Annotated in this window: 87 protein-coding genes, 1 other RNA gene and 4 pseudogenes; 46 read left to right on the top strand and 46 right to left on the bottom strand. The window is 41.7% G+C overall.

Features of this window, described 5'->3' with window-relative positions; translation table 11 throughout:
• Window positions 1-95 precede the first annotated feature (95 nt).
• From V7L07_RS28005 to V7L07_RS28065, 13 genes and pseudogenes are all read right to left on the bottom strand, one after another.
• A pseudogene (locus V7L07_RS28005) lies at window positions 96-236 on the bottom strand (Photosystem I reaction center subunit III); the annotation flags it as partial.
• Between the two features lie 102 nt (window positions 237-338).
• Window positions 339-728, bottom strand: a transfer-messenger RNA (tmRNA) gene (gene ssrA, locus V7L07_RS28010).
• 173 nt (window positions 729-901) lie between these two features.
• A complete protein-coding gene (locus tag V7L07_RS28015) occupies window positions 902-1,849 on the bottom strand; it encodes a F0F1 ATP synthase subunit gamma (RefSeq protein ID WP_335062334.1) in 948 nt (315 codons plus the stop codon).
• Between the two features lie 168 nt (window positions 1,850-2,017).
• On the bottom strand, window positions 2,018-3,538 hold the full coding sequence (gene atpA / locus V7L07_RS28020) for a F0F1 ATP synthase subunit alpha (RefSeq protein WP_179064006.1): 1,521 nt from the start codon (window positions 3,536-3,538) through the stop codon (window positions 2,018-2,020).
• Between the two features lie 181 nt (window positions 3,539-3,719).
• Window positions 3,720-4,274 (bottom strand): ATP synthase F1 subunit delta, encoded by a 555-nt coding sequence (atpH, locus tag V7L07_RS28025; protein ID WP_334696213.1) that lies wholly within the window; start codon window positions 4,272-4,274, stop codon window positions 3,720-3,722.
• Window positions 4,271-4,843 carry a F0F1 ATP synthase subunit B gene (locus V7L07_RS28030; protein ID WP_335062336.1) on the bottom strand — a complete coding sequence of 191 codons (573 nt, stop codon included), beginning with the start codon at window positions 4,841-4,843 and terminating at the stop codon, window positions 4,271-4,273. Before V7L07_RS28030 ends, atpH begins: the two co-directional genes overlap by 4 nt.
• A 185-nt stretch (window positions 4,844-5,028) precedes the next feature.
• On the bottom strand, window positions 5,029-5,460 hold the full coding sequence (locus tag V7L07_RS28035) for a F0F1 ATP synthase subunit B' (RefSeq protein WP_335062337.1): 432 nt from the start codon (window positions 5,458-5,460) through the stop codon (window positions 5,029-5,031).
• A 322-nt stretch (window positions 5,461-5,782) separates the two neighbouring features.
• A complete protein-coding gene (atpE, locus tag V7L07_RS28040; protein ID WP_334774708.1) occupies window positions 5,783-6,082 on the bottom strand; it encodes an ATP synthase F0 subunit C in 300 nt (99 codons plus the stop codon).
• 121 nt (window positions 6,083-6,203) lie between these two features.
• Window positions 6,204-6,968 (bottom strand): F0F1 ATP synthase subunit A, encoded by a 765-nt coding sequence (gene atpB, locus V7L07_RS28045; RefSeq protein ID WP_335062339.1) that lies wholly within the window; start codon window positions 6,966-6,968, stop codon window positions 6,204-6,206.
• Between the two features lie 60 nt (window positions 6,969-7,028).
• The gene (locus tag V7L07_RS28050; RefSeq protein ID WP_335062340.1) at window positions 7,029-7,469 is read right to left on the bottom strand and encodes an ATP synthase subunit I; all 441 of its coding nucleotides are present in this window, start codon (window positions 7,467-7,469) and stop codon (window positions 7,029-7,031) included.
• Between the two features lie 620 nt (window positions 7,470-8,089).
• Window positions 8,090-9,271 carry a class I SAM-dependent methyltransferase gene (locus V7L07_RS28055; RefSeq protein WP_335062341.1) on the bottom strand — a complete coding sequence of 394 codons (1,182 nt, stop codon included), beginning with the start codon at window positions 9,269-9,271 and terminating at the stop codon, window positions 8,090-8,092.
• Between the two features lie 82 nt (window positions 9,272-9,353).
• Entirely contained in the window at window positions 9,354-9,683 is a 330-nt protein-coding gene (locus tag V7L07_RS28060) for a XisI protein (protein WP_335062342.1), read from the bottom strand.
• Window positions 9,671-10,086, bottom strand: a pseudogene (locus tag V7L07_RS28065) (XisH family protein). Before V7L07_RS28065 ends, V7L07_RS28060 begins: the two are co-directional and overlap by 13 nt.
• A gap of 99 nt (window positions 10,087-10,185) precedes the next feature.
• On the opposite strand from V7L07_RS28065, the gene V7L07_RS28070 reads away from it, so the two are divergent.
• From V7L07_RS28070 to V7L07_RS28085, 4 genes are read left to right on the top strand one after another with little or no spacing between them, the layout of a single operon-like run.
• Window positions 10,186-10,314 carry a hypothetical protein gene (locus V7L07_RS28070; protein ID WP_334774712.1) on the top strand — a complete coding sequence of 43 codons (129 nt, stop codon included), beginning with the start codon at window positions 10,186-10,188 and terminating at the stop codon, window positions 10,312-10,314.
• Window positions 10,315-10,355: 41 nt separating this feature from the next.
• Complete coding sequence (locus tag V7L07_RS28075) at window positions 10,356-11,015, top strand: vWA domain-containing protein (RefSeq protein WP_335062344.1); 660 nt, start codon at window positions 10,356-10,358, stop codon at window positions 11,013-11,015.
• A gap of 10 nt (window positions 11,016-11,025) precedes the next feature.
• On the top strand, window positions 11,026-12,198 hold the full coding sequence (locus tag V7L07_RS28080) for a PDZ domain-containing protein (protein WP_335062346.1): 1,173 nt from the start codon (window positions 11,026-11,028) through the stop codon (window positions 12,196-12,198).
• A gap of 10 nt (window positions 12,199-12,208) precedes the next feature.
• A complete protein-coding gene (locus tag V7L07_RS28085; RefSeq protein ID WP_335062348.1) occupies window positions 12,209-12,592 on the top strand; it encodes a barstar family protein in 384 nt (127 codons plus the stop codon).
• 83 nt (window positions 12,593-12,675) lie between these two features.
• Here the strand turns inward: V7L07_RS28085 and V7L07_RS28090 are convergent, their stop codons facing one another.
• The 4 genes from V7L07_RS28090 to V7L07_RS28105 all read right to left on the bottom strand — a co-directional run bounded on the left by V7L07_RS28090 (window position 12,676) and on the right by V7L07_RS28105 (window position 14,490).
• Window positions 12,676-13,122, bottom strand: coding sequence for a type II toxin-antitoxin system VapC family toxin (locus V7L07_RS28090; RefSeq protein ID WP_335062350.1), 447 nt, complete (start codon window positions 13,120-13,122; stop codon window positions 12,676-12,678).
• Window positions 13,119-13,619: a hypothetical protein gene (locus V7L07_RS28095; RefSeq protein ID WP_335062352.1), complete on the bottom strand. Its 501-nt coding sequence runs from the start codon at window positions 13,617-13,619 to the stop codon at window positions 13,119-13,121. Before V7L07_RS28095 ends, V7L07_RS28090 begins: the two co-directional genes overlap by 4 nt.
• A 64-nt stretch (window positions 13,620-13,683) precedes the next feature.
• Window positions 13,684-14,097, bottom strand: a complete 414-nt coding sequence (locus V7L07_RS28100; RefSeq protein WP_335062354.1) for a type II toxin-antitoxin system VapC family toxin — start codon at window positions 14,095-14,097, stop codon at window positions 13,684-13,686.
• 21 nt (window positions 14,098-14,118) lie between these two features.
• Window positions 14,119-14,490, bottom strand: coding sequence for a hypothetical protein (locus tag V7L07_RS28105; RefSeq protein WP_335062356.1), 372 nt, complete (start codon window positions 14,488-14,490; stop codon window positions 14,119-14,121).
• Between the two features lie 123 nt (window positions 14,491-14,613).
• Between V7L07_RS28105 and V7L07_RS28110 the strand changes: the two genes are divergently transcribed.
• Window positions 14,614-15,390 (top strand): 2-phosphosulfolactate phosphatase, encoded by a 777-nt coding sequence (locus tag V7L07_RS28110; RefSeq protein WP_335062357.1) that lies wholly within the window; start codon window positions 14,614-14,616, stop codon window positions 15,388-15,390.
• Between the two features lie 31 nt (window positions 15,391-15,421).
• On the opposite strand, the gene V7L07_RS28115 is transcribed toward V7L07_RS28110, so the two are convergent.
• Window positions 15,422-15,952: a hypothetical protein gene (locus tag V7L07_RS28115; RefSeq protein ID WP_335062359.1), complete on the bottom strand. Its 531-nt coding sequence runs from the start codon at window positions 15,950-15,952 to the stop codon at window positions 15,422-15,424.
• 531 nt (window positions 15,953-16,483) lie between these two features.
• Between V7L07_RS28115 and V7L07_RS28120 the strand changes: the two are divergent.
• The 4 genes and pseudogenes from V7L07_RS28120 to V7L07_RS28135 form a co-directional block, all read left to right on the top strand.
• A pseudogene (locus V7L07_RS28120) lies at window positions 16,484-19,777 on the top strand (phycobilisome rod-core linker polypeptide); the annotation flags it as partial.
• A gap of 409 nt (window positions 19,778-20,186) precedes the next feature.
• Window positions 20,187-20,675 carry an allophycocyanin subunit alpha gene (gene apcA / locus V7L07_RS28125; RefSeq protein WP_292849765.1) on the top strand — a complete coding sequence of 163 codons (489 nt, stop codon included), beginning with the start codon at window positions 20,187-20,189 and terminating at the stop codon, window positions 20,673-20,675.
• Window positions 20,676-20,740: 65 nt separating this feature from the next.
• A complete protein-coding gene (apcB, locus tag V7L07_RS28130) occupies window positions 20,741-21,229 on the top strand; it encodes an allophycocyanin subunit beta (RefSeq protein ID WP_179064019.1) in 489 nt (162 codons plus the stop codon).
• A gap of 223 nt (window positions 21,230-21,452) precedes the next feature.
• Window positions 21,453-21,659 (top strand): phycobilisome linker polypeptide, encoded by a 207-nt coding sequence (locus tag V7L07_RS28135; protein ID WP_179064020.1) that lies wholly within the window; start codon window positions 21,453-21,455, stop codon window positions 21,657-21,659.
• A gap of 80 nt (window positions 21,660-21,739) precedes the next feature.
• Here V7L07_RS28135 and V7L07_RS28140 read toward each other — a convergent pair whose 3' ends face one another.
• Complete coding sequence (locus V7L07_RS28140) at window positions 21,740-22,744, bottom strand: hypothetical protein (protein WP_335062361.1); 1,005 nt, start codon at window positions 22,742-22,744, stop codon at window positions 21,740-21,742.
• 506 nt (window positions 22,745-23,250) lie between these two features.
• Here V7L07_RS28140 and V7L07_RS28145 point away from each other — a divergent pair.
• The 6 genes from V7L07_RS28145 (at window position 23,251) to V7L07_RS28170 (ending at window position 29,408) form a co-directional block, all read left to right on the top strand.
• Window positions 23,251-24,021, top strand: coding sequence for a class I SAM-dependent methyltransferase (locus V7L07_RS28145; RefSeq protein WP_335062363.1), 771 nt, complete (start codon window positions 23,251-23,253; stop codon window positions 24,019-24,021).
• Window positions 24,018-24,752, top strand: coding sequence for a TenA family transcriptional regulator (locus V7L07_RS28150; RefSeq protein WP_335062365.1), 735 nt, complete (start codon window positions 24,018-24,020; stop codon window positions 24,750-24,752). Before V7L07_RS28145 ends, V7L07_RS28150 begins: the two co-directional genes overlap by 4 nt.
• Before the next feature lie 298 nt (window positions 24,753-25,050).
• Window positions 25,051-25,602 (top strand): heme NO-binding domain-containing protein, encoded by a 552-nt coding sequence (locus V7L07_RS28155; protein ID WP_335062366.1) that lies wholly within the window; start codon window positions 25,051-25,053, stop codon window positions 25,600-25,602.
• Window positions 25,603-25,612: 10 nt separating this feature from the next.
• Window positions 25,613-27,061 carry a sensor histidine kinase gene (locus V7L07_RS28160; RefSeq protein ID WP_335062368.1) on the top strand — a complete coding sequence of 483 codons (1,449 nt, stop codon included), beginning with the start codon at window positions 25,613-25,615 and terminating at the stop codon, window positions 27,059-27,061.
• 241 nt (window positions 27,062-27,302) lie between these two features.
• A complete protein-coding gene (locus V7L07_RS28165; RefSeq protein ID WP_335062370.1) occupies window positions 27,303-28,505 on the top strand; it encodes an FtsW/RodA/SpoVE family cell cycle protein in 1,203 nt (400 codons plus the stop codon).
• Window positions 28,506-28,562: 57 nt separating this feature from the next.
• On the top strand, window positions 28,563-29,408 hold the full coding sequence (locus tag V7L07_RS28170) for a class I SAM-dependent methyltransferase (protein WP_335062372.1): 846 nt from the start codon (window positions 28,563-28,565) through the stop codon (window positions 29,406-29,408).
• Here V7L07_RS28170 and V7L07_RS28175 read toward each other — a convergent pair.
• The 3 genes from V7L07_RS28175 to V7L07_RS28185 form a co-directional block, all read right to left on the bottom strand.
• Window positions 29,383-31,686, bottom strand: a complete 2,304-nt coding sequence (locus tag V7L07_RS28175) for a COG1470 family protein (RefSeq protein WP_335062373.1) — start codon at window positions 31,684-31,686, stop codon at window positions 29,383-29,385. The genes V7L07_RS28170 and V7L07_RS28175 overlap by 26 nt on opposite strands.
• A 12-nt stretch (window positions 31,687-31,698) precedes the next feature.
• Entirely contained in the window at window positions 31,699-33,933 is a 2,235-nt protein-coding gene (locus V7L07_RS28180; RefSeq protein WP_335062375.1) for a hypothetical protein, read from the bottom strand.
• Between the two features lie 263 nt (window positions 33,934-34,196).
• Complete coding sequence (locus V7L07_RS28185) at window positions 34,197-36,239, bottom strand: outer membrane protein assembly factor (protein WP_335062376.1); 2,043 nt, start codon at window positions 36,237-36,239, stop codon at window positions 34,197-34,199.
• 235 nt (window positions 36,240-36,474) lie between these two features.
• On the opposite strand from V7L07_RS28185, the gene V7L07_RS28190 reads away from it, so the two are divergent.
• The gene (locus V7L07_RS28190) at window positions 36,475-37,824 is read left to right on the top strand and encodes a lipid-A-disaccharide synthase-related protein (protein WP_335062378.1); all 1,350 of its coding nucleotides are present in this window, start codon (window positions 36,475-36,477) and stop codon (window positions 37,822-37,824) included.
• Between the two features lie 97 nt (window positions 37,825-37,921).
• On the opposite strand, the gene V7L07_RS28195 is transcribed toward V7L07_RS28190, so the two are convergent.
• A complete protein-coding gene (locus V7L07_RS28195) occupies window positions 37,922-38,644 on the bottom strand; it encodes a response regulator transcription factor (RefSeq protein WP_179064032.1) in 723 nt (240 codons plus the stop codon).
• A 1,066-nt stretch (window positions 38,645-39,710) separates the two neighbouring features.
• On the opposite strand from V7L07_RS28195, the pseudogene V7L07_RS28200 reads away from it, so the two are divergent.
• Together V7L07_RS28200 and V7L07_RS28205 are read left to right on the top strand one after the other, a co-directional pair.
• Window positions 39,711-41,046 (top strand): annotated as a pseudogene (locus V7L07_RS28200) (ATP-binding response regulator).
• Between the two features lie 26 nt (window positions 41,047-41,072).
• The gene (locus V7L07_RS28205; protein ID WP_335062380.1) at window positions 41,073-42,197 is read left to right on the top strand and encodes a hybrid sensor histidine kinase/response regulator; all 1,125 of its coding nucleotides are present in this window, start codon (window positions 41,073-41,075) and stop codon (window positions 42,195-42,197) included.
• A gap of 765 nt (window positions 42,198-42,962) precedes the next feature.
• Here V7L07_RS28205 and V7L07_RS28210 read toward each other — a convergent pair.
• Both V7L07_RS28210 and V7L07_RS28215 read right to left on the bottom strand, forming a co-directional pair.
• Window positions 42,963-44,426: an RtcB family protein gene (locus V7L07_RS28210; RefSeq protein ID WP_335062381.1), complete on the bottom strand. Its 1,464-nt coding sequence runs from the start codon at window positions 44,424-44,426 to the stop codon at window positions 42,963-42,965.
• A 468-nt stretch (window positions 44,427-44,894) separates the two neighbouring features.
• The gene (locus V7L07_RS28215; protein WP_335062383.1) at window positions 44,895-45,689 is read right to left on the bottom strand and encodes a class I SAM-dependent methyltransferase; all 795 of its coding nucleotides are present in this window, start codon (window positions 45,687-45,689) and stop codon (window positions 44,895-44,897) included.
• Window positions 45,690-45,742: 53 nt separating this feature from the next.
• Here V7L07_RS28215 and V7L07_RS28220 point away from each other — a divergent pair, with 53 nt between their 5' ends.
• From V7L07_RS28220 to V7L07_RS28235, 4 genes are all read left to right on the top strand, one after another.
• Window positions 45,743-45,943: a hypothetical protein gene (locus V7L07_RS28220; RefSeq protein ID WP_335062385.1), complete on the top strand. Its 201-nt coding sequence runs from the start codon at window positions 45,743-45,745 to the stop codon at window positions 45,941-45,943.
• 203 nt (window positions 45,944-46,146) lie between these two features.
• Window positions 46,147-46,341 (top strand): heavy-metal-associated domain-containing protein, encoded by a 195-nt coding sequence (locus V7L07_RS28225; RefSeq protein WP_335062387.1) that lies wholly within the window; start codon window positions 46,147-46,149, stop codon window positions 46,339-46,341.
• A 155-nt stretch (window positions 46,342-46,496) separates the two neighbouring features.
• The gene (locus V7L07_RS28230) at window positions 46,497-48,833 is read left to right on the top strand and encodes a heavy metal translocating P-type ATPase (RefSeq protein WP_335062389.1); all 2,337 of its coding nucleotides are present in this window, start codon (window positions 46,497-46,499) and stop codon (window positions 48,831-48,833) included.
• A 19-nt stretch (window positions 48,834-48,852) separates the two neighbouring features.
• On the top strand, window positions 48,853-49,080 hold the full coding sequence (locus V7L07_RS28235; RefSeq protein WP_335062391.1) for a hypothetical protein: 228 nt from the start codon (window positions 48,853-48,855) through the stop codon (window positions 49,078-49,080).
• 248 nt (window positions 49,081-49,328) lie between these two features.
• Here the strand turns inward: V7L07_RS28235 and V7L07_RS28240 are convergent, their stop codons facing one another.
• From V7L07_RS28240 to V7L07_RS28250, 3 genes are read right to left on the bottom strand one after another with little or no spacing between them, the layout of a single operon-like run.
• Window positions 49,329-49,763: a class I SAM-dependent methyltransferase gene (locus V7L07_RS28240; RefSeq protein ID WP_335062393.1), complete on the bottom strand. Its 435-nt coding sequence runs from the start codon at window positions 49,761-49,763 to the stop codon at window positions 49,329-49,331.
• The gene (locus V7L07_RS28245) at window positions 49,723-49,986 is read right to left on the bottom strand and encodes a hypothetical protein (RefSeq protein WP_335062394.1); all 264 of its coding nucleotides are present in this window, start codon (window positions 49,984-49,986) and stop codon (window positions 49,723-49,725) included. Before V7L07_RS28245 ends, V7L07_RS28240 begins: the two co-directional genes overlap by 41 nt.
• A 6-nt stretch (window positions 49,987-49,992) precedes the next feature.
• Window positions 49,993-50,427: a heavy metal-responsive transcriptional regulator gene (locus V7L07_RS28250; RefSeq protein ID WP_335062395.1), complete on the bottom strand. Its 435-nt coding sequence runs from the start codon at window positions 50,425-50,427 to the stop codon at window positions 49,993-49,995.
• Between the two features lie 346 nt (window positions 50,428-50,773).
• On the opposite strand from V7L07_RS28250, the gene V7L07_RS28255 reads away from it, so the two are divergent.
• Window positions 50,774-51,862, top strand: a complete 1,089-nt coding sequence (locus V7L07_RS28255) for an aromatic ring-hydroxylating dioxygenase subunit alpha (protein WP_335062397.1) — start codon at window positions 50,774-50,776, stop codon at window positions 51,860-51,862.
• A 395-nt stretch (window positions 51,863-52,257) separates the two neighbouring features.
• Here V7L07_RS28255 and V7L07_RS28260 read toward each other — a convergent pair whose 3' ends face one another.
• The 3 genes from V7L07_RS28260 to V7L07_RS28270 form a co-directional block, all read right to left on the bottom strand.
• Window positions 52,258-52,392 (bottom strand): hypothetical protein, encoded by a 135-nt coding sequence (locus V7L07_RS28260; protein WP_335062399.1) that lies wholly within the window; start codon window positions 52,390-52,392, stop codon window positions 52,258-52,260.
• Between the two features lie 222 nt (window positions 52,393-52,614).
• Window positions 52,615-53,292: a hypothetical protein gene (locus V7L07_RS28265; protein ID WP_335062401.1), complete on the bottom strand. Its 678-nt coding sequence runs from the start codon at window positions 53,290-53,292 to the stop codon at window positions 52,615-52,617.
• 229 nt (window positions 53,293-53,521) lie between these two features.
• Complete coding sequence (locus V7L07_RS28270) at window positions 53,522-55,516, bottom strand: heavy metal translocating P-type ATPase (protein WP_335062403.1); 1,995 nt, start codon at window positions 55,514-55,516, stop codon at window positions 53,522-53,524.
• A gap of 247 nt (window positions 55,517-55,763) precedes the next feature.
• Here V7L07_RS28270 and V7L07_RS28275 point away from each other — a divergent pair, with 247 nt between their 5' ends.
• Both V7L07_RS28275 and V7L07_RS28280 read left to right on the top strand, forming a co-directional pair.
• On the top strand, window positions 55,764-57,107 hold the full coding sequence (locus V7L07_RS28275) for an Nramp family divalent metal transporter (protein ID WP_335062405.1): 1,344 nt from the start codon (window positions 55,764-55,766) through the stop codon (window positions 57,105-57,107).
• 152 nt (window positions 57,108-57,259) lie between these two features.
• Window positions 57,260-57,952, top strand: a complete 693-nt coding sequence (locus V7L07_RS28280) for a Uma2 family endonuclease (protein ID WP_335062407.1) — start codon at window positions 57,260-57,262, stop codon at window positions 57,950-57,952.
• Between the two features lie 33 nt (window positions 57,953-57,985).
• Here the strand turns inward: V7L07_RS28280 and V7L07_RS28285 are convergent, their stop codons facing one another.
• Both V7L07_RS28285 and V7L07_RS28290 read right to left on the bottom strand, forming a co-directional pair.
• Entirely contained in the window at window positions 57,986-59,077 is a 1,092-nt protein-coding gene (locus V7L07_RS28285) for a DUF6745 domain-containing protein (RefSeq protein WP_335062408.1), read from the bottom strand.
• Complete coding sequence (locus V7L07_RS28290; RefSeq protein ID WP_179064340.1) at window positions 59,064-59,357, bottom strand: hypothetical protein; 294 nt, start codon at window positions 59,355-59,357, stop codon at window positions 59,064-59,066. The genes V7L07_RS28285 and V7L07_RS28290 overlap by 14 nt, the downstream gene beginning before the upstream one ends.
• Window positions 59,358-59,849: 492 nt before the next feature.
• Between V7L07_RS28290 and topA the strand changes: the two genes are divergently transcribed.
• The 4 genes from topA to V7L07_RS28310 all read left to right on the top strand — a co-directional run bounded on the left by topA (window position 59,850) and on the right by V7L07_RS28310 (window position 64,484).
• Window positions 59,850-62,513 carry a type I DNA topoisomerase gene (topA, locus tag V7L07_RS28295; RefSeq protein WP_335062410.1) on the top strand — a complete coding sequence of 888 codons (2,664 nt, stop codon included), beginning with the start codon at window positions 59,850-59,852 and terminating at the stop codon, window positions 62,511-62,513.
• A 349-nt stretch (window positions 62,514-62,862) separates the two neighbouring features.
• On the top strand, window positions 62,863-63,003 hold the full coding sequence (locus V7L07_RS28300) for a hypothetical protein (RefSeq protein WP_012410890.1): 141 nt from the start codon (window positions 62,863-62,865) through the stop codon (window positions 63,001-63,003).
• Between the two features lie 7 nt (window positions 63,004-63,010).
• A complete protein-coding gene (gene aroQ / locus V7L07_RS28305) occupies window positions 63,011-63,475 on the top strand; it encodes a type II 3-dehydroquinate dehydratase (protein ID WP_335062412.1) in 465 nt (154 codons plus the stop codon).
• Window positions 63,476-63,539: 64 nt separating this feature from the next.
• Window positions 63,540-64,484 (top strand): ADP-ribosylglycohydrolase family protein, encoded by a 945-nt coding sequence (locus V7L07_RS28310; RefSeq protein ID WP_335062414.1) that lies wholly within the window; start codon window positions 63,540-63,542, stop codon window positions 64,482-64,484.
• Between the two features lie 197 nt (window positions 64,485-64,681).
• Here V7L07_RS28310 and V7L07_RS28315 read toward each other — a convergent pair whose 3' ends face one another.
• A complete protein-coding gene (locus V7L07_RS28315) occupies window positions 64,682-64,867 on the bottom strand; it encodes a hypothetical protein (protein WP_335062462.1) in 186 nt (61 codons plus the stop codon).
• Here V7L07_RS28315 and V7L07_RS28320 point away from each other — a divergent pair.
• A complete protein-coding gene (locus tag V7L07_RS28320; protein WP_335062416.1) occupies window positions 64,798-67,491 on the top strand; it encodes an HD family phosphohydrolase in 2,694 nt (897 codons plus the stop codon). The genes V7L07_RS28315 and V7L07_RS28320 overlap by 70 nt on opposite strands.
• Before the next feature lie 198 nt (window positions 67,492-67,689).
• Here V7L07_RS28320 and V7L07_RS28325 read toward each other — a convergent pair whose 3' ends face one another.
• From V7L07_RS28325 to ald, 5 genes are all read right to left on the bottom strand, one after another.
• Window positions 67,690-68,604 (bottom strand): DUF1338 domain-containing protein, encoded by a 915-nt coding sequence (locus V7L07_RS28325; protein WP_335062418.1) that lies wholly within the window; start codon window positions 68,602-68,604, stop codon window positions 67,690-67,692.
• A 142-nt stretch (window positions 68,605-68,746) separates the two neighbouring features.
• Window positions 68,747-70,096 carry an acetyl ornithine aminotransferase family protein gene (locus tag V7L07_RS28330; RefSeq protein WP_335062419.1) on the bottom strand — a complete coding sequence of 450 codons (1,350 nt, stop codon included), beginning with the start codon at window positions 70,094-70,096 and terminating at the stop codon, window positions 68,747-68,749.
• A 272-nt stretch (window positions 70,097-70,368) separates the two neighbouring features.
• Window positions 70,369-70,935, bottom strand: a complete 567-nt coding sequence (locus V7L07_RS28335; RefSeq protein WP_335062421.1) for a DUF2808 domain-containing protein — start codon at window positions 70,933-70,935, stop codon at window positions 70,369-70,371.
• 28 nt (window positions 70,936-70,963) lie between these two features.
• On the bottom strand, window positions 70,964-71,395 hold the full coding sequence (locus tag V7L07_RS28340) for a DoxX family protein (RefSeq protein ID WP_335062423.1): 432 nt from the start codon (window positions 71,393-71,395) through the stop codon (window positions 70,964-70,966).
• A gap of 412 nt (window positions 71,396-71,807) precedes the next feature.
• A complete protein-coding gene (ald, locus tag V7L07_RS28345; protein WP_335062425.1) occupies window positions 71,808-72,899 on the bottom strand; it encodes an alanine dehydrogenase in 1,092 nt (363 codons plus the stop codon).
• Window positions 72,900-73,322: 423 nt separating this feature from the next.
• Between ald and V7L07_RS28350 the strand changes: the two genes are divergently transcribed.
• The 6 genes from V7L07_RS28350 to V7L07_RS28375 all read left to right on the top strand — a co-directional run bounded on the left by V7L07_RS28350 (window position 73,323) and on the right by V7L07_RS28375 (window position 79,502).
• Window positions 73,323-73,493 carry a hypothetical protein gene (locus tag V7L07_RS28350; protein ID WP_335062426.1) on the top strand — a complete coding sequence of 57 codons (171 nt, stop codon included), beginning with the start codon at window positions 73,323-73,325 and terminating at the stop codon, window positions 73,491-73,493.
• A gap of 462 nt (window positions 73,494-73,955) precedes the next feature.
• The gene (locus tag V7L07_RS28355; protein WP_335062428.1) at window positions 73,956-74,252 is read left to right on the top strand and encodes a hypothetical protein; all 297 of its coding nucleotides are present in this window, start codon (window positions 73,956-73,958) and stop codon (window positions 74,250-74,252) included.
• Between the two features lie 137 nt (window positions 74,253-74,389).
• Window positions 74,390-75,397, top strand: a complete 1,008-nt coding sequence (locus V7L07_RS28360; protein ID WP_442936091.1) for a WD40 repeat domain-containing protein — start codon at window positions 74,390-74,392, stop codon at window positions 75,395-75,397.
• 641 nt (window positions 75,398-76,038) lie between these two features.
• Complete coding sequence (locus V7L07_RS28365; protein WP_335062432.1) at window positions 76,039-77,091, top strand: permease; 1,053 nt, start codon at window positions 76,039-76,041, stop codon at window positions 77,089-77,091.
• Between the two features lie 63 nt (window positions 77,092-77,154).
• Entirely contained in the window at window positions 77,155-77,928 is a 774-nt protein-coding gene (locus V7L07_RS28370; RefSeq protein ID WP_335062434.1) for a TIGR03943 family putative permease subunit, read from the top strand.
• 74 nt (window positions 77,929-78,002) lie between these two features.
• Entirely contained in the window at window positions 78,003-79,502 is a 1,500-nt protein-coding gene (locus tag V7L07_RS28375) for an Ig-like domain-containing protein (protein WP_335062436.1), read from the top strand.
• Between the two features lie 167 nt (window positions 79,503-79,669).
• Here the strand turns inward: V7L07_RS28375 and V7L07_RS28380 are convergent, their stop codons facing one another.
• From V7L07_RS28380 to V7L07_RS28395, 4 genes are all read right to left on the bottom strand, one after another.
• Window positions 79,670-80,662 (bottom strand): RNA ligase (ATP), encoded by a 993-nt coding sequence (locus tag V7L07_RS28380; RefSeq protein ID WP_335062438.1) that lies wholly within the window; start codon window positions 80,660-80,662, stop codon window positions 79,670-79,672.
• 27 nt (window positions 80,663-80,689) lie between these two features.
• Entirely contained in the window at window positions 80,690-81,481 is a 792-nt protein-coding gene (locus V7L07_RS28385; RefSeq protein ID WP_335062440.1) for a sulfite exporter TauE/SafE family protein, read from the bottom strand.
• Window positions 81,482-81,665: 184 nt separating this feature from the next.
• On the bottom strand, window positions 81,666-82,952 hold the full coding sequence (locus tag V7L07_RS28390; RefSeq protein WP_335062442.1) for a sulfite oxidase: 1,287 nt from the start codon (window positions 82,950-82,952) through the stop codon (window positions 81,666-81,668).
• 243 nt (window positions 82,953-83,195) lie between these two features.
• Window positions 83,196-84,650, bottom strand: coding sequence for an aminotransferase class V-fold PLP-dependent enzyme (locus tag V7L07_RS28395; RefSeq protein ID WP_335062444.1), 1,455 nt, complete (start codon window positions 84,648-84,650; stop codon window positions 83,196-83,198).
• Window positions 84,651-86,093: 1,443 nt separating this feature from the next.
• Between V7L07_RS28395 and V7L07_RS28400 the strand changes: the two genes are divergently transcribed.
• Window positions 86,094-87,632: a hypothetical protein gene (locus V7L07_RS28400; protein WP_335062445.1), complete on the top strand. Its 1,539-nt coding sequence runs from the start codon at window positions 86,094-86,096 to the stop codon at window positions 87,630-87,632.
• A gap of 64 nt (window positions 87,633-87,696) precedes the next feature.
• Here the strand turns inward: V7L07_RS28400 and V7L07_RS28405 are convergent, their stop codons facing one another.
• On the bottom strand, window positions 87,697-89,841 hold the full coding sequence (locus V7L07_RS28405) for an NAD(P)/FAD-dependent oxidoreductase (protein WP_335062446.1): 2,145 nt from the start codon (window positions 89,839-89,841) through the stop codon (window positions 87,697-87,699).
• 160 nt (window positions 89,842-90,001) lie between these two features.
• Here V7L07_RS28405 and V7L07_RS28410 point away from each other — a divergent pair, with 160 nt between their 5' ends.
• The gene (locus tag V7L07_RS28410) at window positions 90,002-90,235 is read left to right on the top strand and encodes a hypothetical protein (protein WP_179065172.1); all 234 of its coding nucleotides are present in this window, start codon (window positions 90,002-90,004) and stop codon (window positions 90,233-90,235) included.
• Between the two features lie 400 nt (window positions 90,236-90,635).
• Here V7L07_RS28410 and cimA read toward each other — a convergent pair whose 3' ends face one another.
• Complete coding sequence (cimA, locus tag V7L07_RS28415) at window positions 90,636-92,357, bottom strand: citramalate synthase (RefSeq protein ID WP_335062448.1); 1,722 nt, start codon at window positions 92,355-92,357, stop codon at window positions 90,636-90,638.
• A 75-nt stretch (window positions 92,358-92,432) separates the two neighbouring features.
• Between cimA and V7L07_RS28420 the strand changes: the two genes are divergently transcribed.
• The 8 genes from V7L07_RS28420 to V7L07_RS28455 all read left to right on the top strand — a co-directional run bounded on the left by V7L07_RS28420 (window position 92,433) and on the right by V7L07_RS28455 (window position 100,718).
• Window positions 92,433-92,771 (top strand): 2Fe-2S iron-sulfur cluster-binding protein, encoded by a 339-nt coding sequence (locus tag V7L07_RS28420; RefSeq protein ID WP_335062449.1) that lies wholly within the window; start codon window positions 92,433-92,435, stop codon window positions 92,769-92,771.
• A 16-nt stretch (window positions 92,772-92,787) separates the two neighbouring features.
• Window positions 92,788-93,186 (top strand): hypothetical protein, encoded by a 399-nt coding sequence (locus V7L07_RS28425; protein ID WP_334695704.1) that lies wholly within the window; start codon window positions 92,788-92,790, stop codon window positions 93,184-93,186.
• Window positions 93,187-93,291: 105 nt separating this feature from the next.
• Window positions 93,292-95,289 (top strand): glycine oxidase ThiO, encoded by a 1,998-nt coding sequence (gene thiO, locus V7L07_RS28430; protein ID WP_335062450.1) that lies wholly within the window; start codon window positions 93,292-93,294, stop codon window positions 95,287-95,289.
• 233 nt (window positions 95,290-95,522) lie between these two features.
• Entirely contained in the window at window positions 95,523-95,702 is a 180-nt protein-coding gene (gene psb34 / locus V7L07_RS28435) for a photosystem II assembly protein Psb34 (protein WP_335062452.1), read from the top strand.
• A 264-nt stretch (window positions 95,703-95,966) separates the two neighbouring features.
• Window positions 95,967-98,180 (top strand): tetratricopeptide repeat protein, encoded by a 2,214-nt coding sequence (locus V7L07_RS28440; RefSeq protein WP_335062454.1) that lies wholly within the window; start codon window positions 95,967-95,969, stop codon window positions 98,178-98,180.
• A 178-nt stretch (window positions 98,181-98,358) separates the two neighbouring features.
• Window positions 98,359-98,904, top strand: coding sequence for an imm11 family protein (locus V7L07_RS28445; protein ID WP_335062456.1), 546 nt, complete (start codon window positions 98,359-98,361; stop codon window positions 98,902-98,904).
• 134 nt (window positions 98,905-99,038) lie between these two features.
• Window positions 99,039-99,584 carry an imm11 family protein gene (locus V7L07_RS28450; protein WP_335062457.1) on the top strand — a complete coding sequence of 182 codons (546 nt, stop codon included), beginning with the start codon at window positions 99,039-99,041 and terminating at the stop codon, window positions 99,582-99,584.
• A gap of 411 nt (window positions 99,585-99,995) precedes the next feature.
• Window positions 99,996-100,718 (top strand): choice-of-anchor K domain-containing protein, encoded by a 723-nt coding sequence (locus tag V7L07_RS28455; protein ID WP_335062459.1) that lies wholly within the window; start codon window positions 99,996-99,998, stop codon window positions 100,716-100,718.
• Between the two features lie 49 nt (window positions 100,719-100,767).
• Here the strand turns inward: V7L07_RS28455 and V7L07_RS28460 are convergent, their stop codons facing one another.
• Window positions 100,768-101,892 carry a site-2 protease family protein gene (locus V7L07_RS28460; RefSeq protein WP_335062461.1) on the bottom strand — a complete coding sequence of 375 codons (1,125 nt, stop codon included), beginning with the start codon at window positions 101,890-101,892 and terminating at the stop codon, window positions 100,768-100,770.
• Window positions 101,893-102,227: the final 335 nt, after the last annotated feature.

The raw sequence follows: 102,227 nt of genomic DNA on the forward strand, positions 1-102,227 counted from the left end.
AGATTGAGCTAGAAACCCTTTGGCAGGCATAATAATGCTGAATGCACGGATATATCTAGTTTACCATTTATGCAATTGAAATGTGGAACAGCTTAGGAACGACCAATCCAGCCAATCCAACCAGCAATGTAGAGAAATATCACTATGGGAGTCAGCACGTCAAAGGCAAGGCTGAAGCGGTCAAGAACTAAATGAGGTAAACCATCCTCGCCACAAAGTAACTGAGAATAAGCCTTCCAGTTAGCTGTCTGTGCATTCTAGAAAATTCTAATGAGAGTTTCCCATAAAACAAAGTCCACTTACACATCACAGTGTCAAGTGGACTTGTTAACTATTTTTAGTGGATCCGAGCAGAGTCGAACTGCTGTCCAAATTGGGTATTGACCCCCCGCTCATTCACAGGTTTAGCCTTTCTGACCCTCAAGGCGGGAATCGTTCATTATCCCGAACGTAGGATGCTCTGATTTAATCTTAGCCAGCAAGCCAACCAGAGAACGCTTGCTAGAGCATCCGTTGGGGTTTGGTCTTCAGTCCTTAACGGAGTCAAACCGAAGACGCTCGAACCTATAAGAGGTGTTTAGGCAGCTACTAGAGCATCCTTACGAGCAAAGCTAACGATGTTATTCGCATTTACTTTTTGTTTGAGCCTTTGATTTCCGAGAGGAGACTCACTCTCGACCTGAATCACAGAGCAGCGTTCGCCAACCTGTCGAAACCGTGACGGACCCATGCGCTTCATACTTCAATTATAATACGCAATTCTTGAAATGTGTTACTAAACAAAAATTTTTGGTTCGTGCCAGTAAAGTCCCAAATACTAAAAACAGCCAATTGCTAATCTTAAGATAATTAGCAATTGGCTATATATTACAACGCACTACAAATAAATAATTAGCTATATCTAAGTTAGTGCTTCAGCACCGCCCACAACCTCAAGAAGTTCTTGAGTAATTGCAGCTTGTCGAGCTTTGTTGTAAGACAGCGTGAGGGTGTTAATCAGTTCACCGGCATTTTCACTGGCATTACTCATGGCTGTCATCCGCGCTGCTAGTTCACTAGCTGCCGATTCTTGCAGCGCCCGCAATAACTGGTTACTCAGATACAGGGGCAATAGAGAATCGAGAATCTGCACTGGATCTTGCTCGAAGATCATGTCAGGAGCTAATGTGCGGACTTGGCTAGTCACTTTTTCCCGTTCGACTTCAAATTTACCGCCGCGGGTTGTTAAGCGGAAGACTTCATCATCGGCTGCTTCTAGACCTTGTGGATCAAGAGGCAGTAGGGTTTGGATCACAGGACGGGAGCTAACTAATGAAAGGAATCTGGTATAGATTAATTCGATGCGGTCAACTTCTTCTGAAAGGAACAAAGAAAGTAGTTGGTCGGCAATCTGATTGGCTTCTGCGGCGGTGGGAATTTGCTCTAAGCCGCTGTAGGTGGCATCAATTGGCTGATTGCGGCGTTGAAAGTACTGTGTAGCTTTGCGCCCGACGATCACAAATTGATAGTTTAAACCTTCTGCCTGGATTTCTTTGGCGCGGTTTTCTGCACGACGGATGACGTTATTATTGTAGCCGCCGCATAAACCGCGATCGCCTGAAATAACCAACAACCCAACTGACTTAACTTGGCGTTTTTTCAGTAGTGGTAGGTTTGCTTCTTCAAAGCGCAGACGGCTTTGCAAACCATACAATACTTGTGCCAAGCGATCGGCAAAGGGGCGAGTTGCTAGCACTTGTTCTTGCGCGCGACGCACTCTAGCCGCAGCTACGAGACGCATGGCTTCTGTGATTTTTTTGGTGTTTTTGACCGACTGAATGCGATCGCGTATTGCTTTTAAATTGGCCATAACTTTAAGTTCTGAGTCCTGAGTTCTGAGTCCTGAGTGACAGAAAGTGCTGAATGCCAAGCTTCATAGGAATTGGAAATGTGAGAACCTGTAAGCATCATGCTCATCTATCTTCACTCTTTACTCCTCTTCTCACTCAGCACTCAGCACTCAACACTCAGCACTCTATTACGCTGTAGCTTTGAAGGTCTTCTTGTATTCGGTGAGTGCTTCCTTCAAAGCAGCTTCTTCTGCGTCACCTAATGCTTTAGATGCTTGTACTCCTTGGGCATACTGGGTCTTGCCAGTCTTTAAGTACTCACGTAGACCGGCGGTGAAGGTGGTTACTTGATTCACAGGTACATCATCTAAGTATCCATTAATACCAGCATACAAGATTGCTACTTGTTCGTATACTGAGAGTGGCGAATTTTGTGGCTGCTTCAGGAGTTCGCGCAACCGTTGACCCCGTGCCAACTGGTCTTGAGTGGCTTTATCTAAGTCAGAAGCAAATTGAGCGAAAGCTTGCAGGTCGTCAAATTGGGCTAGTTCCAATTTAATCTTACCGGCAACTTTTTTCATTGCCTTGGTTTGAGCGGCAGAACCCACGCGGGATACGGAAATACCGGGGTTTACAGCGGGACGGATACCAGCGTTAAACAAGTCAGAAGACAGGAATATCTGACCATCGGTAATGGAAATTACGTTAGTGGGGATATATGCTGAAACGTCACCAGCTTGGGTTTCGATAATTGGTAGGGCGGTCATACTGCCTTTACCTAATTCGTCACTCAGCTTGGCAGCTCTTTCTAACAAGCGGGAGTGAATGTAGAATACATCTCCAGGGTAAGCTTCGCGTCCTGGTGGACGACGTAGCAGTAGGGACATTTGGCGGTAAGCTTGGGCTTGCTTGGAGAGGTCATCATAAATTACCAGGGTAGCTTTGCCTTTGTACATAAAGTACTCAGCAATAGTTGCGCCTGTGTAGGGAGCTAGGTATTGTAGGGTTGCAGGTTCACTGGCGCTAGCGGCGACGACGATGGTGTAATCGAGTGCGCCTTTTTCTTGCAATGTTTGCACTACGTTAGCAACTGTGGAAGCCTTTTGACCGATCGCAACGTAGACACAAATTACATCTTCTTCTTTTTGGTTGATGATGGTGTCAATCGCGATCGCAGTTTTGCCGGTTTGGCGATCGCCAATAATCAATTCCCGTTGACCACGACCAATAGGAATCATTGAGTCAATAGCTGTGATACCCGTTTGCATGGGTTCGTGTACAGACCGACGGGCAATGATACCGGGTGCTGGAGATTCAATCAAACGGCTTTCTGAGGACTTGATGTCTCCCTTACCATCGATGGGGCGACCCAAAGCGTCTACAACTCTTCCAATTAAGGCTTCTCCTACTGGAATCTGGGCAATTCTACCAGTGGCAGTTACAGAACTACCTTCTTGAATTTCTAGCCCTTCACCCATCAACACCGCACCCACGTTGTCTTCTTCTAAGTTTTGGGCGATGCCAATTGTGCCATCTTCAAATTCCAAAAGTTCCCCAGACATAGCCTTTTCCAGACCATAAATCCGGGCAATACCGTCACCAACTTGGAGAACAGTACCAACGTTAGCAACTTTGACCTCTTGATCGTATTGCTCGATTTGTTGTTGGATAATGCTACTAATTTCGTCAGGTCTAATTGATATGCTCATGTGTCTATCTTTTTTGCTTTCGAGACGGAAAAATTCAAGAGTTAGGAGTTAAGAGTTAGGAGTGATGAGTTAAGAGTGATGAGTTAAAAAGCAAAGCTTAAAAGTTAAAAGTCAAAATAAATTACTATTTACTTAACTCCTAACTTCTAACTTCTAACTCCTAACTTCTAACTCCTAACTTCTAACTATTAGTTAAGCGCAATGAAAGGCGGCGCAACTGACCCCGGATACTAGCGTCAATTACCTGTGAACCTACTTTAATGATCACACCACCAATTAATTCGCTGTCTACCCTGGTTTCTAGTTCTACCTGACGAGCGTTGGAGATGGCGATGACCTTTTGGATGATTGCCTGCTGTTGAGCTTCTGTGAGGGGAACGGCTGAAATTACTTCCGCTAATACGGTTTGATTCAGCTGCCGCAACAGCGCCAGATATTGTTGAAAAATATCTTCCAAGAATGCAATGCGCCGCTTATCTACCAGTATCAGCAAAAAATTGCGTAAGTAGGGGTTAGCGCCTTCACCGAGTATTCGTTTGATGAGAGCTTTTTTGTTCTCAGACTGAATAAACGGGTTGCTGAAGAAGTTATGTAGCTGTTTATCTGCCCTGAGCAATCCCAGGAAAGTCCGCGCATCTTCCCCGAACTCTTCGGTCAAGTTTTTCGATTGCGCTATTGACAAAAGTGCCTGTGCGTAAGGTTGGGCTACTTCGGCTGATGCTACCTGACTTGTCATACATTGCCTCCCAGTTGTGCGATGCTACGGTCAATTAAACTTTGTTGAGCATCGTCGGCAATCCCGGTTTTGAGTTGCGATTCGACTTTTTGCAATGCTAGTGTAGCTACCCGTTGCCGCAGTTCGGCGATCGCTCGATCAGTTTCAGTGTTTAAATCTGCTGCTGCTGTTTGTTTCAAGCGTTCTACGTCTTGCGCTGCCTTAGATAACAAGGCTTCTTTCGCTTTTTGAGCGTTTTCTACAGCAGATTGGCGGATGCGTTCTGCCTCTGCCTGAGATTGCTTTAATTGGTCTTGCGCTTGGGAAAGGGCAGTCTTTGCCTCTTTTAAGCGCCCTTCTGCTTCCTGAATTGCAGTGGCAATATTGGATTGTCGCTCGTTCAGGATATTGCTTAAAACCTTACGTCCGAAGTAGAATAATATGCCAATCAGAATCGCTAGATTTATCAGGTTGGTTTCAAAAATGTCTAGGTTTAGACCGAAACCACCTTCTGCTGCGCCTTCTGCCAATTCAGACCCAACAGCGTTCGCTTCTGCGGCAAGTAATAAGAATGTGCCCATGATACCCATTTACAAGTGCGCTGCTCGCTTGCTAATACATTGTATTTTCCCGGAGGGAAATAAAGTATCTTTTCCCGTAGTAAATAAAGTATCTTTATCTCGTTGGGAAAAAGTGCCTTTTTTGACACTTAAATTTTGCGCTCTGGACTAGGGCCCAGCTGCGCGTATGCTTTCACAGAGCCAGTCTAGTTAGTTTATCTAACTGGAGTTGGCCCCAATAGTTTTTCTAGAATCTGCCGGCTTAAAGCATCGACTTGTTGCTCTAAGGTGCGAAAAGCTTCCTGCTTTTGTTGTTCTATTTCAACAGCAGCTTGTTCTCGTTGAGTCTGAGCTTCCTTTTGGGCCTCAGCAATTTTCTCGGCAGTAATTTTCTTAGCTTCTAGTTGAGCTGCTTCTACAGTCGCTTGCGATTGTCTGCGAGCATCTGCGAGTTGCTGTTCATATTCGGCGGCTAGACGCTCGGCTTTTGCCAAACTTTCCTTGGCATCAAGGGTATTAGTTCGGATATAATTATCGCGATCGTCTAGTACCTTGGTCAGTGGCTTATAGAAAATTACATTCAACAAAGCTGCTAATAGCAGGAACTGCAATGCCATGAAGGGCAAGGTAGCATTGAAATCAAACATTTCTCTCCTCTTTGGCTGGAGTAGCAGTTTTCATGGCTAGCAATATCATCCAACCTTTCGTATTTTAGAAATCCCAGAGCCAATAAGGGACAAGGGATTTTGGATTTGCAATTTTAGATTGACGATCGCATAGCGTTAGCAACGTCGGAGCGTCTTTTAGATTTGAGAGCAGGTATAGCTCATGAGCATATACCGAAAACTCTTGATCATCCAAAATCTAAAATTGGTAGTAAACTACATCAGAAGGACTAAATACCCAAAATATTTTCGATTGTAGAGGCGTGATAGTTCACGTCTCCACACTCACAAATACTTTTAGGTCTTACGCGAAGGGGTTAGCGAATAGCAATACCAAGGCAATAACTAGACCATAAATAGTCAGAGATTCCATGAAAGCCAAGGTTAATAGTAGAGTACCGCGAATTTTTCCTTCTGCTTCTGGTTGACGGGCAATACCTTCTACTGCTTGTCCAGCAGCATTACCTTGACCAATACCAGGGCCAATTGCAGCTAAACCAATTGCTAGAGCAGCAGCCAGAACTGAAGCAGCAGAAACTAATGGATCAACACCGGCGCCTGACGCAGCAGCTAGAACGTAAGAAGCAGAAATTAATGAGCCCATGTTGATTTTCCTTACCTTGAGTACAAAATGAACAATTTTTGTGTTTAGATTTCCGATTTTAGATTTTGAATTGAATCCAAAATAAGCATCCAAAATCTAACATTACATCAACTGAGGGACTCTAATGTGACTCCTCATGTTCTTCTTCACCATGTCCCTCTAAAGCCTCATGAATGTATGCTCCGGCTAGGGTGGCAAAAACCAGGGCTTGAATAGCGCTGGTAAATAAACCCAAGGCCATTACGGGTAGAGGTACAAACAGAGGAACTAGCAGAACCAGCACCGCTACTACCAATTCATCCGCTAATATATTGCCAAATAGTCGGAAGCTTAGGGAGAGGGGCTTGGTGAAATCTTCGAGAATTGCGATCGGCAATAGAATGGGTGTCGGCTCGATATATTTCTTAAAGTAGCCCAAACCACGCTTGCTAAAACCTGCGTAAAAATACGCTAAAGAAGTCAGCAGTGCCAATGCAACAGTCGTATTGATGTCATTGGTGGGAGCTGCCAATTCACCCGAAGGTAGCTTGATGAGCTTCCAGGGAATTAGCGCCCCTGACCAGTTCGATACGAAAATAAACAGAAACAATGTGCCAATAAATGGCACCCAAGGGCGGTACTCTTTCTCACCGAGTTGGTCTTTCGCCAAACCACGAATAAATTCTAGGGCATACTCCATTAAATTTTGGATGCCACTAGGAATTCTTTTTGCATTGCGAGTAGCTGCTATTGAAGCCACTACTAAAATGCTAATCACAAACCATGAGGTGAGAAAAACTTGCCCATGAATTTTAAGATTGCCCAATTGCCAGTAGAAATGTTTACCTACTTCTAATTCGGCGAGGGGAAAAGAATTAAAGGCGTTTAAGACACTAAGCATTTGCATTCTTCAAGCATTTTCCCCAACGAGCGAGGATGGGATTACTATGTTTGTGAGCCTGACTTTTTAAGAATCAGGAATGAACGCAATTTGCACCATATAGACGAGCAGGGTGGCTTTGTAAGTTAGAAACCCCAAAAATATGGGTAGAATCTGTAGCTCACGCCATTGAGTTGCCACGATCATTACTCCCATAAACACAGCTAAACGGGTTTTGCTCAGACGGGTTTTTTCACTACCGAGCCGCTCAACGTCTTTAGCCAGCATTTTTAAGTAAACCACACCTGTACACGCCCCAATTAAATAATTGAGGGCAATGTTTAAGGAATAAAAAATCCACACAGAGATAAAAATAACCCCCGTCAAGACAAGCGTGATTACCAATAATCGCTGGAAGAGTTGATAAAACTCTTGCATGGAGTTACCTGATTCTGTGTCTTCAGAACCAGTTTTAGCATCTTGTTGCGTTGTCGGAGTGGGCGCAATTGATTCGTCAGACAAGCTCACGGGACTTGAAACCAGTACAGTTAAATATGATGACTGCACATTCAGTCAGATGAATCATATCACGATCCGGTAACAATACTTTAGGAAAAAACAATTAACTTCTTGGCAACGTTAAACAGTCAGTAAAGTCGCGCTCATAGTGGCGAGAGTGCGGCTGATGAGATGGGGAAGTGAAGGAGAGAATTATCAAGAATTACTGCCTGCAAAATTCAAAATTTCTTCCAATTTCGCTTTTTTCGGTGAATAATTGTCCTCCAGGGTTTTGTATAACTAGGGTGCTTCAAATCAACTGGTGCTTGAGGAGCATAGACACGGACTGCGAATCAGAAATTGTAGAGTAGCAGACCGTCGTTAGACATTGCACCACTGCTGAATTCCAAAAAACTCCAATTCTCTGGATGTACGATAATGCGTTTCTTGGGCACTTTACTAATTTACATTAGATTTGCGAAAAGTAGTGATGGGCGATCGCTCATCACTACGAGTATAAATTGTTTTGATTAACTCCGTATCAACATCCAGGCGATTAAAAATCGCAGCTACACAAGCAAAGTCCGCCTGCGCGGACTAACACCAAAATAGGCTTTCAAATTTAATCTGACGAGAGTACTAAAAGAGCGTTAAGCAGGTGTCAACAAAATCAACTGCTGCTGGACAAGCCTTCTTACTTCATCCAATCCCAGTTCTACACCTGCCAAAATATCTGCAACTGTGGAATGACTATCACATCTTTGCATAAACTCAAACTCTGCTACTGATAAATTAACAATTTGGTAATCGTAATTAAAGAAACATTGACTGGGAAATCCCTCAATACAAGGATTAAGTTCGGGAATCGCTGTTAGTAGAGAATTATCGTCTGTCCAATCGGCTTTGATGAGGGGAGGACGACCGAGGAAAAATTCGTAATGAGTTACTTCTGGATCTAGTAATTCTATCAGCCGATAAAGCTGGCGATCGCTCAATTCTTTTGCCCGTTCTACTAACTCTGGTGCTTTGCTCAAAAGTCTCTCTAAATCCCAGAAACTCGGATTGGAGAAACCAATAAATTCTAGTCCTGAAGCATCAATTAATTCAAATAGCGTCTCAATGTTGTAGTCAATTTCTTGGGGATGAACGTACATATCAGCAAAGTATTCATCCTTGTGGTTTTCTAGTGACCAACGCTGTTTATCGTATTTGACAATTCGGTTATTTTCTGGTAGAGAAGCAAATATTTGTCGCCCGACTTGAACACCATCGCGGTAGTCGCCTTTTTTGTCGCCTTGAATAAGTGCGATCGCTTTTTGCATGAGTTGAATTTCCCAGCGTCCCAATTCCCCGTACACAAAAATGTGCATCAAGCCGCCTGGGGCTAACTTCTTCGCCAAAGCTTGAATACCGCGAATGGGATCGGGGGTATGATGCAAAACGCCAACACAGTTAATTAAATCAAACTCACCCGGCAACTGTTCCACATCAAACAAACTGAGGTGATGAAATTCAACGCGGTTAGCCCCTGAACATTGACAACGTTCTTTGGCTACAGCTAAAGCGCCAGTACTGAGGTCAATTCCCACCACAGAAGCTTGAGGATTGAGGTGAACTAGGTACTCTGTACCCACACCAGTACCGCAACCTGCATCTAAAATCCGAATATCTTGCTTTTGAGGTTTTTGACCTGTGCAGAAGTTGTGGGCGGCTAGCCAATTCCAGCGCCAGTTGTAGCCTGGGGGTGGTTCATCCAACAGGGCTTCCGGCGGAAAGGGGTAGGTATTGTAGAGTTTGGCAACAGCAGCACTAACAGTTTGGGAATCGGACATGATCAGGAATAACGCAGTATTTCTGAGTTTAGCGGATAGTGGATCTTTAGGGCAAAGGTTACTATTGCTTATTTCCTGCTAATTATCCAACAGCAAAGTCAGTAAATTCGCGTTTATAAGGAGCGTGAAATCCTAATACAATATCTTCTTTAGGTACACCGACAGCAACTAATTCATTAGCAATACCGATTTCTGTACCATCTCTTTGTATCCAAATTTTGTTGTCTTTGATATCAACATGAATGATGACTCCATAAATTCTCCGTTGTTCTTTCCAGCCAATATTTAAGACTTGATAATGATGGCGTTCTGCATCAAACAACAATTGAACTTCTGTGCCATTAGCCACATCATTAGCGGAATGGTTACTTAAAATATCTTGAATGATTTGAGAGTAATTTATTCCTTCCATAAAACAATGTCCTGACTTAAGGAATTAAATATTAAAAGTTTAATTTGATATTCTTTTAAAGAATCTTGAATAAATTGACGTGAGAAAAAGTCTTGAGATGTATCTTGGCTAATAGCTAGATATAAAATGCGTTCTGGTTCTTCTTTTTTAATGCTAGCCGATAATTCAGGGTTTGACCTAAAGCAAGATGAAATTCCGTTACTTCCGATGTACCTATAAAGGATTTAATTTCTACAGCTATTTTTTGACCTTGTTTTTGTGCTGCTAATAGTCTTTCTGCTCCTAAATCCACAAAAAATTCAATGTCATCAACTTTCAGATGCAATGGATCATGAGTAATCATCCAACCATCTTTTTCTAAAGCTGTGCGGACAGATTGATGGAATATATCTTTAGAAGGCATAGGGAAATGGATAGGTATTGTAGAGTTTGACAACAGCAGCACTAACAGTTTGAGAATCGGACATGATGAGGAATAACGCAGCATTACTGAGTTTAGCGAATGCTGGACACTTCAGGTAGACAAATAATTGCGATCGCCATCAGCCTACATAGCCTATATATTTTAGGTAGGAAAGTTGTTTCGGTAATAACACCACTGTTTAAGTATCTATTAGCTAGTAAAATATAATTATATATCTTGTATAAGAATTTACTCAATAGGAGCATTAAATGGCTGTAGGAATGCCTGAATTCGTTGAAAATCCAGAAAATCGTTGCCCTGTAATTCTGCTGCTCGATACTTCTGGCTCTATGTCAGGCCAGCCTATTCAAGAGTTAAATCGAGGACTTGCTGCTTTCAAAGAGGATGTACAAAAAGATTCCCAAGCATCGCTGAGTGTGGAAGTTGCCATGATCACATTTGGCCCCATAGTTAAACTCACGCAAGATTTTGTAACAATTGACCAATTTACACCGCCTACATTGGAAGTAGGTGGTGTTACGCCAATGGGTGCGGCGATTGAGTATGCTTTGGATTTTCTAGAAAACCGGAAGCAGACTTATAAAGATAACGGTATTCTCTATTATCGCCCTTGGGTGTTTTTGATTACAGACAGAGCGCCCTCAGACTCCTGGGATTCAGCCGCGCAAAGATTGAGACAAGCAGAAGCACAAAGCCGACTGTCATTTTTTGCGGTTGGTGTAAAGGATGCTGATATGAATATCCTCAAACAAATTTCTCCTCCTGAACGTCCACCAGTTACACTAAAGGGCTTAGATTTTCGCGATCTGTTTGTCTGGCTATCTGCTTCGATGAAACGGGTTTCTAGTGCCAAAGTAGGACAAGCTGTAGCTTTACCGGCTATGGGATGGGGTCAAATTACTAGTTAGAGGAAATTTTGTGAAGTGGAAAGCTGTTGCGCGTTACGAGATTGGAACAAGTCATCAAAAACAGGAGATAGGTTGTCAAGATTATGGCAATTATTATCGCATCTTTGACGATGTGATTGTAGGTGCTACTGAAGTACACGATCGCTTCCGGTTAGCAGTCATTATCTATCAGTTGTTGTTTGGTGGTCAAACTCCTTTTGCGGGAAAGTGGATAGGTGCGGGGGACACTCCAGAAACTAATGAACTTATTCGTCAGGGTTTATGGCTGTATGCACCAAACCGTTTGATGCAACCTGTACCAAGGACAATACCTCTTGAGATTATTCACCCAGAGGTTCAGCGATGTTTTCTCAGATGCTTTAACGATGGTTATAAAAATTCTAACTTGCGCCCAACTGCTGGGGATTGGGTAAAGGCGCTCAGACTTGCTGTTAATGAGTTAACTATCTGTGGAAAGGTAGACAGCCACTACTACAGCCAAACTTATGGTAAGTGTTATTGGTGCGATCGTTCTACAAAACTTGGTATTGATATATTTCCTGGCTTTGCTAGACCAAAACAAGCTGCTTTTGTTGTATCAACATTAAAACCTAAAGCTTTTGCCGCAGAGAAAATTATAGAAATAGTTCTGCAACAAGGGCAAAGAATAAGTGTAATAGGTAGAGAGTTGTCTACTACAAACCCGATTCAAAATTATGCTCAAGTTATTATTATTTCAGTATTAGCCTCATTAACGTTATATTCACTTATCATTTTTTCTATTAGTAGTCTATTTTCTAGCTCTAACAATTCTAATTCTGTGAAAGATGCAAAAGATAAATTGACTCAACCACAACGGAGAGAAATAGACACAAGTAAGATTAAAGAGTATACCATCCGTATTGGTATTTCATTCCAAGTTAATGAAGAAACTAAAATACCAAGAATTACTAATGTTTTGGAAAAATCTCCAGCAGCATTGGGAAATATTAAAATTGGTGATCAAATCTTGGAAGTAAATGGCATATCGACATCAAAAATGAGTGCGGCAGATGTAGCTAATTTGATGCAAGGAGATGTAAATACTGAAGTCTTTTTTATCGTGAAACGTTGTTCATCCCTTGTAAAACTTTCTGATGGAAGCATAGAGACTGAATGCCAACACCTAAATTTTAAGAAGTCATCTACTAGTCTTGATAAGTAAGGATAAATACATGACTGAATTTATAAATTGTTTGTCAATAGATATAAAACAAGGCATACGTGAAGCAGTGGAACAAATAGCCGCAGAACCAGGAACTAAAGTTTTTTATCTTGATGGTAAAAAAATTAATAGCAAAGAAACATTTTTAAGTAAAGCTGCTGAAGCAATGCAATTTCCTACATACTTTGGTGATAATTGGGATGCTTTTGATGAATTTATCACCGATTTAACATGGTGTCCGGCTGAGAGATACGTTATATTGTATGAGCATGCTGATATATTTGCTCAAGCTGAACCGACACAGTACCAAATAGCATTGGATATTTTAAATTCAGCCAAAGAGTACTGGGAGGCTAATAATATTTATTTAAAGTTTTTAGTTATCAACAAATAGGCAAATTGATTTTTCCATTATTATCTATCTCTTTTCTTATCCTATAAATTAGTTAATCCTACAAATCATGATTAAGACATCTTTTATGTAGGCAACTTAACAGTCCAATCTTCTAAAAGTAAGTATGCTTTTTCAAAATCCTGAGTATTTCTGGTTACTAAAATTCCATCAACTGATTCTGCAATTGCAGCAATGCGTAAATCTTGTGTACCAATTCTTACACCTTTCTCCCTAATTAATAACTCATAATTTTCAAAAGCACGATTATCAAAATCAAGAATTCTGATATTTTTGAAAAATTCAATTTCATCAGCCAATCTTTTATAAGCTGCTATCAATTTATCTGATTTCAATGGTTTATTGTTATATTCATTAATATTTTTAAGCCTTCCTCGAAGCTTCTCCTCCAATGTAATCACAGTAACAGCAAGATTTTCAGGGTTTTTTCTTTTTATACGCTGTGTAACCTCTGGATGTCCTTGTTGAAAAAGTGATAGATGATCTGTATCTAATATCCACAACTTATTCACTGTATTTGATCCTCTACATTTTTATTTGCTTTTATACTCTCATCAAAAAGACTCTTATAATTCATAGCAGCAATACGATCTCCGCCTGTGAATTTTTTTGCATATTCATCTATCTCAGCATCATTTTGTTTATTACGTTCATCAATTTGTTTATAATAATCCTCCATTTCTGCATCTAATTCACTTCGATATTCTTCTATGTGGTTCATCACTTCATCAAATTGAGTATCATCTTTGAACATTCCCGCAAATTTCATCCAAGAATGTTCAGCTTCTTCGGCGTATTCAATTTCTAATGTAACTATTTCTGGTTTTCGTTGTTGCATAATCTGAATGAGATTATTTAAAGCTTCTTCTTCAGTCGCACCAACACTTTGATAGTTTGGTAAACCTAACAATGTGGCTTTCACTGTACCATCTGGTTGATTGTCAATTAACACATCATAATTTAACTGAGGTGCTGCCTTCTTCACCGTGATTTTTCTAGATAAACTCATGATATTTTTAACCCTTAAGTTAAATATTGCTTATACCCATCAACAAAAATGTTTATAAATTTTATTATGACCTTAATAAAGCTACAAACCCAGCTTGTACAAAATGAATATCAGCCGTGACTGCATAAATTAAACCCTGTTCCTTCATAACAATAAATGATATACAATCAGTCAAACCCCAATTTTTATCTTGACGACTGTGATAAAGTTCCAGCGCACGCATGAGAAGCTGTGTATCTACACTGACAACCTTGATATTATCTGTTTGATAACACTGATTAATAAACTGAACTGATGCTGTCCGATGTACTGCACTTAAAGCATTACCAACTTCTATCAAAACTGCTTCTGTCACGCATACTTCAAAAGCATTTCTTACTCTTGGGAATAATGCTTTAGCTTGATGATGGTATTGGTCATTCTTGTTCAGTACAGCCTGAATAAATACTGTATCTAAAAACAACCTTTCTTGATTCATTCTATTATCTAATCGTTATTTTTAGGGCATTCCATACAAATAGTGATTATGTCGAATTGACCAATCACTTGGTGCTTCAACTGTTCCTGTTAATGCCTCTAGTACATCCCAAGCGTTACCCTCAGAGTTGAATATTTCCGCAGCTTCCATTAAAGGAGATTCAATTTTAGGAGGGTAGGTTTCTTCTAAAGTAAATATTTTAAGGTTTCGTTGCTCTAAAAGCTTAATGAGATTATATAAAGCTTCTTGTTGATTCTCACCAAAACATTGATAGTCTGGTAAACCTAACAATGTTGCTTTCACTGTGCCATCTGGTTCGGTTTCAATTAAGACATCATAATTTAACTTAGATGCTGTATTTTTAGGATAAGTTTGGATAGTTAAATTCATCATATTTTTCCCATTTAATCGTTATTTTAATTATAACTGCTGACATTATTGCGTAGTAAGGAATTTATTCCTCAAAGTATTTTTAGGTGCGTTAGCGGAAAGTACAGCAATATTTTTCAGGATTTAGTGCGTTACCCTATTGTCTTTGGAACTGTAGCGATCGCACCAATGATTTACAACCAATCAGAGTTTGATTTACGCTGTGAGTGGGGTTTACAAGGAGTTGCTCAACTCGCGCCCATCAGTGATGTAGTTGTGATAGTTGACGTTCTCTCTTTTTCTACCTGCGTGGAAATTGCCACCAACAACGGCGCGATAATTTTTCCCTACGCAATCAGAGATGAATCTGTCATAGATTATGCCAAATCAGTCCGAGCAGAGTTGGCAAGTCATAGACAACGTTGGACTATAAGTGGATATTCTCTCTCGCCAAAATCGGTGCTTCAGATTCCTGCTGGAACTAGACTAGTTTTACCATCACCTAATGGCTCTTTTCTGACTTTACATACAGGGAATACACCAACTTTGGCTGGCTGCTTGCGAAATTGCCAAGCTGTAGCGCAGTTTGCTCAAAAGTATGGTGATAAAGTCGCTGTGATTCCTGCCGGTGAGAGGTGGAAAGAAGACGGTAGTCTACGTCCTGCATTTGAGGATTTAATTGGTGCTGGGGCAATTCTCAGTTATTTAGATGGCAGTTTATCACCAGAAGCCGAAGTTGCTGTGACAACATTTCAGGCTTTCCAGAAGGATTTACTAGAGTACTTGAAAAAATGCAGTTCGGGTAAAGAGTTGATTGAAAAAGGTTTTGAGTCAGATGTTGAACTGTCCGCCGCTTACAACGTTAGTGATTGCGTGCCTTTCTTTACTGATAATGCGTATGTAAATTACACCCTACAGGCTTAATCAAACTCAAAAATTACGAATTACGAATTAATTAAACGTCGCACTGATTGGTTTGGCAATATTTTGCATTATCTATAAACTCTTGCAACTTACTCAAGGAAATTATCTGCAATGATGACCCACCTTGTACTTCAGCCGCGATGTAAGCAAACTTTTGTCCGCGATAAAATTGGTCACGTCCAACTTTGGTGACATACCGAGACTTCTGGAAATCATTGCCAATATTAAAATTATAAATATTTTGTAACAATTTCACTGCGTTGGCATTTTTTGTGGTGAATTTAAGACGTTTATCAGCACTAACGGTTATGCCTTCTTTATTCACTGTCCCATTTTGAGAAGTGACATCAGCATAAAAGTATAAATTTCCCTTTGTACCCTCATAACCGTGAGCTTCGCTGTTGTATCTCAGAGTTGGTAGCTGAGGTCTGGTTTTTGCCCATTTCACAACTGTGCTGATATTTTGCTCTGGAAGCGCATTTGCCGGAGCGACAGCTAAAATAACTGCGATCGCAGACAAAGTAACATTAAATAAATAGTTAAATTTAAAACTTTTGTGCATAGTATTTCCCCTATATATAAATACTGACTATTTGCAGATTAAACTACCACCAATTAAGAATTGCTTCCCGTGCGGTATCAGTTGCAAATATGATTTATTTAGTAGCAAAAACAACTTAACATCGACTAATAACCACTGTCCAGTGACTAAGTACAAAATTTTATTAATTCGTAGCGAATTCTCTGCGTGCCTCTGTGCTTACCTCTGCACCACTTTGCGTTTAAATAAAAAATCAATCGGCACATAGTTCCCAACATCTACTTAGTTACAAAACTTAGACTTAATCTCAGACAAACTGGAGTATACACTTTTAAGACTGGAGACATTTAAGATACATGTTCTACATACTTCTTAATAAATCCGCCTTGAGAACGCAAAACGTTCTAATCTAAAAGCTAACTGGGTTAATTTACTGGCAGTTTTGTAGGCAATACTCTCAAGCTCATAAAGCATAGATACACCGATGTGTCAAGCCTCAAAACAATCCAGACTTAACATATAAACGCTTATGATGGGAGTTTTACAAATCCGATGAGTGTTAAGGCGAGTGGTGGAAGCTCGGTTGCGCGTCCGCAACTATATCAAACCCTAACTGTAGCCACAATTACCCAAGCAGAGCAGCAAGACCGCTTCTTGGGAAATGGTGAATTAAATGAACTGGCAAGCTATTTTGCATCTGGTGCAAAGCGTCTAGAAATTTCCCAGACGCTAACAGATAATGCCGAGATTATTGTGTCTCGGGCTGCCAACCGGATTTTTGTCGGTGGTTCGCCAATGGCTTTTTTAGAAAAGCCCAGAGAAGCAGAACTAGTAACTGTTGGTGGTGGTAAAGACGTTAGAGAAGACCTCAGACTAGGAACCGTAACCTACGTTGAAAGTCGTGGTGGGTTCCTAGAAAATTTACGCTCAATCTTCAACTCATCCCCCAGCGGCCCGACACCCGCAGGTTTCAGACCAATTAACATTGCTCGTTATGGCCCAAGCAATATGGCCAAGAGCTTGCGGGATTTATCCTGGTTCTTGCGCTACGCTACTTATGCGATCGTTGCTGGCGATCCCAACATCATAGCGGTGAATACAAGGGGTTTGCGGGAAATCATTGAAAATGCCTGCTCTGGTGAAGCAACGCTAGTAGCTTTGCAAGAAATCAAAGCTGGGTCACTTTCGTTTTTCCGCAACGATGCTGAGGCTACAGAAATTGTGTCTCAGTACATGGATGTTTTGTTAACAGAATTCAAAGCAGCCACACCTTCAAATAAAGTGCGCCAACGCCCCTCTGGCGACCAACAAGGGTTACAACTGCCGCAAATTTACTTTAATGCCGCAGAACGTCGTCCCAAGTTTGTCTTGAAGACTGGGTTATCAGCCACCGAAAAAAATGAAGTAATCAAGGCCGCATATCGGCAAATCTTTGAGCGCGACATTACCCGTGCTTATAGCTTATCCATCTCTGACCTGGAATCCAAAGTGAAGAATGGCGACATCTCTGTGAAAGAGTTTGTCCGTCGTTTAGCTAAATCTCCCCTTTACCAAAAACAGTTTTACCAGCCTTTTATTAACAGCCGAGTCATCGAACTAGCTTTCCGTCACATTCTAGGACGGGGACCAAGTAGCCGAGAAGAAGTACAAAAATACTTCTCGATTATTTCTAAGGGTGGTCTACCGGCTTTAGTAGATGCCTTAGTAGATTCTGCTGAATACAGCGACTATTTTGGTGAAGAAACAGTACCCTACCTGCGGGGTCTGGGTCAAGAAGCACAAGAATGTCGCAACTGGGGACCGCAGCAAGACTTGTTTAACTACAGTGCGCCTTTCCGCAAGATACCTCAGTTCATTACCACATTTGCGGCTTACGAGCAACCGTTACCAGATCAACATCCCTACGGTTCTGGTAATGACCCCTTGGAAATTCAGTTTGGGGCGATTTTCCCGAAAGAAACTCGCAACCCCAGCACCAATCCGGCTCCTTTTGGCAAGGATACCAAACGCATCCTAATTCACCAAGGGGCAGGGATTAATAACCAAAATAGTAATCCCAGGGCGCGGGGTGAAGCTCCTGGTACTCTTGGACCCAAGGTGTTCAAGTTAGATCAACTGCCTGGTACTAGAGGTAAAAAGGCTGCCAAAAATTCTAGCGTCAGATTCTCCGAAAGCTCCACGCAAGCATTGATTAAAGCTGCTTACCTGCAAGTTTTCGGTCGCGATCTTTACGAAGGTCAGCGACCGAAGGTATTGGAAATAAAGCTGGAAAACGGCGACATCTCGGTGCGAGAGTTTATCCGTGGTTTGGCTAAGTCTGATGTGTTCCGCAATCTGTACTGGTCATCGCTGTATGTTTGTAAAGCGATCGAGTATATTCACCGCCGCTTGTTGGGTCGTCCGACTTATGGCCGTCAAGAAATCAACAAATACTTTGATATTGCTGCAAAACAGGGCTTTTACGCAGTAGTTGATGCCATTATTAACAGCGTAGAATACAGCGAAGCCTTTGGTGAAGATACAATTCCTTATGAACGGTATCTAACTCCTGGTGGTGTGGCAGGGCGACAATTGCGTGTTGGTAGCATTCGTGATGATATTGCCGCAAAAGTCCAGAAGGAAGTAACACCGAGCTTTGTGACACTGGGTACTGTAACAGAAAATCGGTCAGAACCAGATATTCAGTTCCGTATTAACCAAGGTGTCAGCAAGCAACGGGAACAAACCAAAATCTTCAAGCTTGTGGCCAATACCAGTGACAAAGTTGCAGTCAAAACTTTGATTAGCGCTGCGTACCGTCAGATTTTTGAGCGGGATATTGCACCCTACATCGCTAAAAACGAATTTACAAAGTGGGAAAGCAAGCTGGGGAATGGCGAAATTAGTGTGAAGGAATTTATTGAAGGTTTGGGTTACTCTAACCTCTACCTGAAAGAGTTCTACACACCTTACCCCAACACCAAAGTGATTGAGTTGGGAACCAAACACTTCTTGGGACGTGCGCCACTAGACCAAGCAGAAATCCGCAAGTATAACCAGATTTTGGCTACTCAAGGTATTCGTGCCTTTATTGGTGCTTTGGTAGATAGTGTGGAATATAACCAGGTGTTTGGTGAAGATACAGTGCCTTACCGTCGCTTCCCCACCTTACCTGCGGCAAACTTCCCCAATACAGAGAAGTTGTACAACCAGCTTACCAAGCAAAACGATGACGTGGTTGTACCAAGCTTTAAGCCAGTACAAGCCCGTGTCGGAGCTAGTAACGATACACCGCTTGTGCTACAAGCGATCGCAGATATCGCAGCACAAGCAAATGGTAAGCCATCCTTTGCAGAACTGGGTCGTTCCTACAACGATGCTAGCGGACAATCAGTGGAACAAGGTGTGCGTAAACATGCACGCATTTACCGTCTAACCGAAAACACCAACCAAACCGAAAAACAACAGGCAATCAACGCCATTTATCGGCAAGTGTTGGATGTATTTAGCGGTGAAGTGCCTGATAATTTCCGCCGTACTGACTTAGATAGCAAACTCCAGAATGGTGAAATTTCCGTCCGCGAGTTTGTGCGTGAACTAGCTAGTTCCCAAATCTATCGCCAGCGCTTCTTGTCACCTTATCCTGATGCCAAGGTCATTGAGTTCCTCTTCCGTCATCTGTTGGGGCGTACACCCGCAACTCAGGAAGAAATTCGCCAGTACAACAAGCTGCTAACCGATAGTGGTTTGTCCGCTGCTGTAGAAGCCATAGTCGAAAGTCCAGAATATAGCCGCTACTTCGGTGAAGATGTTGTGCCTTACAACCGCTTCCCATCTCTGCCAGCAGGTAACTACCTTGGCAGTGTAGGGGTTGAATAGGGAATAGGGATTAGGGAGTAGGGAATAGGGAATAGATTATTTCCCATCCCCAATCCCCAGTCCCCAGTCCCCAATCCCCTGTCCCCTGTCCCCTTCGTTACCTTTCGTAACACTGCTCTCAGATTGCTGCTAAAAGAGTAAATTCTGAAAAGCAATATTACAAAGTATTAAGAGCAGTCATAAATGCTCAACAGAATGCCGGAAAATGTTTTGCGGAAGGTAACTGAGTTTAAAAGCTAGTTGACTGATGTTGACTCAAGCAAACTCGTAATTTATTAGCCGTAGCAGTTGTAAAACGGTTGTGTCTAAAAGAACGAGAATAAACTCAGTAAACCAAATCTAAAGTCGCACCAGTTTAATCAAATCCTGGTTTCATTCGTACTGGAGGAATCCATTAATGAGTATTGTCACGAAAGCTATCGTGAATGCTGATGCAGAAGCCCGCTACCTCAGCCCTGGTGAGTTAGATCGGATCAAGTCCTTTGTTGCAAGTGGTGAGCGCCGTGTGCGGATTGCTCAAATTTTGACAGAAAATCGCGAACGTCTTGTTAAGCAAGCTGGCGATCAACTGTTCCAAAAGCGTCCTGATGTTGTGTCTCCTGGTGGTAACGCTTACGGTCAAGAATTGACTGCTACCTGTCTGCGTGACCTAGATTATTACCTCCGCCTCATTACCTACGGTATTGTTGCTGGTGATGTTACCCCCATCGAAGAAATTGGTGTTATCGGTGCCCGTGAACTGTACAAGTCCTTGGGAACTCCTATCGATGGTGTTGCTGAAGGTATCCGTGGGCTGAAGAATGGAGCTTCTACATTGCTCTCTGGTGATGACGCTAGTGAAGCTGGTGGCTACTTCGACTACCTAGTTGGCGCTCTTCTAGGATAAGTTGAAGCTGTTTACCTACTTAAACAGAAGTATTGCAATACGGTTGGAAATAAGGAATTAACAACATGGCTCAAGACGCAATTACCGCTGTCATTAACTCCGCAGACGTTCAAGGTAAATACTTAGACAACGCTGCTTTAGAGAAGCTGAAAGTTTACTTCTCCACTGGCGAACTGCGGGTACGTGCTGCTAGCACCATCAGCGCTAACGCTGCTGCGATCGTTAAAGAAGCTGTAGCAAAATCTTTGCTATACTCTGACATCACTCGTCCCGGCGGCAACATGTACACCACCCGCCGCTATGCTGCCTGCATTCGTGATTTGGACTATTACCTCCGCTACGCTACCTACGCTTTGTTGGCTGGAGATCCTTCCATCCTCGATGAGCGTGTGTTAAATGGCTTGAAGGAAACCTACAACTCCTTGGGCGTTCCTGTTGGTGCTACCGTGCAAGCTATCCAAGCAATCAAGGAAGTAGCTGCCAGCTTAGTAGGTTCTGACGCTGGTAAGGAAGTCGGTGTTTACTTAGACTATATCTCTTCTGGCTTAAGCTAAGAGCTAGTTTGCGCTTAAGAATTTAGGTGCGGCTTTATTAAGGTCTGGAAATCAACCGTGAGTGCTAGAACGTTAGATTGCTTATCTTGGTAAATTATCAGTGATGAGTGTTGGTGGTCTAGTATTGATGTTTGATTTCCAGCCTTGGAATGATTAAAAGATTTGCACTCAAGATTTTGAGATAAAAAAAGTTTTCACAAAATATACAGGAGATTTTCAAAACATGGCCCGTTTCTTTAAAATTACTGCTCTAGTTCCCAGCCAAACCCGAATTCGTACCCAACGCGAACTACAAAATACTTACTTTACTAAGCTAGTTCCTTATGAAAACTGGTTCCGCGAACAACAACGTATTCAAAAAGCAGGTGGCACAATCATCAAAGTGGAACTAGCAACTGGTAAGCAAGGTGCTAATACTGGCTTATCGTAATTCTGTAAATAGAATATTATTTTAGGGAATTGGTAAGAGGTCGAGAAAGACCTCTTTTTTATGGTTTGGATTTTTGCAAATCAAAAGTTAAACATATTTAAAAGGCGATACCCACGAGTATATAGGGGAACTGGAGCGTTAGGATTCTGTTTATTCTTAGCTTGTTCAACAGTTTCATCAAACACAATTAGCGTTTCTTTCCCAACTTTCAGCCAGTCTTCGTAAGGCACACTCATGTCTTCTTCAATACCACCAATATTAGGTGCTACCATTGCCCGGTAAGCTTCATTGAATTTCCTCCGAAACCGGAAATCTACCGAAATTCTTAGACCTTCAGTTTTCCTTCTTACTGTTTGATGCAATCCACGGGCATCATTAAAGTACATTGTGCCGTGTTGTAGTTGTGCTTCTGTGTAGGAGACAACCATTGGAATATCCCGACCTTCAGCGAAGTCTGACATCACGTGCATAGACGGTAGTTCCATTTCGCGGGGCATTTCACCTGCTTCGATGGTGATATTATCGATGTCACCAAATAGTGGCAGAACCACTACAGTTGCATCAGCAGCAACACCTGCCCAGACATCACTGTGACATTTTGAGCTAGCGAAGGGCAAACCCAACTTCTTGGCGTCAGTCTTGCCGTAGACCATACGGAGATTGACTGGTAAATCCACTGCATCAATCAGGTCATTTGCTCCTAGTTGGTAGAAAGCCTCTGCGACGCTTTTTTGAAAGAGGTTAAATGCCAAAATGTGTTCTCGCTTGGGCATCAAAAGACCAGTGCCGGTGTAGTTCGGCAAAGTACTTCTTGCTTCTAATAGCTGTTCTAGCATTTCAGCTTCCGAAAGAATGATGGGACTATTCAGACATGCTGAAATGTAACCCGCAGCAGCAATTCGGATTTGTTGGAATAACTCAGGCTTTAATGTGTGTTCAAACAGTAGTCGGTACTGTCGCTTTGTAGCAATTTTATCAGCAAGCTCATCAAAAAGGCGATCGCCTAGCTCCGAAAATGCGATCGCACGTTCATATTGTAAGCGATCGCGTACTGGTGATTCTGCTAACAGTTCTTCTAACATCATTTCTTCCAACGTTATTCTAAATTGGCTAAATAATTCATGCATCCAAAGCCATTTCGTTTTCAAAACGAATCTTGGCTATTACAAATTAACAAGTTTATTCTTTTTATACTTCGTAAAATATACTGTTTTATTTCTCTTACCTATCTTGATTAAAATAGCTAATTTTAAATTTTTTAGTAAAGCACTGATGAAGTTGGAACTGAAAAGCCAAACCATATATATATAAAGTTGCTGTTAACTAAGTAAAAACGTAAGTTCATGAAGTTAAATATAATTTAGCTGTTTCATATTTAAAGAAACTAACAAGATAATAATATTAATGGTATTTTACCCTTTAAAAAGGATAGTTTTTCAACCTAAAAGTAACAAGCAAACTAAAATCGGTAAAATCAACATTCTCAGCAAAACATATTAATTGTTAAAACAATATACATCCACTATTTCAGTCTTTTCGCGACTAAATTGATTAAGACAAGTATAAATTAAGTATAAATGAACACTTAAAAATGTCAAATTTGAATCACAAAAACTCAACTAAAAACTTATATAATCGCACAGCATCAGAATGGATTAGAGGAGAACCTACTTCCTTATCAGACTTTACGGCACGCCCTTTTGTATTAGGGCTTTGTGAGCCTGTTGCTGGGTTGCGAGTACTTGATATCGGTTGTGGTGAAGGTTATTGCAGTAGAGAATTAAGCCGACGTGGTGCTGCATGGGTACATGGAATAGACCTTTCCGAAAGCATGATTGCAGCAGCAAAATCGCAAGAAATAGAAGATTCGTTGGGTATTAGCTACCAAGTAGGATGTGCTACCAATCTCAAGCAGTTTGATGATGGCGAAATTGATTTAGTGGTTGCAGTGTTTCTGTTTAACTATTTGACAATTGCTCAGACCCAAGAATGCATGGCAGAAGTTGCACGCATTCTTCGTCCGGGCGGTCGATTTGTATTTAGCGTTCCCCATCCATCTTTTCCATATATGCGGGAGGCAGCATATCCGTTTTATTTTCAAGTTGAGGGTTCAGGCTACTTCAGCAAGCGAGATCAACAGTTTCCTGGTCGTATTTGGAAACGAGATGGTTCTTGGCTAAATGTGCAATTGATTCACAAAACTCTTGAGGATTACTTTAATGCTCTGAAAACGGCTGGCTTCAATACGATGCCAATCTTACAGGAATTGCGTGTGACTCCAGAACATATCGCAATAGATGAATCATTTTTTAGCCCCTTACTTGACCAACCCCTCCATCTAGCCCTACAAATATCACGATGACACAGACATCTTCTTTAGTTAGAAATTCCTTTCATGAAATAGCGATTAATCATCCTCTATGGAATCATGAGTTCTTAACTCGCTGTCGGACTGGAAATTTATTTTTACCAGACATACAGGTACTAGCTGTTCAGATGTACAAATTCTCTAAGGAATTTAATCGGATCTTGGCTAGCATTTTGTCTTGCTGCCAAGATGAAAGTAGTCAGTTAGTCATCTTGGAAAACCTGTTTGACGAAATGGGACAGGGAGATGTAACTAAGTCTCACCCAGAATTGTTTCGTCAATTTACCCGCGCCCTTGGTATCCATGACGAAACTCTGGCATCACTACCCACTGCACCTGAAACTCGCGCCCTGATTGAAACCTACTTGCAGATGCCACATAAATACGGCTATTTAGCTGCACTCGGTGCCGTCTGTTATGCTTCCGAAGGGATTGTTAGTTCGCTGTACACACAACTATACAAAGGAATTGTTGGCGCTGCTCCCTTACCCAAAGAAGCCCTAATCTTTTTTGAAGTCCATATTGATGTGGATGATAGTCACGCAGCGAAGCTAGCAGCAGTTATTGAACCTCGAATCACTATGAATGAAGAGGATATCAAAGTAAAACTAGCGATTGCAGAAGCGATGGATGCCCGTGTCCAATTTTTTAACGGCATTCAGCGTCAAATCTCCAAATATAGCTTGTATCCTGATTCATGGCTGCCTTTTGATGAATCGTTGTAGTTAGTCTGTCAAGATTAAGGTGAGCAAATTTGTAGTAAGCACTAAAAGTGTTTACTACAAATCCTGACAGCCATCTGGGTAGAAGTAATAAGTGAAAATACGGTTGTAATCAGGAGTATTTGTAGCATTAGAATACAAACAGTTTTCCCTATTTTTTCGGTTTTCAAAGCTATAATCAAACATTTTCAGGTTTGGTTACAGGAAATTTTCTCATTTAAATTAAGCCTTTTAAGAAATTAATTGTCGAGTCTTGGGCAAATTCACAAAGCAAAATTAGGCGCAGCAAGAGGAGGCTTCCATGTACGGTTTAGTAAACAAGGCGATTCAAGATATGGTGTGCAGTCGCTTTGGCGAAGAAACTTGGAAAAAAATTAAGGACAAAGCAGAGGTGGATGTTGATGTTTTCCTCAGTATGGAAGGCTATCCCGATGACATCACCCACAAGCTGGTAAAAGCTGCTAGTGTGATTCTGGGTTTATCTGCCAATGAGATTATGCAAGCCTTTGGGGAATTCTGGGTTCAGTACACAGCCCAAGAAGGCTATGGCGAAATGATGGATATGAGTGGAGATGAACTCCCTGAGTTTTTAGAAAACCTTGATAATCTTCATGCTCGTGTAGGAGTTAGTTTTCCTAAACTCCAACCCCCATCATTTGAATGTACTGATATGGAAGAAAATTCTCTGAGCTTACATTATCGCTCTGATAGAGAAGGGCTAGCGCCAATGATTCTTGGATTAGTCAAGGGGTTGGGAAGCAGGTTTGACACAGAAGTTCATGTTACCCAAACCCAAAGTCGAGATGAGGGCGCTGAACATGATGAATTTTTAGTGATTTATAAACCAAATTGAGTGCAGTAGCATGGCTCCTCCTCACCTTACACTTTCACCAGAGTTACTGGCGAAAGCTTTTCCCTTCCACTTTGCCTTTAGCCGTAATGGGGAAATTGTACAAGCTGGTGATGTCTTCGGGCGTATTTGCCCTGAACCATTGGTTGGTAAATTGATTGAGCAGCATTTCCAGATAAATCGTCCAAAAATTTTGGTCGATTTTGATGTTATTAGTAAACAGTCTCGAGCCCTGTTTATATTAGAGTTTCTCCACAATGGAATGCATCTCAAGGGGCAGATGATGTATCAATCAGAGGAGGATGTAATATTTTTTTTAGGTTCTCCCTGGATTACAGATACAACTAGCCTGGCTCCTCTGGGTATTAAACTCAAAGACTTTGCAATTCACGACCCTATTGTTGATTTCCTGTTTTTGCTACAAGCTCAGAATACTGCTTTGGCTGATGCCAAAAAGTTAACAAGTGAACTGAAACAGCAAAGGGCACAACTACGGAGTGCGCTACAAATCAAGGAGAATTTAGCAGAAATTGCTGAGGCTCAATCTAAAAAATTGGAAAAATCCCTCCGGGAGCTACAAGAAACTCAAGCCCAATTAGTCCAAGCTGAGAAAATGTCTAGTTTGGGGCAGTTAGTTGCAGGAGTTGCTCACGAAATTAACAATCCTGTTAATTTTATTTACGGAAATTTGAAGTATGCAAAGGATTATACACAGTGTTTACTAAACCTTGTGTATCTTTACCAGCAATTTTATGCCAATCCTGTGTCAGAAATTAAAGAATACATTAAGGAAATTGAGTTAGATTTTTTACTAAATGATTTGCCCAAAATCCTAGATTCAATGGAAGTAGGAGCCGAACGGATCTCTGAAATTGTCTTATCCCTGCGAAATTTCTCTCGTCTTGATGAAGCGGAGAAGAAAAGAGTTGATATTCACCAAGGACTAGATAGTACTTTGCTGATTTTGCAGAGTCGCTTCAAGAATAGTGTTGATCATCCTGGGATTAAAGTAGTTAAAAATTATGGAGATTTGCCTTTAGTTGATTGCTACGCTGGTCAACTCAATCAAGTATTCATGAATATTATTAGTAATGCAATCGATGCGCTCGATAACTATGATAGTAAACGCGCGATCGCACAAATTCATGCTAATCCTAATACTATTACAATTACTACGGAAATCATTGAAACAAACTGTGTGATCCGAATTGCCGATAATGGTTCAGGAATAACAGAAGCAGTTAAAGAACGACTGTTTGATCCATTTTTTACAACTAAGCCTGTAGGTAAGGGTACAGGATTAGGTTTATCAATTAGCTATCAGATTGTAGTTGAAAAACATGGGGGAATACTTAGATGTGTATCGGAACCTGGGCAAGGAACTGAGTTCTGGATTGAAATTCCCTTATCTATGGATAAACAATTAGTCAATTACGTGAAATCATTAAGTTTAATTAAATAAATACTTTAAGTCAATTTTTGAGCGATCGCTCTTAACTATAAAAATTCTAACCTTTAGGTATAAAATATTGCTTTTATATCGCGTAGTAGCGATCGCAATTTGTCATAAATATTGAACTAGCGGTGTATTGAAGTTGACAACTCTAAGATTTATGGTTGTAAAGCCTACTTATGAGTTATAAGTTATGATTTATGAGTTTTATTTCTAACTCCTAAATTCTAACTTTTTACCTGTACCGATCGTGAATCTACGCCGCCTGATTCCAATTTTTGATAGTTCAGTCTCCAACTGGGCCTTAGAAGCGCGGTTGTTGCGCTGGTTAACGTTGATTTGGCTGTTCGTCGGCTTGGTCATGCTGTTTTCAGCATCATATCCCGTCGCTGACGCCCGTCAGAATGATGGGTTGTACTACTTTAAGCGTCAACTGCTTTGGGTTTTTGTTTCCTTAATCGGATTCAATATTATTGTTAATTCGCCGTTGCAGAAAATTTTGGGACTATCCCATTGGTTTTTGTTGCTGTTTTTGGGGTTAATTTTTGTCACACTGATCCCAGGATTAGGAAGAAAAGCTTTTGATGCAGCGCGTTGGATTGCGATCGGGCCAATTCCGATTCAACCTTCAGAATTAATTAAACCCTTTTTGGTGCTGCAAAGTGCGCGGCTTTTTGGTCAGTGGGAACGAATCAGTTGGCGGGTTCGCTTGGCTTGGTTAGGTGTTTTCGGTCTAGTACTTTTAGGAATTCTTGCCCAGCCTAATTTGAGTACAACGGCACTTTGCGGTATGACTATTTGGCTAATTGCTCTCGCAGCTGGCTTACCTTACAAATATCTGGGAGGAACAGCAGTTGGTGGAGTGATGTTAGCAGTCCTCAGTATTAGTATTAAAGAGTATCAGCGTAAGCGGGTGATGTCATTCCTGAATCCTTGGGCGGATGCTACAGGAGATGGATACCAGTTGGTGCAAAGTTTACTAGCTGTGGGTTCTGGTAAAACTTGGGGAGCTGGATATGGGCTTTCTCAACAAAAGCTGTTTTATTTACCAATTCAAGATACTGATTTTATTTTTGCGGTGTTCGCTGAAGAGTTTGGCTTTGTTGGCAGTATGGTGCTGTTGGTACTTTTAGCTACATTTGCCACTCTTGGATTAATTGTGGCGCTGAAGGCTAAAAATATAGTACATAGATTAGTTGCGATCGGTGTGACGATTTTAATGGTAGGACAATCATTGCTCCACATCGGTGTTGCTACAGGTTCTCTACCAACTACTGGTTTACCTTTGCCTATGTTTAGTTATGGTGGTAATTCTATGATTGCCAGCTTAATAGCTGCTGGGTTGCTGATTCGGGTAGCACGGGAGAGTAGTGAAGCTGAGGTAGTACCGTTGCGAAAACCTCAGCTTGAAAATGGGCAAAGACGTAGAACTTTTCATAAAACCAGGAATTGAGTTAGCAAAAGCGACGATAGACAAAGTTTTATGCTCTTTGCAGGAATTAAATAGATTATGGAAGACTTAAAACAAACAATAATCAACTACTCCAGCACAGACCTCGAACAGCGCAAACATTGGTATTCTCCGGCAGCAGAAGCTTACAATCAGGCAAGACCGCGCTATCCTCAGGATTTGATTCACCAAGTTGTGGAACTTGCTCAACTCTCCACTGACTCAAAAATTCTGGAAGTGGGGTGTGGCCCTGGAACTGCAACATTAGGTATCGCTAAATTGGGTTGCTCTATAATCTGCTTAGAACCCAATCCAGATTTTTTCCGGTTAGCTCAACAGAATTGTCAATCGTATTCTAATGTAGAGATTGAGAATACATCTTTTGAAGAGTGGAAACTTAAGCCACTGGAGTTTGATGCCGTTTTAGCAGCCAGTTCTTTTCATTGGATATCATCAGAAGTTGGATATCCAAAAGCAGCTAAAGCCCTAAAAAAGAATGGCTATCTGATTTTATTGTGGAATAAAGAACTTCAACCCAGTTACGAAGTGTACCAAAGTTTGTCGCAAGTCTATCAAGTACATACCCCATCTCTTGACCGATATGAAAACCAAGAAACTCAAGAATATATCTTGAGACAATTAGGAAATATGGCTATTGATTCGGGGCAATTTAAAGACTTGATATCTGGACAATTTATATCAGAAGTAACCTATACTGCCGATGAATATTTAACACTTCTGAACACTTACTCACCATACATAAAATTAGATTCACACAACAAAGAATCTTTATTTTTGGGATTAAGACGTTGCATAGAAGATGACTTTGGAGGCAGTCTTCAACTTTCATATATTTCTGCTTTTCACATCGCCCAAAAAGTTACCTCTGAGGGAAGGGAGTCTTAAATGGGTTACTAGGTGGCAGAGTAGGTGGAATTGGGTTAATGCTAGGTATAGGAGTCGGCTCTACTTTTTTGATCACTGTGATTGCAAATCCTCTTTGTTGAGGTTGTTGCTTACCAGATATATCATTGACTAGCAGGCCAATTTGGGGGGGGAAGGCTTGATTGACTGGAAGCTTCATAGAGCCAACGGCTGGAACATCATTGCCGTATGGTAGAAGTTTAACCTGAATATTTTCTCCCTCTACTCTCCAACTCAGGGTAGCAGATTCACCTTCGTTGAGAACCAGATTTGGTTGTTCACTACCGTTGATTCTAAAAGAGACAATTTTAAATGGTTTCGGTAATATTTCAATTTTTGATTCAGTCTTTTTAAAACTAGTTTTTTGGCTTCCATTGTTAGGAAAAGCTTTGATTTCAAACGCATATTTCCCAGCTTTATATGCTAGTAGAGGAATATTTATACATCGCAGTTGTTGATTTTGTTGTGTACATAGATTTTGGAGTTTCGGATCGGCAAGATTACCTTGATTAAATTTATAAGTAATTGGCTCACTATATAATGTACCATCATCTGCACTGCCAGCAATTTGAATTTGTCCTAATAATAATGGACGGGCAATTGTCCAATTTAAAAGAATATTTTGACCTTTTGTATACAGTGGTTTATCCGTTTGGAAACTAAGTACTTCGGCAATTTGTTTTTCAGCTATTTCTATTTGGGTTGTTTGGCTAGCTACTTGATTCTTGGGAGAAAATAATTGGATACCATTACGATAAAATGCTTGTAACTCAAAAGTGTAATTTCCTTTTGTTTTCACTCCAGTTTTAACGTTGCTACAAATTAGCTGTTGTTTATCTTGCACCTGACAAGGAGGTATTTCATTAGCATTTCCCTTACCCAGTGTTTCCGGAATGCCGTTGCTAAAGTCATAAGTAATAGGCTGAATCGGTTGCGAACCTTTGGCTATGAGAACTAACTTTTGCAACTGTTGATAATTGTGAATATCCCACTTCAAAGCTACTTCATCGCCTTCAGTGATTTGAGATTCATTTGCACTAAAATTTTCTAATCTTAAAGGATCGGGGTTTAAAATTCGCCAAATGATGAATCCTATCCCTCCTAGTAAGCCTAAAACTACCAAAATTAACAAAATAAATTGCCACAAAGGACGGGATTTCCATACCAAAGTTCCTTGAGGCAATGTGTTAGGTAGGGGTAAACTTTGTTGGTCTTTGATGTCTAGTTGAAAGTTGACTACTAGCCCTGCACCAAACCACGGTCGTCGCCACCAAGGTCTGGGTTTGACCGTCAAATTAGCTACGGCACTTCTATTAGGTAATAATCTGACTTCACTAGGTTCAAATTTATAAGTATATAGTTCTTCTTCATCTCGGCTTTTTAAGTTTAATATCAGTTCGCGGATAATATTGCCCCGATTAGCTAGTGATAATTCGTATTTGCCAAGACTACGGCTAACTTGTCCCAAGATGGTATGAAGTTCTATATTTAGGTGATAATTTATCGGAATCTGAATATACACCAAATCCAGTAATACTAAGTCTGGAGAGTTTTCTGAATACAAGCGGATTGTCGGAGAATAGCTTCCCGCCAGAGTATCCCCAGGTGGGTGAAATTTCAAGAATATTTGAGCTTGAGTACCAGGGTTTAGTTCTAGTGCAGTTACGTCAGACACTAACCCTGGCCCCTCAAATCCAGTTGCAGGATAATTAATTGTGAACCAGTCATCATCTAAATCTGGGCAACTCAAGCGGAACCTATCTACGAGATAAGAGCGATTGTCAACTATTACTTCCACTTGCAGAGGTTCACTAGGATTGAAAATTAGTGGTTTGTTGGGGTTGGTGTTAGGTCTAAGGGAAAATGTCGGGTCATTTACCCGAATTGCTGTCTGTTCTTTTAGCAGAACCTTAATTTGGTTGGGGAAGGTTATGGGAGTATCTTGGGGATAATGTAGAGGTGAATCTACGACTAGTGTATAGTCATAGGTTCCGGGGAGAGCATTTGCAGCAATTTCAAACTCAAATTTTACTTCGTCGCTATTTTGCCCTGGAGCTAATGCTAAACTTTCTCTAGGAGAGGTAGACCAGCCAGTTAAATTTTGAAATACTTCGTCAAAAACAAAATATAAGTCAATAACCGCACTTTGATCTCCCTGATTGATTACAACAATATAGAGTTCAATAGTATCTCCTGGCATTCCAAATTGAATTCCAGGTGGGTTGATAATAACTTGTAGTGGATTGAATTTTGCTTGCATATATCGACTTCCTTATTTTATGCGATGTAGTTTGACCTGAAAATCTTCACCACCACTGACAATCATGGTTCCTTGATTAGTTTTCAAGTCGATACTATTGATTTTTTTAGAGCTTTGGTAAATTGTTTTACCTTCTGCTGCTTTTGTTTTGTCGAGTTTATGTTCGGAGGTTAAGTACCAAAGTACGACTCGTCCATCATCGCCACCACTTACTAAGAGACTACCATCGTCACTAAATGCTAGAGTCCGCACAGATGTTTTTGATGCTGACCAACGGTCTAGTGGTGAACAATTAAGTTCATTTATTTTTTCGAGGGGATTTGGATTTTTGATAGTTTGACATTGATTTAAATCCCAAATTGTAATGAAGCCCGCAGAATCAGATGTTGCGAGGATTTTTCTGGTTGAGTTAGGAACAAAAGCCAATCCCCAGATATAGTCTTCACGCCCAACTAATGGGTCTAGTTTTTCTAGATTTTGTACTAATAAAGTGGGGGATTGTTTATCAGATTGATTTGGATTCCACTGCCACAAGATGAAACGTTTAAAGTTTCCGGCAATTACAAGAGTTTTTGCATCTGGGCTGAGATTTAATGCCCGGACTTGGAAACCTGATAGTTTCAATGTACTTTGTACGTCAATGACTTGCGGTTCTGGCAGAAAATCGCTGTTAGGCGCGGGTCTTGACCATAGTCTCACTTTACCACTGCCATAACCACTGAATAAGTTAAGTGAGTTTGAGGTGAAAGCTAAATCAAAAACGCGATCGCCTTTTGCTTTAGAATCTTTAAGGTCTTGAAGTTGGCTAATCTTTGCACCTGATGGGACATCTCTGAGTTCAATGACACCATTATCTAAACCAACAGCCGCACGATTATTTTGTAATGGCATGAAGCGTAAGACTTCTACGGCGTCATCAGTAATCGCCATCAAACCTTTAGGTTGTTGTGCTTGATCGCAAGCAACGGGCTGCCCACTGTATTTTACTGTATCATCAGGATCTAAGCTATCTGTACCGATTCTCCAAAGTCTTAAGGTGCAATCATCTGAACCACTGACCACAGATAAACCAATGCCACTAAAACGCACTGAGTTTACAGAACGGGTATGCATTACATCTCTGGGTTGAAAGATTAATGCTAAGAGTACGGCTAAAAGTGCGATCGCAGCCAATTGTAGCCATAAAGGTATAATTGGTAAAGTCTCCACTTCTAATGTCTGCGTGGCTGGATCTGTACTCCCTAAACGTTGGTCGGATAATTCCGATTTAGCCTCCAGTAACAAAGTTTTGCCGATTCCTACCCAAGGACGTTTTGTTTTAACATCAAGGATGACTTTACTTGTCTCTCCTAGATGGAGATTGGCAATTTCGGGAAGCTTTTTGAAACTACATTTTCGCCAGTCTCTACCCTGCACCTGGACGTTAATTTGCTGATTGAGGTTGCTAGCATTTTTAAATAGTAATTCAAAGGAAGCTGTATGAGATTTCCAGTCAGGCAACCATGCCGATTTACTAGGAATTTTTAGGTGTTTTTCTGTGGTGGTAAAGTCTATAAAACCCACAGGTAAAACTTCAACATTGCCTTCAGCATTAGTTGGATAACCATTATTGCTAACAGCTTCAATGGTAAAAGGGTAATTTTGACTGGGTGCTTGCACTACAGAAGGAGGTTGGCATTGGAATGTAGCTTCTGCTAAACCACCTGGATCTAAGAATAATCGGCGTTCTGCACTGCCAGCTAGCCAAGATGAATCAATACCTGTAAAACGTAATACGACATCAGTCGGTTGTTGCCCCAAGTTCCGCACCCGTACTGGTATATCTACAGAATTGCGGGGATAAACTTGGAACTCTCGCACAGGCAATTCTACACTTAAATGCGTTGGTCTGTTGTCTCGCTCGATTTTCAGGCGTAGCACAAGTCTGCACTGTTGTGCTAATTGCGGTGAAAAAATATTTACCATCAGGTTGACAGTACCAACAAATCCCGGAATGGGTGTATTGAATACGAAGACTTGGAAGATGGTACTACTACCGGGTGGCTTGGCTGCGGCTACCTCTGGTTCGAGTCGATACCAGCGATAGCCTGTGTTCCGGGTTTCTCCGGCTGCGGTAATTTCGATCTGAAAATTGACAAAGCGATCGCTATCATTATTGACAGTTACCTCAAATGATACAGGGGTATCACCTGGACGAAAGGTGAGATTTTGGGTAGAAAGGCTGGCATTTATAACACTTTTTTCCATACTATTACTTATAATATTTTTTGATATTTTGTCTGATTAGCACTATAAAAAATTAATGTCTACAAAAATGTGACAATAATTTTTTTGTTGGATTATTGAAATGTATATATTATTAAATATTGTGTAATAAATTGGTCAATTTATAATATTCATTTTCAGAAGCGATCGCTAATGTAGAGACGTAGCACTGCTACGTCTCTACAAGGGTTATGGATAATGCATAAATTTTTGGATATAACTTATCAGCAATGCTTGAACTCAAATTAAAATCGCTGACCGATACCTAGATGTACTTTGCTTTCTCCCTGGTCATTAATGCCATAGTCAGCCCGAATTAAGCCTAGTGGTGAATTTAATCGCACTCCTGCCCCATAACCAAAACCATAACCTGGTTTGTTCCGCATACCCGCAGGATCTCCTAATACAGTATCACCTGAGCCTAAGTCTGAGGCAAAGTCGGCAAATAATACACCGCCTACGATTGGTAAGACGGGAAAACGATATTCTGCCGAAGCTAATACATAACTGCGACCACTGCCAACTTCTCCAGAATCGTAACCGCGTACTGAGTTGGAACCACCCAAGTTAAAGCTTTCATAAGGCGGTAAATTCCCAAGGACAGTACCGGCTTGGACATTCACTGCAAAGACTTGTGGCTGTTTGCTGTTAAATAACTGCACTGGTAGATATTGGCTGTAATTGGCTTTGAGGCGATTGAGGGAAATATTACCTTCGCCGATGGGTATAGATTGTTCTGTACTCAGACTCAGAACGGAACCTTGAGTTGGATTGAGGGGATTATCTCGTTTGTCTTTGGTGGCGGTGAAGGATACGGTTGTTAGGTCGTCAATACCAGTGCCACTTGCAGAGAGGGGATTACCTTGAGCATCGGTTGGGGTAATATTACCTTGGCGATCGCGAATACTAGTTCGGGTATAGTTTAATCCTAATGAGGTATTCCAGTCATCAATTGGTCGTTGCAAGCTAACACCACCGCCAATTTTACCTTCTCGCACTTTATCGCCGTTGGCTAGCTTAATCTTGTCATCAAAGGTTTCCGAAAGTTCTTGACTACGAAAACCATTTACAGTGTATCCCAAGCGATCGGGGTTAGTTGTCCGATAAGGACTGGTAAATTTGGTATTAAACTGCAAGTCTCGACTACTTACACCAACATTCACACCTAAAGTATCATTAACACCGCCGACATTCTGATCTTGATAGCTGATTGTACCTACTAAACCCTGATCGGCATTGTAACTACCACCTAAATTAACACCACGCGCTCCAGTTTCTTTAAGTTGGTAGACTAAATCAAGTTTTGTCGCATCTCCTTCTAAGGCAACATTCACACTCTCAAATAAACCAGTACGATATAGCTGTTGTATATCTTGCTTGACGACATTTTCTTGGAAGATTTGACCAGGTTTCAGCTTGAGTTGCTGTTGCAGAAAATCTGGTTTGGTGCGTCCGCCGACGGGATTACCCTTGCTATCAACGGTTTTACCCTCTTCGTTGACAAAGCGAAATTTGATATCACCCACCAAACCTTCAGCAACATTTACAGTGAGAATTCCTTGAGAATTGGGTTTAATTGATAGTACCCGCGCCAAGTTATAACCATTGCCGGCGTACCACTTGTTAATTTGTGCTACTGATTGTTGCAGTCCCGCCGGACTGATGGTGGTTCCAATCTGAGATTGCAAACGTTGTAGGGCGACTTGATAAGTAAGTACTTTAGCACCAGATAATTGCAGCGATCGCACAATCACCGGTTGCACTTGGTAAACTACATTCAATCCAGCAGGTGTGCTAAAGCTATTCACACTGACATTGCTAAATAAACCTGTATCTAAAATTGCTGCGACATCTTTTTGTAGCTGGCTTTGGCTGGTTTCTCCACCCATCTGGGTTTTAATGACTTTGCGAATGATTTGCTGTAATTCTTGATTGCCTCCCACTACCTGTACATCTGTAGCTGTGACTACCAAATTTCTTTCAGTAGCGGGGGATGAGGAGATGAAGGGGAGTTTTACTGGTGAATTACCCTGTAAGACTACAGAGGAATTTTTGTTTGCACTCGTTTGCACGATGACGGGATTTTGGGAAAATTGTTGTGCAACTATAGTTTCTGGGGAAGCAATTGTCTCTACTCGTGCGGGAGTGTCTTCAATTATCGGCACTACCAAGTTACCAGCTTTTGCAGTTGGGGTAACGGTTTTAGTAGGTGCAGCCGTTGCTTGCTGGGTAACATTGGCAGCAGCTAAAGTAGCTAAAGTAAAAATTGCAGTAGCAGAAACTCGCATAATATTTAACCTAATTAACTGGGAGTTATACTAATCTTGGATTTTAGATTTTTGATTAAAAGTATTGACCAAAAGGCTGTTCGAGGAATTTCAAACAATTACATTCTTATCCAAAATTGGTATTAGTTGTAGGGAAGTAAAGAAATAGGGATAATACTAACTTCCAGCTACTTCGTCGATTTCCCTATTTATACCTCTTAGCTAAACAGACAGTTAATTTTGATATTTTGTTTCTATGAGTAATGTATCTCGGTCATCTCTAGCTTCTAACTCCCCTCCTTTGCGATTACTTGTATTAAGTAATGGTCATGGGGAAGATGTAATTGCAGTTCGGATTTTGCAAGAACTCCAACGACAACCAAACCCACCAGAGATATTTGCTTTACCTCTGGTAGGTGAAGGACATGCTTACCAACAGTTGGATATCCCCCTGATTGGTTCAGTCCGCACGATGCCTTCTGGCGGCTTTATTTATATGGATGGTCGTCAATTAGCGCGGGATGTACGCGGTGGTTTATTGCAACTTACCCTCAGCCAGATTAAAGCAGTCCGCCGTTGGGTAAGTTATCAAAAAAAATTAGGTAATAAAAGAGCAATTTTAGCTGTAGGAGATATTGTCCCGCTGTTATTTGCAACTTTCAGTGGCGCTAATTATGCTTTTGTCGGTACGGCGAAATCTGAATATTATGTGCGGGATGAAGCTGGATTATTGCCACGGAAATCTAAAAATGCGCGTTGGGAAAACTTTTCCGGTTCAGTCTACCATCCTTGGGAACGTTGGTTAATGAGTCGTCGCCGTTGTAAAGCGGTTTTTCCTAGAGATGGGTTGACGACGGAAACATTAAAACAATGGCCAATTCCAGCTTTAAATTTGGGTAATCCCATGATGGATGGTCTAGAACCAACGTTTTCACGCCAACAATTTTATAATCAGGATGTCCAACAGCGAGAGATAGTTAGACCTTTTGTAGTAACTCTTCTTCCTGGTTCTCGCCCGCCAGAGGCATATACTAACTGGGAAACAATTATGATTGCCGTATCTGCATTGATGGCAAGTTTCCAGGAGAGAGATTCGATCTTCTATACTTCTAAAACAGTGGTATTTTTAGGTGCGATCGCTCCTGGTTTAGACTCTTATATTTTATCCCAAAGTGTGCAATCTCAAGGCTGGCGTGCTGAATCAGCATCTCCTATCCAAATTTCCGATCCAAATGCCTTGACATTTAAACAAAGAAATGCTTATTTGATTTTGACACAACAAGCCTATAATGATTGCTTGCATTTGGGAGATATAGCGATCGCAATGGCAGGTACAGCCACAGAACAGTTTATCGGTTTAGGGAAACCTGCGATCGCAATTCCCGGTAATGGGCCGCAATATAACCCGGCTTTTGCTGAAGCTCAAAGTCGTCTTCTCGGATCATCCTTGATTTTAATTGATCAGCCAGCAGCAATTGCCAAAGTCGTACAGTCCCTCTTCAAAGATCCTGATATTTTGCAAATTATTGCCGAAAATGGTGGGCGACGCATGGGTAAACCAGGAGCCGCACTACGCATTGCAGAATGTTTACAGGAACGATTTTGAATGAGAATTGGGGATTGGGGATTGGGGATTGGGGATTGGAGGCAGAGGGGAAATAAAATTCCTAACTCTTAACTCAGCACTCAGCACTCAGCACTCCCTATGCTACCAACCCAGAACGTAACGCCCTCACAGCAGCTTGTGTACGATCATCAGCACACAGTTTATTTAGAATATTGCGAACATGGGTTTTTACAGTACCAACTGTAATGTAGAGTTTCTCGGCAATTTGCCCATTGCTACACCCACCTACAATCAACTCTAGTATTTCCAACTCCCGTTGAGTTAGGGGGTATGTTTCTAAAACTTGCTCATATTCTGATGCCAGTGCCTCAATTTTGACAGTTTTCGGCTTGTCAGAACCTTGAATTTCTCCAGGAATACCTTGGCGCATCTTCCGCAATACCACGTTGGCAATTGCCGGATCAATCCAAGAGTTACCGCCGTGAGTTGCTTGGATCGCCTCAGTTAATTTACTGATGCTGGTTTCTTTCATATAATAAGAATCAGCACCAGCTGCGAATGCTGCTAGTACAGCATCTTCTGTATGATCCATTGTCAAGATGAGAATCTTCGTATTTGATTGCCCAGTTTCCGCCTGGTAGCGTCTGAATTTACGAGTGAGTTCGATTCCATCCATATCAGGCAAGCCGATATCTACAACCGCTACGTCTGGCTTTGCCGTTTCTAAAAGTTTTAATCCTTGGGTTGCATTTGCCGCTTCGCCAATTACTTTCAATGCACTGTGAGACTGTAATGCCGCTCGTAGCCCCATTCGCGTTAAGTCGTGATCTTCAATTAAAATAATACTAATTTCATTCATCGCTACACTCACTCTTGCGCTGTTTGCATCTTTCAAAATATTACCTTTTGCAACGACTATCTCTTATTTTCCCAAACTAAAGATAGATGATATTTTAACCAGTCTGCATCCACCGATAGAAATAATAAATACTCGAAATTTTTATATTTAGATAGAGGACAAATCTAGCTGGAGATATATGGATACTTACACAAAAAGTATGAAATATTAAAACGAATGCCAAATTGCTACTCCTGGCTGATAGTTCAGCTTTGAGTTGCTATGTTCCATTTAGTATTATTTTGTATACAACTTAAAAAAAACTTACGAAAATGAAAAAATTACAACGTGTCGAAGTTGCTTTAAGAGAAAATAAACGATGATTTCAAGCGGTTTTTAACCAAACCTTTGGATTCATTCGATTGATGGAGTCTTTGTCAGGAAGCTTTCTTAGAGGTTAAATTTGGTAATTTTAAAAACATTGTAATTACAATACATCTGTAAAAATACTAGCGATAGGTCTAGCGATCGCTAAGAAAATTGTCGAAATTCCAGCAGGTAGAATGATCTCAGATTCACAAATAGGTATAGACGGTATTTTCTTATTTACCTAGTCTAATCAATCTAAAGGGTAAAACTGTTCAAGCTTATGGCACAGGATAATAGTATGCAACTCTCACCAATGACTGACGACGGGCACTTGCTCACTCAATTACAATTGGTCTTAAGCTTGGTAAAGTATTCTATTTTACTTTATATCAGTTCTGTCTGTTGTCTTCAGATCAATAGTTTTCAGTTTGTTAATTGCTAATTTTTTGAGAGCTATCGATCGTTTACTAAAAGTTTTATTCCCAAACTCTGGTAAGTTAATCAAATTGAAGATACAACAGACTGAATTCAATGCAATGCAAAGTCCGAAACGTTGAGAGTAGGGCAACGCTCAACAACTATCGGACATTATACAAAATGTCTTAGTCAATCAAGTTACAGATTTTAGATGTCCGAAAATATTATATTCTTTAGTTGGATAATCTGAAAATAAAAATGTTATACATCAACCTATGTTTGGCGGCAAAAATAAAAACCGATGGAAGAGACGCTGAAAATTTTGGTTGTAGACGATGACGAAGTAGACCGGATAGCCATTCGTTCTGCCTTGACTAAAGCGGGTGTTCAGATGGAACTGTCTGAAGTCAGCAATGCAAATGAAGCATTTTCTGCCTTAAGCACTACTGTATATAATTGTGTTTTCCTAGACTATCGCTTACCAGATCAGGATGGACTAACCTTGATTCAACAGCTACGTTCTTCAGAAATTAAAGTTCCTTTAGTAGTCCTAACAGGTCAAGGCGATGAACAAATTACTCTCCAGTTATTGAAAGCTGGTGCTACAGACTATCTCTCTAAGTCTAGAATATCGCCAGAAACTTTGTCGCAGGTTTTGCGGAGTGCGATTCGCATTTATCAGGCTGAAATGCAGGCAGATTTGGCAAGCCAGCAGCTTAGAGAAACTCATGAAGAACTTATTTCTAAGAACCAAGAACTAGAAAGACAACAGCAACAGATTCAAATGCAAAACTTTAAGTTATTAGAGGCATCACGTCTAAAATCACTCTTTTTAGCAACTATGTCTCACGAACTTAGAACGCCGATGAATGCGATTATTGGTTTTTCACAAATTCTATTGCGTCCTAAGTTCGGTCAACTAACGCACCAGCAAAGAGATATGGTTGAGCGGATCTTGAATAATGGAAAGCATTTGCTAATGTTACTCAATGAAGTTCTCGACTTTTCCAAACTGGAGGGAGGAGGATTAGACTTAAAGGCAGAAATATTTAATATATCAAAGGTAATAAATCTCGCTGTTGGTGAAATACGCTCCCTAGCTGAGGCGAAAAATCTTTCGTTATTAGTAAAAACCGATTTACAAAATCCTTTGGTATTTAACGATCCAGTTCGGATCAAACAGATTTTAATTAACCTACTCTCCAACGCCATTAAATTCACCGAGTTTGGTGAAATTTGGGTTGAAGTTAAAGAACTACCTGCAAATCGAGTGGTAATTATTGTTCAGGATACAGGTGTTGGCATAGCACCGAAAGATTTTAAACATATTTTTGAAGCATTTCGGCAAGTCGATCAAACTATCACTCGCAAATATCCAGGTACAGGTCTGGGTTTGGCAATTATCGATTCACTGGTGCGAATGATGGGGGGTAAAATATTTCTTGAGAGCAAAGTAGGGGTTGGTTCAATGTTTAAAATTGAATTGCCACGTCAAATTACATTACCGACTGTAGAAGCTGATACTCCCACCTCACAGTTAGATGATGACGATTTTTTTTGCCCTGCTAAAAATCCTCCGCAGTCATCTTATCGAGGTAGGAAAGCATAAAATCGGATATCCTAAATTTAAACTATAAATTACTTCCAAAAAAACTGATAAATCATGTCTGTAGTTGAAAATAATAAAATTTATCGTATCCTCGTAGTTGATGACACTCCAGATAATCTCATTTTGGTTCAAGCAATTTTAGAAAGTGAGGGCTATGAAATTGATTTGGCTTCAGATGGAATAAAGGCTTTGCAGAAAATTGACCAATTTCCACCCGATCTGATTCTGTTAGATGTGATGATGCCAGGGATAGATGGTTATGAAGTCACGCGTCGGATTCGCAACAACCCTGCAATTTCTTATATTCCAATTTTGTTGATTACTGCGTTTCACCAATCCAGTGTTGTCGAAGGTTTGGATGCTGGTGCTGATGATTTTATTCGTAAACCATTTGATACAGATGAATTACTGGCAAGAGTGCGATCGCTATTGCGTCTCAAGCATAGTCTAGACGAACAGCAAAAAATGGCCCGCCAACGGGAAGACTTTGTTTCCCGCCTGACTCATGATTTGCGAACTCCCCTAGTAGCCGCCGATCGCATGTTGAATTTGTTTGAAATGGAAACATTCTGCAAAATTTCGCCGGAAATGAAACAGGCGATCGCAGTGATGATTCGCAGTAACCAAAATTTGATGGAAATGGTGAACACCCTGTTAGAAGTATATCGCTTCGAGGCAGGTAAAAAAACGTTGAATTGGGAAGAGTGCGATTTACATGAGATATCTCAAGAAGTAGTTAGTGAACTAAGTCCCTTAACAAATGAAAAAGGCTTGACTCTAGAAATTGATACCAGTGAATTAGAACCACTGAGTCAAAACGCTGGTATTATTATGGGCGATCGCTTAGAACTACGACGGGTGATCAACAATCTGGTTGCAAATGCCATCAAATTTACAGATACAGGAGGCATAACCATCCGCATTTTTGAAACACCATCTCAGCCAAGAAATCCAGATTTGGTAACAATTGAGATAGAAGATACAGGATATGGGATTGCGCCAGAAGATCAGGCAACCATTTTTGAGCGATTTCGCCAAGGTAAAAATAAACGCTCAGGTAGTGGCTTAGGACTACATCTATCCCACCGGATTGTTGAAGGACACGCAGGAAGTATCCAGGTCGTTTCGGAAGTAGGCAAAGGTAGCTTATTTACTGTAAAACTACCTAAAAATACTTAATTCTACTTATTAGCGATCGCGAGATTAGCTTGAGGGTATTCTCTCACAAATTACATTCAATTTGAGTTTATTTTTGACTCTCAAGAAAATATTAATATCAGATTACGGAATATTTTACCTGATACTAAAGGAATAAAAAATATCATGAAAATCTGCGAATTTAGTTTTATAGAACACCATCAAAAAATCATTCATACCATATATAGAGCAATATTTAGATCATTCTATAGATAGTAGAAATAACTATTTTACAAAGTTATTATTCAGCTTAATTAATGCCTGAAAAATGTGTATGCACCCTGTAATAATATACAGGGTGTTTTTTTATAAAAACTAAATTAATCTAGGATATCTGCTTAAGCACTAAGTATAGCGCTTCTCGAATGGAAGCAATACATTTTGACCTCTCTCCTAAAAGGAGAGAGGTTTTGATGCTCACTCCCCTTCCCTCGCAGGGAAGGGGCTGGGGGTTAGGTCTGTATTTCACGCAATTGAGAACCCCTATATATAAAGGTTTAGCACTCAGCTAAACTTTTTTTTGGATCAAGCGAAGATAAAAATTTTAAGCTTGCCATGCCAATAGACATCGCTCTCATTCATGAGGCTGGGGAAATTCCCACACAACTAGTTAATTGCAAAATAATCATCGAATTTATGTATTTATTGCATTAATACTGATTTACTATAGCTTCATAAATGCGATTCTAAATGAGGGAATAAAGATGGATGCCCCTGGATGTGAACCAGGGGCTTTTTATTTAGTAGCTAGGCCTTAAACGTCAGCACTGGACTTAATCGTGCTACAACATCTACCATTTCTGCCTCAACTTGCACATCAATCACAGACTGAATCGGTTTGTAGGCAGCAGGTGCTTCCTCAATTCGGCGTTCTTCACGCAGGGTAATGCAGTCTACGCCAGTTAATCCCAGTTCCGACTCACTTTGAGATGCACCTTTGCGACTGAGATCGAAGCGAGAACGAATTCTTCCCGCCCCATGTGACGCTGAATTACAAAATGCTGGATTGCCTTTACCTACCATCAGATAAGAATAAGCACCCATTGAACCAGGGATAATCACTGGTTGCTCTACATGAGCGGGACAAGCGCCCTTGCGTGTTACCCATCCTTCACCTTCTGGCAAGGTGATGTTATGGGGCAAATCGTAAACTAGAGGTGCTTCCACATCTTTGTATACTTCTCGTAAACGCAGACGTAGCAATTCTGCTAACAGCAGGCGATTGACAAAAGCATAGTTAGCAGCAGTGGCCTCAGCTTGCAAATAATTGGCAACTAGTTCCGGGTGAGAATAAGTAGAGAGAGGAAAAATCTGAGAATCAGGATACTTTAGACCTTTTTGCCAAGTTGCCTTAGCTTTATCTCGCCACATTCCCCCAATATACTTACCCACATTTCGAGAACCAGAGTGAATCATAAAAGCTAGCTGTCCCTCGCGCACTCCCCAGGCGTGGGCAAGTGAGCGATTTTCGACCTTATCAACTCGTTGCACTTCGACAAAATGATTACCACCGCCAATGGTTGCCAGTCCGCCATCGCGTACTAGTCCAGCATCGGGAACCAATTCTTCTGGCGCAAGTTTCCAGTCACCATCCATTGAACCACCTAAGAAAATGCGTTCACCCCTGGCGTTGGCGGAGCCATCGCTCTCTTGGGCAAGTTGCTGCAAATCAGATTTGACTACACTCCCCATAGGCTGATCTAGCATGGCATCTAGCCAACCAGGAACACCATATTGAAATAGCGATCGCATTGCTTGAGCAGTCATCGTGACATCACGCGTACCGAAGAAGTAATCGCCCTTCATCCGTTCTACGAATTGGTTACGCTTTGCGAGGAATTCGTCGATTGTCAAATCAACAACATGCAGGCGCATCCCACAATTGATGTCAGAACCGACAGCACCAGGAATCACCTGACCCACAGTTTCGATGACTGAACCAATGGCAACACCAGCATCACCTGGGTGAAAGTCAGGCGTAGCACAAGCACGACAAACACATCCACCTGACGGGTGGCGGACGCTTGCTAAATTCGCTAACTGCTTTAATGCCTTAGCTTCAACGGGGAAGTCTTCCGGCAGTAGCACTTCTGCTACAGGTGCATCAGGAGAATTAACTAGACGAACTGAATAAGTGCGATCGCTATAAGTTACATCTAAATCTTGCCGCTCTAAAGCACGCAGGAGACGTTTGAGATTTTTTGGCTGCATGAAAACTCCAAATAGAGTCTTAAAAAAGACCCTTGGTTGTGAAGAGATAGGGAGACTTGGGTTCAGCAGCCGCGTCTCAAGTAGTGCGGAGGGTTGTTTTCCCAGAACTGTGGGGAAAACAACAGGTTAATTCTGACTAATGTGGTTATATAGCCTTAATAACACACACTTTCATCTGATGACAAGTGTTTTGTAGTACGTTGTATTTTTGATGGGCAAGCATTTCCGAGGGATTTTGCGAAGGCAGAAATAAATTCTCCGGTGCAGTACCTTGTTAGCTGTATTAACCCTCTTTTGTCACTTTAGTAGAATCCAATTGCTGAAAGCCTTTCAGGGCTTCCATCTCTAGGTTTTGGCTACAAACTTGAGTTACTATTAGAAAATAAAAGCTCAAAGCTAGACTACATAAAAGTTTCAGAATGTTGCTTCGATTATTGTTTTCTGAAAGTGACAAAAGAGGGTTAATCTCTAGAATGCATCATTGTGCCATTTCCAATTGCGGGTATCTTCTTGGGTCTTTTGTAGTGCCACTATTCGCGTTACGCGATCGTCAAATATTCTTCGATAGAGGCTTGGTAAGAGAATCTGAGACCAAGTTCTTTGATTAATCGGAGACATTAGCCTCCTTGCAATCATCTTTTTCCATGATTTCGACACCTCACCATCCAAGGAATCATATTCCTCATAACAGGGATAGTTTTTCAAAAAATCAATTACACGTTTCACAGATGGGAAAGAAACATCGTCAACAACCAGATATCCTCCAACTCGGAGTAGACGGGAAGCATAGAAAGCATCTATGAGCGTATGGTCAAATGTGTGCCAACCGTCTATGAAAACCAAGTCAAACTGACCTTCCTTTTCTTCCAATAAGCGTGGCAGTGCAAATTCTGACTTGACTTGAATGAGATCGAAAAAGTCAATTCCAGCCTCGTCTAAATTCCTTATACCAACCCCATCCCAATGAATATACTGGAATGGATCTATGATAATATGGGAAGCTCCAACGCGTTCTTGGATACCTAAGCAAATGTGCAGGGATGAAAGCCCATAGGCACAGCCAACTTCCAGAGTTTTTATAATTTTAGGATCATTATGAATGATTTTTGATAAAAACTCGCCCTCTTCGCGATCAATTGCAGAGTGTAGTTTGTGAACTTCCCCGTTCCGCCCCACAACTGTGCCCGTACTGTATATATTTTCAATAGTCTGGTTTATGTGCAATGTTCTATGCATCGCACTTTCTTTGGAATTATCTAACAAAATCGCATTGCTCCCCTAATGTAGTTATGTCGCTTTAGTAACACACACTTTTATTGGATGACAAACGTTTTGTAGCACGTTGTACTTTTGATGGACAACAGTTACCTCACATCTTGCACCTAGCCCTAGCGATTAGAAATCGCGGCTACACAAACGTTCGCGTAGCGTCTCGCAGAGAAGTCTGCCTACGCGGACTAACGCAAAATCAACAACCTGCGGAGGCAGATAAAGTCTCGTGTAGCCGCGACTTCTAGTCGCCTGGTGCAAGATATAAGTTACTTGTAAAGAAATTTGAAGTTTAGCGAAAAACTTTTAAAAATCTCTAGACTCTCCAGCCGGCTAGAGAGTCTAGGATGAATTCAGGGCGACCCTCAACCAGAAATTTCTGATGTGTGAGGGATACGTCTCAGTCATCCAGCTTGGTCTGGTAAGGTTGTTCATTTTATCCCGTAAATCTATGACTCTCCAACTCACAGTTCCCAGCATGTCTTGTTCTGTTTGTGCAAGCAAGATCACCAAAGCACTTCAGGCAGTCGATGCCAATGCTAGCATTCAGGCTGATCCAACAACCAAGCTGGTCAATGTAGAAACTCAAGCATCAGAAACAGCAATTAAGGAAGCATTGGCTGCTGCTGGTTATCCAGTTGCTTAAGGGGATTGGGGGATGGGGACTGGGTACTGGGGACTGGGAGAATGACCAATTGCCAATCCCTAATCCCCAATCCCTAATCCCCAATCCCTAATCCCCAATCCCCAATCCCCAATCCCCAATCCCCAATCCCTAATCCCCAATCCCCAATCCCCAACATGGATACTCTCACGCTCAAACTTCGAGGCATGAGTTGTGCCGCTTGCGCCAACAACATCGAAAAGGCGATTCGCTCTGTTTCTGGGGTAATTGACTGCAACGTTAATTTTGGAGCAGAGCAAGCCATTATAAAGTACGATCGCTCTTTAGCCAATTTAGAGAAAATTCAAGGTGCGATCGCATCTGCGGGATATTCTTCCTACTTACTCCAGAAAGAATTACTCTCCGAAGAAGATGATGCTGAGAAAGCAAGTAGGCAAGCATTACAACGCCAACTCTCTCTCAAAGTAGCGGTGGGAGGTGTAATCAGCATTTTCCTCCTTTTGGGGTCGTTGCCCATGATGACTGGGCTAAATTTACCTTTAATTCCAAGTTTCCTGCAAAATCCTTGGGTGCAGTTAGTGCTGACAACACCTGTCGTGTTCTGGTGTGGTGGATCTTTTTACCGCAATGGCTGGAAATCCCTCAAGCGTCATACCGCGACGATGGACACGCTGATTGCTTTGGGTACAAGTGCAGCATATCTATATTCTTTTTTTGCCACTGTTTTTCCAGAATTTTTTCTTGCTCAAGGCTTGATACCTCATCTTTATTACGAAGTTGCCGCCTTTGTCATTACCTTAATTTTGTTGGGGCGGTTGTTGGAAAATCGCGCTAGGGGAGAAACTTCTGAAGCTATCCGCAAACTCATCGGATTACAAGCTAGAGATGCCAGAGTCATCCGTGATGGTAGAGAAATTGATGTTCCCATTGCCGAAGTCAGGATCAACGATGTGATTTTAGTGCGTCCTGGTGAAAAGATTCCGGTAGATGGCGAGGTAATTGCAGGCGCTTCGTCGGTAGATGAAGCGATGGTAACTGGTGAAAGTTTGCCAGTCAAAAAGCAGCCAGGAGATGAGGTAATTGGGGCGACAATTAACGGTGCAGGTGCATTTCAGTTTCGGGTGACACGAGTCGGAAATGATACATTTTTGGCTCAAATTGTCAAACTAGTGCAACAAGCGCAAGGTTTTAAAGCACCAATTCAACGCTTGGCAGATCAAGTAATAGGATGGTTTGTACCAGCTGTAATTGCGATCGCGATCGCTACTTTCGTCATTTGGTTTAATTTCACTGGCAATCTTATCCTAGCAACAATGACAACGGTGGGTGTACTGATTATCGCTTGTCCTTGTGCTTTGGGTTTAGCTACCCCCACTTCTGTAATGGTAGGGACAGGCAAAGGTGCAGAAAATGGGATTTTGATTAAGGGTGCGGACAGCTTAGAACTAGCACACAAAATTAAAATCATCGTTCTAGATAAAACCGGCACTTTAACTCAAGGGAAACCGACAGTTACAGACTTTGTGACTATCAACGGTACAGCTAATGGTAATGAACTCCAGCTTTTACAGTTAGCAGCAACGGTAGAACGCAATTCAGAGCATCCTTTAGCTGAGGCGGTTGTAAAATATGCCCAGTCTCAAGAGGTGAGTTTAATAGATACAAAGAACTTCGTAGCTAATGCAGGTAGTGGTGTCCAAGCAGTTGTTATAAATCAGCTTGTGCAAATTGGTACGCAACGCTGGTTAACAGAACTTGGAATTAATACCATAAGTCTCCAGCAGTATAAAGATGCCTGGGAAGCGGCTGGGAAAACGGTCATTTTGATTGCTGTAGATGGGGAACTACAAGGAATAATGGGTATTGCCGATGCCCTCAAACCTTCATCAGCAGCAGTGGTGAAAGCCTTACAGAAGTTAGGTTTAGAAGTAGTAATGCTTACCGGAGATAATCATAAAACTGCTGATGCGATCGCTCTACAAGTTGGCATCCAGCGAATCTTTGCCGAAGTGCGTCCAGATCAAAAGGTGGCGATTATCCAATCTCTACAAGGGGAAATAGGTCACAGAAGGGCACAGAGAAAGAATTCTCCTAACTCCTCACTCCCCACTCAGCACTCAGCACTCAGCACTCAGCACTCAATTGTCGCAATGGTAGGTGATGGCATCAATGATGCACCAGCCTTAGCACAGGCTGATGTGGGAATTGCCATTGGGACGGGAACAGATGTAGCGATCGCAGCTAGCGATATCACCCTAATTTCTGGAGATTTGCAAGGAATTGTCACAGCAATTCAACTCAGCCGTACCACCATCAACAATATCAAGCAAAATCTCTTCTTTGCCTTCATTTACAACGTCATTGGTATTCCTATTGCGGCAGGAATTCTGTTTCCCTTTTTTGGTTGGTTACTCAATCCAATTATTGCCGGTGCTGCAATGGCTCTTTCTTCGCTCTCTGTTGTTAGCAACGCCCTCAGATTGCGTAACTTTCAACCAAAAATTAGCTCATAAATTCAGGATAATTTAGCAAATGTTCAGTCAAAAAACGCTTTGGGGAAGCCTTACAGCTTTAGTGCTTCTCACTGGCACATTAAGTGTAGCATTTGCAGAAATGCCAGCCCATTCATCAGAGCAAACCAGCCAATTTCAAAGTATTGAGCAACCTTTAGGCTTGAAAGTTGGTGTTGCGATCGCAGGTTTAGCCTTAATTGGACTAGAGTTGTGGTGGTTTCTTCTCTATAAAAGTCCTGATTCCTGATTGGTGTCAGTCCAGAGAGGTGTTTTGAATAATCGGACAAATTGTCTCCTCTTTTTCTTTGAGTCCCACTACCTATACTTGGAGCTTCTCTAGCTTGCTGCCTGTTTGGTATCCATATAGTTTCCCCAGCGAGTGAGAACCCCTAGATTATAATACTGAGTTGCAATTAAATATAATAACTTGAGTCTTTGAGGCTGAAACTTTTAGCTAATGTCAGGTTACTGAAACGACAGATTGACAGCGCACTATTAAAGCGCTTTCTCAATCCAAGCAACACGAGTGAGTATCCAACCATCTACTTCTTGAGCGATGGTACTCCCCTGTACTTGAAATCCAAGCTGTTGTAAATACATTTCAATGTCCAGAGGAATTATTTCTCGGCTGCGACTACTGTAGCTGCTGACAATTAATCGTCCTGCTGGTGCAACCAGTTGTTCAAGCAGTCGCCTCAAGTAATCTAGGTGTAAGTTTTCGGGGACATATTCCAGTAATGTGTGTACAAAGTCATACTGCATCGGTGTTTGCAAAGTGAACGCATTCGCAACTACTAAGTTAGTTGCAAACGCAGGTAATCTCCTACGTGCTAGTTCAACAAGCTGGAGTGAAATATCTACACCATACGGAGTTAGATAAAACCCTTGCTCACCTGCCCATTGCATCAAACACTCCAACAATAGGCCCATTAGCACAGCCCAAATCGAGAAAAGTACCACTTTTATTGACTGCCTTTAGAATCAGCTTTCGCGCAAATTGCCAGCGTTCTGGTGTACTTCCCCAACCCGATTGTTGGTAAGAATTTTCTGAAGATAGATAGGTAACTTCAATCTCGTTTTGTTGAGCATCAAACCAAGCTTTTAGTTTAGAGCTATTGGAAGCTTGTTCACTTTGATAGTCATTACTCTCCATATACGCTTATTTCCGCCGACCTGTACTAGTATTTTGAATAATCGGACAAATTGTATCCTCGTTATGGTTGCTGATATTCTTCCAGCCTGAAAGTAATCCCTTGATTTCAGAGCGTAAAGTTAACAACTGATCTATTTGGCAATCAATCTGCAAAACCTTCTCTTCAAGTTTTTCTTTGATTTCACCGCAGGGAGTCTGCCCTTGATCGTAAACCTGAAGAATATTTCCAATCTCCTCTAGGCTAAGACCGAGATTTTGTGCCCTTTTAATGAATGCTAGACGAGTTAGCACATCCAATGAAAACTGGCGAAAGCCTCCCTCTGTTCGTCTCAATGAATTGATTAAGCCTAAACTCTCGTAATAACGAATTGTCCTGATGGGTATTCCAGTTAAATCTGTTACCTGACCAATTAAAAGCAGTTTTTTATCTTGAGTTAACATGGTAGATTTTCCCAACTCTTGTAATTATTATTACATATTTTTCTACACGTTAAGTTGTTTGAGAGTTAAGCAAAATATGATCATCAGTATTACAACTTTTTATCTAATTAGAGATTTTACTAAGTTTTAAATCTTCAAATATCTAGTCTAAATGTATTTTTGGAATTTAGCTGATATTAAAATGGCATAATTTTGACATTTTTAATCATATTTTTTCAATATTTTACCTGATGATTTTTATTCATTTATTGGGTAGCTGTTTCTCATGGTACTGAAAGTAACTGTTTTTTTAAAGTTCCCATGTTACTTCTAGATCAACTGCTTCACTTCAAGTGAAACCATAAAAATGAACCTCAACTCGCAGACTTTTAGCTCAATCCGTAAACCTAAAATTTTCAATAATCCAGAGCGTTTTATTGAGGGATGGTATTGGGTAATACCCTCTCAAAATCTGCGGGTGGGTGATGTAAAACCTGTCACGATTTTGGGTAAAGAATTAGTAATTTACCGTGGTAAAGACAAAAGGGTAGTTACCTTTGATGCCTACTGTCCACACATGGGCGCTCACCTTGCTGAGGGTAAAGTTGAAGGTAATGCACTACGTTGTTTTTTCCACCACTGGAAGTTTGATGCTGAGGGGATGTGTATTAATATCCCATGTTTAGAGACACCACCTTCTCTACAATTACAAACTTGGCCCACTGCTGAGAAGTACGGGATGATTTGGGTTTGGACTGGAGAAATACCACAACAACCCTTACCTTTTGTTCCAGAGTTGGAACAAAAAGAGTGTGATGTCGCCATCCATTCTCATTTTGTGATGAACTGTCACCCCAATGTGGTGATGATTAATGCCATTGATGCTCAACATCTCAATACAGTTCACAAACTGCCAGTAGAAATTATTTTTGAAAGACAGGAACTTAACGAAAATGCTATTATCTTCAGTAATACTACACCCATCAAAGACAATTCCTTTTTCATTAAGCTCATCCGTCTTTTCTACAAAAATGTCATAACTTACAGTATTTGCTATTGGTACGGTAGCATTGGCATTGTGACACTTGGTCCAGACTTCTTCCATGTCCACATGATGGTTGCAGTTCGCCTCCATCAAGGGGGAAAAACTGAAGGTCAAGTTCTGCTGATGACTAAAAAACGTAAAGGAATTTTTGGTTTGTTATGCAATCGAGTTGTGCTATGGCTGACTAAGATTGTAGCTAAGTACTTTCTTATGGGTGACATTAAGATTCTCCAAACAATTCAGTTTGATTTGAAAACTCCCATGAAAGCAGATCACTCAATTATGCAGTTTATTAACCATGTTGAAAAACAGCAATGCCTAATGTGGGGGACTTGGAAAGAAGCACGATCGCACGATATTGAGAGCAAGCCCAAGCGTGAGAGATGGCAAGATACAATGAGTAATGACTAACATCATGTTTATATGACCAGAATTCCGTCTGGCCAATTAAACAGATACACTCTCATACCATTGTCAACAATCTTTGCAATAATTAATCGTTTGTAGGGGTGTACAGATGTATGCCCTTACCAATGTATGTTTAGTAGGTATTTTGTAAAATGATATAACAATAAAGTTACTTTTAACTTTTAATTTATTTTTTACTGGGCTACCAAATAAATAAAAAGAAGTGGCAAAGCCACTTCCTAATTCCCAGGTAGAACCTAAGTTATGAGTATAACGACTACAAAAACTTGAAATAGTATAAACCAACACCAATTAACTGAATATCTCTATTTTCCTTGTTTTCTGGGTGGGGAAATCTTAATTTCCATGCGCCAAATAACTGTATATTTACATAAGTCTTATGATTGTAATACAGACTCAAGTTTATCCAGTTCGTCGTTAAGATATGCCAATTTTGCCTCTTCATCAAGAAGTTGCTGTTCTAATTGAAACTTAACTGCCGTACTAGCCTCAATAGCTACAGCTTTATTCATCTGCTTTAACTTCTCGCTACGGATGTCAAATTCTGCCTGAAGTGCGTCTAGTTTTTGTTGCGATCGCCTTCTCTTTCAATAGCTGAAACATAATTCTGACGATAGATGTAACTTATGTAGTTTCTTATAAAAGTAAGTTACTACTTCCAGACCTAGTATAAAAATCTGGTTTAGATAGTCTGCTTTTGCCTAAGCCAGCAAATTTAGATGTTTAGTAGCCGATCATTGCTCACTAGGATTCAATACAACGATAATTTCTGCTAGCCTAATTTCCAAAGGTTTCCAATGGGGATTGGTGGAGGAAAAAGTGCTATCTCCTAACACTGCTTGGTAGTCATTGGGGAACTTTTCAGAAGCATTGGGAGCAGCATCTACTCGTAAAATGAGTTTGCCTTGATAGCTGGATAATTTGCTACTATCCAGCAAGATAGTACCGCCGTAATCCCACTCCAATCCATAGAGTTTAAAGTTACCTAATTTCTTGCGTAACTCACTCAAAGGTGTTCCGACTCCAATACCTTCGCGGGTTTTCCAAGCTGAACCCAGGTTACGCACATCTAGAGGTTTGGTACGAGTATTATCACTCCAGACTACCAAGAGCGATCGCCCTTGATTTAGATTTAACTGAGTAGCTGCAAAACTACCTATTCCTTCAGCACCAGAAATAGTTTTATCAACGAGACGAGATGCACCAAACAGCTTTACTAAATCTTGCTTGGTGGTTGTGCGTGTTATCGGCCCCACTCGTTCCCCAGGAACAATTAAGATATCTTTTGATGCTTGCGTAGCAACAGTACTTGGATGATTGATTTTCTGGGGTAGTGCAAAGGCTGGGTTTACTGAATAGTTAATCAGTAAAGCTAAAGTAGCTGTAGCAATGCCTTTGATTGATGAATTCATAGGTTCTATTTTGGGTAGCGGTTTATGAGTGAGAAGCATTTATAGTTTAATTACTACAACTTCTCAATTACATATTCCCGATTTCCCAAAAATTTTATAAGAAGAATTCAGAACTCAGGAGCGGAGCCGGAGACGCTCCGCCTCTGGTCAGAATTCAGTATGAATTCTGTACGAGTGGATGATAGCGTTATGGGTAGCGTATTCTGAATTCTGTATTCTGATTCCTGTTTTATTTCATCGCTCTAGTTGCGTTTAAAATTGCCAGTAAAGCTACTCCGACATCAGCAAAGACAGCTTCCCACATTGTCGCGATACCAAAAATACCCAATCCAATAAATATAGCTTTAATTGCTAAAGCAAAACCAATATTTTGCCAAACAATTGTGCGAGTTTTTCTGGCGATTTGTATTGCTTCTACCACTTTTAACGGTGCATCTGTCATGATTACAATATCAGCCGTTTCGATCGCGGCATCTGAGCCTAACCCACCCATTGCCATACCAACATCTGCTCTAGCAATAACTGGTGCATCATTAATACCATCGCCAACAAAGGCAACTTTACCATGCTTGCCAGCGGTGCTGAGTAATTTCTCAATGGCATTAACTTTTTCTTCTGGTAATAACTCTGCTTGATATGTATCTATGCCAAGCTGTTCAGCAATCCGAGAAGCGATCGCTTGATTATCTCCTGTCAACATTACTGTTCTATCTACACCCATTCGCTTGAGTGCTTGAATCGCCTGTCTTGCATCTTCTTTGAGTTCATCAGCTATGACAATATATCCAGCGTAAATATCATCCACTGCTAGATGAATAACTGTTCCCTCTAACTGGCAATTATCATGCACAATCTTCTCTCTGTGGAGTAGGCGATCGCTTCCCGCTATCACTACCCTATTTTCCACCTTGGCTCTAATTCCATAACCTGCAATCTCTTCATAATCTCTCACCACAAATTCATCAATTTTTTCACCATAGGCTTTGCGGATAGATTGAGCAATGGGATGATTTGAGTGCGATTCTACTTTGGCAGCTAATTGCAGTAATTCTTGTTCATTCCAGCCATTTAATGGTACTATTTTGGCTACTTTGAATACCCCTTTAGTTAATGTTCCAGTTTTATCAAAAACAACTGTATTGACTGCATTTAAAGTATCTAAAAAAGTAGAACCTTTAACCAAAATACCACGTCTAGCCGCACCTCCCACACCTCCAAAGTAACCTAATGGAATACTGATAACGAGTCCACACGGACAGGAAATAACTAGTAAAATTAGGGCACGATAAACCCATTCGGAAGAAGTTGCACCCGGAATAAATAAAGGAGGTAATATTGCAACTGCTAGAGATGTAAAAACTACAATTGGTGTATAATATCTGGCAAATTTAGTAATAAACTTTTCTGTTTCTGCTTTTTTACTTTTGGCATTTTGCACCAAGTCTAAAATCTTGGCAATGGAAGATTCATCAAAGAGTTTTGTGACTTTAATTCTGAGAACACCTATTTTATTGATCGTTCCAGCCAGAACTGTCTCACCTAACCTGACTGTTCGCGGTACAGATTCTCCAGTTAACGCAGATGTATCAACTTGCGAATTACCGTCGATAATTTCACCATCTAAGGGAATCTTTTCTCCAGGTTTAACAACGATAATATCTCCAATATTTACTGTTTCTGGTGATACTTTTTTGAGTTCTCCCTCTATTTGGATGTTGGCATAATCTGGGCGAACTTCCAATAATGCTTTGATCGAATTACGGGAACGACTGACAGCAATATCTTGGAACAATTCTCCAATTTTATAAAATAACATTACTCCGACAGCTTCGGGTAATTTATGAATTGCGATCGCACCTAATGTCGCTACTGTCATCAAAAATGTTTCATCAAATACTCTGCCTCTGAGGATATTACGCCCAGCAGTTTTTAACACACTCCATCCACTTAATAAATAGGAAGGGATAAAAAGCAGATATTCACCTATTGAATAAAACGTATTGTGTAATTGAGTTTCAAAAATTACACCAGGCGCATATAAACCTAAAATCACAACTAAAGGCAATAACTCATTTTTCAGATTGAATTCTCCACCGTGGTCGTGATTGTGGTCATGGTTATGATTCTCATCATGATTGTGATTATGAACATGGTTATGATTCTCGTGATGATCGTGTTCACCGTTGCAACAATCTGAAGATTCTGAATGTATTTTCTGATTCATTTTTTCTATAGAGGCTAGTAACTTATTGGATATATTAGCCTTTATTCAAATGTAATTAAAAAAAGAAGTTTTTACAAGTTGATAATTTAAGAACGAGAATCTATATCAACACAAAATCTAGGTTGATTGTTAAATATTTCTACTAATATTTAGTGAATATTAAGTTTTGTAAACTTGTCAAGATAGCTGTTACTGTTAGTATTTCATAAGATTATGAGAGAATTATGAAAAATAAGAGTGTAAACAAATGCCCTTTCCAGAAAAACCAGCCAGGAAGCCCAGCCTACCTGAAGTTCATCGCAGCATTAAAATTCCTAACACCAAAAGCTTCTGGCGCAAGATGTTGGCTTATGGAGGGCCAGGATATTTGGTATCTGTAGGGTATATGGACCCTGGTAACTGGGCAACTGACTTAGCCGGTGGGGCTAAATTTGGTTATACGTTGCTAACGGTGATTATGCTTTCCAACTTGATGGCAATTTTAATGCAATCTCTGTGTGTGCGGTTGGGAGTAGCAACGGGGCGAGATTTAGCGCAGGCTTGTCGAGATAATTTCAGCCCACGTGTTAACTTCGGGTTATGGGTACTTTGTGAAATAGCGATCGCAGCCTGTGACTTAGCGGAAGTTTTGGGAAGTGCGATCGCACTGCAACTGCTTTTTGGCATTCCCCTGAGTTGGGGCGTGTGTATCACAGCACTAGATGTAATTGTATTATTACTGCTACAAAACAAAGGCTTTCGCTATACAGAAGCTTTGGTAATCTTGTTAGTAGCAACTGTAGGTATTTGCTTCACAGCAGAAATCATTTTTTCGCGTCCTGATTTGGGCGGAGTTTTATTAGGATATGTTCCCAAAATAGAAATTGTACAAAATCCAGAAATGCTCTACATTGCTATTGGCATTTTGGGGGCAACAGTGATGCCACACAACTTGTATCTACACTCATCAATTGTGCAGACGCGAGATTGGGAATCAACATCCCAAAAGAAATGGGAAGCAATTAAGTTTGGCACAATCGATTCTACAGTTGCTTTATGTTTTGCCTTGTTTATCAACTCAGCAATTTTGATTATTGCTGCGGCAACTTTTCATTTTTCTGGTAATCAGGATGTTGCAGAAATTCAAGATGCTTATAAATTGCTCTCTCCCTTATTGGGTGTGAATGCCGCCAGCGCCATTTTTGGCTTGGCATTACTTGCTTCTGGACAAAGTTCAACCCTGACTGCCACCTTAGCAGGGCAAATCGTCATGGAAGGATTTTTAAATCTGCGTCTAAAACCTTGGCTACGTAGATTATTGACTAGATTAATTGCCATTATCCCAGCATTAATTTCAATTATTCTTTTGGGAGAAAAGAGTACAGGTAGCTTACTAATTTTTAGTCAAGTGATCTTGAGTTTACAGCTATCGTTTGCGGTAGTGCCTTTGGTGATGTTTACGAGTAATCGTCACTTAATGGGTGAATTTGTCAATCCTTGGTGGCTAAAAACTTTATCATGGTTAGTAGCAATTGTGATTGGTAGCTTAAATGCTTGGCTATTATTGCAAACTATTTCAATCTGGCTTAGGACTTACGCAATAACTCTCTAAAACTCTTATTTCTCTGCGTCCTTTGCGTCCTTGGCGGTTCGTTTTTTCATTATTTTGCGTAAGTCCTATGGCTATTTACAAGTACTAGCTAGAATATTTATAGCGGTTCGCAGCGCTAGGATGTACACAAGCTCATTTTCAGTACAACAATTATGGTGAAAACACCCTCCCAGCCTTTGACAATTCCTCTTTTGGAAAATGGCGACAAACTCACCCGCTACGAATTTGAGCGTCGCTATAATGCCACCCCTAACCTGAAAAAAGCTGAATTAATTGAAGGGATTGTCTATATTATGCCAGCTGCTCTGCGTTTCCGAAGTCACGGTCAACCGCATGGTTGGGTTATTGGTTGGTTAGTTGCTTACGAAGCTGCAACTCCTGGTGTAGCGTTGGGAGTTGAACCTACCGTCCGCTTAGACTTAGATAACGAACCTCAACCCGATGTTGTTCTGTTGATTGAACCAGAAGCCGGTGGTCAAACGCGGCTGAGTGAAGATGATTATATTGAAGGTGCGCCAGAGTTAGTTGTGGAAATTGCTGCTAGTAGTGCGGCTATCGATCTTCATGGCAAAAAACAGGCTTATCGTCGCAACGGTGTCAAAGAATATATTGTTTGGCAAGTTTTAGACCAAAAATTGACTTGGTTTTCTCTGGAACAGGGTGAATATTTGGAATTAATACCTGATAATGAAGGCGTTTTGCAAAGTCGGGTATTTCCAGGGTTGTGGTTAGCGGCGACAGAGTTATTAGCAGGTAATATGCAGGGTGTATTGAAGATTTTACAAGCAGGTTTGCAATCTGCTGAACATGGAGATTTTATCAAGAAATTGGGTAGCGATCGTTGAACAATTTCTAAATGGGGAAAGTATCTTAAGCAATTATGTTTGCACACCAAATTCTTCTGAATCTACACCCCAATTTATCCAGCGAATTGCTTCACGCGCTGAGTTCATATTCGGCGGAACTCGCAAGGCATGAATAAAGCTTGTACTAGGACAAGTCATTTTTAATAAATAAATTGGCTCAATATCCACATTATTATAAATTTTTAGTAATGTATATTCTTGCCAAGTATCTACTTCAATAGCTTGTAATTCTTGGCAGATTCTAGCGTAACCAATACCCTGAATTAACACTCGGCGTAGTTCGGCATTTTCCTCTGATAAAAGCCATTCAGCTTGCCATTGCTGCGGATGGATTTTACCGTATTTTTCAGGTAAGGTTACGCCGTGGTATGAGTAGAGGCTATATCCATCAGTAAATTCAATGGCGGGTTCGCCTTCAGCGTGGAAGCGATTTTCATTGTCGAAGCGCAGGTGAAGGGGGCGATCGCATATAATACAAATGTTTTCAAAAGCAAAAATCCAGCCACATTCTTGAATTAAAGATTGAAATCTTTTCCATTTCTGTTGAGGATGAACAATGTTCAAAACAGAGATACAAAAATCATTTCCATCCATCCAATTTCCGTGATTTTCAAGTCTAAAGGAGTTATTAAGTTGAACTTCAATCAACCACGAATGATCCTCTAGCTGCTCGTTTACTTCAGTGCAAAATTTTTCAATTAAGCCTTTGTGTATTTCATAATTTAACTGAGAATCTGCCATACCATAGAAACACTTGAGGAATTTTACGTACTTGTTTCCCAAGCTGTGACGGAGTTTACTGGCAAGTTCTTTAAAGATATGAGGCGAAAATAAGCTCTCTAAACTATTTGGTTCATTATTGAGGTAACTGTCTATAAATTGAGGTGACAGTCGTTTTAGCATCCAGTTGCAAGCTGCATAAGGGCTATCACAAAAAACAATTTCAGGTTCTTCAAAACCAATCGCCACATAAGCAGCTTTTACCACATTAGCAGCTTTCTCTCTATCAATTCGCTCAGTTGAAAGCGCGATCGCTCTCCACTTCTCCCGATAAACTGGAATCAAAGCCTCTTGCTCAGGCGTTAACTTTTCAATCAGCGACATAACGCCAACCTTCAGGCTCGTATTCTCGCTGAATTTTCACCATCCAGTCACCTTGGGGAATAGAAATAGCTTTATGCTCCTCATGAGCTAGCAATGCCGAATCTGAAAAAACACGTAAGTAAAGTGTGCTATCTTTTTCCAATAATTCCGCCTCGCCTTCAGTAATCCGATGTTTATGACCCGTAACTTCGCCTTCTGCCAAAGTTAAATGAGGTATTTTTTGTCCTTCAACCTGCTGCACAGGTAGTAAGATCACATCACCCTGACGAATTGGTTGCATAGTTTTGCTTTCCTGACATGGGTACAAATCCCACTTCGCTTTTGCTCTCAATTTTGATTTAATTTTGGCACAAGCTCTATTAAATGGGAATTGGGCGTTCGTAGTGCTGAGTTAGGAGTTAAGAGTAGAGACGCGAAAAATCTTTGTCTGTACAAGAGTTAGGAGTTTTGTTTATCTCCTTGTCCCCTTGTCTCCCTTGTCTCCCTCATTTCCCCAGTCCCCAATCCCCAGTCCCCAAATTTAAAAACTGTAGTCGCCAATTATGCGTTAGATAAGTTAAAGATTAAAATAGCTGGAAATTCAGACCCAGCGTACCCTCATTTATCCTCTGGGACAGACTGGGCAATAAGTTCAGCGAATTTTCTCCCAAGCAGGCAGTTTATGTGAGGATTAAATCACCGCCCTAAGCGTGACCATTTATCTTGACAATTTGCAAAAGTTACCTCAATTTGACTGTTTGGCTTAGTAGCTCTTCTTTTTATTGAAATTTCCATGTCAACTCTCGTCATCGTCGAATCTCCAACCAAAGCTCGTACCATTCGCAACTACCTGCCAGCAGGCTATCGGGTGGAGGCATCTATGGGTCATGTGCGTGACCTACCCCAATCGGCTAGTGAAATTCCCGCTGCCGTCAAGGGGGAATCATGGGCGCAGCTAGGGGTAAATGTGGACGCCGACTTTGAACCGGTATATGTTGTCCCGAAAGACAAAAAGAAAATTGTTACCCAGCTGAAAGATGCCCTCAAGGATGTAGATGAACTGATTCTGGCAACGGACGAAGACCGGGAAGGTGAAAGCATTAGTTGGCATTTATACCAACTGCTGAAGCCGAAGGTTCCCACTAAGCGGATGGTGTTTCACGAAATTACCCAAGAGGCGATCAAAAAAGCTCTGAAAAACTGCCGCAATATTGATGAGCAGTTGGTTCGCGCCCAAGAAACACGGCGGATTTTAGATCGACTTGTCGGCTATACCCTATCTCCCCTGTTATGGAAAAAAATCGCCTGGGGATTATCTGCTGGGCGAGTGCAATCTGTAGCTGTGAGACTTTTAGTCACTAGAGAACGCCAACGCCGTGCTTTCCATGAGGGTACGTACTGGGATTTGAAAGCCAGTTTGTCAAAGGAAAAAACCCCCTTTGGTGCCCAGTTGGTAACGTTGGGAGGAACTAAAATCGCTAATGGTAGCGATTTTGACGCAGCCACAGGAGAAATTACCGCAGGTCGCAATGTTTTGTTGCTCAACGAAGAACAAGCGGTAGCCCTCAAGGAACGCCTAACTGGGAAAACCTGGAATGTTAACGACATCGAAGAACGCCCAGTAACGCGCAAACCGTCGCCACCGTTCACTACTTCGACGTTGCAGCAGGAATCTAACCGGAAACTGCGCCTCTCAGCCCGTGACACCATGCGGGTTGCCCAGAATTTGTACGAGCAAGGGTATATTACCTATATGCGGACAGATTCAGTGCATTTGTCAGATCAAGCGATCGCAGCTGCTCGCAGTTGTGTAGAAAAGCTTTACGGTCAACAATACCTCAGTCCCCAACCCCGGCAATACACCACCAAATCCAAAGGCGCACAAGAGGCACACGAAGCAATTCGTCCAGCAGGTAGTACCTTCCGCACCCCCCAAGAAACTGCTTTGGGTGGTCGGGAACTTGCCATTTACGATTTGATTTGGAAGCGGACTGTTGCCTGTCAAATGGCTGATTCTCGGCAAACTCAAATTACCGTGCAATTACAAGTTGAGGATGCTGGATTCCGTTCTTCTGGCAAACGAATTGAGTTTCCAGGATACCTACGCGCCTACGTCGAAGGCTCAGATGACCCAGAAGCAGCACTGGAAGACCAGGAAGTAATTTTGCCAAATCTGAAAGTAGGAGATCATCCGAATTGTACAGAGCTAGAAGCCGTTGGGCACGAAACTCAACCGCCAGCTAGATACACCGAAGCTTCTTTGGTGAAAACATTAGAAAGCGAAGGTATCGGTCGTCCCAGTACCTACGCCAGCATCATTGGCACAATCATCGACAAGGGTTATGCCCATTTGGTGACTAACGCCCTGATTCCCACCTTCACCGCTTTCGCCGTCACCGACTTGCTGGAAAAGCATTTTCCAGACATTGTTGATCCCAGTTTTACTTCGAAAATGGAGCAAACCCTTGATGACATTGCCACAGGTGAAGCGAAATGGCTGCCCTACTTGCAGCAATTCTATCTAGGTGAGAAAGGGCTGGAAACCCTAGTTAGAGAACGGGAAAGTCAAATTGATGCCACCAAAGCTAGGACTGTAGAACTAGAGAATCTAGATGCCAAAGTCCGCATTGGAAAATATGGCCCCTACATCGAAGTCGTAAATGGTGAGGGGGTGATCACCGCGTCAATTCCCAAAGACTTGACACCAGCTGACCTCGACCCCAAACAGGTAGAAGTGCTGCTGCGGCAAAAAATCACTGGCCCTGACCAGGTAGGTCGGCATCCCGAAACTGGCGAACCGATTTATGTGAAAATTGGTGCTTACGGGCCCTACGTCCAATTGGGTGATAAAACCGACGAAAACCCCAAACCAAAACAAGCCTCCTTACTTAAAGGTGTCACCCCAGAAACCGTTACCCTGGAAATGGCTGTTGGTCTGTTGGCACTACCCCGAACATTGGGAGTTCATCCCGTGACTGGGGGCAAAATCCAAGCAAGTTTGGGACGCTTTGGTCCTTACGTGGTTCATGACCAAGGTAAAGAAGGGAAAGACTACCGCTCCCTAAAAGCTGCTGATAATGTATTGGCAATTAGCCTAGAACGTGCATTGGAATTGTTATCCGAACCCAAAAAGGGACGCAGTTCCACCAACAGCAAGTCCAAGGCGGCTTTACGCGAATTGGGTACGCATCCAGAGGATGGGGAAACAATCAATATCTACGATGGCCCTTATGGACCTTACATCAAGTATGGCAAAACTAATGTAAGTATCCCAGAAGGTCAAACGGTAGAAGATATAACTTTGACGGCGGCATTGAACTTGCTGGCTGCTAAGGCATCGACTGGGAAATCGACTCGCAAAACGAGTAAATCAACGAGTTCCAAATCTAAGTCAACTACTAAGTCAACTGCTAAGTCATCAACGACAGCTGCAAAGAAAAAGACCACCGAAGGTTAGTTACAAGTCAGCTAATTTGGGATTTTAGATTTACTTCGCCTACAAGAGGCGGGGCATGAACCCCAAAATTCTTTTAATCTAAAATCTAAAATTCGTAGTCAAGAGTCTCAAGTCCGATCCTGAACTCTTGACCCTTGATATCCATCCTTGATAGGATACAGTTCGATAGGTTGCAAGTGTGATAGTCTAAAAGGTAAGGGAAAACACAACGCCAAATTTTAGAAGTGGCTTATGTCCCAAATACGGGATTGTGTATCAGCCCGATTGGAAGCCAGAGGTGCGAAAATATGCCATTTTCTGCGTACCTGTTAATCAAAAATTGAGGTAGTATCTCAGGAGCGGTCTGTTCATGGACTATATAGAAAAGGTGCTGGAAAAGCTTAAGGAATTAGCTCGTAGGCTAATTGAGAGCCTGTTAGGGCCGGAGGCTGAACCGGAACCGGAACTGATTCCGATTCCTGTGAACGATCGCTCACGCCGTCGCCACTAACCCCAAAGTGCTGAACTCGACGCAACCCTTAAGCATTCTAGTACTGCATGGGCCAAACTTAAATTTGCTAGGACAGCGAGAACCAGGAATTTATGGTTCTTTGACGCTAGCTGAGATTAACCGCCTGTTAGAAGAAGAAGCATTCAAGTTACAGGCGAAAGTTTTTTCTGTGCAGTCAAATCACGAAGGAATTTTGGTAGATACTATTCATGGCGCATTAGGAGAGTATCAGGGAATTCTGATTAATGCAGGCGCATATACGCACACAAGTGTCGCCTTGCGAGATGCGATCGCTGCTGTTAACTTACCCACAGTAGAAGTGCATCTGAGTAACATTTACCGCCGAGAAGATTTTCGCCATCATTCGTACATCGCCCCAGTTGCGATCGGACAAATAAGTGGTTTTGGCGTTCAAAGTTACCTGTTGGGCTTACAAGCTTTGGTAAATCATTTAAGAAAGGATGAAAGATGAATCAGTTATAGATTTTAGACTTTAGATGAAGTTCTAAAATCTAAAATCTAAAATTCAAAATTGTATGCGTTACTCTCCTATAAGTCGGTTTAAAGGTACTTTACTTGGAGCATTTCTGGGGGGAAGTTTAGCTTCTGGTGGTGAAATCCAATTTCAGAGTTACCTAGATTTGGGCAAAATGGCGGTTCTTGGTACTCAGAGTTTGATTGCATTAGGTAGATTAGATTTAGATGATTGGATAAGGCGTCAGCAAGAACAATCGCTTCATTTAGCTGCAACTGATGATACATCGATAAAAATAATTATTGCCACACTACCAGTAGCACTCTTTTTTCACGAAAATCCAATTAAACTGCGTCAAAACTTGCTACGTGTACTAAACATCTGGAAAGATGACCCAGTAGTAAGAGATGGAACACTCGCAGTTGCTTATGCGATCGCTCTTGCCCTAACTGAAAAACTTGACCCCCTAACCCTTATTCCACAAACAATTGCTTTTATCGGAGAAACACCGACATCAATACCAAAAAAATTATTAAGAGTCCAGAATTTATTAGCACAAGGGGTTGGATTGTCAAGGGCACAAGCTGAGTTTGCGAGGGAAGAAAAACTCAGTAACACTATTGCAATGGCATTTTACTGCTTTTTGAGTACCTTGGAAGACTTTCGCCTTGCAGTTTTGCAGGCAACTTACAACAATAATTCTCAAGTGCTAGATGCTACGCCTCTAAGCTCAAAGGCTACAGGTGCAATTACTGGTGCTTTATCAGGCGCATATAACGGTATCAGTGGAATTCCTGTAAATTGGCAAGTTTTGCTCTTGCAGAGTAATCCTCCAGTATGGGGACTAACTAGTTTTTCCCAAATGTTACAATTGACTGATGCATTTGTGGCGGTGTGGTCGGGAGTGTATGATCTTACCTTAAATCCAAGGGAGTTAGCAGAGGAGGGATGTGAGGCGGTTCTGCTTTCAGTTTACGCAGCTCCTCGCGTTATTCGGTTGCGTTAATCTCAATTAACCAGATAAGGGGTTAAATGCCTGTATTAGTATCATATACTAGAATTTTTCCGCAAACCTCGGACTGATTCTGTAGGTAGCTATTGTGGCAAATCGGCAGTAAAAAAGACCCGCCACCGTAGTTACAGTAGCCGCAGATTAAGAAGTAAAAAGTAAAAAGATAATCCCCATAAATAAATTTAGGCGGCTCACAACCATTTTTCTTTTTCTTTCTTTTGCCTTTTTACTTTTGCCTTGTTCGGTAAACTTTCCTGATGATTGTCTTTTTTTGAGCCATCAAAGTCGGCAATTGCAGGCAGAGATAATGAAAATGCAGCAATTTTTGCAGTTCTTGAACCAGCAATTGACTCACTGGCGGCGACAGTATACAACACTATGCCGTAAGGGAAAGTTAATGAGAAGTCCCAAAGCTAAAACCCATAGAAGGGAACTTCTAAGGACTATGCTCAAGAATATACTCCTGTTTTTATCAAAAACCAATCACAAAAGCGAGCGTCGAAAACAAGAAAGAGCGCTAAAACCAAAGGCAAAATCGGTCAAAACTCAGAGCAGTATTTGTGCAGTCGGTTTAGATTGGGCATATCAACAGCGTTACTCGGTAATTTTGGCGATCGCGATCGTATCTCTAACAGGCGTTATTGGAAATAAATTATACAATCAGACGCAACTCCAAGTCGGAAATCCCGCGCCCCAGACAATTACAGCCCCTTACACAGCTAGTATCGAAAATCAGAAAAAAACAGAAGCCAAGCGCAAAGCCGTTAGTAAAAGCTCCTTAAAGGTGTTGATGCTTGATGCGCGAATGAATGAAGAAATTAATAAAAATTTGCAACAACTCCTAGATGATGGCAACGAAATTCGCGCCGTTGCTGGAGCTTTTCCTTTTTTTGATTCTGTAGTTTTATCCATTTCTACCCAGCGTTATCTCCGCTCTTGTCCTGACTTAGAATGGCAAGCACTGCTATTGACTGTAGAAAATAGTAAAAATCAGCAGAAGAAACCAAAAGGACAAACTACCGCCTCATCCAATCAGCAACGCCAGCCGCGCACAACACCCAAATCTGATTCACAGAGTCCAAAAAAAACAGAGTCAGCTAATTTTTCTCAAAATACTGACTTTACTCAAGCCTTAGCAGAACTAGAATCTTACCGCCTCACAACTTCTGAGAAAAACTTATCCTTACTGATTGCTCTAATTTCCCAAGCACGCCAAAGATACACCCAAGCCACTGCCAAACTTTTACAGTTAGAGACTGTTAACCCAGAAGCAGTATACGAAGAATCCCTCCTTTTAGATTTATTAGATGTGGAGTGGGAAAAAACACAAACAGGAATCCATCAAATTACAGAGCGGATTCTTGCCCAAGGCATCCCACAAGGACTACCAAAAAATATCTTACAAGATGCGGTGAGTTTACAATTACAGACCTTTGTACCAGAAGACGCCGAAACTTTGGCAAAGAATGTGTTGTTAGCTGTACTTAAGCCGAATCTGCAAAATGATGAAGAACAAACAAGAGAAAACGCTCAAAAGGCTGCTGCTGGTGTACCACCTGTGATGGTAACGGTACATTATGGTGAGGTGATTGTCAAAAAAGGAGCGCAGATTACTGCATGGAACTTTGACGTGCTAGAGCATTATCACCTGATTCGTCGGGAGATAAAATGGCAGGAGTTGCTGAAGTTAGGAAGCGTGATTGCGATCGCCATTGGCATTTTTGTCTGGGTAGAACGGCATATCGATTACGAATTGCGACAACGCGATCGCCTGTTAGTGTTACTGCTAACTCTGAGTGTACCAGGAGCGATCGCCATCGGATTGCCCTACACTACCTGGAGTGCCCTTGGTTTGTTGTTGGGAAGCTTCTACGGCTCTACTTTGGGGTTAACAGTTGTCGGACTGTTGTTGCCGATCTTAGGCATTAGTTTGGAGATGAGCAAGGCTGCCCTTTTAGCTGGTGTTGGGGGAGGAATATTAGGTAGTTACATCGCTCAACGATTGCGATCGCGTGAAGAATTGGCCTTATTAGGTGTGGCGATCGCTTTAACTCAAGGCGGTATTTATCTGGTTGTTAAAATCTTAATTGGTCAAGCATTTGGTTCTACCTGGTATATCGTCCTCCAAGAAGCCGGATTGTTTGCTTTATCCGGCTTAGGCTGGAGTATTGTCGCCTTGGGCTTGAGTCCTTATCTAGAAAAAGTTTTTGATTTAGTTACCCCAATCCGCCTAGCAGAGTTGGCGAATCCTAACCGCCCTTTATTAAAACGACTTGCTACTGAAACTCCGGGAACTTTTCAACATACCCTGCTTGTGGCTACCCTTGCCGAAGCTGCTGCCAAAGAACTAGGATGCAATGTTGAATTGGTCAGGGCCGGAACATTATATCACGATATTGGTAAAATGCACGATCCCCTTGGCTTTATTGAAAATCAAATGGGTGGGCCGAATAAACATGATACTGAGATTAAAGACCCTTGGAAGAGTGCAGAAATTATTAAAAAGCACGTGACTGAAGGGTTGGTGATGGCGCGTAAACACCTTTTACCGACAGCAATTCAAGCTTTTATTCCAGAGCATCAGGGAACGATGCTGATTGCCTATTTTCATCACCAAGCGCAGCAAATGGCTCAGGAAGATCCGAGTTTAATAGTAGACGACGCAGATTTTCGCTATGATGGGCCGATTCCGCAATCACGGGAAACAGGAATTGTGATGTTAGCAGATTCTTGTGAAGCCGCGCTGCGATCGCTGCAAGTATCGGCTAAATCTCCGGGAAAGAAGCCATTAATTAAAGATGTCTCCACCGAACAAGCTTTAACAATGTTAAATAACATCCTGCGTGCCAAATGGCAAGACAATCAACTCGTAGATTCAGGACTAACACGGGAAGAAATGTCACAAATTGCTGAAATATTTGTGGAAGTTTGGCAGCAATTTCATCACAAACGCATTGCTTATCCCAAGTTTAAGGCTAGTGGTGCTGCGCTTAATTCTTAATGCGGATATAGGACAATACGGTTCAGTTAAGGCTTTACTCTTTGTTAAAGTGATTTTTTAACGAACCGCAAAGGACGCAAAGGACGCAAAGGAAGAGAAGGAAGAGAAGAAGAAGGAAGACAAGCTTAACTGAACTGTATTGGGATATAGGAATCTGATTTTGACTTTTCTCTCCTTCCTCGTACCTACTTAGACGAGTCATTTCAAAAGACGAGTCATTTCAAACAATTGCTGGGCATTACTTCCTAAAAAAGCATCAAAAAGTACCTGCTTTCCAGATTCCACTTCTACTAAATAGCGCTGGGCAATTTCATAATAGGCGTAAGTCCAAGGAATCTGAATTTCTGCACCACTGTTATCATCTAATACCGTCACCATTTCTGTGACTGCTTGAGTCGTAGTTTGCCGCAAACCACAAGTAATATTTCCCTCTATCTCTGCTTTCATTGGTACACCCAGGTTAGCCAAAGCACTGGCGGTAGTATCAATATCTGGATATTCTGGAGTATTCTGTCCGTTGATGTAGCCTGTGAAATGGTTGACAGCATATCCGTGCAGCAACATCCAAGCGCCATATTGAGTAACCTGATTTACCTCTTCCACAATAGAACGCTGGGGAAGTTGCCAAGGGCGGGTAAAGACTTGCTGGAGTTCTTTGGCGATGGTTTCAATATTCCTGTCTTTTTGTAGAATAATCAGGGGTGAGGTCAGTTCCTTTGCGATTGAAGATACTGTTTTAGAGATGAGTTGGGCAATATTAGCAGGCAATTCATCGACAATCAACTCGCTGATAAACAGCTTGGGTAAGTTAAATTCCTCTTGCTGCGGATGACGATAATGACGAGCGTACAAATGAGTTTGAGCAAAAGTATACTCTCCAGCCGCCACGTAACCTAAAGCTTCTGCAAGTTGTCCAAGGTAGTCAATTCCCAAATTAACTTGACCCTGTGGAGTATCTACTAATAAACGCAAAGACCGAAAGGCAATGTGGTCGTTGGCGACAGTCCCACCCGCAGCAGTAATCATTTGTTGGTAGGTACGGGCATGATTTACCCTGGCGCTGTATTCTTGCCAAAGTAATTTCCATAAAATCAGGGTTATTTCGGGTTTCATAATGAACTGGGGATTGGGGACTGGGGATTGGGGATTGGGGATTGGAGATTGGGAATTGGGAATTGGGAATTGGGGATTAGGAATTGGGATTAGGAATTGGGAATTAGAGATTGGATTAAGTATTAAGGTTCAACTAATTTTTTCAGTCCCCAGTCCCCAATCCCCAGTCCCTATAATTTTTTAAAATCTCGCTGATAATCTCAAGGGCTATCTGAATTTGGTCACTGTCGATAACTAGAGGAGGACAGAAACGAATTGCGGCTTTACCGCAACCTAGCAATAATAAACCGCGTAAAAAAGCTTCTTGGATAATGCGATCGCGTAATTTATGATCGAGATTACCCACTTCATCCAATAAATCCACCGCTACCATCAAACCCTTACCTCGTGGCGGCGATACTCTGGGAAATCTTTGATGCAACTTGGTAAGACTAGCTTGTAATAATTCTCCCATCTCGGTAGCGTTTGCCATCAAACCACCTTCCAAGAGTCGGAGTGTGGCAATACCAGCAGCACAAGCTACGGGATTACCGCCAAATGTAGTAGCGTGAGAACCGGGAGGCCAAGTCATTAACTCTGGTCTGGCAAGTATCGCTCCCAAGGGCATACCACTGGCGATACCTTTAGCAGTAGTAATGATATCAGGCATCACACCCCAATGCTCGATCGCAAATAAGCGACCAGTCCGCCCCATCCCCGCTTGTACTTCATCCACTACCATCAGAATACCGTGGCGATCGCATATCTCCCGAATCCGTTGTAAAAAACCATCTTCGGGTACGATATATCCACCCTCTCCTTGAATCGGTTCGACGATGATCGCTGCTACTTCTTGCGGTGGTAAAATCGTTGTAAATAGCTGTTGTTCCAGATAATCTAAGCTAGCGTGAGTGCCGTAGGGAATATGAGTTACCCCAGGAACTAAAGGCCCAAAATTAGCTCGCTGCACTGCTTTGGAACCAGTGAGAGACATCGCCCCATAAGTGCGTCCGTGAAATGCGCCTAAGAATGCCACAATTAGCGATCGCTTGGTGTAATATCGAGCTAGCTTAATTGCTCCTTCGTTGGATTCTGCCCCAGAATTGCTAAAAAATATCTTTGCGGGAAACACAGCATTACTCTGTGGCTGGGGAAAAGGGGCGCGCATAGCTAATTGTTCCGCTAGTTCCACCATCGGCTCATAATAAAAATCCGTCCCTGACATGTGCAACAGCCGGACCGATTGTTCTTGAATTGCTTTGACGACTTCCGGGTGAGCGTGTCCGGTGGCGGTAACGGCAATACCTGCGGTCATATCTAGAAATACATTGCCATCTACATCTTCTACCATACAGCCCTGACCGCGAGATACAACTAACGGGTAATCGCGGGTATAAGAAGGAGAAGTTACGGCGCGATCGCGTTGTACAATTGCTTGAGCGCGAGGCCCAGGTAAAGTAGTTATTAAATGGGGTATACGAGGTAAATTTAAGTTAATAGGAATACTTAACATATTTTTTTCGGGGTTTTTAAAGATTACTGATAATTAAACGCTAAAGTATTGATTGCTTACAGTAACATTTGATTCCATTGCTGTAAGAATTACGCATTTACCGAAAAATCAGAGTATACGTCAGCGACTCAGGAAAAATACAGCTAATTTTCCCTGAATCCTCAAAAGTATTTAACAAAAAAGCTTGACATTAAGCCCTTTCGTATTGTTTAAGACTCTTGCCCGTTTTTATAACACAACTTTTATAAAATATTCCCTATTCCCCATTCCTTCTATCGGAACCACCAGCCTCTACCATTGCCGTAAAACTGAAACCGTCCAAAGCCAAGAAATTGACCGTGAGATTTTTCACCCACAGGGAATGCTGTAACACCTAATAAGTAGACACCAGAAAAGCTGGGATTACTCACAGGGCTGAGAGCGATGGTAATTGTCTGTCCTGGAGTTACAGGCGGGTCAAAGTTTACAGAAACCGTGCGTGTGTCGCGGTCATTTGTGACTGAGCCTAGCTTCAGTTGCGTTTCTTTGCGCTCGCGTGTGCCGACAAATGCGCGGGTATCATCAAGATTGTAGCGGATGTTTTCTGATCCTTCTTTTTGTGCGATTGTTACCTTCTGGAGGGATTCTCCAGCATTTTCTGGCACATTGATAGTGAAATAGTAAGTTGCGCCCCAAAAATTCACCTCTTTGTAAGTAGTTGTCGCGTTAACAAGTTTTGGCGGTTGGACAAAATAGACTAAGCCATCTCTAAGCTGCACAGCTTGAGTCACCGGAAGCGTAACTTCTCCAATGCCTATTGCTAACGAGAGTGTTATTCCAAACAAAGTTGCAACGCGCATGATTCAGATATAAAAAACGCACTTATTCTCATTCTAGTTCCTTGGGAATCAGTGACTTAGGAATGATAGAAACTTGTTTTTCCCCAATCGAAGATTTTGTATACCACCAAGCCCAAGCAATTAAAACAGCTTGAAAAGGAAGTCTAACTACGTGTACCCAAGGTGAGTTTGGTATATGTTCTAGCTGAATGTGATTAACCGCCATATTGATATTGGCAGGGAAAACCGCAATAAAAAGAGCAATAAGTCCCCAAGCAGCAGCTTGACTTACAGGCGGAACTAATAACCCAATACCACCCAAAATTTCATAAAAGCCACTGAGATAAACTAATCCTAAGTGGTAAGGAAGTTGTGGCGGCATAATTTTGACATAAGGTTCTGGAATCACAAAGTGTGTCACTCCAACCACAATGATGGATATAGCAAGGATGACACGTAATATTTCCTTATACTTCTTCATGGTTTTTGCCTTATTATATACTTACCCTCATTACCTCAGTTTGACTGACGGATGTTAATCTGCAGTAAAAATTTTCTTAACTAGTTTCAATCCCTAATAGGGATTTAGGTTAATTGCAACTCCTGGAAGCTGAAAGCGCTGCTGTATTTGGTTTTCAATGTACGGTTGCGCGAGTAAGCAAATCATAATAGTCATAGCAAAAGATGAAAATCGCTGAAACGCAGTCCCTATAGGGTGCGCGGATGGTTTAAAGGTATGATTGCCCTCAAAGGCTTGTATAGAAGGAGAGTACAGCCTTTTTTGCTCCTTCTCATTTTGTACACCTACCCATCCGCGCATAAGGCAAGAAAATTAGTCTAATTAGCGATCGCTACCTCCATTAAAATAAGCGATCGCCTGACACTTGCACACCTTAATTTACCAAATCAGGAAATACCTCTTGCACAGCCGGATGCACTAATTGATGATTCTGCACATTCACACCCTTAGCTAAGGCTGGGTTAACTTCCAGTGCCTTAATTCCCAAATTCGCCAACTGGACAACATAAGGTAATGTACTATTATTTAGTGCCTGAGTTGCTGTCCAAGGTACTGCACCTGGCATATTGGGAACGCCATAATGCACCACACCCTCTTCAACGTACACCGGATTTGTGTGGGATGTGGGGTGTAAGGTTTCTATGCAACCACCTTGGTCAACAGCTACATCAACTATTACTGAACCAGGACGCATTTGTTTGACCAATTCACGAGATACTAATATTGGCGCTCTACGTCCTAAGACTAAAACTGCACCGATGAGCAAATCGGCTTCTTTGACTGCGGCTTCAATATGAGCAGAGTTGCTATAAATCAATTCGACTCTAGAGCCAAAGAGGGTTTCTAAGTAAGATAAGCGTTCAACACTTACATCTAAAATCTGCACGATCGCACCCATACCCACAGCAATTTTAGCTGCTTCTGTGCCGACAACGCCGCCACCTAAAATTACTACTTTGCCCGGTTGCACTCCAGGAACACCGCCTAAAAGTACACCTCTACCACCTTGCTGACGTTCTAAGAATCTGGCCCCAAATTGTACTGCTAACCGACCGGCAATTACGCTCATGGGGGTGAGCAAGGGTAATCTGTTAGCGCCTGGTTGTTCTACAGTTTCGTAAGCGATGGCAGTTGTGCCACAATCAATTAAATGCTCTGTCAACTTGCGATCGGCTGCTAAGTGTAAATAAGTAAATAATATCTGCCCTTTCTGCAAAAAATTATACTCAGATGTCAGAGGCTCTTTGACTTTAACAACCAATTCCCGATTCCAAGCCGTTTCTGATGTGGGGACAATTTCGGCTCCAGCACTTCTATAATCATCATCGGAGAAACCAGCGCCATTACCTGCTTGTGTCTGCACAAAGATGCTATGACCATTTTCTCGCAGCACCCGCACACTAGAAGGACTTAACCCTACCCGAAACTCTTGATCTTTATTTTCCTTAGGAACACCAATTTCCATATATCGCCTCTGATAATTTTTTTTGTTTAACTGTAGCCTGCCAATTTCAACCTTGCTACTTTCCTATTGCCGCTGACCTATTACAGATAGCTGCATTAGAGATAATTAATCTGTGTTCTAAGTTTCTCAATTAAATTTGAGTAGCCCCAAACTCTTACCCTTGACTATTGCCCCAGTATTTATACAATATATAAAGAATAGTAACGATTTATTAAAAGAGCGATTGTATAGCCTCCGACTAGGAAGCTTTTGCTGGATTTCTCAAGTCATCTTGTCATTCAAGCACTGCAATCGGTCTTATAAGTTACCAAGTGTAGGGTAAAAGAACAAGTCTATTGCTTTAACCTTTACCCCCACTTTCCCCGACTTCTGCCAGAAGTCTGATATCAATTCCCGTTTGCCGAAAAAAGGTTTCTAAAAAAAATGACACAGACACAACCAACAATTACACCTAAACTAGAAGAGCCTAAGTTTGGCTTTAACGAATATGCCGAACGCTTGAATGGTCGAGCCGCAATGATTGGCTTCGCTTTGCTGCTGGTGATTGAATATGTCACCAATCAAGGGGTGCTATCATGGCTGGGTCTAAATTAGTGCCATCAACAAGCACAATTTTGAAGTTGTAAGCTAGTGGTCTGTCAAGAACTAATTGACGGATGAATTCCCTATGTAGACGGCGATTTATCGCGTCTTTACTAACCGCCAAAATGAATTTGACAGACCACTAGTAATCAAAAGAGTTTCAACCAGTTGGAACAACCAGTTGGCTTTGACTTCAATAATTGATAGCGAAGTAGTTCGCCCTAGATACTTTAATTAGACTTATTCATAAATAATTGCCCTAAAATGTAAGTAAGAGAGGAATCGAAATACCTATTTTTGATTGAAATATCATAAACTTGCAACTAGTTGATGCAACGCGATTAATGAATAAACTTCCTCCCCTACTAAAGAAAATCACAAATTAGTGTCTGCCTTGGATGAGAAAGGCAAATTACGGGTGAGGTATTCTTGGTAAATATACACAAAAGGTGAACAGGAACCAACCAAGCTGTGATGAATGCTGTATTACCTCGTTTTTTGAAGTCAACCTACCGAAAAGAGCCAATAATCAGTGTATTAATGACGATGGGCGTTATGGATGCCCTGATTGGCGGATTGAATGATAGCTGGTCGTTGTTTGCTTTTGGTTTGGGAACGGCAGGAATAGGGCTAGGCTTTAAGTTGTGGCGTTTCCAGCAGCGTCGCCCCTTACCAGAGGAACCTGTAGTGCAACATTATTTGCCCTCTCGTTCTTCTTCTAGTACGCCTTTACCAATGTTAAGCGTTTCTAAGAAAAAACCGCCTCTTTAAGGATGTGCAGAGTTATTTGTTAATAGCTCTGCAAAATTAATTTGGGTAACTGTATCTATAAAAAGTGAGGAAAAAGAGTGAGTAGTGAGGGAAGAGGTGGCGGTATTTTTCTGCGGCCGTATATTATCTTGGCATTTATGGCAGCTGTTGCCCTTCCAGTGACTATCTGGAAAGGGTTTTACATTCATCAGGCTCACGCTGCCATTGAAGTAACGCCAAACTCCCAAGCTACTAGCAACTTTGCTAATGCTCAATTGCTTTACACACTTAGAGGACATAACGGAACCGTCAAATCCCTCGCTTTCAGTCCAGATAGCAGAATTCTTGCGAGTGGAGGTGCAGAAAACGAGGGTATAATTCGCCTGTGGAATCCAACAAACGGCAAAAAGTTGGCGGATATTAACAAAGCACACAAAGCAGCCATAGAATCTTTAGTGATTTCGCCAGATGGTCAAACCCTCGCTAGCTGTAGTGATGACAATACGATTAACCTTTGGAGCCTGAAAAATTTTAGATTTAGCCGCTCTTTTGTTGGACATACCAGTAACGTATTATCTTTAGCGGTGTCTCCTGATAGTAAAATTCTCATCAGTGGAGCTTTGGATGGGATTCGTCTCTGGGATTTGCTACAGCAGCGCCCTTTAGGCACTCTAGTCAGCTTTGATAATTTGATTTATACCCTGGCTATTAGTCCTGATGGCCAGACCTTGGCTAGTGGTGATAATAAGGGTGTAATCAAGCTGTGGAATTTGAGTACTGGTAAATTAATCCGTGAATCAGTAGCTCATTCTAATGCTGTGAGCGCTGTTATCTTTACGCCAGATGGAGAAACATTAGTTAGTGCTAGCCGCGATCGCACCATCAAACAGTGGAATATTAATACTGGAGAATTAGTCCGCACCTTTACAGGACATAATAACTGGGTAAATGCGATCGCTATTAATCCCGATGGACAAACCCTTGCTAGTGCCGGCAGAGATGGGATTAAATTGTGGAATTTAACTACAGGCGAGTTAATAAATACCCTGAGTGGACATACAGACTGGGTAAGTGCGATCGCTTTTAGTCCCAATGGTAAAATTCTTGCCAGTGGTGGATTTGATCGACAAATCAAGATTTGGGGGATTCCAATAAAACGTAAATAATTGCGATCGTACAAAATAATCGTGAACTAGTGAAGTAGATCCCCGATTTCTTAAAGAAGTCGGGGATCTAAATTGTCTTACATTTTGACCGAAAAGGGGACTGGGGATTAGGGGATGGGGACTTTCAGCATTTACCGTATTTGCTAAAATTTGGTCTTGCCTTTTTAGAGTTGTTATAGTAAACAATCAATCAAGGATCAGATCAAATTTTGCCAAAACAAGCCAAAATCAATGATGGTCGCAACCAAGAGCGATGTCTATGACGGGCTACACCTACCCCAAATATTGCATAACTGTGAATACTTGATGAAAATACAGTCGAGCTAATATCTAATCCAGAAAATTACTGTAAGTATAAACATAGGGAATTTCAAATCATCTATGCAGCTACTTGCCCTCTATAACGGAACAAATTCTCAACTTAGACAATCTTAGAAATGGTCATCGTCAGTAAATGCACTCAGGTAAAAATCACTATCTTGGCTGAAGCAAAGGTTTGTAGCGCTGAAGCGCAATTTCAAACATTGGATAACTTGCTACTTAAATAATGTTTAATTTTCCCGAACTGCTTTTGATCCCCATTTCGATAGAATGACTAGGCAGAACCCTAAAACTAAAAACCGCTTTTGACTGCGACGCCCATGAATCAATTGAACAATGGTTTTACGCTATTTCTGAGTCTGCTAGTCGAGGCGATGCCTTTTTTGCTTCTTGGGGTTTTATTCTCCAGTTTGCTGCTATTTTTTGTTGATGAGCGCAAACTAGTAGAAAAAATGCCCACAAATCCGCTGCTGGGTGCTTTAGTTGGCAGCATGATCGGCTTTTTATTTCCGGTGTGTGAGTGCGGGAATGTACCGGTAGCGCGGCGGTTCCTGATTCAGGGAGTACCCACACCAGTGGCAATTGGTTTTTTGCTAGCAGCACCAACAATTAACCCAATTGTAATTTGGTCAACTTGGACAGCATTTCGAGATCAGCCAGAAATAGTAGTCTTACGAGTCGTATTTTCTCTAGCAATTGCCACAATTATCGGGTATGTTTTCAGTTTTCAAAAGGACTTAAATCCGATGATTCAGCCTGCGATCGCTCGTTATATGAAGTTTAACCCACCCGCACCGCCTGAAACCAAGCGCCGTGGGAAGCGTTACCAAGCACAAGAGGAAGCAACAGTACCAAATCTCTTGCAATCTGGGACTTATATCTTAGGAGGAAAAGCAGGTATACCACTGCGGATAGATGCTAATTTAGTACCGCCTACCTCAGCGTCTACGACCAATAAACCGTTAGCAGCAAAACTGCGTCTAGTGGTGGATAATAGCATCCAAGAATTCCGAGAATTAGGCGGAGTTATGGTTGTAGGAAGTGCGATCGCGGCTGCAATTCAAGTCCTCGCTCCCCGTGAATTAATTCTCAGTTTGGGTGCTGGTCCCATTACCTCAATTGTGGTCATGCTGATATTAGCAGTAGTGGTGTCAATTTGTTCTACAGTTGATTCTTTCTTCGCCCTATCTTTTGCCTCAACCTTTAGCAGTGGTTCATTGTTGGCATTTCTAGTATTTGGGCCAATGATTGACATCAAAGGTATTGGTTTGATGTTATCCATTTTTAAACCCAAAACGGTCTTTTACTTATTTGCTTTAGCAGCACAATTAACATTTGTGTTCACCCTTTTCCTGAACTTGCACGTCTTTTAAAAAATTATTAGTCATTTGCCCTTTGCTAATGACCAATGACTAATAACCAATGACTAATGACTAATGACTAACAAAAATCCCAAATCTAAAATCCCAAATCTGTTACTCCCTTGGCTGGATGCTATAGCAATTACAGCTTGGGGCACTTTGATGTTGAGATATTGGTTAACTAACAAGCTGAATCTGTTGATTCACCCAAATTACATTTGGTTCGTGGTCGTGACTGGTATCAGCTTGATTATTATTGGTTTCTTCAAAATGCAGGAACTTTGGCAACGTCGTCGCCGTGATGTGACACCAAACGCCCCGCATATTAGTTTATTTCCCCCTGGTTGGGGCAGTTCTTTGTTATTAACTACGGCGATTCTAGGATTTATTATCACACCGCAGGTTTTTGCTAGTGACAAAGCACTCCAAAGGGGTGTAACGACTGATTTATTGGGAAGCACACGTGTCAAACCTCAAGCCTTTCGCGCTACCGTTCGCCCAGAGGAGCGATCGCTTGTAGACTGGGTGCGTACTGTCAATGTCTATCCAGAACCAGACACATATACAGGACAAAAAGTCAAAGTACAGGGATTTGTCATCCATCCGCCGGATATAGGAAAAGAATATTTGTTCTTAGCAAGATTTGTCTTAACTTGCTGTGCAGCAGATGCTTACCCTGTGGGATTACCCGTCAAACTACAAAATAATCAAGAGGCTTATGCCGCTGATACCTGGCTGGAAGTCGAAGGACAAATGGTAACAGAAAATTTGGCAGGTAAACGCCAACTTACCATCGCCGCCACCTCCCTCAAAAAGATTCCTCAACCCCAGAATCCTTATAGTTATTAGTCATTAGTCATTGGTCATTAGTCATTAGCCCCATGCCCAATGCCCAATACCCAATACCCAATGCCCCATAACAAATGACTAAATCTAAAACATTTATTCAACCGCTAGATCGGATCGCGATCGCACTAATGCTGCTGCTGAGTGTGCTGATTGGGTTAATCATCTTACAAGGTGATGTGGTAACTGCTCGTGTCCGGGATTTTACCTGGCAAAATCAACAAATTGGGGCAGAAGATAACTCCTTCACCCTCACCTTCAGCCGCCCAATGGAAATAAAAAGCGTCGAGGATAATTTGAAAATTGAGCCACCCCTGGCAGGTAAATTCAGTTGGGCTGGGCGGCGGATGGTTTATACACTCGTAACACCAGCACCTTATGGCACGAATTATAAAGTGCAGTTACAGGGTGCTAAAGATAAGTTTGCCCAGCAAGAGGGCAACAATCGGCTGATACAGCCCTTTACAGGTAGCTTTCGTACACGCGATCGCGTCATCCTTTATATCGGCACTGATAAAGAAGAAAAAGGGCGGTTAGTTCTTTACAACTTGACCCAAGAACAAAAAAGGGTACTTACCCCTAAAGACTTGGTAGTAATAGACTTTGAATCATTTCCTGATGGAGAGAAAATTTTATTTTCTGCTCGCGCCGCAAACAATCAAGACTTGCTTTCAGCCCAAATATATACAGTGACAACCGGCGTTTCTGCTAAATCTGGACAAAAAGCAGAACCAGAAGGCAAAGTTGACCTAATTTTAGATGGTAAAGATTATCAAAATCTGAAATTTGACTTATCACCTGATGGGCAAACTATTGTCATCCAACGGGGAAACAAAAATAATCCCGGCGACTTTGGACTCTGGTTTATGCCAGCAACCAGTGACACTTCCGCAGAAAAACCCGTCCCAAAACGCCTCAAAAGCCAACCAGGGGGAGACTTTATGATCACGCCAGATAGTAAAGCCGTTGCAGTTGCCCAAGGACAGGGAGCAGCGATTTTACCACTGCAAGGTGATGCAAGTAAACCTTTAGATTTTCTGCCCCAGTTTGGTTTGGTACAGGCTTTCTCTAAAGATGGCTCTCAAGCAGCAATGGTAAGATTTAATACAGATTACACGCGAGATTTGTTTTTAGTGACAAACCAGGGTGTGCAGAAACAACTAGTAAAAACAACAGGCTCAATTGTCAGTTGCCAATTTGACATCGCCTCACCTACCCTCTATTGCTTGCTGACACAGCTAGTATCTAAGGAACAATACATAGAACAGCCTTATGTGGTGGCAATTGATCTGAAAACCGGACAACAGAAACCACTGTTAGTACTACCTCCCGCTCAACGGAATGTGCAAATGAGTTTATCATCCGACGGTTTGGGCTTATTATTTGACCAAGTAGTACCACAGACAAACACCACAGCATCATTACCCCCAAACACTTTAAAAACTGATGATGGAGATACGATCGCTACCAGTAGCCTGTGGTTAATGCCTCTATTGCCCATCGCTGATGCTACAACTGTTGAAATTAAACCAGAACAACTCCCCTTAGCCGGGTTTCATCCCCGATGGCTACCTTGAGAGAATAATTCGTAAGTCGATTTCGGAAGGTTAGTTACAGCGCTTCCCGCTATTATGCAATACAGTTTTTATCCTTGCCCCCTCCTAACATAGCTTTTAGTTTTGAGGATGTACCTCATAGCTGCCGCAAGTGCTGTAAGGTGTCGCCACCAAAATTCGAGTTGAACCTAATGAAGTTCAGTTCCATCCTTACGGAGCAGATAGCGATCGCTAATCAACTTCAAGACTACTCTACCTATTTCTGGATGCGTTTTCTCAATGACTGGTTGCACAATAACGCCTTCCATGATGCAGTCGGGACTGACTACACTATTGGCATTATTGAACTGAGACACCGCTTCCCAAGTGTAAGCACCGATATAAAGCACAGGTACTCTCGGCAAAGCAAATTCCTCGCAAAAAGCCACAAAATCGCTGTAATTGAGAAAATAACTGCCGCGACGCACAGCAAATATAGCAATTCCAATATTCCCATTATTCAAGCCATATTTGATATCTTGTACGCCGTAAATTTCCCCAAAAATCTGAGTTCCTCGTGGAAGTTTCTGGAAAGCTTCGTTTTCGTTGTAAGCACGAATATAAACTAATCTTTTGTTGACTTCGCTGTTTTTCCAGAAGTAATTATGGCTGCCAATTTTAGCTGTGCCATCAGCATCAACTAAGACAGTGAAGTTAGTTCCGTGCAACTTCTCTGTTACAACAACTTCTTCACCTTCCATGAGTATGTTTTTGTAACGTTTTAGGTTTTCTGGACTGGGGAATTTGTAATGTGCAATAACATTTTCTGCTTCCCCACTCATCCCTTGAGGAATTGGATATTCGTACTTTGTTACACCAAAATACTCCGTGTAGTCATCTCCAACATTTCCCATAAAGTTATTACCAACGGGAATAAGCAAACCCTCAGAAAAAATTCCGCGAAGTTTGGCAGCACGTAGTTTTTTCGAGTAGTAGTTACGAATACCAAATTTATCTAAAAAGTTTTCTGGAATAACACTATCAATAGGAAAATAAAAAGCTAAATCTCCAGGGTGCAAGTTACCTTTGACTATAATTACTTGATACCCCATGTCTTCAATAGAGGCAATATCTAGCCTATCAGCATTGGGATGAGGATTAATGCTGTTGATTTTGACAATTTCAACTTTAAAAATACTCATATTTCGCCTCTTTGAAAAACATCGGAATTACAAATTAGTAATTATTTGTTGATAATTTGTCCAAGCTTCCCAAAAAATATAAATTGATAATATTCCTAGAAAAATACGCAGCACTAAACTCACAGTATAATCTGGTAATTTTGGCAATGTGCGAGTACTCATCTGAACACCTAAAAGACCGCCACATCCCAAAACTATACCTTGAGCAAACAGAATATTTCCCTCTAATGTGTGTCCAGTGCAGGCAGCTAAACCAGTGATGACAATCACACCTAAACTAGTTTGAATTGCTACTTTAATTTCTTCTCCCAATAACAACATTTGCAACGGCACCATAATCGTACCGCCACCTAAGCCAAATAAACCTGCTAAAATTCCTGCTGCTCCCCCAGTGCCAATTTTAGAAACTAATGGGTTAAATACTGGGGTTGTATTCTCTATTTCCTTAAAGGCTAGTTGCTTGCGAAGCTCAATTAGATAGATATTAGTGAGTAGTATGATACCAAATGTAAAAAGTATTATATAGGATGGAATTTTATTGGCGAAATATACACCTATTCCAGTAGTTAGAAAAGCTGGAATTCCTAAATAGATTACTTGTTTAAAGTCAAAGTAGCCCATCCACCAATTTTGCAAACTCCCAGAAATTGAAGTAATCACAATAGCAAGGCTACTAGTAGCGATCGCCTGAACGGGAGTATAACCTAGTGTGACTAAAAGAGGAATCGTGATAATACCGCCACCTATTCCTAAAAGTCCAGCGATGACTCCCGATATTAAACCCCCACTCACTAAAATCAACCAACTAAAATCAATCATAAATAATTATTTTTCTAGACAACTGATAGTGCTGAATGGGCATTGGGCATTGGGAAAGAGGAGACAGGATAGCGTAGCGGTAGCGAGTCCGCGTACCCTTACAGAGAAGCAAACTACGCTTTTAGCGTCTGTCTGCGACACGCTGCGCGAACGTAGAGAGCGTCATTTTGAATTGATTTCTCCCTCATCCCCGTACTGTCACCGGATGATTAACAACGCCTCCGTAGAGCAATCCAGAATCATTCCACGGAACTGTAATCGGTTGTGTATTACCTAAATTGTCTGTAGCACGAGCCTGGAGAAAATATTCCCCAGGAAGTGGGTTCCATTCAATGTCCCAGCGTACCCATGCAAATGGAAAATTGGGTTCTCTCAGTCGTGCAAATTGCCAAGTTTTGCCGCCATCTAGGCTGACTTCTACATGTGCAATCTTTCCTTTCCCAGACCAAGAACGTCCACGTAGTAAGTGGGTTTTAGCCGAAAGCGTAGCTGGCCAAGCCAACTCAAAAGCGCTTTTAACATTTTGATAGGTAATCAGCTTACCTTTATATGGTGCGATCGCTGGGTAGTCTGCACCAACTAGCACCATCTGTTCTGTCACCCACTGGGTATATATCGATGTTTCAGAAACTTCAATCCGCTCAATCCATTTAACGTTGGCGTTTCCTCCCCAACCAGGGAATAAGACACGGCACGGCTGTCCGTGATCTGGAGGTAATGGTTCTCCATTCATTGCATAGACAACGAGCGAATTATCTGCTAGTGCTTTGCTAATTGGAACTACACTGCTGAACTTGGATTTATTTGTCTCTTTTGAGTCCAGCGAATCTACATCTGCACCCTCAACGAGTACATCTTTTGCTGTGGATTTCAATCCAGCCCGCTCTAATAACATACCAAGTGGTACACCAGTCCACTCAGCCACACCAATCGCCCCAAGCCTCCACCGTGTTCCAGGAAGTGGTATGTTATAAGCTTCTTCAAAGAAGCGCCGACCATTAGCAGCACACTCAATTGCACAAGTGACTGAGATGGATGGCATGGCGATGATTTCATCGTAAGTAAACTCGCAAGATGCAGAAACACCAGTTCCATGAATTTGCAAACGCCATATAGACGGGTCAAAAAGAGGAGGTGTACTGCGGTTGTGAACATAGAACCAATCGTTTGGTACTAAATAACCACGCCCATACATCGCTTCCCAGTTCATCTCTAATGTGCCTTTGCTATGAGAGATATACCCTGGTGGTAAAGGCTTAAGTATTTTGCTGCCTTTAGTTTTAACAGCTGCCTGACTGTGAGCAGACGAAGGTTTAGCTAATCCCCCAATGGCTGTTGCGCCAACCATAGTAGCTAGTATTTTCAGAAAGCGCTGGCGCGAAATACCCGCATCTGTACTTTTTTGCCAAATGCACTGTTCAACCCGTGTCTGTAGATAATCCTCCTGATCAAAGAGGTTTTCATCGCTCAAGCTATATACCCCCTTTTAATTCAATACGCTTGGGTTAAAGATTATTGGTCTTTCAAGACGCGATAAATCGCGTCTCTACATGAGGGTTTTGGATTTATTTGAACTGTATTGCTTTTTAATTCGTAATTCGTAATTTAAGATACACAGAATAAGGCTTGATGAAGGAGTAGGGGAGCAGGAAGAAAAATTTTCCCCTCCGCCCTCCGCACCCTGCCCCTCTGCCTCTTTTCAATGCCCAAAAAACTAGCTATTTATCGCTGTCCAAACACCAGTTATTTCATCTTGTGTGTAGTTGGGTAAATAGTGAGTAAATCCGTTTTTAGCTATTTGAGCGATCGCATTTATAAAGCGATCGCAGTCTTCTAATGTATTATATACAGCAAAGCTGGCTCGGATAATACTAGGAATATTGCGCGTAATTCCTCTGTCTACTTCCTGAGCAATTTCGGAGTCTTGTTCGTCTGAAACATTCTTGAGTTTGCGAATGTATTCATACGTGCAGAAAGCCCCAGCCCGAACGCCAATGCCGTATTCTTGTGCCAGAATCTCTGCTACTAAGCGTCCGTCAAACCCATCAATATCGAAGGGAATAACATGGGCTAAATTATCTCCGGGAATATGCATTTTGACACCCGTAATCATCCTCAGCCGTGTATATGTGAATTCAACTAAAGAGTGTTCATACTGAGCAATGCGATCGCGTCCTACTGCTTCGATAATTTCAATCGCTTTGGCAATAGCGATCGCACCCATTGCGTTTGGTGTTCCAGGATCGTGGGCCCGTTCTGTATAAAAACGCTTGATCTCTAGATTTCTGGTGATATAAGGCAGGTTTCCACCGCCAATTTGATAAGGGTAGGAGCTATCAAAAAATTCCTTTGGCCCTAGCAAAACCCCGGTTCCATAAGGGGCATACATCTTGTGTCCAGAGAAAGCCACAAAATCTAAATGACATGGATCATCATCAGCACGCATATCTACTCGTTCATGCTGAATTAACTGACACACGTCAGCAAATATCTTCGCGCCATACCGATGTGCTAAAGCCGCAATCTCGTAAATCGGAGGTCTATAACCTGTAATTGTTGAAGCACCTGTAATAGTTACTAACTTAATTCGCTCGGCTTCGGGGAGATTTTGGTGTACTTGGAAGATATCTTCAATTTCTGCAAGACTTACACTTCCATCCGGCTGAGTTCTATACTGCACAACTTCGTCTCTAGTCACCCAAGGCAATAGGTTGGATGAATGCTCAATATCAGAAACTAAGATTTTCCCCGGTTTTTTTGCCCAAAGTGTGGCGGCTCCATTAATTGCTTCTGTTGTATTCTTCGCAAAGATTACATAGTTGTCTGAAGATGACCCCACAAAGTCTCGAATGATGTTTCGGCTAGCGTCATATTCTCGTGTAGTTATGATGGACTTTTGCCCAGAACCTCTATGCACGCTGCCATAAGTGTCCAGCATTTCATCGATATGCTGCTTGACGTTTGCAAAGGGAGTGGTTGTAGCTCCATTATCCAAGTTTACGTACTTGACATCGTTTCCATTGAGAGTTTTAACCTTGAAAGATAGAGACTCATCTGTAAATAACGGTCTGATTTCTTTATCCCAAAAACTGTCAAAATTTTCTGACAACAGCGATAGTTTGGCAGCTTCTTGCTTGATATTTACACCCATTGCAAGTATATCGGTCATCTTTAGCACCCCTATTTTAAAATTGAATTTTTTGGATAAGCCTAACTGCCATAACGCTTTATTTCACGCCAAAATTATCTTAGTGGCAGTAATCATAGTCTTTATAACTACTTTATTACTAGTGGAAAACTCGGTTACATAAATTATTCTTTAACAAAATGATTAAAAAGTGTATCCATATTAATACTTAATTATAAAATTTTTACTGTTAATAAAATTACAATGTAAATAATATGAGTAAGTAGTTAAGTATACTTTAAATAATTTTCTTGTAGTCATTAAACAAACTTGACGCATTGAAGGCAAGTTGAGAGAAGAACCTCTCATGAACTAAGCCGATAATTGCTTACTAGAACTGCGTTTACCCAGATAAAAGCCCCTACCAAATTGAGATTACTCTTTAAAAAAGTTTCATTAATACACTTAGGCATATTATTACTTCTTCAATAACTCTTTATAAGTATTTATTCGTGGTCATCAGAATTTCCTAACATTGCAGTTTTGGCAGAAGCTCTTAGTTGTTTGTTTACATTCATTAAATAGCGATTTTCCAGCCGGAGGCTGAAAACGAGATTTGAAGAGGCTTTTAGCTTAAGTCGCCTTTGGATACGGGCGGGCGCAATACTGCGTAGGTCTTGCGTAGGTCTTGGAATTTATTGGTTGAGACAAGCTGTTCTTGAGCAGTATTGCGGGCGGGCGAGACGCCCACCCCATAAGAAGTAGTTGAGTATTTTTGTATTTATTTGGAAGTCCCTTACAGAATCCAATACAGTTCAGAATGAGCAACAAAACACTTATGGAGCCTGCGATTTATCGCGTCTCGAAAACCTAAAATTGTTGCCAGTAGCCCTTAACCCAAGCGTATTATTACAGAATCATCATTGAATAGAAGATACTTGTACTGAGATATATTCTAAGTAATAAATAAGCCAGCATGTAAATGTATTTAAAAACATACTTATTATTTATTTCTGAAGACAGATGCGGTTTTAAATAATAAAGTATATGTTTAGGCAGTTTTTTCACATAGATAAACTTCATCAGCCAATACAATTTAGTTCTTAAGAGAACTCCACAAAACAAAATAAATGATCCAAAACCCGTCATTGCGTTCGCGTAGCGTCTCGTAGAGAGCGAAGCGAAGCAATAACAACTGGGCATTTTTTTACTTGGAGTACTCTAACTATCGGGTTTCTCCTCTCTCTTGCCTATCCTCAAAGATCGCCGAAGTTCCCCTTCTATCTATCCTTGACGGGAAAGAGCATCATAGTGTTATAACGGCATCAGTCTAAATACAAAATGGGGAACACCAATTGATAATTAATTGCTGGTGCTTGGAGAGAGTTAAACTTAGCTTCTAGAGCAAACCCTGATTAGACAGAGTTGATAAGCAATGCTAATGCCAGCACTGCTGAATATTTTTAAGCAGGTGAGTCAAGAGTGATGAATGAAGCTGACACCTCAAATAAGGGGGCTGTGATGGAATCCCTAAATTCTGCTAATTCGCCACAATCAGAACAGGCGAGTTGTCCCTTTTACTCAGTTGTGCCTAATGACAATATGGCAGTTAAAAAGCTGCCACTCCTTATGCCAGCTGAAGATACACAATTTTCACAAGATACCACCCAGCACGACTGGGTTGCAGAGCCGGAAAGCGGTAAACAAGCACTTATTGACTCGGAGTTTCAAAACCTGCTGGCATTGAACGAAGAATTACGTGCGGCTAACAATAACTTGTATGAACAAGTGGAGCAGCTAAAAGATAACCTAGCTGAGTCAGAAAAGGTTTTGCAGTGGCAGAAAACGCGTTCTAGCGTTAGTGAGTCGATGCTCAACCAACATACTCAAGAACTCGCTGCCGCTCAAGAACAGATAAAATCTCTATTTCAACAATTAGAAATCGCTGTACAAACTATTCAACGCCAGGAAATTTTCACTGATACTTATAAAGCACAACTGCAAATTAGCCAGCAACGCCTTGCCCAGTTAGAGCGAGAATGTACGTTGCTACATACTAGCAACAACGAACAGTCTGAGCAGCTATTGCAGTCAGAAAATGTTTGTCGGGAATTACGTACTAGACTGATGCGACAACAACGCCAAACGCTGCAATTTAAAGCAGCTTTGGAAAAATGTCTAGATACATCGGTTCCTAGCTATGACTCCCTAGAGGATGCAGCAAAACATCCTAAAGACATAACTAGTAGCCAAGGAAGATTCTCCAGAAAAGCTCGGTCTTTGTTTCCTAACGCACAGCCAATTACACCTTGGTCAGCAGAAGCAGAATCCTTGAGTAACGATCTAGATAATTCTTGGGGCGAACCTTCAGCACCAATCCCATTCCAAAGAAATGAAGCCCCACCGACGCCCTCATCTCCTTGGAACTGGACAGTTAAGAAAGATACGCCAACACCGACACAACCAGAGCCATCTCCAGAAGTTAATGATTCCCCAAATACGGCGGAAGCTGTTTCATCTTCGGGTTCATCAAATTTAGATCAGCAATTAGATAGTCTAATTCAAATGTTTTTCACCTCCCAGCCTGCATCTGCATCACCACCACCTGCTGCGAAAACGGATGTAGGTGATGCGCCTATTTGGGAGACTTTAGCAACAATCTTAGAAGACGATGAGGAACTAGAAAATCCACAGAAGGAGCAGGTAGAAGCAGAAATTAATTCTCCTGCAACTACCTCCACTTCTTGGACGACGGATTCTGTGCTTTCACCAACTAACAGCTTACTGGTTCCCTCTACTCCAACTCACACCGAAACGCCTGTTGGAGAAGCTGAAGACTACTGGTCAGAAGTTTCACAATTGACGAATTTGGAATTGTCAACAACTGATTTGTCTCTAGATTCATCAGGTGATAACACCAATGATGCCAATTCACCTTCACCAGTGGTTTATCCCCAGCGTCCACCTAAGGGGCGTAAGTCATTGGCATCTGTGGAACTACCAAATTTTCGCTCCAAGAGTTAAGAGAGACGCGATTAATCGCGTCTGTACAAGAGTTGGGAGTAATCAAGTGATTAGTGACTAATGACTAATGACTAATTCTTGCTTCTGACTTCGGAATTATGGCTTCTGGGTTGGTTTTTGCGACTTGACTGCGCGATCGCGGTTTGCCTGTGGCGATCGCATAATTAATCGCCAATAGCCACAGCCACAAGCCTGGATTCCGGGGTTCTAGCCAAAAACCTACCCGATTCAAGAAGCGCTCAAACCACGGACTCAGCAAAGCGCTAACTAGGGCATGACGACCAAAGTTGAAATAACTACCAAGCCATCGCACTAAATCTCTAGGGCCAGCAAGTTCCCAAATCCATAAAAGCAAGGCAGGATTTTTCCTGGCGGCTTTCAGTGCTAGGCGGTTAAAGGTTAACCAATCACACTTATCTTTGATGAAATTATCTGCCACCTCTAGTGGTTCGTCTGTTAACAGTCCAAAAAAGGTGTTGAGCATGGCGTTAATTCGTTGCGGGGGTAAAAATTTCCCTGTGGGTACCATCATGCCTTTGGAAAATAGCCAAGTCACAGAAACGTTGCTTTGGTAAGCGCGAATTTGGTTCAAGTGTCGGAAACTTAACAAGTCATGTTTGAGAGCAGTATCCAACAGTGTTGTTAAACGCTCTAAGTTACGAACTAGGGAACCAAAACCAGTAAACACCAGGGGAGACTGGAGTGATGCCGCATCACCGATCGCCATCAATCGATCGAAGGCAACTGTGCGATCGCTGCTTCCGATACTAAAATGCCCCGGTATATACCCAAATGTTGGTTTCTTCCACACCAATTTGTCCATATCGCACCTGCGATACTCTGGCAAAATCGTGAAAAAGTCCTCGTACATCTCTAGCAAGGAACCAGGATTTTCGGCATTGACTTGGTGGTAATGAAACAAATAAATCGTCAGTTCATCACCTGCCCCAGGAAACAATTCCCAAATTAACTGCCTTCCCCGCGAAATATCCCCATGACTGTAAAGAACGTCTCCATATTGGGAATCCCATACTCCTGGCTCAAATCCGCTCTCAATTGCTGCTCCCACTGTTGGACAGACACTATCAAAAGCACGACCACCATTTAATTGCCAAGCGATGGGTGATGCAGTTCCCATTGCATCGATTAGCAGTCGTCCACTTACTTGTTTTTCAATCTGACTGGGTAAGTGCTTGACTTTCAAAATGACTTGTGATATATCAATATCTGCACGGATAAATTCTGTTTCATCCCAGATTTCGCCACCTGCGGCTTGCAGCTTTTGCCCACACATTTGGAGCCATTTTTCAGAATCCAAGCCTAAATTTAGGACTGTGGGTGTGTGGAGGACGGGCGATCGCAGTTTGACTGGATTATTAGCATCAAAAAACTTATTGAATCCATCTTTGTATTCCCTGGCAATGATGGTTTCTAACTCAGCGGGGGTGACTAAACCCAGGTTAACCAAGCTTTGAATCTCATCGCGCGAAATATTCCATTCTCGGTTCATCTTCCCAAAGGGCATTCGTTCCACCAGCAAGACTTTATATCCCAGTTTTGCCATCAGTGCTGCATGAATCGCACCTAATGCGCCGCCGATATAAATGATGTCGTACTGGGGATTGGGGACTGGCGATTGGGTATTGGGATTATCTTTTTCCCTGTCCCCAGTCCCTAGTCCCCAGTCTCCTTTAGCAGAAAACACAACCTGACGCGGCTGCTGCGGATTCCGTACCCCTTCGCGCCATCGTTGTTCCCACCAATAGGCACGTATTAGGTCATATTCACCGTTGGGCATTTTCTGAAAATACTTGACGGTGAGGGGGTAAGCAGAGGCTAGTGCGGCAAAAATCGATTGCTGGGATAAATCAATCGCTGGTGGTTCTGGGTAATGATGCGGAAAACGGCTTCTGATTTCTTTGGTTAGGTGTCGCAGAATTTGTCCCTCTGCGGGAAAGGGTTGTTCTGCCCAACGAAACACTTTCAGATAGGTAGTTCGTTGCACTGACCAGACAAATACCGAAAGTTCCGCAGGCAAGTTTTTGGAAAGAGCCGTGCCAGCAGGTGTAGTAGCACTAGGTATTTTGAGGCGAAAGCCTTCCGAGGTAAGCAATTTTTCCCCATTTCCAGGTTCAAAATCTGTTTGTAGCCAGCTACGCACAGTTGCCATATCTGGAGTTGGAATTTCTAAATAAAGGATTTCTCTCATCGTTTCCTGACATCTCCGATCAATCTACTCACTAAGACAGATTTTCTCCAGGCACAAAGTAAGGTAAACTCCGCCCTATTAGTTTGGTAAAGATTCAGTGAAGAAATTTTAAGAATTTGTTGAATTTATTGTTCATTTTGTATTTCTGTAAACCCACGCCATGAATTATCCCATTCCAGACAGTCCCCAGGAAATTTTTGCTCTACGACAACAGCCGATTGATGAAGAACTCGTTGCTGCTGCGATCGCTGGAGTAATTAAAGTTGTCCGCGCTCAGGGTCAATCTTTGGAAGAATTAACCGCTCAGTTGCTAGCAGATGATCCACTGCTGGATCAGCAACAGCGTCGCTGGTTGAGCCAATTAGTTGCCCAATCATGGGAAAAGTTCTCCTAAAACCTTTTATTATGATGAAGTTTTGGTCGCAGTATGAGATTTCTCTGTTTGCACCTAAATATTAGCGATGCCTGCGGCGGGCTGCGCCTACGTATTTTAGGTATATAAGCAACAATAGTTATCAGTATGAGATTGTTATTTTTGTGTTCATGGTACAGAAGCCACTAGATTAACCATATCAGCGTTTTAAATCTCGTTCCCAGTCTCCGACTGGGAATGCTCGTCGTTGAGGCTCCGCCTCCCTTACTAGCGGCAGAGCCGCCAGGAGCAAGCAGCATTTCCCGACTCTGGCTGGAAACGAGGTTTTAAAGGAGTTTCAGCTTAAGTTGACACCAATGAGCAATGCTGTGCCCTATTGTGTATTGCTTCCATTCGATAACCGCTATACATATCCCTTTTGTCAACTAGAAGCTTTTAAAGCTGCTAATGCTTGGGAATGTAACAACAAACCGTATTCCAAACCCTCCACCACCGCTTGATAGGAAGCTGCCAAAATATTGTTAGAAACCCCTACCGTCGTCCAGCGTTGACGACCATTACCTGACTCTACTAACACACGAGTTTTGGCCGCAGTACCCGTATGCCCATCGAGAATCCGCACTTTGTAATCTGTCAAATCAAAGGTTGCGATTTGGGGATAAAAATTCACCAAAGCCTTGCGTAAAGCTGCATCCAAAGCTGCGACAGGGCCGTTACCTTCCGCCGCCTCCAGAATATTTTTCCCCTCAACAGCGACTTTAACTGTAGCTAGGGCATTGCTAGTTTCTTTCCCCTCAATTAAGTCGCAGTGGACTTGAAAACCTTTGACTTCAAAAAACTTCTGGCGATCTCCTAAAGCTTCGTGCATCAACAGTACAAAACTGGCTTCTGCTGCCTCAAATTGAAATCCTTCACTCTCCAAATCTTTGAGGCGCTGAAGAATTTCTCTCGCCTCTGCCTTTTGTTGATCCAATTCAATGCCAAAACTGCGGGCTTTGGCTAAAACATTGCTCAGTCCAGACTGTTCAGAAATCACAATGCGGCGACGATTCCCGACTTGTTCCGGCTGAATGTGTTCGTAAGTTAGGGGATTACGTTCCACGGCTGATACATGAATACCGCCCTTGTGGGCAAAAGCCGAACGTCCGACAAAAGGGGCATGTTCATCTGGCGCAAGGTTGACAACCTCACTCACAAAACGACTAGCTTCTGTAAGTTGTGTGAGCTGGTCTTCTGTGATACAACTGTAACCCGCCTTCAATTGTAAATTGGGAATTAATGAACAGAGGTTAGCATTGCCGCAACGTTCACCATAACCATTAATTGTGCCCTGTACCATCTTTGCCCCGGCCATCACGGCGGCTATTGCATTAGCAACCGCCATTTCCGAGTCGTTATGAGTGTGAATTCCAATTTGAGGGATTGGGGAAGGTGGGGTCTCCTCTGGGGATAAGGGGTAATGGGGATTAGGGATTGGGGATTGGGAAGAGTCTTTCCTAGTCCCTAGTCCCCAGTCCCCAGTCCCCAGTTCCCCAGTCACCCTGACAACATCTTGAACAATTTGGCTAATTTCGTGGGGTAAAGTGCCGCCATTGGTATCACAGAGGACTAGCCATTCAGCACCAGCTGCGATCGCCACCTCTAATGTCTGTAAAGCATAATCTCGATTGTGCTTATAGCCATCAAACCAATGTTCAGCATCGTAGATAATCCGACGACCTTGAGAACGGAGGTACTCAATGGTGTCGCGAATCATCGCCAAATTTTCTTCTAATGTCGTCTTGAGTCCTGTTGTCACGTGTAAATCCCAAGACTTGCCAAAAATCGTTACCCAGCGAGTTCCCGCAGCCAAAATATCCTGTAGCATTGGTTCGGTTGCGGCAGTGGAGTTGGGGCGTCGAGTCGAACAAAAAGCCACAATTTCAGCTTGTTTGAGCGGATCTTCTTGGAGTTGCCAGAAAAATTGTACATCCTTGGGATTGGCACCAGGCCAACCGCCTTCAATAAAGGGAATTCCCAGTTGATCGAGTCTACGGGCAATACGTAACTTATCTTCTATCGATACTGATAGCCCCTCGCGCTGAGTGCCATCCCGTAATGTAGTGTCATAGAGCCAAAGTTGAGGTGATGAATTTGTGGTCATAAAACTGGGACCGACGAGACAACTTTCGAGGCAATGTGTCAATATACAACAAAAAGCCATTTTGGCAGTTTAAAAATGCCTAAAGTACTAGCTGAAGGTAAAACAATTGATTGTGAGCAAGGAAGCAATCTCCGAGAGATTTTGCTGCAAAATAGTATTGAACTCTACAATGGCAGTGCTAGGGTAATAAACTGTCGGGGCATTGGCAGTTGTGGTACCTGTACGGTTAAGGTAGAGGGCAAAGTATCAGCAGCGAATTGGCGCGATCGAGCGCGGCGTTCGCTTCCTCCCCATTCTCCTACAACAGACTTACGTTTAGCCTGTCAAACTCAGGTTTTAGGCGATGTGAAAGTGACAAAGTTTGATGGATTTTGGGGACAAGGTTCTCGAATAGTGTGGACACCAAAAGGTTAAAAAGGAGTAAGACAAGATGGGTAGATGGACACCCTTAATTTTGATGGCTGGAGGTTTAGCCATTCTGCTTGGTACGTTACTAGGCATCAACTTTCCGATGGGGGTACAAACCGCTAACGCTCCCAGTGAAAAAAAATCTCAAGTTCTCCCAGCTAATATCAATGTTAATAGCAGTGCAGGCAGCAAGAATGATGAAACTGCAACTGAAGGAAATGAAAAAACTGAAACAAACGAAAACAGGCGCAGCATTGTAGCCCCAAGACCTGATAACAGGAGTAGTGTTGCCCAGAATCCTTCCACTGACTCAACCTCACCGGCTGACAGTACAACTGATGGTAGTACAAATAATTCCGACACAAACACCCCATCCAGCGATACAAATCAAAACAGCGAACCAATTCGCGCCTTGTGGTAAATCTCGATCCGTCTTTAGTTACGAGTTATAAGTTATAAGTTATGAGTTATGAGTTATGTACTAATGACAAATGACAAATGACTAATGACCAATGACTAATGACTAATGACTAGTGAGACTGTAATTATTGGTGGCGGCGTTATTGGTTTGGCGATCGCCATTGAACTAAAACTGCGCGGGGCAAACGTCACCGTGCTTTGTCGTGACTTCCAGGCTGCCGCTACCCACGCCGCCGCCGGCATGTTAGCACCAGATGCGGAAAACATCCCTAATGGGGCAATGCGTTCCTTGTGCTGGCGATCGCGTGCCTTATATCCCGACTGGACGCGCAAATTAGAAGAACTGACCGGCTTAAGTACTGGTTATCGTCCCTGCGGTATCCTCGCACCTGTCTTTGAAGAGGCAGGGGGGCAGGGGAGCAGGGAGCAGGGAGCAGGGGGCAGGGAGCAGGAGGAAAATTTCTCTCCTCTGCACTCTTCCCCGGCTTATTGGTTAAACAAAGAGGCAATTCATCAATATCAACCAGGATTGGGAGCAGAGGTAGTTGGTGGTTGGTGGTATCCTGAAGACGCACAAGTTGATAATAAGGCTCTGGCTCACGTATTGCGGACGGCGGCTGAGTCTATTGGTGTTGAACTCAAAGACGGGATTACAGTAGAAGCATTTTTACAGCAGCAAGGGCAAGTGGTTGGTGTACAAACCAATGCTGGAATGATTCACGCCGCGCATTATGTTTTAGCTTCAGGTGCTTGGTCAAATGAATTGTTACCAATACCTGTGCTACCCAGAAAAGGACAAATGCTGAGTGTCCAGATACCAGAGGTTTCGCCAGAATTGCCGTTGAAGCGGGTTTTGTTTGGGGATAATATTTACATCGTACCAAGACGCGATCGCCTGGTAATTGGCGCAACCAGCGAAGACGTTGGCTTTATCCCCAACAACACCCCAGAAGGTATTCAAAAATTACTACAAGCTGCCATCCGGCTTTATCCCCAATTAAAGCACTATCCCATTCAAGAATTCTGGTGGGGATTTCGTCCAGCTACCCCCGATGAATTACCCATCCTTGGCACTAGCTACTGTCAAAATTTAACCCTCTCTACTGGTCATTACCGCAACGGAATTCTACTTGCGCCCGTAACTGCCACATTGATTGCCGATTTCATCTTGGAACAAAAGTCTGACCCTCTACTTGCTAATTTTCACTATTCGCGCTTCCAGTCCAAGCCATCTACCTCCACCCCAATGCTGACTCACTCTGCCAATTTCTCCAACGGGCATCACTCTGCTATATCCCCACTCCCTACTCCCCACTCTCCCCTGATTATTGCTGGCAAAACCTTCCAATCCCGCTTGATGACGGGAACTGGTAAGTATCGCAGCATCGAGGAAATGCAGCAAAGCGTCGCCGCCAGCGATTGCCAAATCGTCACCGTTGCAGTCCGACGGGTACAAACCAAGGCTCCTGGACATGAAGGTTTAGCAGAAGCTTTAGATTGGACGAAAATCTGGATGTTGCCCAATACCGCAGGCTGTCAAACTGCTGAAGAGGCGATTCGGGTAGCGCGTTTAGGGCGAGAAATGGCGAAATTGTTAGGACAGGAAGATAATAATTTTGTAAAGTTAGAAGTAATACCTGACCTTAAGTATTTACTCCCAGATCCAATCGGGACGCTGCAAGCAGCAGAACAACTAGTAAAAGAGGGCTTTGCAGTATTGCCCTATATTAACGCTGACCCCATGTTAGCCAAGCGTTTAGAAGAAGTAGGCTGTGCGACAGTAATGCCTTTGGCATCGCCCATTGGTTCTGGACAAGGGCTAAAAACAACTGCCAATATCCAAATCATCATTGAAAATGCAGGTGTGCCAGTGGTGGTAGATGCCGGTATTGGTTCACCCTCAGAAGCCGCTCAGGCAATGGAATTGGGAGCAGATGCCTTGTTGATTAATAGTGCGATCGCTCTTTCTCCAAACCCAGCAGCAATGGCTCGTGCGATGAATTTAGCAACAGTTGCCGGTCGTCTAGCATACCTTGCTGGCAGAATGCCCATTAAAGATTACGCCAGTCCTAGTTCTCCTCTGACAGGGACGATTACTAGTTAGTTAGGGACTGGGAACTGGGGAGAGTTATAACTCATTAATCCACCTTAAAAACTTAATTAACGGAGTTCAAAGACTCATTCATCTAGCTCAAAATTCCTAATCCCCAATTCCCAATTCCCAATTCCCAATCCCCAGTCCCCAATCCCCAAATGTAACGATTTATCTAGCAGTTTAAGAGCAGATTTAGCATTTATGTAACATTAAATTAACGATAAAGAGAAAGGAATTAATTCATGCCCTATACCAATGAAGAAGGCGGCCTTCTGAATAATTTTGCTCGGGAACCAAAGGTTTATCAAGCAGAACCTCCCACAGAAGGGCAAAAGCGAACTTATATCCTACTAGGAATTGCCGCTACAGTTTTGGTTGTAGGCTTGATTATAGTCGCCTTCTTTGTTTCTAAAAGCAGTTGATCGTAAAACACTCTAAGAAAATTTCATCTTTATAGTTTTTCAGGTTCCGATTTTAAGAGGGGCCTGCTTTTTTATTTTTTGTTAAAATTGGACGAGGAATAAAAGTATATAATTATACTTTATTATTCCGACTAGACATCAAGGCTCAATATATTTTGAGCAGCACAACATCTACTAGTTGAAAAATCATTTTTATTATGAATTTATCCTACTTGGATGCACCTATAAAGGTGATATATACTGTGTTTTGGCTCTTTAGCCGCTATGAGCGTGAATGATACTGCACACAACAATAATTCTACTTGGAATCGGCAAGTATACCACCGCCTAAAACTTGCCCTAAGTCTTGGCTTACGACGACAGCTTTTTTTAGCTGTATGTGATAATTTACACTTAAGAAATCAGGTAGCAGCCCGCTTGCATTCTACATTGGCTTATCCTGTTGGACAGGTGCTATATCAGTCATCAAATGCTCAAGAAAATAGCACTCCAGCTTATCCGCGATTAGTGACGTTGCGTTTGAATTTAAACGATCCCAATCCCATAATCCAAATTAATCAATGGTTGGCTAATTATCCACCGCCAATGGTTGGAGCATCAAAAGATAGCCCTGGAAGACCTTTTCCAGTACCAGCATTTCAGATTGTCGGCGTGGAGCATCTCACTAAGCAACCAGTAGCGACACAACGATTATTTTTACACTATCTCCGTTTAAGTGAACAATATTTCTCTACACAAGAATCCAGCCGATTCCTAGAATCTAACTTGCTGCTGTGGATACCACGTCCTTGGTTATCTGCTATCAAACAATCAGCACCACAGTTTTGGCGTTGCCGTACTGGCGTATTTGTGTTTGCTGGAGAACCCACACCAGCAAATCAGAATTCGGGCTATCCAGAACGTTTTTCTCGTTCTGGAAGCTTAGATTTAGGGAATATTGAGCAGTCGATTCTAGATGAATCAGTTAACCAAGCAGAACTTAGAACCGCAGCCACCGAGTTCAAGTTTGAGAATAATTCCGATTTCCCAGTGGAGATACAAGGGAATCGCGTAGATAAAACTCAGGAAGTTTCATCATCAACAGCGGATTTATTGAAGGCTACGCCACAACCGCAGGAATCTACGAATAGGTCTGGTAGTGGAATTAATAATCAATCGCTGTTGTCTTTATCTTATATTAGCAGTGAGTTAACGGAGCTAGTAATAGCAACAATCAATACAAGTATCGCTCAAAATACCGAGAACTCCTTACAACCACAACAGATTTTGTTGGAAATTGAAGAATTACACGAAAATCATGTTTCAGAAGAAATACTGGCAGAAGCTTATCATCGTCTGGGCACTTTATACCGCCTTCGCATTGAGCAAGGAGAGTCAACCCTAGAAAACTTGATGGTGGCAATTATTGCTTATCAAGAGGCAATTAGCTATGACGAAAATTCACCACAACTTCCAGATATCTTAAATGACTTGGGTACACTCTACTGGATGCTATACCGCACACCACCCAATTCAGAGGAAGGACAAACTTACATAGAGCAAGCTATAGAGTTTTATCAGTTGGCGTTAAAGATGATTTCGCCCCAGACACATTTGGAAACCTACGCTCGTGTGCAAAATAATTTGGGGACAGCTTATGGTGATTTAGCTCGTTTTTCTCACCCATCTGAAAATTGGCAGCAAGCAGTTTTAGCTTACAGTGAAGCACTTAATTACCGTACAGCCGATATGGATTCATTAAAGTATGCGGCTTGTCAAAATAATTTGGGTACTGCTTACTGGCATCTAGGGCAATATAATCAACCAATTTTACATTTAAAGAAAGCGATCGCAGCTTACAATGAAGCACTTGTACACTACAACCCCGAAGAGGAGCCGCTTAAGTATGGCATGATTCAAAATAATATCGGTACTGCCCGCTGGAATCTGGCACAATACGAACAACCTGCCCAAAATCTCCAGTTAGCGATAAATGTCTACAACGAAGCTCTCAAGTATCGCACTCCAGCAAATTTCCCCACCGCCTGCGCCGCTACACAAAATAATCTCGGTACTGCCTACTGGCATCTAGCAAACCTATCTCAGACAACTAAAGAGGCACGGCAAAATTATCTGCAACTATGTATCAGCGCTTACGAAGAAGCTATAGCTTTGGCTCACTCACTTAGCGATACTTCTTTAAGTTTTGATTTGCTTGCCTCTTACAATAACCTGGGACTGGCCCATTATCAGTTAGTGATAGATGAGTCTTTTAAAGGCGACAAAACAACACGTTCTCAACACTTAGAAGTAGCATTAGATAACCATTTGCAAGCCTTAAACGGATTCAGTAAACAATCCGAAGCTTATCAAACAACCTTCACTTATGTGGTGAAAACTATTCGTGCTTTTCATAATGAATTAGGAATACAGGGGCAAAATTTGGCTTTATCTAAAGTTCCTAGTCAGTTGTTGCCAGAGATTTTGTCAAAGTTATAAAATACAGCAGGTAGTAGGAGAGATAGAAATTGGAATATGGCTATAATCCTTTATCTTGCCTGAAAGTATTGTGTAGCCAGGATAATTCTCTTCTCTGGATAGAGAAATGAAAGAATGTTAAATTAAGACCGGAACTTCCCCGTAATATATTTCAAAAACTTAATGGAGATAGATTTATATGAATATTTATATTCCTATTCCTGATAGCGATAATTATGATGGCTTTTATAATCTGGATCAAGAGTATGCACATGGCATTTTATCAAGGTTTCTTAATTTTGCCATGTATCAAGACATTGAAGAAAAGAGTGAATGGATTCCTTTACCTGTGGGAATTGAATCATTCGGTACTAAACGAGGTGATTTCCTTGGAGTTGTTGCATGGACTTTTGCTTGTAATAATAGGGCTTGGAAAATTTTAGAGCCTTTAATTGGTGATAGCGTTAAACTGCTGCCATTGCAATGCGATGAAGATGAGTTTAATATTTTAAAAGTAATTAATATTATTGATTGCCTTGATCGTTCAAAGGCGGATTTGTTTATATTTGAAGAAACTGGTAGAGTTTTGGGCATAGAAAAGTATGCTTTTAAAGAAGAGTTAATTCAAGATCAGCATTTTTTTGCCATCCCAGAATGTAAATTCGGAATATTAGTATCTCAAAAGTTCAAGGACTTAGTAGAGCAGCATCAATTGGAAGGGCTGAATTTTAAGCAAGTGGCTTAAATCCTTTATCTTGCCTGAAAGTATTGTTGTAGCCAGGATAATTATCTTCTCTGGATAGAGAAATGAAAGAGTGTTAATTTAAGGCTGGAACTTCCCCATAATATATTTCAAAAACTTAAGGGAGATAGATTTACATGAATATTTATATTCCTATTCCTGATTACGATAATTATGATCGCTTCTATCCTCTGAATCAAGAGTATGCACATGGCATTTTATCAAGGTTTCTTAATTTTGCCATGTATCAAGACATTGAAGAAAAGAGTGAATGGATTCCTTTACCTGTGGGAATTAAACCATTCAGTACTAAACGAGGTGATTTCCTTGGAGTTACTGGATGGACTTTTGCTTGTAATAATAGAGCTTGGAAAATTTTAGAGCCTTTAATTGGTGATAGCGTTAAACTGCTGCCCTTAGAATGCGATAAAGGTGAGTTTAATATTTTAAAAGTAATTAATATTATTGATTGTCTTGATTATTCAAAGGCGGATTTGTTTAGATTTGAAGAAACTGGTAGAGTTTTGAGAATAAAAAAACATGCTTTTAAAGAAGAGTTAATTCAAGAACAGCATTTTTTTGCAGTCCCAGAATGTAAATTCGGAATATTAGTATCTCAAAAGTTCAAGGACTTAGTAGAGGAGAGTCAATTGAAAGGGCTGAAGTTTAAGCAAGTGGCTTAGGATTAAGTACCAAGACAGACAGAATTAATTACACAGTTGAAATTGCCAGAAAGACTCAAAGATAAGGATATGGAGTTTACATCAAATCCACCCCAATATCACAGAGGGTGTCAAAAAATAGTAACCTGATATCAACTTGACAATTGATTGGGAAACCAAGTAAAGTAGCGATGTCTACGACGGGCTACGCCTAAGCAACTCCTGTTTTACTAATGACCAAGCCATGAAATCTTTTAGCAATCCATAAACTTAACTTCACAAATATAAATTATTCATTAATATATTTTTAAATCTATATAAATATTTTATAAAAAACACAATAAGACATTGGCGTATTTTCCGTAAATTTACTAAGGTAGATTTGAGGTCTACTTGAAATCAACTCCAGAATGATAATTAAAACCCAAAATTATGAAATTAAGTTTTATTTTTGCTACTGCTATATCTAGTTTTGTTGTGAGTTCTGCTACAGGGTTTGGTTTCTCTGCTCAAGCTTATGCTCTAACTTTTCCTGGTATCTCTAGCGCTACATGGGGAGAACCTACTCCAGGAAGCGCTAATACTGAACCCCTATATACAGGTGTGGGAAGCAATACATTTACTTGGGGTGAACCTGATTTACCGACAGGACTTCCAAATAGACTAACCTTTAATGGAACTTCGTTTTCTGCGGATATTAACTCTGTATTCAAAATAGCTGATTTAACTTACTTTAACGGAACGGTATTCAGCGGTACAAGCGTTGAATCTGTACCTTTAAATCTCAATGTATCCTTCAGCCCTCCCGTTGGTATCAGCCAAGTTTTTGACTTTAAATTGGGTCTAATAAATACGCTTAACGACGCAACCGATCCTGAAAATAGTGCAGATTTTGTATATATAGACACAAATTTGAGTAATCAAAATTTCACATTTGAAGGCAATAATTATACCCTTGAGCTAACTGGCTTTAATCCAGACGTTCCCCAGATAAGTATTAAGGCTCTTGAAGGAGCCACAACTACAACAGCCGTTTATGCAAAAATCAAAGCTGTGCCCGAACCTACGGCAGTAGCGGGTTTATCTTTGCTGGGAATATATCTAATATCTCGTAAAAATTCTTGGAGAAGAAATACTAAGAGCATAAAAATGTAGAGACGCGATAAATCGCGTCTCTACAAAGGGTTGCCGTTTTTGGAGACAACTATGCAGGATTAGGTTGGGTTCGGCTTTGAAGTAGCTGGATAATTGCAGCTTTTTCTAAGATTCCAACTAGAACACCATTCTCACGAACTACGGGAAGCACAGATAGTTTTTGTTGTTCGAGTAACTGCATAACTTCCAGCAGAGGTTGATCGGATTGGACTGTGGTAGACTCGGCAATTGGTCGCATGACTTCTTTGACTTGAGTTTCTGACCATAGTGCTGTGGGGATGGTTCTTAAATTATCGATTGCGATCGCACCTACTAATTGTCCATCATCATCAGTCACTAAGAACCGATGCCAGTTTTGCCCACTGATGACTCGCTCATCAGCAAACTCTCTCAGGGTAAGACTAGCAGATACAATCGGGCTGTCATGAGTTACAGCATCCTGGGCTGTCAAACCTGTGAGTTTTTCTTGCACTCTGGCAAATTGAGCCGAATTACCAGCATTTTGCAACAAGAAGAAGCCTATTAACAGGTTCCAGAAGTTACCGGAGTTGCCAAATAATAGTAGGGGAAGTACGCCTGAAAGAATTGCTACCCAACCAAAGATTTGCCCGACTCGGCTAGCAAAGGTTACACCTTTATAAGGATTACCTGTAATTTTCCAAACGATGGCTTTCAGTATATTTCCGCCATCTAAGGGCAAGCCAGGAATCAGGTTAAACAGGGCTAATGCCAAGTTAACAGAAGCTAGAACACCAAGAATTGCAGCTAACGGCCCTGATGCAGCAGTAGTAACACCAATGGCTGTAACGATACCGCATAGTAATAAACTTACCATTGGACCGGCGATCGCAACCCAAAAAGCTTCACCTGGGGTTTTCGACTCTTTTTCTAAACTTGCTAAACCGCCAAATATAAACAGCGTGATGGATTTGACATCAATTCCCTGACCAATCGCAACGAAACTGTGGCCTAATTCATGGGCGACGACAGAGGCAAATAACATCAGCGCTGTCATCAATCCTAGTAACAAAGCTAATCCCGCAGATAATTGGGGAAATTGCGCCGCCAGTCCACTGCTATAACTCCAAGTTACCAAACCCAAAACTAAAAACCATGACGGATGGATATAGAAGGGAATTCCGAAGAGATTACCAACGCGAATTGTGCCATTCATGTCGTTCACCTTTGATTTCAGCTTCGAGAGGTTTTGCTTTCTTCCGACTCGATGTCTTTAGTGTAACGAAAGGTTAAGAGATTTTAATCTTGATGGCAGTAGTGGTGTCCGTCCGTAAAGGTGTGGTTATTGGTAATAATGACATTTGCTTTGACCGACCGAAAACGACTCATAAGACAGCAATACAGTTCAGATAAGCTCAAAACACTTGTAGAGACGGCGATTCATCGCGTCTCTTGCCTTAACGTGAGTTCGACAAGTCTTATTTGACCTCTCCCCCAGCCCCTCTCCGACACGGAGAGGGGAGCAAAAAGCTTAATTTTTCGTTGCTCCTC

Source organism: Nostoc sp. (assembly GCF_036916985.1).
Lineage (GTDB): Bacteria > Cyanobacteriota > Cyanobacteriia > Cyanobacteriales > Nostocaceae > Nostoc.

Bases quoted from the DNA above. Each gene is read 5' to 3' on its own strand.
- V7L07_RS28015 (WP_335062334.1), bottom strand. From the start codon at position 1,849: ATGGCCAATTTAAAAGCAATACGCGATCGCATTCAGTCGGTCAAAAAC.
- atpA (WP_179064006.1), bottom strand. From the start codon at position 3,538: ATGAGCATATCAATTAGACCTGACGAAATTAGTAGCATTATCCAACAA.
- atpH (WP_334696213.1), bottom strand. From the start codon at position 4,274: ATGACAAGTCAGGTAGCATCAGCCGAAGTAGCCCAACCTTACGCACAG.
- V7L07_RS28030 (WP_335062336.1), bottom strand. From the start codon at position 4,843: ATGGGTATCATGGGCACATTCTTATTACTTGCCGCAGAAGCGAACGCT.
- V7L07_RS28035 (WP_335062337.1), bottom strand. From the start codon at position 5,460: ATGTTTGATTTCAATGCTACCTTGCCCTTCATGGCATTGCAGTTCCTG.
- atpE (WP_334774708.1), bottom strand. From the start codon at position 6,082: ATGGGCTCATTAATTTCTGCTTCTTACGTTCTAGCTGCTGCGTCAGGC.
- atpB (WP_335062339.1), bottom strand. From the start codon at position 6,968: ATGCAAATGCTTAGTGTCTTAAACGCCTTTAATTCTTTTCCCCTCGCC.
- V7L07_RS28055 (WP_335062341.1), bottom strand. From the start codon at position 9,271: ATGTCCGATTCCCAAACTGTTAGTGCTGCTGTTGCCAAACTCTACAAT.
- V7L07_RS28060 (WP_335062342.1), bottom strand. From the start codon at position 9,683: ATGGAAGGAATAAATTACTCTCAAATCATTCAAGATATTTTAAGTAAC.
- V7L07_RS28070 (WP_334774712.1), top strand. From the start codon at position 10,186: ATGCTGGACACTTCAGGTAGACAAATAATTGCGATCGCCATCAGCCTA.
- V7L07_RS28075 (WP_335062344.1), top strand. From the start codon at position 10,356: ATGGCTGTAGGAATGCCTGAATTCGTTGAAAATCCAGAAAATCGTTGC.
- V7L07_RS28085 (WP_335062348.1), top strand. From the start codon at position 12,209: ATGACTGAATTTATAAATTGTTTGTCAATAGATATAAAACAAGGCATA.
- V7L07_RS28095 (WP_335062352.1), bottom strand. From the start codon at position 13,619: ATGAGTTTATCTAGAAAAATCACGGTGAAGAAGGCAGCACCTCAGTTA.
- V7L07_RS28100 (WP_335062354.1), bottom strand. From the start codon at position 14,097: ATGAATCAAGAAAGGTTGTTTTTAGATACAGTATTTATTCAGGCTGTA.
- V7L07_RS28105 (WP_335062356.1), bottom strand. From the start codon at position 14,490: ATGATGAATTTAACTATCCAAACTTATCCTAAAAATACAGCATCTAAG.
- V7L07_RS28115 (WP_335062359.1), bottom strand. From the start codon at position 15,952: ATGCACAAAAGTTTTAAATTTAACTATTTATTTAATGTTACTTTGTCT.
- apcA (WP_292849765.1), top strand. From the start codon at position 20,187: ATGAGTATTGTCACGAAAGCTATCGTGAATGCTGATGCAGAAGCCCGC.
- apcB (WP_179064019.1), top strand. From the start codon at position 20,741: ATGGCTCAAGACGCAATTACCGCTGTCATTAACTCCGCAGACGTTCAA.
- V7L07_RS28135 (WP_179064020.1), top strand. From the start codon at position 21,453: ATGGCCCGTTTCTTTAAAATTACTGCTCTAGTTCCCAGCCAAACCCGA.
- V7L07_RS28140 (WP_335062361.1), bottom strand. From the start codon at position 22,744: ATGATGTTAGAAGAACTGTTAGCAGAATCACCAGTACGCGATCGCTTA.
- V7L07_RS28145 (WP_335062363.1), top strand. From the start codon at position 23,251: ATGTCAAATTTGAATCACAAAAACTCAACTAAAAACTTATATAATCGC.
- V7L07_RS28150 (WP_335062365.1), top strand. From the start codon at position 24,018: ATGACACAGACATCTTCTTTAGTTAGAAATTCCTTTCATGAAATAGCG.
- V7L07_RS28155 (WP_335062366.1), top strand. From the start codon at position 25,051: ATGTACGGTTTAGTAAACAAGGCGATTCAAGATATGGTGTGCAGTCGC.
- V7L07_RS28160 (WP_335062368.1), top strand. From the start codon at position 25,613: ATGGCTCCTCCTCACCTTACACTTTCACCAGAGTTACTGGCGAAAGCT.
- V7L07_RS28170 (WP_335062372.1), top strand. From the start codon at position 28,563: ATGGAAGACTTAAAACAAACAATAATCAACTACTCCAGCACAGACCTC.
- V7L07_RS28175 (WP_335062373.1), bottom strand. From the start codon at position 31,686: ATGCAAGCAAAATTCAATCCACTACAAGTTATTATCAACCCACCTGGA.
- V7L07_RS28180 (WP_335062375.1), bottom strand. From the start codon at position 33,933: ATGGAAAAAAGTGTTATAAATGCCAGCCTTTCTACCCAAAATCTCACC.
- V7L07_RS28185 (WP_335062376.1), bottom strand. From the start codon at position 36,239: ATGCGAGTTTCTGCTACTGCAATTTTTACTTTAGCTACTTTAGCTGCT.
- V7L07_RS28190 (WP_335062378.1), top strand. From the start codon at position 36,475: ATGAGTAATGTATCTCGGTCATCTCTAGCTTCTAACTCCCCTCCTTTG.
- V7L07_RS28195 (WP_179064032.1), bottom strand. From the start codon at position 38,644: ATGAATGAAATTAGTATTATTTTAATTGAAGATCACGACTTAACGCGA.
- V7L07_RS28205 (WP_335062380.1), top strand. From the start codon at position 41,073: ATGTCTGTAGTTGAAAATAATAAAATTTATCGTATCCTCGTAGTTGAT.
- V7L07_RS28210 (WP_335062381.1), bottom strand. From the start codon at position 44,426: ATGCAGCCAAAAAATCTCAAACGTCTCCTGCGTGCTTTAGAGCGGCAA.
- V7L07_RS28225 (WP_335062387.1), top strand. From the start codon at position 46,147: ATGACTCTCCAACTCACAGTTCCCAGCATGTCTTGTTCTGTTTGTGCA.
- V7L07_RS28230 (WP_335062389.1), top strand. From the start codon at position 46,497: ATGGATACTCTCACGCTCAAACTTCGAGGCATGAGTTGTGCCGCTTGC.
- V7L07_RS28235 (WP_335062391.1), top strand. From the start codon at position 48,853: ATGTTCAGTCAAAAAACGCTTTGGGGAAGCCTTACAGCTTTAGTGCTT.
- V7L07_RS28240 (WP_335062393.1), bottom strand. From the start codon at position 49,763: ATGGGCCTATTGTTGGAGTGTTTGATGCAATGGGCAGGTGAGCAAGGG.
- V7L07_RS28245 (WP_335062394.1), bottom strand. From the start codon at position 49,986: ATGGAGAGTAATGACTATCAAAGTGAACAAGCTTCCAATAGCTCTAAA.
- V7L07_RS28250 (WP_335062395.1), bottom strand. From the start codon at position 50,427: ATGTTAACTCAAGATAAAAAACTGCTTTTAATTGGTCAGGTAACAGAT.
- V7L07_RS28255 (WP_335062397.1), top strand. From the start codon at position 50,774: ATGAACCTCAACTCGCAGACTTTTAGCTCAATCCGTAAACCTAAAATT.
- V7L07_RS28260 (WP_335062399.1), bottom strand. From the start codon at position 52,392: ATGAATAAAGCTGTAGCTATTGAGGCTAGTACGGCAGTTAAGTTTCAA.
- V7L07_RS28265 (WP_335062401.1), bottom strand. From the start codon at position 53,292: ATGAATTCATCAATCAAAGGCATTGCTACAGCTACTTTAGCTTTACTG.
- V7L07_RS28270 (WP_335062403.1), bottom strand. From the start codon at position 55,516: ATGAATCAGAAAATACATTCAGAATCTTCAGATTGTTGCAACGGTGAA.
- V7L07_RS28275 (WP_335062405.1), top strand. From the start codon at position 55,764: ATGCCCTTTCCAGAAAAACCAGCCAGGAAGCCCAGCCTACCTGAAGTT.
- V7L07_RS28280 (WP_335062407.1), top strand. From the start codon at position 57,260: ATGGTGAAAACACCCTCCCAGCCTTTGACAATTCCTCTTTTGGAAAAT.
- V7L07_RS28285 (WP_335062408.1), bottom strand. From the start codon at position 59,077: ATGTCGCTGATTGAAAAGTTAACGCCTGAGCAAGAGGCTTTGATTCCA.
- V7L07_RS28290 (WP_179064340.1), bottom strand. From the start codon at position 59,357: ATGCAACCAATTCGTCAGGGTGATGTGATCTTACTACCTGTGCAGCAG.
- topA (WP_335062410.1), top strand. From the start codon at position 59,850: ATGTCAACTCTCGTCATCGTCGAATCTCCAACCAAAGCTCGTACCATT.
- V7L07_RS28300 (WP_012410890.1), top strand. From the start codon at position 62,863: ATGGACTATATAGAAAAGGTGCTGGAAAAGCTTAAGGAATTAGCTCGT.
- V7L07_RS28310 (WP_335062414.1), top strand. From the start codon at position 63,540: ATGCGTTACTCTCCTATAAGTCGGTTTAAAGGTACTTTACTTGGAGCA.
- V7L07_RS28320 (WP_335062416.1), top strand. From the start codon at position 64,798: ATGAAAATGCAGCAATTTTTGCAGTTCTTGAACCAGCAATTGACTCAC.
- V7L07_RS28325 (WP_335062418.1), bottom strand. From the start codon at position 68,604: ATGAAACCCGAAATAACCCTGATTTTATGGAAATTACTTTGGCAAGAA.
- V7L07_RS28330 (WP_335062419.1), bottom strand. From the start codon at position 70,096: ATGTTAAGTATTCCTATTAACTTAAATTTACCTCGTATACCCCATTTA.
- V7L07_RS28335 (WP_335062421.1), bottom strand. From the start codon at position 70,935: ATGCGCGTTGCAACTTTGTTTGGAATAACACTCTCGTTAGCAATAGGC.
- V7L07_RS28340 (WP_335062423.1), bottom strand. From the start codon at position 71,395: ATGAAGAAGTATAAGGAAATATTACGTGTCATCCTTGCTATATCCATC.
- ald (WP_335062425.1), bottom strand. From the start codon at position 72,899: ATGGAAATTGGTGTTCCTAAGGAAAATAAAGATCAAGAGTTTCGGGTA.
- V7L07_RS28350 (WP_335062426.1), top strand. From the start codon at position 73,323: ATGACACAGACACAACCAACAATTACACCTAAACTAGAAGAGCCTAAG.
- V7L07_RS28355 (WP_335062428.1), top strand. From the start codon at position 73,956: ATGAATGCTGTATTACCTCGTTTTTTGAAGTCAACCTACCGAAAAGAG.
- V7L07_RS28360 (WP_442936091.1), top strand. From the start codon at position 74,390: ATGGCAGCTGTTGCCCTTCCAGTGACTATCTGGAAAGGGTTTTACATT.
- V7L07_RS28365 (WP_335062432.1), top strand. From the start codon at position 76,039: ATGAATCAATTGAACAATGGTTTTACGCTATTTCTGAGTCTGCTAGTC.
- V7L07_RS28370 (WP_335062434.1), top strand. From the start codon at position 77,155: ATGACTAACAAAAATCCCAAATCTAAAATCCCAAATCTGTTACTCCCT.
- V7L07_RS28375 (WP_335062436.1), top strand. From the start codon at position 78,003: ATGACTAAATCTAAAACATTTATTCAACCGCTAGATCGGATCGCGATC.
- V7L07_RS28380 (WP_335062438.1), bottom strand. From the start codon at position 80,662: ATGAGTATTTTTAAAGTTGAAATTGTCAAAATCAACAGCATTAATCCT.
- V7L07_RS28385 (WP_335062440.1), bottom strand. From the start codon at position 81,481: ATGATTGATTTTAGTTGGTTGATTTTAGTGAGTGGGGGTTTAATATCG.
- V7L07_RS28395 (WP_335062444.1), bottom strand. From the start codon at position 84,650: ATGACCGATATACTTGCAATGGGTGTAAATATCAAGCAAGAAGCTGCC.
- V7L07_RS28400 (WP_335062445.1), top strand. From the start codon at position 86,094: ATGAATGAAGCTGACACCTCAAATAAGGGGGCTGTGATGGAATCCCTA.
- V7L07_RS28405 (WP_335062446.1), bottom strand. From the start codon at position 89,841: ATGAGAGAAATCCTTTATTTAGAAATTCCAACTCCAGATATGGCAACT.
- V7L07_RS28410 (WP_179065172.1), top strand. From the start codon at position 90,002: ATGAATTATCCCATTCCAGACAGTCCCCAGGAAATTTTTGCTCTACGA.
- cimA (WP_335062448.1), bottom strand. From the start codon at position 92,357: ATGACCACAAATTCATCACCTCAACTTTGGCTCTATGACACTACATTA.
- V7L07_RS28420 (WP_335062449.1), top strand. From the start codon at position 92,433: ATGCCTAAAGTACTAGCTGAAGGTAAAACAATTGATTGTGAGCAAGGA.
- V7L07_RS28425 (WP_334695704.1), top strand. From the start codon at position 92,788: ATGGGTAGATGGACACCCTTAATTTTGATGGCTGGAGGTTTAGCCATT.
- thiO (WP_335062450.1), top strand. From the start codon at position 93,292: ATGACTAGTGAGACTGTAATTATTGGTGGCGGCGTTATTGGTTTGGCG.
- psb34 (WP_335062452.1), top strand. From the start codon at position 95,523: ATGCCCTATACCAATGAAGAAGGCGGCCTTCTGAATAATTTTGCTCGG.
- V7L07_RS28440 (WP_335062454.1), top strand. From the start codon at position 95,967: ATGAGCGTGAATGATACTGCACACAACAATAATTCTACTTGGAATCGG.
- V7L07_RS28445 (WP_335062456.1), top strand. From the start codon at position 98,359: ATGAATATTTATATTCCTATTCCTGATAGCGATAATTATGATGGCTTT.
- V7L07_RS28450 (WP_335062457.1), top strand. From the start codon at position 99,039: ATGAATATTTATATTCCTATTCCTGATTACGATAATTATGATCGCTTC.
- V7L07_RS28455 (WP_335062459.1), top strand. From the start codon at position 99,996: ATGAAATTAAGTTTTATTTTTGCTACTGCTATATCTAGTTTTGTTGTG.
- V7L07_RS28460 (WP_335062461.1), bottom strand. From the start codon at position 101,892: ATGAATGGCACAATTCGCGTTGGTAATCTCTTCGGAATTCCCTTCTAT.